General features: G+C 68.6%; 92 protein-coding genes, 4 tRNA genes and 22 pseudogenes (2 of these 118 running past the window's edge). 59 read left to right on the top strand and 59 right to left on the bottom strand.

Annotated features, from left to right (window positions below; all coding sequences use genetic code 11):
* Positions 1–83 carry the final stretch of a hypothetical protein gene (locus tag ABFB10_RS01530; RefSeq protein WP_347165040.1) on the top strand. 415 nt of this gene lie to the left of the window's left edge, so the window shows 83 of its 498 coding nt (coding positions 416–498); its start codon lies beyond the left edge, outside the window; the stop codon is at positions 81–83.
* 106 nt (positions 84–189) lie between these two features.
* Complete coding sequence (locus ABFB10_RS01525; protein ID WP_347165039.1) at positions 190–1,611, top strand: cryptochrome/photolyase family protein; 1,422 nt, start codon at positions 190–192, stop codon at positions 1,609–1,611.
* Between the two features lie 107 nt (positions 1,612–1,718).
* Here ABFB10_RS01525 and ABFB10_RS01520 read toward each other — a convergent pair whose 3' ends face one another.
* Positions 1,719–2,144, bottom strand: coding sequence for a hypothetical protein (locus ABFB10_RS01520; RefSeq protein ID WP_347165038.1), 426 nt, complete (start codon positions 2,142–2,144; stop codon positions 1,719–1,721).
* Between the two features lie 126 nt (positions 2,145–2,270).
* Between ABFB10_RS01520 and ABFB10_RS01515 the strand changes: the two are divergent.
* The 6 genes and pseudogenes from ABFB10_RS01515 (at position 2,271) to ABFB10_RS01490 (ending at position 9,573) form a co-directional block, all read left to right on the top strand.
* Positions 2,271–3,486, top strand: a pseudogene (locus ABFB10_RS01515) (class I SAM-dependent methyltransferase).
* A gap of 3 nt (positions 3,487–3,489) precedes the next feature.
* Positions 3,490–3,930 (top strand): TrgA family protein, encoded by a 441-nt coding sequence (locus ABFB10_RS01510; protein ID WP_347165037.1) that lies wholly within the window; start codon positions 3,490–3,492, stop codon positions 3,928–3,930.
* A 4-nt stretch (positions 3,931–3,934) separates the two neighbouring features.
* On the top strand, positions 3,935–4,630 hold the full coding sequence (locus tag ABFB10_RS01505) for a gamma-glutamylcyclotransferase family protein (protein WP_347165036.1): 696 nt from the start codon (positions 3,935–3,937) through the stop codon (positions 4,628–4,630).
* Positions 4,631–4,699: 69 nt separating this feature from the next.
* A complete protein-coding gene (locus ABFB10_RS01500; RefSeq protein WP_347165035.1) occupies positions 4,700–5,059 on the top strand; it encodes an NUDIX domain-containing protein in 360 nt (119 codons plus the stop codon).
* Between the two features lie 305 nt (positions 5,060–5,364).
* Positions 5,365–6,399, top strand: coding sequence for a cysteine synthase A (locus tag ABFB10_RS01495; protein WP_206565392.1), 1,035 nt, complete (start codon positions 5,365–5,367; stop codon positions 6,397–6,399).
* A gap of 3 nt (positions 6,400–6,402) precedes the next feature.
* Entirely contained in the window at positions 6,403–9,573 is a 3,171-nt protein-coding gene (locus ABFB10_RS01490; RefSeq protein ID WP_347165034.1) for a DUF3772 domain-containing protein, read from the top strand.
* 232 nt (positions 9,574–9,805) lie between these two features.
* Here ABFB10_RS01490 and ABFB10_RS01485 read toward each other — a convergent pair whose 3' ends face one another.
* The 3 genes from ABFB10_RS01485 to ABFB10_RS01475 are packed head-to-tail and all read right to left on the bottom strand — an operon-like array spanning position 9,806 to position 12,004.
* A complete protein-coding gene (locus ABFB10_RS01485; RefSeq protein WP_347165033.1) occupies positions 9,806–10,219 on the bottom strand; it encodes a Fur family transcriptional regulator in 414 nt (137 codons plus the stop codon).
* Positions 10,216–11,130 (bottom strand): DMT family transporter, encoded by a 915-nt coding sequence (locus ABFB10_RS01480; RefSeq protein WP_347165032.1) that lies wholly within the window; start codon positions 11,128–11,130, stop codon positions 10,216–10,218. Before ABFB10_RS01480 ends, ABFB10_RS01485 begins: the two co-directional genes overlap by 4 nt.
* A 7-nt stretch (positions 11,131–11,137) precedes the next feature.
* Positions 11,138–12,004, bottom strand: a complete 867-nt coding sequence (locus ABFB10_RS01475; RefSeq protein ID WP_347165031.1) for a DUF533 domain-containing protein — start codon at positions 12,002–12,004, stop codon at positions 11,138–11,140.
* Positions 12,005–12,116: 112 nt separating this feature from the next.
* Between ABFB10_RS01475 and ABFB10_RS01470 the strand changes: the two are divergent.
* Both ABFB10_RS01470 and ABFB10_RS01465 read left to right on the top strand, forming a co-directional pair.
* Positions 12,117–12,479 (top strand): annotated as a pseudogene (locus ABFB10_RS01470) (EamA family transporter); the annotation flags it as partial.
* A complete protein-coding gene (locus ABFB10_RS01465; RefSeq protein WP_347165030.1) occupies positions 12,478–13,038 on the top strand; it encodes a DMT family transporter in 561 nt (186 codons plus the stop codon). The pseudogene ABFB10_RS01470 and the gene ABFB10_RS01465, both read left to right, overlap by 2 nt.
* 292 nt (positions 13,039–13,330) lie before the next feature.
* On the opposite strand, the pseudogene ABFB10_RS01460 reads toward ABFB10_RS01465, so the two are convergent.
* The 4 genes and pseudogenes from ABFB10_RS01460 to ABFB10_RS01445 all read right to left on the bottom strand — a co-directional run bounded on the left by ABFB10_RS01460 (position 13,331) and on the right by ABFB10_RS01445 (position 17,335).
* A pseudogene (locus tag ABFB10_RS01460) lies at positions 13,331–14,753 on the bottom strand (protein adenylyltransferase SelO).
* 87 nt (positions 14,754–14,840) lie between these two features.
* On the bottom strand, positions 14,841–15,287 hold the full coding sequence (locus ABFB10_RS01455) for a GNAT family N-acetyltransferase (protein WP_347165029.1): 447 nt from the start codon (positions 15,285–15,287) through the stop codon (positions 14,841–14,843).
* 19 nt (positions 15,288–15,306) lie between these two features.
* Positions 15,307–16,249 (bottom strand): annotated as a pseudogene (locus ABFB10_RS01450) (nucleoside hydrolase).
* A 138-nt stretch (positions 16,250–16,387) separates the two neighbouring features.
* Positions 16,388–17,335, bottom strand: a complete 948-nt coding sequence (locus tag ABFB10_RS01445; protein WP_347165028.1) for a radical SAM protein — start codon at positions 17,333–17,335, stop codon at positions 16,388–16,390.
* A gap of 220 nt (positions 17,336–17,555) precedes the next feature.
* On the opposite strand from ABFB10_RS01445, the gene zwf reads away from it, so the two are divergent.
* The 4 genes and pseudogenes from zwf to ABFB10_RS01425 all read left to right on the top strand — a co-directional run bounded on the left by zwf (position 17,556) and on the right by ABFB10_RS01425 (position 22,147).
* Positions 17,556–19,076 carry a glucose-6-phosphate dehydrogenase gene (gene zwf, locus ABFB10_RS01440; RefSeq protein ID WP_347165027.1) on the top strand — a complete coding sequence of 507 codons (1,521 nt, stop codon included), beginning with the start codon at positions 17,556–17,558 and terminating at the stop codon, positions 19,074–19,076.
* Positions 19,073–19,750: a 6-phosphogluconolactonase gene (gene pgl / locus ABFB10_RS01435; protein WP_347165026.1), complete on the top strand. Its 678-nt coding sequence runs from the start codon at positions 19,073–19,075 to the stop codon at positions 19,748–19,750. The genes zwf and pgl overlap by 4 nt, the downstream gene beginning before the upstream one ends.
* Positions 19,750–21,343, top strand: a pseudogene (pgi, locus tag ABFB10_RS01430) (glucose-6-phosphate isomerase). The gene pgl and the pseudogene pgi overlap by 1 nt, the downstream one beginning before the upstream one ends.
* Before the next feature lie 93 nt (positions 21,344–21,436).
* The gene (locus ABFB10_RS01425; protein WP_347165025.1) at positions 21,437–22,147 is read left to right on the top strand and encodes a PRC-barrel domain-containing protein; all 711 of its coding nucleotides are present in this window, start codon (positions 21,437–21,439) and stop codon (positions 22,145–22,147) included.
* 89 nt (positions 22,148–22,236) lie between these two features.
* On the opposite strand, the pseudogene ABFB10_RS01420 reads toward ABFB10_RS01425, so the two are convergent.
* Positions 22,237–22,672: pseudogene (locus ABFB10_RS01420) on the bottom strand (cupin domain-containing protein).
* Positions 22,673–22,755: 83 nt separating this feature from the next.
* Here ABFB10_RS01420 and ABFB10_RS01415 point away from each other — a divergent pair.
* Positions 22,756–23,379, top strand: a complete 624-nt coding sequence (locus ABFB10_RS01415) for a holin-associated N-acetylmuramidase (protein WP_347165024.1) — start codon at positions 22,756–22,758, stop codon at positions 23,377–23,379.
* Positions 23,370–23,936 carry a holin family protein gene (locus ABFB10_RS01410; protein WP_347165023.1) on the top strand — a complete coding sequence of 189 codons (567 nt, stop codon included), beginning with the start codon at positions 23,370–23,372 and terminating at the stop codon, positions 23,934–23,936. Before ABFB10_RS01415 ends, ABFB10_RS01410 begins: the two co-directional genes overlap by 10 nt.
* A gap of 215 nt (positions 23,937–24,151) precedes the next feature.
* Here ABFB10_RS01410 and ABFB10_RS01405 read toward each other — a convergent pair whose 3' ends face one another.
* Both ABFB10_RS01405 and ABFB10_RS01400 read right to left on the bottom strand, forming a co-directional pair.
* Complete coding sequence (locus tag ABFB10_RS01405) at positions 24,152–25,090, bottom strand: alpha/beta hydrolase family protein (RefSeq protein WP_347165022.1); 939 nt, start codon at positions 25,088–25,090, stop codon at positions 24,152–24,154.
* Between the two features lie 79 nt (positions 25,091–25,169).
* Positions 25,170–25,580, bottom strand: a complete 411-nt coding sequence (locus ABFB10_RS01400) for a helix-turn-helix domain-containing protein (RefSeq protein WP_206565373.1) — start codon at positions 25,578–25,580, stop codon at positions 25,170–25,172.
* A 68-nt stretch (positions 25,581–25,648) separates the two neighbouring features.
* On the opposite strand from ABFB10_RS01400, the gene ABFB10_RS01395 reads away from it, so the two are divergent.
* The 4 genes from ABFB10_RS01395 to ABFB10_RS01380 all read left to right on the top strand — a co-directional run bounded on the left by ABFB10_RS01395 (position 25,649) and on the right by ABFB10_RS01380 (position 30,527).
* A complete protein-coding gene (locus ABFB10_RS01395; protein WP_347165021.1) occupies positions 25,649–27,064 on the top strand; it encodes an MFS transporter in 1,416 nt (471 codons plus the stop codon).
* 143 nt (positions 27,065–27,207) lie between these two features.
* Positions 27,208–29,175, top strand: a complete 1,968-nt coding sequence (locus ABFB10_RS01390; RefSeq protein ID WP_347165020.1) for a heme lyase CcmF/NrfE family subunit — start codon at positions 27,208–27,210, stop codon at positions 29,173–29,175.
* Between the two features lie 37 nt (positions 29,176–29,212).
* The gene (locus ABFB10_RS01385) at positions 29,213–29,659 is read left to right on the top strand and encodes a cytochrome c-type biogenesis protein (protein WP_347167904.1); all 447 of its coding nucleotides are present in this window, start codon (positions 29,213–29,215) and stop codon (positions 29,657–29,659) included.
* Positions 29,660–29,750: 91 nt separating this feature from the next.
* Entirely contained in the window at positions 29,751–30,527 is a 777-nt protein-coding gene (locus ABFB10_RS01380) for an enoyl-CoA hydratase-related protein (protein ID WP_347165019.1), read from the top strand.
* A 432-nt stretch (positions 30,528–30,959) separates the two neighbouring features.
* Here the strand turns inward: ABFB10_RS01380 and gltA are convergent.
* Positions 30,960–32,251: pseudogene (gene gltA / locus ABFB10_RS01375) on the bottom strand (citrate synthase).
* 84 nt (positions 32,252–32,335) lie between these two features.
* A complete protein-coding gene (gene gltX / locus ABFB10_RS01370; protein WP_347165018.1) occupies positions 32,336–33,745 on the bottom strand; it encodes a glutamate--tRNA ligase in 1,410 nt (469 codons plus the stop codon).
* A 78-nt stretch (positions 33,746–33,823) separates the two neighbouring features.
* On the opposite strand from gltX, the pseudogene ABFB10_RS01360 reads away from it, so the two are divergent.
* Positions 33,824–35,904: pseudogene (locus ABFB10_RS01360) on the top strand (ComEC/Rec2 family competence protein).
* A 258-nt stretch (positions 35,905–36,162) separates the two neighbouring features.
* Here the strand turns inward: ABFB10_RS01360 and lexA are convergent.
* From lexA to ABFB10_RS01325, 7 genes and pseudogenes are all read right to left on the bottom strand, one after another.
* Complete coding sequence (lexA, locus tag ABFB10_RS01355; RefSeq protein ID WP_347165016.1) at positions 36,163–36,858, bottom strand: transcriptional repressor LexA; 696 nt, start codon at positions 36,856–36,858, stop codon at positions 36,163–36,165.
* 138 nt (positions 36,859–36,996) lie between these two features.
* Positions 36,997–38,168 (bottom strand): annotated as a pseudogene (locus ABFB10_RS01350) (molybdopterin molybdotransferase MoeA).
* 4 nt (positions 38,169–38,172) lie between these two features.
* A pseudogene (gene moaC, locus ABFB10_RS01345) lies at positions 38,173–38,648 on the bottom strand (cyclic pyranopterin monophosphate synthase MoaC).
* Positions 38,645–39,448, bottom strand: coding sequence for an indole-3-glycerol phosphate synthase TrpC (gene trpC / locus ABFB10_RS01340; protein WP_347165015.1), 804 nt, complete (start codon positions 39,446–39,448; stop codon positions 38,645–38,647). Before trpC ends, moaC begins: the two are co-directional and overlap by 4 nt.
* A 3-nt stretch (positions 39,449–39,451) precedes the next feature.
* A pseudogene (locus ABFB10_RS01335) lies at positions 39,452–40,104 on the bottom strand (uracil-DNA glycosylase).
* 75 nt (positions 40,105–40,179) lie between these two features.
* On the bottom strand, positions 40,180–41,196 hold the full coding sequence (trpD, locus tag ABFB10_RS01330) for an anthranilate phosphoribosyltransferase (protein ID WP_347165014.1): 1,017 nt from the start codon (positions 41,194–41,196) through the stop codon (positions 40,180–40,182).
* On the bottom strand, positions 41,193–41,774 hold the full coding sequence (locus tag ABFB10_RS01325; RefSeq protein WP_347165013.1) for an anthranilate synthase component II: 582 nt from the start codon (positions 41,772–41,774) through the stop codon (positions 41,193–41,195). Before ABFB10_RS01325 ends, trpD begins: the two co-directional genes overlap by 4 nt.
* A gap of 450 nt (positions 41,775–42,224) precedes the next feature.
* On the opposite strand from ABFB10_RS01325, the gene ABFB10_RS01320 reads away from it, so the two are divergent.
* Positions 42,225–42,386 (top strand): hypothetical protein, encoded by a 162-nt coding sequence (locus ABFB10_RS01320; protein ID WP_347165012.1) that lies wholly within the window; start codon positions 42,225–42,227, stop codon positions 42,384–42,386.
* Positions 42,387–42,636: 250 nt separating this feature from the next.
* Positions 42,637–44,142, top strand: coding sequence for a divergent polysaccharide deacetylase family protein (locus ABFB10_RS01315; protein WP_347165011.1), 1,506 nt, complete (start codon positions 42,637–42,639; stop codon positions 44,140–44,142).
* A 181-nt stretch (positions 44,143–44,323) separates the two neighbouring features.
* Here ABFB10_RS01315 and ABFB10_RS01310 read toward each other — a convergent pair whose 3' ends face one another.
* From ABFB10_RS01310 to ABFB10_RS01300, 3 genes are all read right to left on the bottom strand, one after another.
* Positions 44,324–44,974 carry a DUF1638 domain-containing protein gene (locus tag ABFB10_RS01310; protein ID WP_430522981.1) on the bottom strand — a complete coding sequence of 217 codons (651 nt, stop codon included), beginning with the start codon at positions 44,972–44,974 and terminating at the stop codon, positions 44,324–44,326.
* Positions 44,946–45,119 (bottom strand): hypothetical protein, encoded by a 174-nt coding sequence (locus ABFB10_RS01305; RefSeq protein WP_023848220.1) that lies wholly within the window; start codon positions 45,117–45,119, stop codon positions 44,946–44,948. Before ABFB10_RS01305 ends, ABFB10_RS01310 begins: the two co-directional genes overlap by 29 nt.
* A gap of 414 nt (positions 45,120–45,533) precedes the next feature.
* On the bottom strand, positions 45,534–46,238 hold the full coding sequence (locus ABFB10_RS01300) for a corrinoid protein (RefSeq protein WP_347165009.1): 705 nt from the start codon (positions 46,236–46,238) through the stop codon (positions 45,534–45,536).
* Between the two features lie 234 nt (positions 46,239–46,472).
* Between ABFB10_RS01300 and ABFB10_RS01295 the strand changes: the two genes are divergently transcribed.
* The 4 genes and pseudogenes from ABFB10_RS01295 (at position 46,473) to lon (ending at position 51,739) form a co-directional block, all read left to right on the top strand.
* Positions 46,473–47,498, top strand: coding sequence for a PA0069 family radical SAM protein (locus tag ABFB10_RS01295; protein WP_347165008.1), 1,026 nt, complete (start codon positions 46,473–46,475; stop codon positions 47,496–47,498).
* Positions 47,499–47,693: 195 nt separating this feature from the next.
* Positions 47,694–48,785 (top strand): alkene reductase, encoded by a 1,092-nt coding sequence (locus ABFB10_RS01290; RefSeq protein ID WP_347165007.1) that lies wholly within the window; start codon positions 47,694–47,696, stop codon positions 48,783–48,785.
* Between the two features lie 141 nt (positions 48,786–48,926).
* A complete protein-coding gene (locus ABFB10_RS01285) occupies positions 48,927–49,091 on the top strand; it encodes a hypothetical protein (protein ID WP_206565353.1) in 165 nt (54 codons plus the stop codon).
* 235 nt (positions 49,092–49,326) lie between these two features.
* Positions 49,327–51,739, top strand: a pseudogene (lon, locus tag ABFB10_RS01280) (endopeptidase La).
* Here the strand turns inward: lon and ABFB10_RS01275 are convergent.
* A complete protein-coding gene (locus ABFB10_RS01275; RefSeq protein WP_347165006.1) occupies positions 51,699–52,022 on the bottom strand; it encodes a hypothetical protein in 324 nt (107 codons plus the stop codon). The pseudogene lon and the gene ABFB10_RS01275 sit on opposite strands and share 41 nt — an antisense overlap.
* 173 nt (positions 52,023–52,195) lie before the next feature.
* Here ABFB10_RS01275 and ABFB10_RS01270 point away from each other — a divergent pair, with 173 nt between their 5' ends.
* From ABFB10_RS01270 to ABFB10_RS01255, 4 genes are all read left to right on the top strand, one after another.
* On the top strand, positions 52,196–52,792 hold the full coding sequence (locus ABFB10_RS01270; protein ID WP_347165005.1) for an HU family DNA-binding protein: 597 nt from the start codon (positions 52,196–52,198) through the stop codon (positions 52,790–52,792).
* Positions 52,793–52,811: 19 nt separating this feature from the next.
* Positions 52,812–52,886: transfer RNA gene (locus ABFB10_RS01265), tRNA-Val, on the top strand.
* Between the two features lie 331 nt (positions 52,887–53,217).
* A tRNA-Val gene (locus ABFB10_RS01260) sits at positions 53,218–53,293 on the top strand.
* A gap of 331 nt (positions 53,294–53,624) precedes the next feature.
* The gene (locus ABFB10_RS01255) at positions 53,625–54,311 is read left to right on the top strand and encodes a hypothetical protein (protein WP_347165004.1); all 687 of its coding nucleotides are present in this window, start codon (positions 53,625–53,627) and stop codon (positions 54,309–54,311) included.
* A gap of 36 nt (positions 54,312–54,347) precedes the next feature.
* On the opposite strand, the pseudogene ABFB10_RS23915 reads toward ABFB10_RS01255, so the two are convergent.
* The 3 genes and pseudogenes from ABFB10_RS23915 to ABFB10_RS01245 all read right to left on the bottom strand — a co-directional run.
* Positions 54,348–54,518: pseudogene (locus tag ABFB10_RS23915) on the bottom strand (tetratricopeptide repeat protein); the annotation flags it as partial.
* Between the two features lie 511 nt (positions 54,519–55,029).
* Positions 55,030–58,128 carry an efflux RND transporter permease subunit gene (locus ABFB10_RS01250; protein ID WP_347165003.1) on the bottom strand — a complete coding sequence of 1,033 codons (3,099 nt, stop codon included), beginning with the start codon at positions 58,126–58,128 and terminating at the stop codon, positions 55,030–55,032.
* 16 nt (positions 58,129–58,144) lie between these two features.
* On the bottom strand, positions 58,145–59,314 hold the full coding sequence (locus ABFB10_RS01245; protein WP_347165002.1) for an efflux RND transporter periplasmic adaptor subunit: 1,170 nt from the start codon (positions 59,312–59,314) through the stop codon (positions 58,145–58,147).
* Between the two features lie 570 nt (positions 59,315–59,884).
* Between ABFB10_RS01245 and ABFB10_RS01240 the strand changes: the two genes are divergently transcribed.
* Entirely contained in the window at positions 59,885–61,171 is a 1,287-nt protein-coding gene (locus tag ABFB10_RS01240) for a PQQ-dependent sugar dehydrogenase (RefSeq protein ID WP_347165001.1), read from the top strand.
* A gap of 149 nt (positions 61,172–61,320) precedes the next feature.
* Here the strand turns inward: ABFB10_RS01240 and ABFB10_RS01235 are convergent, their stop codons facing one another.
* Entirely contained in the window at positions 61,321–61,653 is a 333-nt protein-coding gene (locus ABFB10_RS01235; RefSeq protein ID WP_347165000.1) for an AEC family transporter, read from the bottom strand.
* Positions 61,654–61,808: 155 nt separating this feature from the next.
* On the opposite strand from ABFB10_RS01235, the gene ABFB10_RS01230 reads away from it, so the two are divergent.
* Together ABFB10_RS01230 and ABFB10_RS01225 are read left to right on the top strand one after the other, a co-directional pair.
* Entirely contained in the window at positions 61,809–61,937 is a 129-nt protein-coding gene (locus ABFB10_RS01230) for a hypothetical protein (protein WP_347164999.1), read from the top strand.
* An 833-nt stretch (positions 61,938–62,770) separates the two neighbouring features.
* Positions 62,771–64,181, top strand: a pseudogene (locus ABFB10_RS01225) (L-serine ammonia-lyase).
* A gap of 262 nt (positions 64,182–64,443) precedes the next feature.
* Here ABFB10_RS01225 and ABFB10_RS01220 read toward each other — a convergent pair.
* From ABFB10_RS01220 to ABFB10_RS01200, 5 genes and pseudogenes are all read right to left on the bottom strand, one after another.
* Positions 64,444–65,625 carry a vWA domain-containing protein gene (locus ABFB10_RS01220; RefSeq protein ID WP_347164998.1) on the bottom strand — a complete coding sequence of 394 codons (1,182 nt, stop codon included), beginning with the start codon at positions 65,623–65,625 and terminating at the stop codon, positions 64,444–64,446.
* Positions 65,626–65,722: 97 nt separating this feature from the next.
* Entirely contained in the window at positions 65,723–65,890 is a 168-nt protein-coding gene (locus ABFB10_RS01215) for a hypothetical protein (RefSeq protein ID WP_023850075.1), read from the bottom strand.
* Positions 65,887–67,279, bottom strand: a pseudogene (locus ABFB10_RS01210) (DUF2927 domain-containing protein). The gene ABFB10_RS01215 and the pseudogene ABFB10_RS01210 overlap by 4 nt, the downstream one beginning before the upstream one ends.
* Complete coding sequence (locus tag ABFB10_RS01205) at positions 67,279–67,668, bottom strand: GNAT family N-acetyltransferase (protein WP_430523035.1); 390 nt, start codon at positions 67,666–67,668, stop codon at positions 67,279–67,281. Before ABFB10_RS01205 ends, ABFB10_RS01210 begins: the two are co-directional and overlap by 1 nt.
* Positions 67,669–68,030: 362 nt before the next feature.
* A complete protein-coding gene (locus ABFB10_RS01200; RefSeq protein WP_347164996.1) occupies positions 68,031–68,933 on the bottom strand; it encodes an AEC family transporter in 903 nt (300 codons plus the stop codon).
* A 246-nt stretch (positions 68,934–69,179) separates the two neighbouring features.
* Here ABFB10_RS01200 and ABFB10_RS01195 point away from each other — a divergent pair, with 246 nt between their 5' ends.
* Positions 69,180–69,773, top strand: a complete 594-nt coding sequence (locus ABFB10_RS01195) for a hypothetical protein (protein ID WP_347164995.1) — start codon at positions 69,180–69,182, stop codon at positions 69,771–69,773.
* Between the two features lie 126 nt (positions 69,774–69,899).
* Here the strand turns inward: ABFB10_RS01195 and ABFB10_RS01190 are convergent, their stop codons facing one another.
* Positions 69,900–70,739, bottom strand: a complete 840-nt coding sequence (locus ABFB10_RS01190; protein ID WP_347164994.1) for an AAA family ATPase — start codon at positions 70,737–70,739, stop codon at positions 69,900–69,902.
* Positions 70,740–70,907: 168 nt separating this feature from the next.
* On the opposite strand from ABFB10_RS01190, the pseudogene dksA reads away from it, so the two are divergent.
* From dksA to ABFB10_RS01170, 4 genes and pseudogenes are all read left to right on the top strand, one after another.
* Positions 70,908–71,331: pseudogene (dksA, locus tag ABFB10_RS01185) on the top strand (RNA polymerase-binding protein DksA).
* Positions 71,332–71,447: 116 nt separating this feature from the next.
* Entirely contained in the window at positions 71,448–72,629 is a 1,182-nt protein-coding gene (locus tag ABFB10_RS01180) for an FAD-dependent monooxygenase (protein ID WP_347164993.1), read from the top strand.
* Positions 72,630–72,782: 153 nt separating this feature from the next.
* Complete coding sequence (locus tag ABFB10_RS01175; RefSeq protein WP_347164992.1) at positions 72,783–73,754, top strand: XdhC family protein; 972 nt, start codon at positions 72,783–72,785, stop codon at positions 73,752–73,754.
* A complete protein-coding gene (locus tag ABFB10_RS01170) occupies positions 73,751–74,743 on the top strand; it encodes a molybdopterin-binding protein (RefSeq protein ID WP_347164991.1) in 993 nt (330 codons plus the stop codon). Before ABFB10_RS01175 ends, ABFB10_RS01170 begins: the two co-directional genes overlap by 4 nt.
* A gap of 412 nt (positions 74,744–75,155) precedes the next feature.
* Here ABFB10_RS01170 and infC read toward each other — a convergent pair whose 3' ends face one another.
* Positions 75,156–75,614 (bottom strand): translation initiation factor IF-3, encoded by a 459-nt coding sequence (infC, locus tag ABFB10_RS01165; RefSeq protein WP_430523034.1) that lies wholly within the window; start codon positions 75,612–75,614, stop codon positions 75,156–75,158.
* Between the two features lie 284 nt (positions 75,615–75,898).
* Here infC and ABFB10_RS01160 point away from each other — a divergent pair, with 284 nt between their 5' ends.
* Positions 75,899–76,813, top strand: a complete 915-nt coding sequence (locus tag ABFB10_RS01160) for a hypothetical protein (protein ID WP_347164990.1) — start codon at positions 75,899–75,901, stop codon at positions 76,811–76,813.
* A 100-nt stretch (positions 76,814–76,913) separates the two neighbouring features.
* Here the strand turns inward: ABFB10_RS01160 and ABFB10_RS01155 are convergent, their stop codons facing one another.
* The 6 genes and pseudogenes from ABFB10_RS01155 to cysG all read right to left on the bottom strand — a co-directional run bounded on the left by ABFB10_RS01155 (position 76,914) and on the right by cysG (position 82,658).
* Positions 76,914–77,774 (bottom strand): ferredoxin--NADP reductase, encoded by an 861-nt coding sequence (locus tag ABFB10_RS01155; protein WP_347164989.1) that lies wholly within the window; start codon positions 77,772–77,774, stop codon positions 76,914–76,916.
* Positions 77,775–77,926: 152 nt separating this feature from the next.
* Positions 77,927–78,292, bottom strand: coding sequence for a DUF934 domain-containing protein (locus ABFB10_RS01150; RefSeq protein WP_347164988.1), 366 nt, complete (start codon positions 78,290–78,292; stop codon positions 77,927–77,929).
* 149 nt (positions 78,293–78,441) lie between these two features.
* Entirely contained in the window at positions 78,442–79,224 is a 783-nt protein-coding gene (locus ABFB10_RS01145; RefSeq protein ID WP_347164987.1) for a phosphoadenylyl-sulfate reductase, read from the bottom strand.
* A 7-nt stretch (positions 79,225–79,231) separates the two neighbouring features.
* Positions 79,232–80,900, bottom strand: a pseudogene (locus ABFB10_RS01140) (nitrite/sulfite reductase).
* A gap of 70 nt (positions 80,901–80,970) precedes the next feature.
* Positions 80,971–81,270 carry a DUF2849 domain-containing protein gene (locus ABFB10_RS01135; RefSeq protein WP_347164986.1) on the bottom strand — a complete coding sequence of 100 codons (300 nt, stop codon included), beginning with the start codon at positions 81,268–81,270 and terminating at the stop codon, positions 80,971–80,973.
* Positions 81,270–82,658 (bottom strand): siroheme synthase CysG, encoded by a 1,389-nt coding sequence (cysG, locus tag ABFB10_RS01130; protein WP_347164985.1) that lies wholly within the window; start codon positions 82,656–82,658, stop codon positions 81,270–81,272. The genes ABFB10_RS01135 and cysG overlap by 1 nt, the downstream gene beginning before the upstream one ends.
* Positions 82,659–82,803: 145 nt before the next feature.
* Here cysG and ABFB10_RS01125 point away from each other — a divergent pair, with 145 nt between their 5' ends.
* Positions 82,804–83,259, top strand: a complete 456-nt coding sequence (locus ABFB10_RS01125; protein ID WP_347164984.1) for an Lrp/AsnC family transcriptional regulator — start codon at positions 82,804–82,806, stop codon at positions 83,257–83,259.
* 88 nt (positions 83,260–83,347) lie between these two features.
* On the opposite strand, the gene ABFB10_RS01120 is transcribed toward ABFB10_RS01125, so the two are convergent.
* Positions 83,348–84,523 (bottom strand): cytochrome P450, encoded by a 1,176-nt coding sequence (locus ABFB10_RS01120; protein ID WP_347164983.1) that lies wholly within the window; start codon positions 84,521–84,523, stop codon positions 83,348–83,350.
* A gap of 56 nt (positions 84,524–84,579) precedes the next feature.
* Here ABFB10_RS01120 and ABFB10_RS01115 point away from each other — a divergent pair, with 56 nt between their 5' ends.
* Positions 84,580–84,975: a hypothetical protein gene (locus ABFB10_RS01115; protein WP_347164982.1), complete on the top strand. Its 396-nt coding sequence runs from the start codon at positions 84,580–84,582 to the stop codon at positions 84,973–84,975.
* On the opposite strand, the gene ABFB10_RS01110 is transcribed toward ABFB10_RS01115, so the two are convergent.
* On the bottom strand, positions 84,885–85,742 hold the full coding sequence (locus tag ABFB10_RS01110) for a hypothetical protein (protein ID WP_347164981.1): 858 nt from the start codon (positions 85,740–85,742) through the stop codon (positions 84,885–84,887). The genes ABFB10_RS01115 and ABFB10_RS01110 overlap by 91 nt on opposite strands.
* Between ABFB10_RS01110 and ABFB10_RS01105 the strand changes: the two genes are divergently transcribed.
* The 5 genes and pseudogenes from ABFB10_RS01105 to ABFB10_RS01085 all read left to right on the top strand — a co-directional run bounded on the left by ABFB10_RS01105 (position 85,711) and on the right by ABFB10_RS01085 (position 91,750).
* Complete coding sequence (locus ABFB10_RS01105; protein WP_347164980.1) at positions 85,711–86,310, top strand: sensor histidine kinase; 600 nt, start codon at positions 85,711–85,713, stop codon at positions 86,308–86,310. The genes ABFB10_RS01110 and ABFB10_RS01105 overlap by 32 nt on opposite strands.
* A 115-nt stretch (positions 86,311–86,425) precedes the next feature.
* Positions 86,426–87,655 carry a sigma-54-dependent transcriptional regulator gene (locus ABFB10_RS01100; protein WP_347164979.1) on the top strand — a complete coding sequence of 410 codons (1,230 nt, stop codon included), beginning with the start codon at positions 86,426–86,428 and terminating at the stop codon, positions 87,653–87,655.
* Between the two features lie 598 nt (positions 87,656–88,253).
* Positions 88,254–89,259: pseudogene (locus ABFB10_RS01095) on the top strand (DctP family TRAP transporter solute-binding subunit).
* A gap of 205 nt (positions 89,260–89,464) precedes the next feature.
* Positions 89,465–90,154, top strand: coding sequence for a TRAP transporter small permease (locus ABFB10_RS01090; protein WP_347164978.1), 690 nt, complete (start codon positions 89,465–89,467; stop codon positions 90,152–90,154).
* Between the two features lie 3 nt (positions 90,155–90,157).
* On the top strand, positions 90,158–91,750 hold the full coding sequence (locus tag ABFB10_RS01085) for a TRAP transporter large permease (protein ID WP_347164977.1): 1,593 nt from the start codon (positions 90,158–90,160) through the stop codon (positions 91,748–91,750).
* A gap of 87 nt (positions 91,751–91,837) precedes the next feature.
* On the opposite strand, the gene ABFB10_RS01080 is transcribed toward ABFB10_RS01085, so the two are convergent.
* Together ABFB10_RS01080 and tpiA are read right to left on the bottom strand one after the other, a co-directional pair.
* Positions 91,838–92,119 (bottom strand): hypothetical protein, encoded by a 282-nt coding sequence (locus tag ABFB10_RS01080; protein ID WP_347164976.1) that lies wholly within the window; start codon positions 92,117–92,119, stop codon positions 91,838–91,840.
* A 270-nt stretch (positions 92,120–92,389) separates the two neighbouring features.
* Positions 92,390–93,134, bottom strand: a pseudogene (gene tpiA, locus ABFB10_RS01075) (triose-phosphate isomerase).
* 180 nt (positions 93,135–93,314) lie between these two features.
* On the opposite strand from tpiA, the gene ABFB10_RS01070 reads away from it, so the two are divergent.
* Positions 93,315–93,935 (top strand): glutathione S-transferase family protein, encoded by a 621-nt coding sequence (locus ABFB10_RS01070; RefSeq protein WP_347164975.1) that lies wholly within the window; start codon positions 93,315–93,317, stop codon positions 93,933–93,935.
* A 193-nt stretch (positions 93,936–94,128) separates the two neighbouring features.
* Here the strand turns inward: ABFB10_RS01070 and ABFB10_RS01065 are convergent, their stop codons facing one another.
* The 7 genes and pseudogenes from ABFB10_RS01065 to ABFB10_RS01035 all read right to left on the bottom strand — a co-directional run bounded on the left by ABFB10_RS01065 (position 94,129) and on the right by ABFB10_RS01035 (position 98,587).
* On the bottom strand, positions 94,129–94,455 hold the full coding sequence (locus ABFB10_RS01065) for a TfoX/Sxy family protein (protein WP_347164974.1): 327 nt from the start codon (positions 94,453–94,455) through the stop codon (positions 94,129–94,131).
* A 3-nt stretch (positions 94,456–94,458) separates the two neighbouring features.
* A complete protein-coding gene (locus ABFB10_RS01060) occupies positions 94,459–94,836 on the bottom strand; it encodes a HesB/IscA family protein (RefSeq protein ID WP_206565313.1) in 378 nt (125 codons plus the stop codon).
* A gap of 111 nt (positions 94,837–94,947) precedes the next feature.
* The gene (locus ABFB10_RS01055) at positions 94,948–95,310 is read right to left on the bottom strand and encodes an SUF system Fe-S cluster assembly protein (RefSeq protein WP_347164973.1); all 363 of its coding nucleotides are present in this window, start codon (positions 95,308–95,310) and stop codon (positions 94,948–94,950) included.
* A gap of 68 nt (positions 95,311–95,378) precedes the next feature.
* Positions 95,379–96,765: pseudogene (rimK, locus tag ABFB10_RS01050) on the bottom strand (30S ribosomal protein S6--L-glutamate ligase).
* Between the two features lie 123 nt (positions 96,766–96,888).
* Positions 96,889–97,233, bottom strand: a complete 345-nt coding sequence (locus ABFB10_RS01045; protein ID WP_347164972.1) for a LytTR family DNA-binding domain-containing protein — start codon at positions 97,231–97,233, stop codon at positions 96,889–96,891.
* Between the two features lie 99 nt (positions 97,234–97,332).
* A complete protein-coding gene (locus tag ABFB10_RS01040) occupies positions 97,333–97,698 on the bottom strand; it encodes a hypothetical protein (protein WP_347164971.1) in 366 nt (121 codons plus the stop codon).
* Positions 97,699–97,822: 124 nt separating this feature from the next.
* The gene (locus ABFB10_RS01035) at positions 97,823–98,587 is read right to left on the bottom strand and encodes a polysaccharide deacetylase family protein (RefSeq protein WP_347164970.1); all 765 of its coding nucleotides are present in this window, start codon (positions 98,585–98,587) and stop codon (positions 97,823–97,825) included.
* A gap of 244 nt (positions 98,588–98,831) precedes the next feature.
* Here ABFB10_RS01035 and ABFB10_RS01030 point away from each other — a divergent pair.
* Positions 98,832–98,908 (top strand) — tRNA-Asp (locus ABFB10_RS01030).
* Between the two features lie 32 nt (positions 98,909–98,940).
* Positions 98,941–99,017 (top strand) — tRNA-Asp (locus ABFB10_RS01025).
* Positions 99,018–99,229: 212 nt separating this feature from the next.
* Here ABFB10_RS01025 and mepK read toward each other — a convergent pair.
* Complete coding sequence (gene mepK, locus ABFB10_RS01020) at positions 99,230–99,799, bottom strand: peptidoglycan L,D-endopeptidase MepK (protein ID WP_347164969.1); 570 nt, start codon at positions 99,797–99,799, stop codon at positions 99,230–99,232.
* Positions 99,800–100,281: 482 nt separating this feature from the next.
* Here mepK and ABFB10_RS01015 point away from each other — a divergent pair, with 482 nt between their 5' ends.
* The 5 genes and pseudogenes from ABFB10_RS01015 to ABFB10_RS00995 all read left to right on the top strand — a co-directional run bounded on the left by ABFB10_RS01015 (position 100,282) and on the right by ABFB10_RS00995 (position 104,376).
* Complete coding sequence (locus tag ABFB10_RS01015; RefSeq protein ID WP_347164968.1) at positions 100,282–101,076, top strand: L,D-transpeptidase scaffold domain-containing protein; 795 nt, start codon at positions 100,282–100,284, stop codon at positions 101,074–101,076.
* Positions 101,077–101,156: 80 nt separating this feature from the next.
* A complete protein-coding gene (locus tag ABFB10_RS01010; RefSeq protein ID WP_347164967.1) occupies positions 101,157–101,765 on the top strand; it encodes a L,D-transpeptidase family protein in 609 nt (202 codons plus the stop codon).
* 16 nt (positions 101,766–101,781) lie between these two features.
* The gene (lpxD, locus tag ABFB10_RS01005) at positions 101,782–102,873 is read left to right on the top strand and encodes a UDP-3-O-(3-hydroxymyristoyl)glucosamine N-acyltransferase (protein WP_347164966.1); all 1,092 of its coding nucleotides are present in this window, start codon (positions 101,782–101,784) and stop codon (positions 102,871–102,873) included.
* Between the two features lie 36 nt (positions 102,874–102,909).
* Positions 102,910–103,171 (top strand): annotated as a pseudogene (locus ABFB10_RS01000) (acyl carrier protein).
* Entirely contained in the window at positions 103,168–104,376 is a 1,209-nt protein-coding gene (locus ABFB10_RS00995) for a beta-ketoacyl-[acyl-carrier-protein] synthase family protein (protein ID WP_347164965.1), read from the top strand. The pseudogene ABFB10_RS01000 and the gene ABFB10_RS00995 overlap by 4 nt, the downstream one beginning before the upstream one ends.
* Before the next feature lie 213 nt (positions 104,377–104,589).
* Here the strand turns inward: ABFB10_RS00995 and ABFB10_RS23910 are convergent, their stop codons facing one another.
* A complete protein-coding gene (locus tag ABFB10_RS23910) occupies positions 104,590–104,931 on the bottom strand; it encodes a glycosyltransferase (RefSeq protein WP_430522980.1) in 342 nt (113 codons plus the stop codon).
* Positions 104,918–105,124: pseudogene (locus ABFB10_RS00985) on the bottom strand (glycosyltransferase); the annotation flags it as partial. The pseudogene ABFB10_RS00985 and the gene ABFB10_RS23910, both read right to left, overlap by 14 nt.
* Between ABFB10_RS00985 and ABFB10_RS23905 the strand changes: the two are divergent.
* Positions 105,053–105,676, top strand: coding sequence for a hypothetical protein (locus tag ABFB10_RS23905; protein ID WP_430522979.1), 624 nt, complete (start codon positions 105,053–105,055; stop codon positions 105,674–105,676). The pseudogene ABFB10_RS00985 and the gene ABFB10_RS23905 sit on opposite strands and share 72 nt — an antisense overlap.
* A 286-nt stretch (positions 105,677–105,962) precedes the next feature.
* On the opposite strand, the gene ABFB10_RS00980 is transcribed toward ABFB10_RS23905, so the two are convergent.
* The gene (locus ABFB10_RS00980) at positions 105,963–107,462 is read right to left on the bottom strand and encodes a CoA-acylating methylmalonate-semialdehyde dehydrogenase (protein WP_347164963.1); all 1,500 of its coding nucleotides are present in this window, start codon (positions 107,460–107,462) and stop codon (positions 105,963–105,965) included.
* Positions 107,463–107,563: 101 nt separating this feature from the next.
* Between ABFB10_RS00980 and ABFB10_RS00975 the strand changes: the two genes are divergently transcribed.
* The 3 genes from ABFB10_RS00975 (at position 107,564) to coaD (ending at position 109,651) form a co-directional block, all read left to right on the top strand.
* Positions 107,564–108,538, top strand: coding sequence for a LysR family transcriptional regulator (locus tag ABFB10_RS00975; protein ID WP_347164962.1), 975 nt, complete (start codon positions 107,564–107,566; stop codon positions 108,536–108,538).
* A 59-nt stretch (positions 108,539–108,597) separates the two neighbouring features.
* Positions 108,598–109,032, top strand: a complete 435-nt coding sequence (locus tag ABFB10_RS00970; RefSeq protein WP_347164961.1) for a CBS domain-containing protein — start codon at positions 108,598–108,600, stop codon at positions 109,030–109,032.
* A 115-nt stretch (positions 109,033–109,147) separates the two neighbouring features.
* Positions 109,148–109,651, top strand: coding sequence for a pantetheine-phosphate adenylyltransferase (coaD, locus tag ABFB10_RS00965; RefSeq protein WP_347164960.1), 504 nt, complete (start codon positions 109,148–109,150; stop codon positions 109,649–109,651).
* 413 nt (positions 109,652–110,064) lie between these two features.
* Here the strand turns inward: coaD and gap are convergent, their stop codons facing one another.
* The 3 genes from gap to ABFB10_RS00950 all read right to left on the bottom strand — a co-directional run.
* Positions 110,065–111,066 (bottom strand): type I glyceraldehyde-3-phosphate dehydrogenase, encoded by a 1,002-nt coding sequence (gene gap / locus ABFB10_RS00960; protein ID WP_347164959.1) that lies wholly within the window; start codon positions 111,064–111,066, stop codon positions 110,065–110,067.
* A gap of 135 nt (positions 111,067–111,201) precedes the next feature.
* Entirely contained in the window at positions 111,202–111,345 is a 144-nt protein-coding gene (locus ABFB10_RS00955; RefSeq protein WP_023850128.1) for a hypothetical protein, read from the bottom strand.
* 102 nt (positions 111,346–111,447) lie between these two features.
* Positions 111,448–111,814, bottom strand: the 3' portion of a protein-coding gene (locus ABFB10_RS00950) for a disulfide bond formation protein B (protein ID WP_347164958.1). The gene runs 104 nt beyond the window's last position; only the last 367 of its 471 coding nucleotides appear in the window; its start codon lies beyond the right edge, outside the window; its stop codon occupies positions 111,448–111,450.

Here is a 111,814-nt window from a genome sequence, read left to right as displayed (position 1 = left end):
GCCGCATTTCCCCGGCCGCCATGCGCCTGCTGGAGGCTCCGCTCACCGATTTGCCGACAGTCGAGGTCTTTACCGGCGGCTGACCGGGGCAGGCGGCCCGGGCGGCGGGCGCGGGAACAGATGGGGGCGTCTTGCCTTTCCGCGACAGGCCCTAGCTTGCCCGGGGCATGACCGACCGGAGACGCCTGCATGTCCAAACCCGCTCCTGCCCTGTACTGGGTGCGCCGCGACCTGCGGCTGTCCGACAATGCCGCCCTGCGCGCCGCCGCAGAGGGCGGGCGCCCGGTGATCCCGGTCTTCATCCGTGACAGCCTGGCCGAGGGGCTGGGCACGGCGCCGCAATGGCGGCTGGGGCTGGGTCTTGGACATTTCGCGGAGGCGCTGGACGGCAAGGGGCTGCGGCTGGTCCTGCGGTCCGGCGATCCGGTCGATTGCCTGCAGGCGCTGGTGCGGGAAACCGGCGCCGAGGCGGTTCACTGGACCCGCGCCTACGATCCCGACAGCGTGGCTCGCGACAAGGCGGTGAAGGCCGCCCTGGAAGCGCAGGGGATCACCGCGCAAAGCCACACCGGCCACCTGATGTTTCAGCCATGGACCGTCGAGACCAGGACCGGCGGCTACTACAAGGTCTATACGCCGTTCTGGAAGGCGGTGCGGGGCCTTGCGGTCAACGACCCTCTGCCCGTGCCCGCCACCCTGAAGGCCCCGGCGTCATGGCCCGACAGCGAAAAGCTGGACGACTGGCGCCTTGGTGCCGGGATGCGGCGCGGTGCCCGGGTCGTGCGGCCCTACGTACGGCTTGGCGAGCGTGCCGCGCAGAGCCGTCTGGGGGCGTTCATGGCCTCGAAGGTGGCGGACTACGGGCGGGCGCGCGACGCGGTGGCCGAGGACGGCACCTCTTGCCTGTCAGAGAACCTCAGCCTTGGAGAGATCACGCCCGCGCAGTGCTGGCACGCCGGGCGCCGCGCCATGGAAGAGGGCAAGGCGGGGGCCGAGACCTTCCTGAAAGAGCTGGTCTGGCGCGAGTTCGCCTATCACCTGATGTGGCATTCGCCGCGCCTGCTGACCGGCAACTGGCGCGAGGACTGGGACGCCTTTCCGTGGAACGAGGACGCGCGGCTGCGCGAGGTCCGGGCGTGGAAGCAGGGGCGCACCGGGGTGCCCTTCGTGGATGCCGCCATGCGCGAGATGTACGTAACGGGCCGGATGCACAACCGTGCCCGGATGATCGTGGCAAGCTACCTGACCAAGCACCTGATGTGTCACTGGAAGATCGGTCTTGAGTGGTTCGAGGACTGCCTGATCGACTGGGATCCGGCCTCGAACGCGCTGGGGTGGCAATGGTCGGCGGGCTCCGGCCCGGACGCGGCGCCCTACTTCCGCGTCTTCAATCCGGAAACGCAGGCCGAAAAATTCGACTCTGAGGGCCGCTACCGCGACCGCTGGATCGCCGAGGGGCGCCGGACAGCCACGGAAACGGCGCTGTCCTACTTCGATGCGATCCCCGAAAGCTGGCCGATCTCGGCGCGGGACGACTACCCGGAGCCCATCGTCGGCGTGAAGGAAGGGCGGGAAAAGGCGCTGGCGGCCTATCAGGGGCGCGATTTCTGACGCGCGCCGGGCCGTGGCCGCGTCCCCGGCTGCACGACCGGGCAACAGGCCGGGCTTCGGCCCGCCATGGTCGCCCCGCTGTCATTGCGCGGCAGCTACGGCGCGGATCAGTTCGTGACGCCGCCCATCTGGTCCATGCGCACCCAGCCCGATGCGCCATTGGCGCCGTAGCGGATCTTGCAGACCGGCGCGGCATCGGAACAGGTCTCGACATAGCCGCCCATGCCGGGTGACAGCGAGCCCGCCTTGGCGCTGCGGTCCGCCTCCTTGTAGATCGGCAGATTGCGCGCGGTCATGTTGACGTAGGGAATGTCCCGGCGCAGCGAGGTCGCGCCATCCCACCGGCTTGGGCGGAATGACCGGATCGCCCGGCGCGGGTTCCGCCAGCGATACGGCGGCCCGGCTACGTCGGGCGCGGGCAGCTGGCTGGGCGGTGCATTGCCGCCGCCCCAGTCGCCGACGAAAGAGCGCATCTGCCCGCAGCCCGACAGGGCCGTGACAAGCACCAGAGCGGTCATCAAAGAGCGTTTCACGAAAATCCCCCTGACTGCTGAAAATTGCGGATTGCAGCCCCTACAGGAAACACCACCTCGGGCAGATTCCAAGAAGAAAAGCTTGCCAGTGCCTTGCGTCAGCTTAATTTTCAGGGAAACGAAACAGTGACAGGCCGCCATGACCGCTCTGGATATCCCCGACGACGTACCGCCCCCCGCTATTTCGCGCGTGTTCTGGACATGGCGCGCCGGATGGAACGCGGCAGGCTGGTCTTCGTTTTGCCCGATGGCAGCCGCCATGTGGCGGAGGGTCGGGCGCCCGGCCCGGAGGCAGAGATTGCCCTGCATCACGGCGACGTCTTTGCCCGGCTGATCCGCGAAGGCGACCTTGGGTTCTGCGAGGCCTACCTGGATGGCTGGTGGTCGACGCCCGACCTGATGGCCTTTCTGGACCTCGTCCACGCCAACGAAGAGATGTTCGACGGCTACCCCGGCGGCGCCGTGGTGCGCGCCTTCGAGCGGCTGCGCTTCTGGCTGCAGCGCAACACCAAGCGGCAGGCGCGGCGCAACATCTCGGCCCATTACGATCTGGGCAATGATTTCTACGGGCTCTGGCTGGACGAGACGATGACCTATTCCTCGGCCCTGTTCGAACAGGGCCAAGAGGATCTGGCCGAGGCGCAGCGGGCGAAATACGCGGCGCTTGTCGACAGCCTGAATGTGCGGCCCGGCGATCATGTACTGGAAATCGGCTGCGGCTGGGGGGCTTCGCCGAATACGCCGCGCAGGAACGGGGCCTGCGCGTCACCGGCCTGACCATCAGCGCCGAACAGCACCGCTTTGCCACCGAGCGCATGGCGCGCGCGGGCCTGTCGGATCGGGTCGACCTGAAGCTGCAGGACTACCGGGACGAGCGCGGCCAATACGACGGCATCGCCTCGATCGAGATGTTCGAGGCTGTGGGCGAACAATACTGGCCCGCCTATTTCGACACGGTGCGGGGAGGCTGAAGCCCGGGGGGCGCGCCGGTCTTCAGGTCATCACCGTCCAGCACCGGCGCTGGGAGGTCTACCGGCGCGGCGTCGATTTCATCCAGAAGTACATCTTTCCCGGCGGCATGCTGCCCAGCCCGGTGGTGTTGCGCCAGGCGGTGGAACGGGCGGGGCTTCGGGTCGAGGGCAGCCGCGAATTCGGGCAAAGCTATGCCCGCACGCTGGACCTGTGGTTCGATGCCTTCAACGCGCGCTGGGATCACGTGGCGTTGCAGGGATTCGACGACCGCTTCCGCAGGATGTGGAACTTCTACCTTGCCTCTTGCGCCGCGACCTTTCGCAGCGGAAACTGCGACGTGACACAGATCACGATTGCGAGACCCAGCTAATTCATGCCCACTGCCGCGAAACTTGTCGCCGCCCTGTGCCTTGCGGCGCTGGGATACGTTGCGTCCGACCTGATCCGCCCGCTTCTGCCCGCCAGTACCGATTTCGGCCTGTTCAACCATGTGAACGGGCTGATCGGGCTGGTCATGGGCTGGCGGGTGGTGGGCCGCCGGGCCGGGCGCGGCATGTCGGCGGCCATCGGAAACGGCTTCACCGGGACCGCCGCGCTGGTGTTCTGGGGGCTCTTCGTGCAGGCCACCTACGAAATGGTGCGGCGCAGCTTCGCGCGGCACTACGACAGCATCGTGGAAGCCATTGCCGCGATCTTCGAACTCATGCTCGAATACGGCGAGATCATGCTGGACGCCCGGGTCATCCTGGCCCTGCTGCTGGGCGGCATTGCCAGCGGCATCCTTGCCGAGATCGCGGCAGGACGCTGGAGGTAAGCGCGTGACCACGTTTTTCTTTTACGGCACGCTGCGGCACCTGCCGCTGCTGGAGGTGGTGCTGGGCCGACGCCCCGAGACCCGCGAGGCGGTGCTGAAGGGCCATGCGGTGAAGGCCGTGCCGGGCGAAACCTACCCGACGATCACGGCGGTTCCGGGGGCCGAGGCGCCGGGGCTGCTGGTCTCGGGGCTTGCGGCGGAGGATATCGCGCGGCTGGACTATTACGAAGGCGGCCATGGCTACGAGACCCGGCAGGTGGCGGTCGGCGGCCCACGGGGGACGGCGGCGGCGCAGGTCTATTTCCCCGACGCCGCAGGGGCGCCCGATGCGGCGCCCTGGTCGCTGGCGGGATGGGTGACAGGGGTCGGCGCGAGTCGCGGTACAGGCGGCGCGCGAGGTCATGGCCCGGCGCGGGCGTTACTCGGCAGAGGCCGCCGGTCACATGCGCCCCTTCTTTGCCGCCCGCGCATGGGGCCAGCAGCGCTTTGGCCCCGACCCGATCCCGCAGACCCTGCGCAGCCCGCGCAGCCTGGCAGAGGTCGACTGGCAGCCCATGCCCGGCGCCTACGAGGGCTTCTTCCGGCTTCAGCCGTTCCGGCTGAGCTACGACCGCTTCGACGGCGGACGTACCGGGCCGCTGGAGCGCGAGTGCTTCATCGCACTGGGACGTCGCGCTGGTGCTGCCCTACGATCCGGTGACCGACAGCGTGCTCATCGTCGAGCAGCTGCGCTACGGTCCGATCCATCGCGGCGATCCCTCGCCACCGGGTGCTGGAGCCGGTGGCCGGGGTGATCGATGCCGGGGAGACGCCCGAAGAGGCGGCCCTGCGGGAAACCCGCGAAGAGGCGCAGATCGATGTGCGGCGCCTGATCCCGGCCCCGAAGGGCTATGCCTCGCCGGGGTATTCGACCGAATACTACCACGGTTTCCTCGCGCTGGCCGAGCTTGGCGCCGAGCGCACCGGGACCGGGGGGCTTGCGGAAGAGAACGAGGATATCCGCACCCATGTCCTGACCTTCGACCGCGCGATGGCGCTGGTCCGTTCGGGCGAGATCAACGCCCTGCCGCTGGTGATGCTGCTGACCTGGCTGGCGGTCGAGCGCGAGGAGCTGCGGCGCGGCTCCTGACCGGGGCTGGTGGAAAGGACGGGCTTCCCGGCGATCCCGGTGGGCCTTGCGCGTCCCGGGATCGGCGCGTGGCTTGACCGGTAGGCTGGGGGGCTCTGCCCCCGCGCGCTGCGCGCCCCCCCCCGAGGTATTGGAGGACCAGAGAAGCAGGGGTGTTGTGCCGGGCGGTCCGGGGGGCTTTGGGTGGCTGCCCGGGTGGCAGTTCGGGGGTGGCGCGGGCCGGTCGGGCGGGGCGGCGCCGACTTGCGTCGCCCGGGCGGGCGCCCTACACCATGCAAAACCCTGCCCAGAAAAGGACCCGCGCCATGCGTATCGCCCATGATCTCGCCGATGCCATAGGACAGACGCCGCTGATCCGGCTGCGCAAGGCCTCGGAAATGACCGGCTGCGAGATTTACGGCAAGGCCGAGTTCATGAACCCGGGCCAGTCGGTCAAGGACCGCGCGGCGCTGTACATCATCCGCGACGCGGTCGAGAAGGGCCTGCTGGAGCCCGGCGGCACCATCGTCGAGGGCACCGCGGGCAATACCGGCATCGGTCTGGCGCTTGTGGGCGCCTCGATGGGATTCAAGACGGTCATCGTCATCCCCGAGACCCAGAGCCAGGAAAAGAAGGACATGATCCGCCTGGCCGGGGCCGAGCTGGTGCAGGTGCCCGCCGCGCCCTATCGCAACCCCAACAACTACGTGCGCTACTCGGGCCGCCTGGCCGAAGAGATGGCGAAGACGGCGCCGCACGGCGCGATCTGGGCCAACCAGTTCGACAATGTCGCCAACCGGCTGGCCCATGTGGAAACCACCGGCCCCGAGATCTGGGAGCAGACCGGCGGCAAGGTCGACGGGTTCATCTGCGCGGTGGGCTCGGGCGGCACGCTGGCGGGCGTCGCCGGGGCGCTGCAACCCAAGGGCGTCAAGATCGGCCTTGCCGATCCCGACGGGGCGACGCTGTTCAACTATTACACCACCGGCGAGCATGCCGCCGAGGGCAGCTCGATCACCGAGGGAATCGGGCAGGGGCGGATCACCGCCAACCTTGAAGGCTTCACCCCGGACATGGCCTACAACATCCCCGACGACGAGGCGCTGCCGGTGGTCTTCGACCTGCTGGCGGAGGAAGGGCTGTGCCTTGGCGGTTCGTCCGGGATCAACGTCGCGGGCGCGATCCGCATGGCCCGCGAGATGGGGCCGGGGCACCGGATCGTCACCATCCTGTGCGACTACGGCACGCGCTACCAGTCGAAGCTTTTCAACCCCGAGTTCCTGCGGGAGAAGGGGCTGCCGACACCGTCCTGGCTGACGCGTGCGCCGGCCAGTATTCCGGGCGTCTTCGAGGACGTCTGAGCGATGGGCTGGCTTCACCGGATCGTCGCCGCCTGCCTTGCCTTGATCCTCTGCGCCGGACTTGCGCTGGCGCAGGACGTGGAGGCCCCCGACTACGACGCCTGGGACAGCCGTGCCGCCAGCGGCGAGCGGATCCTGCAGGAGCCGCAGGCCAGCGACGAGACGCTGGAGGCCCTGCGCCTGCAACTGGCGGAATGGCGCGAACGCTTTCTGGCCGGGCAGGATATCAACGCGACCCGGATCGATGCGCTGGAATCGCAGCTTCAGGCGCTGGGGGAGCCACCCGCCGAGGGCGAAAGCGAGCCCGAGGATATCGCCGAGCGCCGCGCGACGCTGAACGCGCAGATCTCGGAGCTGCGCGCCCCGGTGCTGCGCGCGGAAGAGGCCTATTCCCGCGCCAACGCCATGATCGCCGAGATCGACCGCATCATCCGGGAACGGCAGGCGGATGCGCTGCTGTCGGTCGGACCTTCGCCGCTGAACCCGGTGCACTGGCCCGGTGCGATCGACGCCCTGACGACCTCGATCCTGCTGTCCTGGCAGGAACTGGTTGCGAATGCCCGGGACGCGGGCCACCGCGCCGTGGCCCGGCGCAACCTGCCCAGCATCCTGATTGTCGGCGGCATCGGGCTGATGCTGATCCTGCGGGGGCACAGGTGGGCGCGCGCCGGGGTCACGCGGCTGATTGCCCACAGCCGGCGCGGCACCGGGGTGATCCGTTTCGTGATCTCCCTGGGCCAGATCATGCTGCCGCTCTTCGGGATCATCCTGCTGGTCACCGCCGCGACGATCACCGATTTCGCCGGTCCGCGCTGGCGCGTCCTGCTGGAACACCTGCCAAGCTGGGCCGCGACGCTGCTTCTGATCCGCTGGCTGGCGGATCAGGCCTTTCACGACAGCGACGAGATGGCGGTTCTGCCCCTGGCGCTGGAAGACCGCAGGCGGGCGCGGCGCGTGGCCAACATCCTGTCGGTCAGCTACGTGCTGCGCGACATGCTGCGCGTCTTCGTCGAACTGGACAACTATGCGGCGGAAACCGAGGCGGTGCTGCAGTTCCCGGTGTTGCTGTTCTCGGGCTATTTCCTCTTCCGCCTTGGCCGCACCCGCAACGAGGCGCATATGGCCGGCAGCCGGGCCGCGCTCGAGTCGACCGACGCGGGGCTCTTCCGGATGCGGCTGGCGCGTTTCATGGGGCGTGCCGCCATGGTACTGGGCGCGCTGGGGCCGGTGCTGGCGGCGCTGGGATACCTGAAGGTCGGCGAGGCGCTGATCTATCCGGCCATCGCGACCCTGGGCCTGATCGGGCTGGTGATGGTGCTGCAGCAATTCATCAACAACCTCTACGAGCTGGTCACCGGCAGCCACCCGGACGAGGACAACAGCCTCTGGCCGGTGCTGGCGGGCTTTGTGCTGGCGATTGGCTCGATCCCCTTTCTTGCGCTGATCTGGGGCGCGCGCCGGGCCGATCTGACCGAGGTCTGGGCGCGCTTTCAGGAAGGCTTTTCCTTTGGCGAGACGCGGATATCGCCGTCGGATTTCCTGCTGGTGATCATCGTCTTCGTGATCGGCTTCATGCTGACGCGGCTGTTTCAGGGCGCGCTGCGGACGGCGGTTCTGCCGCGCACGAAGCTGGATCAGGGCGGGCAGAACGCCGTGGTCTCGGGGATCGGCTACGTCGGCATCTTCGCCGCCGCGCTGGTGGCGATCACCGCCGGCGGGCTGGACCTGTCGTCGCTGGCCATCGTGGCGGGCGCGCTGTCGGTCGGCATCGGTTTCGGCCTTCAGAACATCGTGTCGAACTTCGTCTCGGGGATCATCCTGCTGATCGAACGGCCCATCGGAGAGGGCGACTGGATCGAGGTCAACGGCACCCACGGGATCGTCAAGGACATCTCTGTCCGCTCGACCCGGCTGGAGACCTTCGACCGCTACGACCTGATCATCCCCAACGCCGATTTCGTCTCGGGCACGGTGGCCAATTACACCCGCGGCAATTCCCTGGGGCGGCTGATCCTGTCGGTCGGCGTGGCCTATGGCACCGACACGCGCAAGGTCGAGAAGATCCTGCTGGATATCGCGCGGCACCACGACATGGTGCTGATGAACCCGGCCCCGATGGTGGTCTTCACCGGGTTCGGCGCCGATGCGCTGGACTTCGAGCTGCGGGTGATCCTGCGCGACGTGGGGCAGGGGCTGGTGGTGCGCACCGAGATGAACCACGACATCGCCGAACGCTTCGTCGCCGAGGGGATCGAGATCCCCTTCGCGCAGCGTGACATCTGGCTGCGCAACCCCGAGGCGCTTGGCGGCGGGCGGCCCGGCGCGCCGCCGGCGGCCCCGCAATCGACCACCGGACCGGCAGAGCCGGAAACCACGAACAGGCCGCAGCGGCAGGAACGGGCCGAGCCCGGCTCTTACGGGTCCGAGGCGGATATCGACGGGGGAGACGGTCCGATGACGCCGCTGTTGTACCGCGAAGACGCCTACCTGCGCGAGGCCCCGGCCCGCGTGGTGGAGATCACGCCCGAGGGCGGCGTCGTGCTGGACCGGTCGCTGTTCTACCCCAAGGGCGGCGGCCAGCCCGGCGACAGCGGCTGGCTGGAGTGGGACGGCACCCGTCTGGCCATCGCCACGGCGGTCAAGGCCGAGGACGGTCACTCCTCGGTTCTGGTGCCCGCCGAACCCGCCGCCCTGCCGCCGCTGGGTGCGCATGTGGTGCAGCGGCTGGACTGGGAGCGGCGGCATGCCCATATGCGGGTGCACACGGCGCTGCATTTGCTCAGCGTGGTGATCCCCTTGCCCGTCACCGGCGGGCAGATCGGCGCCACGGGCGGACGTCTGGATTTCCTGATGCCGGAGCCGCCGGAGGACCGCGAGGCCATCGAGGACGCATTGAATGCGCTGGTGGACCGCGACCTGCCGGTGACCGAACGCTGGATCACCGAGGCGGACCTCGACGCGCAGCCCGATCTGGTCAAGACGCTGTCGGTCAAACCGCCGCGCGGTGCGGGAAGGGTCCGGCTGGTGCGGATCGGCGAGCCCTCGCAGCAGGTGGATCTGCAACCCTGCGGCGGAACCCATGTGGCGCGCACCGGAGAGATCGGCGCGCTGCGGCTGGGCAAGATCGAGAACAAGGGCAAGCAGAACCGGCGGGTGACACTGCTACTGGCCTGAGGCACGCGGCGCTGTCCTGAAAGGGGCCGCCGCGCCGATGGGCTGGGCCTGTCTGTGCACGCTACCCCTTGCGGGCCCCGGTTCGTCTGCGGGGCAGATGTGCCGGGCGTGGACCGGGCGGACGCGTCCTGACCCCGGTGCGGCCCGTCGCCGCGCGCATCGGGCCGCACCGCCGGGGCTGCCGGGGCTGCGACACAGCGCAGGGGCGCGCCTTGCGGGTCGGGGCGGGCGGTCAGCCTTTCTTCAGCGGCACGCCATACAGTTCCATGCGGTGGCCGGTCAGGCGATAGCCCAGCTTGCGGGCGATCTTTTCCTGAAGCGCCTCGATCTCTTCGTCGACGAATTCGATGATCTGCCCGGTATCGAGGTCGATCAGGTGATCGTGGTGGTCGCGTTCCGCATCCTCGTAGCGGGCGCGGCCATCGCCGAAGTCGACCCTTTCGACGATCCCGATCTCTTCGAAAAGCTTCACGGTGCGGTAGACCGTGGCCAGCGAGATCTTCGGATCCTGCGCCGAGGCGCGGGCGTACAGCTCTTCGACGTCGGGATGGTCCGACGCCACGTCCAGCACCTCGGCGATGGTGCGGCGCTGTCCGGTCATGCGCAGGCCACGGGCCGCGCAGCGGTCTGCGATGCTGTCTGTCATGGCTCGGGCTCCGCTGGATGGTGCCCCGTTCTAGGCGAGCCGGAGGCCGAGGCCAAGGGCCGCGCGCGCCGGGGTGGCGCGAGGTACACCGCCAGAGCGGCAATGACCACCGTGCCACCCGCAAGGGCGCTTGGCGAGGGCGCTTCGGCGGTGGCCAGCCAGACCCACAGCGGCCCGAGCGCGGTTTCCAGCAGCATCAGCAGGCTGACGGTGGCGGCAGAGGTATGGCGCGCCGCGGCGCTGAGCAGGAAGAAGGACAGCGGCAGCACAAGCAGCGCGGCGGCGAGGATCGGCAGAAGGACTCCCTCGGTCAGGCGGGCGGGGGTGGCGGCGACAAGTCCGAAGAGCCCCGCAAGCAGGGCGCCCGCGCCGATGGCGGGCAGCAGCGGCAGGCCCGGGTGGTGGCGCAGGGTGACGAAGTTCAGCCCCAGCGCCATGGCGACTCCTATCCCGCAGGCGGCCCCGATCAGCGCATTGCCGGTGGCGTCCGGATCGCCATGGCCCGAGACCGCCAGCGCGATGCCCGCCAGCACCGCGGCCATGGCCCGCCACGTGGCCGGGGCCGTCCGTTCGCGATACAGCAGCCGCGCCAGGACCGCCGCCCAGACCGGCACCGTTGCCACGCCCAGCAGGACCGGGGCGACCGGCGCGGCGGCGATCCCCAGCGGGAACAGCGTCGCGTTGGCGGTCTGGCAGGCGATGACCAGCGCCGCCACCGGGCTGGCAAGGGCGGCCAGATCGGCCCGCCGGTTTCGCGCGGTCAGCGCCCATGCGGCCAGAAACAGCGCGCCCATGCACAGGCCGCGCCAGGCCAGCATCTGGCCAGCGTCCATGCCCGACAGGCGCATCAGGGCCGCGTCGGGTGTCAGGAGCAGCGCCCCCGCCAGCGCGAGGGCAAGACCGCGGTTCATGCCGGGGTCAGCTGTAAAGCGGCTGCATGCCCATCTGCATGTGCAGCGCGTTGACCGTGCCCTCGTCCAGCGCCATGGCGCGGGCAAGCCGGTCGAGGTGCTTGGCCTCGGCCTGTGTGTCGACCCGGATCGTCATGAGCGAGGCGGAATAGACCTGCATCCGCTGCGCCTCTGGCGTGTCGGCGGCCAGCGCCTCGGGGTCGACGGGGGCGGCCAGCTGTTCCTCGATAAAGGCCTTGTCGGCGGCATCGGCATCCGCGCCCACTGTCTCGAGGATCTTGGCGCGCTCCGAGGCGTCGATCTCGCCGTCGGCCTTGGCGGCCTGGATCATGGCGCGCAGCATCAGCGCGGCGGCCTTTTCCATCTCGGGGGCGACCGGGGTCTGCGCAAGGCTGTCGGCCATGGCGCTGGCGCCCTGACCCTGCGCCGTGGCCGCCGCGCCGCCCGGGGCGGCGAACATGCCCGCCAGCCCGGTGCCGCCGCCACCCAGTTGCGACAGAAGGCCGCCGCCCGGGTTGCCGGTGCTGCCGCGCAGGGCAGAGGGGTCCATGCCGCCAGACTGCAATTGCTGCATCATTGCTGCCAGCGGGTTCCCGCCCGAGCCAGCGCCCATGGCGCCCAGCCCGCCTTTCTGCAGCATCTCCATCATCCCGGCCATGGGATTGCTGCCACCCGTGCCGCCCGTGTCGCCGATGCCCTGGCCGGACATGGCCTGCCCCATCTGCGCCTGCATGCGCGAGGCCGGTTCCTTGCCCTTGATCTGCGCGCCGCCGCCCAGCAGAGCGCCAAGCCCCTGACCGCCCGACATCCGGTCGACGCCCCGCGCCGCGGCGTATCCGATAGCCATCTTGGCCAGTGTACCCATGAGACCCATGCCTTGATCCTCCTCGTCCGGCGTATCGCGGAGAGGATGACAGGAATCGCCGACAGGGCAAGGGGGCCGAGGGGGGATTGACGCCATCGGCGGGGCAGGGTCCAAGAGAGGCATGGCACGCAAGGACTCCATCGACCTGGCTGGCGCCGCCGGCCTGACGGTCTTCGCTGCGGCGCTGGCCTTCAATCAGGTGGTCATCAAGCTCAGCAACGCGGGCATCGGGCCAGTCTTCGGGGCCGGGCTGCGCTCTGTCTTCGCGCTGGCGGTGCTGGCGGTCTGGTGTCTGGTGATGCGGCGCCGGGTCGACGGCCTTGGCGCGACGCTTTGGTCGGGGCTGGCGCTTGGCGGGCTGTTCAGCCTCGAGTTTCTCTTCCTGTTCTCGGCGCTCGACCTGACGACCGTCTCGCGCGCCTCGATCGCCTTTTACTGCATGCCGGTCTGGCTGGCCTGCATCGCCCATTTCACCCTGCCGGGTGAGCGGCTGTCGGCGCGCCGCCTGCTGGGGCTGGTGCTGGCCGTCGCCGGGGTGGCACTGGGCCCTGGCCGACCCGCAGAGCCGCGGCGCGGGCGACCTGCGCGGCGATCTGCTGGCGGTCTGTGCCTCGCTATCCTGGGCGGGCATCGCGCTGGTGCTGCGGCTGACGCGGGTGTCCGCCATCAGCCCCGAATCGCAGCTTGTCTGGCAGTTGGGCGTCTCTGCCGTGGTGCTGACGGCGGTGGGCTGGGCCATGGGCCCGCTGTGGCGCGCGCCCGACCCGCTGGCCTTCGCCGCCTTGGGATACGGCGTGATCGTCGCTTCGATTGGGTTCCTGTTCTGGCTGCGGCTGATGACCATCTACCCGGCCTCCGACGTGGCCTCTTTCAGCTTCCTGTCGCCGGTGCTGGCGGTGGGCTTCGGCTGGCTGGTCTTCGACGAGCCCATTTCCGTCAGCTTCATCGGCGCCATGGTGCTGGTCGCGGTGGGCATCGTGCTGATCAACCGCCGCCGTCCCGGCAAGGGCGCGCAGGACAAACGCCGGGGCGCGCCGGTCTGATGCCACTCTGACGCTGCCTTGACCCGGGGCGCCGTGGCCGGAGGCCGGGTTCTGCCGCTGCGCGCGGGCGCTTTCGCGAAGGACGGGGACAGGGGCTGACCAACCGGGCGGGGCCGCCGTGCCAAAGCCGGTGGCGATCTATCCGACGTGGGAGCAAGGCGCCTTTCGCGGGCCAGCGACGGTGCAGGCCCGCCTGGGTGAGCCGCGCGGCTGGACCGGCCCCCGGACCGGCGCCGCGCTTGTCTCGGTTCTGAACTGCGCGGTAGCGTCGTCGCGGCGATGGCCACGGCCCTCAGGTGCCGCAGAAGGTGGCGGGTACAACCTCGGAGGGGGTCGGCGGGCGGCGCAGGTCGTCGTCTTCCGGGGCCGGGTCGAAGGGGTTTGCCAGCGCCGCGTTCAGCCGGTGGAAGGGCGCGTCGTCGCCTGCGACGGCGAGCCGCGATCATCTGCTCGATCCTGTGGTTGCGCGGGATGATCGCCGGGTTGGTGGCCCGCATCAGCGCGACCGGATCGCCCGGCTCTTCGCCCAGGCGCCGTTTCCACTGCTCTGCCCAGGTGTCGAAGCCGTCCCGGTCGGTGAGCTGATCGCGGGCATCTCCCTCTGTCAGGGCGCGGAAGGTATTGGTGAAATCGGCCTGCCCCCGATCCATCAGCACCAGCAGGTCGCCGATCAGCGCGGCATCCTCGGGCCGGGCATCGGCCAGCCCGATCTTGGCGCCGAAGCGGCGCAGCCAGCCCGCGCGGATGAGGTCGGGCATCGCGTGCACCGCCTGGGTGAAGGCCTTGATGGCGCCTTCCTCGTCCGGCATCAGCGGCACCAGCGCCGTCGCCAGCTGCGCCATGTTCCAGACGATGATGTCGGGTTGCGATCCATAGCCGTAGCGCCCGTGGCGGTCGATGGAAGAGAAGACCGTCTCGGGGTTGTAGACATCCATGAAGGCGCAGGGGCCATAGTCGATGGTCTCGCCCGAGAGGGTGCAGTTGTCGGTGTTCATCACGCCGTGAATGAAGCCGACCGACAGCCAGCGCGTCACCAGATCGGCCTGCCGCGCGATCACCGCGTTGAGCAGGTCCAGCGGGTCGCGGGCATCCGGGTAATGGCGGTCGACGGTGTAGTCGTAAAGCCGGCGCAGCAGGTCGTGCTGGCGGCGCGCGGCAAAGGCCTGGAAGGTGCCGACGCGGATGTGGCTGGCGGCAACGCGCGTCAGGACGGCGCCGGGCAGGGCGGTTTCGCGCCAGACCTCTTCGCCGGTGCGGGTGGCGGCCAGCGCGCGGGTGGTGGGGATGCCAAGCGCGTGCATCGCCTCCGAGACCACGTATTCGCGCAGCACCGGCCCAAGCCGGGCCCGCCCGTCGCCGCGCCGCGAGAACGGTGTCGGGCCGGAGCCCTTCAGCTGGATGTCGCGGCGCAGCCCGTCGGCGCCAAGCGTCTCGCCCAGCAAGACGGCGCGCCCGTCGCCGAGCTGCGGGTTCCAGTGGCCGAACTGATGCCCGGCGTAAAGCTGCGCCAGCGGCTCTGCGCCCGCCGGCAGGGCATTGCCCGCAAACAGCGCGGCCAGCTGCGGGTCGTCCGCGCCGGTGATGTTCAGGCTCCGCGCCAGCGGGGCGTTGAAGGCGATCAGCGAGGGCGCCTTCACCGGGACCGGCGCCTGCGGCGCATAGAAGTCGCGGGGCAGGCGGGCGTAGGAATTGTCGAAGGGGATGTGCAGCGTCATGCCCCGGATATAGGGGCAGGGCGCCATCTGTGCCAGAGACACCGGGTCGCGCGGGCAAGGCTTTGCGCCGCAAAGCCTTGATCCCCTCTAAAGCACGCGGCTCATCAGCAGGTAGCCGTCGCGCGGCGCGAAACGGGCGCGGCTGTAGAAGCGGACGGCGGTCTCGTCGGCCATGTCGACCTCCAGGTGCAGGGCGCGGACGCCGCCCTCCTTCAGCGCCTTGGCGATGCCGTTCAGGGCCTCGAACCCCATGCCGCGCTTGCGCACCGCGGGGCGCACGTAGATCTCGTCGACGATCGCATCGAGGCCGCCGTATTCCACCGACCAGCCGAAGGTCACGACGATGTAGCCCACAGGCGCGCGTCTTGGCCCGATCAGCCAGGCCGCGCCATGCGGAGACCCGGCCAGCAGCGGTGCAATGGCGTTGGACTGGTGCTCGGCATCGGTGTCGAAGCCCATTTCGGCATGGAAGGCCGAGACCAGCGGCAGAAGCTTGTCGCTGTCCGCCTCTGCGGCGAGGTGCAGGGACTTCATCGGCGGGCCTTTCCGGGTCTCACAGCCGCGCCAGCCTTTCGGTCAGAAGGGCAAAGAACCCCTCCGCGTCGAGTGCGCCCATGAAGGTGGCGTTGGGCGCGCGGTCGGTGACGCCCCACCAGTCGGCGACGGTCATGCCGAGGGTCAGCGCGCTTCGGGTTTCGATCTCGACATTGATGTGACGCCCGGTGAACAGCTCTGGCCGGATCAGGTAGGCGGTCACGCAGGGGTCGTGCAGGGGCGCGCCGTCAGAGCCGTATTTCTCCTTGTCGAAGCGTTCGAAGAAATCGGTCATCTGCGCCACGGCCAGGCCCACCGGTGTCCCCAGCGCGCGGAAGGCGTCGTTGCGGGGCGTCGTCACCAGCGCCTTGTGGGTCACGTCCAGCGGCATGACGGTGATCGGCACGCCCGAGGCAAAGACCGCTTCGGCGGCCTCGGGGTCCACGTAGATGTTGAACTCTGCGGTGGGCGTGATGTTGCCGACCTCGAAATAGGCGCCGCCCATCAGGACGATCTCCTCGGATGCGGTCGGCGATCTCGGGCGCGCGGTGCAGGGCGGTGGCGATGTTGGTCAGCGGCCCGAGCGGGCAGAGCGTCACCGTCCCGGCCGGTTCGCCGCGCAGGGTGTCGATGATGAAGTCGACGGCGTGGGTGTCCTCGACCGGCATGGTCGGGTCCGGCAGGGTCGGGCCGTCGAGGCCGGTCTTGCCGTGCACATGTTCCGCCGTGACCAGAGGCCGCTTCAGCGGGCGGTCGCAGCCGGCGAAGATGCGGGTTCCGGTCTTGCCCGCCAGTTCGCAGACGATCCGCGCGTTTCGCGTGGTCAGGTCAAGCGGCACATTGCCCGCGACCGTGGTGATGCCGAGCACCGCGATCTCTTCGGGAGAGGCGAGGGCAAGCAGGATGGCGACCGCGTCGTCCTGTCCGGGGTCGGTGTCGATGATGATCTTGCGGGGGGGCATGCGGGCTCCGGTCTTGTGGCCCTTGTTGGTCGCACGGGGCGCAGGACCTTGCAAGCGCGCAGGCGGTGGCTTGCCGGGCGCGCGCGGACCCGCGCCGTTCGGTGGCACCAAGGGGGGCGGGGCGCCGCGCCAGGACCGTCAGGCCGAGCAGCTTGCCCCGCCCAGAACGCAGAATTTCGCGCAATGGGGGTGATTGAGGGCGACGGCGCGCTCTGCCTCGGCCAGGGTTTCGCCCAGTTCGAACTGCGGGTCGTAGGGCAGCAGCGTGCAGGCCAGAACGGCGGGCGTCCTGGCACCCCTGCGTTTCACCACCATGCGCGACGAGGCGCACATGACGCTGTCGGGCCGCTTGTTCAGGATGCCCCAGCAGGCGGTGGTGATCTCGGGAACCTCGGCGCCCATGTCCATCTCGGGGAAGAGCACCGTCTCGCCGGGGTTCATCGCGTCGATGGCAAGGCCCTCGTCGGCGAACAGCCGGGCAAAGCCCGCGCGGGCCTCGGCCTCGGGTTCGCCCCACAGGGTGCGGGCCGCGACCGCCATGCGAAAGCCGTTGTCGCGCAGCCAGCGCATGCCTTCCAGCGTCCGCTCCCGGGTTCCGGCGCCGCGTTCCTGATCGTGCATTGCCGGGCGCCAGTGGTCGAGCGAGATGCGCAGGGTCAGCCGGTCGCCGTAGCCCGCGCGCAGGGCCATCAGCCCCTGCCGGACCTTCGGGCGCATCATCGGGCGCATGGCATTGGTGAGAATCAGCACCTCGTAGCCGCGCTCGAGGCAGCGGCGCGCCATCTCGACCATCTCGGGGTTCATGAAGGGCTCCCCGCCGGTAAAGCCGATCTCGCGCACGCCCCATTGCCGGTCCGCAAGCTGGTCGAGATAGCCCGAGACCTCCTCGGCGGTCATGTAGACCAGCGCGTCATTGTCGGGCGAGCTTTCGATGTAGCAGTTGGCGCAGGTGATGTTGCAGAGCGTTCCGGTGTTGAACCACAGCGTTTCGGGCTTGGTCAGCGCCACGGTCGCGCGGGCCGAGCCGTCGGCGGTCACCTTGGGGTCGACGAATTTCCCGACGTTGGCAACGCTTGCATCTTTCATGTCTTCCCTCCGGCCTGCATCATTTTCCAGCTAAGGCGCTGCCGTCCACAGGACCAGTGGAAACATTTTCCCTGACGGCATTGTGACGCGCAACATGGGTGTTAGACTTTCGCCACGACATGGTCTAAATCACGCGAGACGGGTGACGTTAGCGCTAACTACCCCAGGGAACGGAAAGCGCCGGGGCGTCGGCGCGACAGGCAGAAAAGGCAGCGACCCCATGGTTTCACGCGTCATTCCGGTCGACCCCTTCGACCTCGTCATCTTCGGAGGCACCGGCGATCTTGCACGGCGCAAGATCCTTCCGGGGCTGTTCCGCCGTTTCAACTCGGGCCAGATGCCGGAAGAGGCGCGCATCATCGGCGCGGCGCGCTCGGACATGGGCCGGGAGGCTTTCCAGGACATGATCCGCAAGGCGGTGGAAGAGTTCGGCGGCCCCCATGACCCTGAGGCCCTGACCGAATTCGTCGGGCGGCTGGACTATGTCGCGGTGGACGCCATGGGCGACGGCGGCTGGGAAGACCTGAAGGGCAAGCTGCGCGCGGGCGTGGTGCGGGCCTTCTATTTCTCGGTCGGGCCCAGCCTCTTCGGCGCGCTGGCAGAGCGGCTGCGCGGCTTCGGTCTTGCGGATGACGACAGCCGGGTGGTGGTGGAAAAGCCCTTCGGGCACGACCTTGCCAGCGCCCGCGCCCTGAACGTGACCCTGCGCGAGCATTTCCACGAGGAACAGATCTACCGGATCGACCATTACCTGGGGAAGGAGACGGTGCAGAACCTCATGGCGGTGCGCTTCGGCAACATGCTGTTCGAACCGCTGTGGAACGCGCAATATGTCGACCACATCCAGATCACCGTGGCCGAGACCGTCGATGTGGGCGGGCGCGGTGGGTATTACGACAAGGCCGGCGCCATGCGGGACATGGTGCAGAACCACCTGATGCAGCTTCTGTGCCTGATCGCGATGGAGCCGCCCGCGCGCTTCGAGCCGGATTCGGTGCGCGACGAAAAGCTGAAGGTGATCCGCGCGCTGGACCCGGTGGACTACCACCAGATCGTGCGCGGCCAGTACGAGGCGGACGACAGCCAGCCCGGCTACCGGGCGCATGTGGACAACCAGCGCTCGACCACCGAAAGCTTCGTCGCGATGAAGCTGGCGATTTCGAACTGGCGGTGGGCGGGGACGCCCTTCTACCTGCGCACCGGCAAGAAGCTGCGCGCGCGGGCCAGCGAGATCGCCGTGGTCTTCAAGGACGCGCCGCATTCGATCTTTGGCCCCGAGGCGGGCACGCATCGCAACGTGCTGACGATCCGGCTGCAACCCAACGAGGGCATGACCCTGGGCGTCACCATCAAGGAACCGGGGCCGGGCGGCATGCGCCTGATCGACGTGCCGCTGGACATGAGCTTTGCCGACGCGCTTGGCCCGGACGCAGAGGATGTGCCCGACGCCTACGAGCGGCTGATCATGGACGTGATCCGGGGCAACCAGACCCTGTTCATGCGCGGCGACGAGGTCGAGGCGGCCTGGGCCTGGACCGACCCTATCATCGAGGGCTGGACGGCGCGCGGCGACGTGCCCAAGCCCTACGACGCCGGGTCCAGCGGGCCGGAAGACGCCTTGATGCTGATGCATAAGGACGAGCTGAAAGTGGCGCGATATCCGGGTCTGAGGGCCGGTCGGTTGACAGGGCGGCCCATGGCGCGGACACCTGCACAAGCATCGCGGGAGGAAGAGGCATGAGCTACGATTTCCAAGAGTACCCGGACCGGGAGATGCTGATCATCGCCCTGGCCAACCGCATCGCGGGGGCCCTGCGGACCGCGCTGACCCATGAAGAGCGGGCGCTGCTGGTGGTGCCGGGCGGCACCTCTCCGGGGCCGGTCTTCGACGATCTCTGCGCGGCGGATCTGGATTGGGGCCGGGTGGATGTCCTGCTGTCGGACGAACGCTGGGTGCCAGAGGACAGCCCCCGGTCGAACACGGCGCTGCTGAAGTCCCGTTTGCTGGTCAACCGTGCGCAAAAGGCCCGGTCTCTGCCCCTTTATGCCCCGGCGGCAGAGCCGGAAGAGGCTCTGGAGGCGCTGGCCCAGCCCATCGGGGCAGAGCTTCCGGTGGATGTGCTGTTGCTGGGGATGGGCGCCGACATGCACACCGCTTCGCTGTTTCCGGGCGGCGACACGCTGGACCGGGCGCTGGCGGCGGATGCGCCGGTGCTGGTGCCGGTGCGCGCGCCGGGCGCGGCAGAGCCTCGGGTGACCCTGTCGGCGCGGGTGCTGGACGGGGCGATGAACAAGCATGTACTGATCTTCGGCGCGGAGAAGCGGCGCGCGCTGGACGAGGCGCGCGGCAAACCGGCGCATGAGGCGCCCATCAATGCGGTGCTGAACGGCGCCACGGTCCATTGGGCGGAGTAGTGAGAGACATGTTCGAGACGCTGAAATCACTGGCGGAGGGGCTGGGCGACCGCCGTATCGAGGATCTCTTTGCCGATGCCGACCGGGCGGATGCCTTCAGCCTCGAGGCTCTGGGCATGCGGTTCGACTACGCCAAGACCCAGATCGACGACGATATCCGCGCGGCGCTGCTGGATCTTGCCGAAAGCCGCGGGGTGGCGGCGCGGCGCGATGCCATGGTCGCGGGCCAGAAGATCAACGAGACCGAGGGGCGGGCGGTCCTGCACACCGCGCTGCGCAACCTCGATGCGCGCCCGGTGCTGGTCGAGGGCAGGGACGTCATGCCGGGGGTGCTGGACACGCTGGCGCGGATGGAGGCGCTGGCCAACGAGATCCGAGGCTCGGACGTGACCGATGTGGTCAACATCGGCATCGGCGGCTCGGATCTTGGGCCGGTCATGGCGACGCTGGCGCTGGCGCCCTACCACGACGGGCCGCGCTGCCACTTCGTGTCAAACGTCGACGGTGCCGACATTGCCGACACGCTGCGCCGCTGCGATCCGGCCCGGACGGTCTTCATCGTCGCCTCCAAGACCTTCACCACCATCGAGACCATGACCAATGCCGGGACCGCGAAACGCTGGCTGGCGGAGAAGGGTGTGGACGCGGCCGGCAAGTTCATCGCGCTGTCCTCGGATGTGGCGCGGGCCGGGGCCTTCGGCATCCCGCCGGAACGCTGCTTCGGCTTCGCGGACTGGGTCGGCGGGCGCTATTCCGTCTGGGGTCCGATCGGGCTGGCGCTGATGCTGGCGATCGGACCCGAGGGTTTCACCGCCTTCCTGCGCGGTGCCGAGGCCATGGACCGCCACTTCGTCGAGGCGCCGCTGGCCGTGAACATGCCGGTGCTGCTGGCTTTGGTGGGCGTCTGGCACAATCAGGTGCTGGGCCATGCCACCCGCGCCGTGCTGCCCTACGACAACCGCCTCAGCCGTCTGCCCGCCTACCTGCAACAGCTGGAGATGGAGAGCAACGGCAAGGGCGTCGGCATGGATGGCGCGGCTCTGCCCTATGACAGCGGTCCCATCGTCTGGGGAGAGCCGGGCACCAACGGCCAGCATGCCTTCTACCAGCTGATCCATCAGGGCACGCGGGTTGTCCCCTGCGAGTTCCTCGTCGCCGCGCAGGGCCATGAACCCGACCTGCGTCACCACCACGCCCTGCTTGTCGCCAATTGCCTTGCCCAGTCAAAGGCGCTGATGCGCGAGCCGGTCGCTGGACGAGGCGCGCGCCGAGGTGGCCGGGCAGTTCGAGGGCGACGAGCTGGAACGGCAGGCCCGGCATCGCGTGTTCCCGGGCAACCGCCCCTCGACCACGCTGATCTACCCGCTGCTCGATCCCGAGACGCTTGGCAAGATCGTGGCGCTGTACGAACACCGCGTCTTTGTCGAGGGCGTGATCCTCGGGATCAACCCCTACGACCAGTGGGGTGTCGAGCTTGGGAAGGAGCTGGCGACCGCGCTGGGGCCGCTGGTTCGGGGCGAGTCGGGGGCCGCCGAGAAGGACGGATCCACCGCCGCCCTGCTGAAGTTCGTGCATACGCACAAGGCAACGTGAAGTTCCGTGACTGACGAAAAATAAACCCGGGAACGGAGGAGGTTTTGGCGGTGTTTCACCGGCATCACACGATCCAATACTGGGAGACTGACAATGAAACGCTTTCTGATGACCACCGCCGTGGCCGCCCTTGTGCCGATGTATGCGCTTGCTCAGGAAGAGCCCGCCGACGGCACCGTGCTGCCGACCGACGATCCGGCAGCAACCGCGCAGGCGGACACCGATGCAGCCGTTGATCCGGCAGCCGAAGCCGAGGCTGACGCCGACGTTGCGGAGGCAGAGGATGCCGACCCGATGGCCGAAGACGCCGATGCCGATGTGGCTGACGCCGAAACCGCCGATCCGATGGCCGAAGGTGCGGAAGACCCCGCCATGGCCGATGCCGCCGACCCGGCAGCCGACCCGATGGCAGAAGACGCCGACATGGCGGCAGCCGACGATGGCATGGGCGGCGCGCTCGGCATTCAGGGCATGGTCCCGGTAAGCGCGATCTCGGGCGGCGTGGTCTACACCACCACCGTGGACTCGGTTGACGAGAACTGGGAGGGCACCGCCTCTTACGACGCCATCGGCGAGGGCTGGGAACGCATCGGCTCGATCCACGATGTCGTGCTGTCCTCGGAAGGCAAGATCGAGGGCATCGTTGCCGAAGTGGGCGGTTTCCTCGGCATCGGCGACAAGTTCGTGATGCTGCCGACCACCGACTTCAAGCTGGTGCCGATCGACGAAAGCTCCTACGCCGTCGTGACGCCCTATACCACCGACCAGCTGACCGACATGGAAACCTACGACTCGACCATGTAACGGTCTGACAGGACCGAACGACAGGCGCCCGGACCCCGTGTCCGGGCGCTTTGTCGTCTGGGGAAGTCCTCTGCGTGGCCGCCGCCCTGTCAGCCCGTCCCGGCGGGAATGTCGAAACCCGGCGGCGCCGGGGTGAAGCCGTCGAAGCGGAACCCCGGCGAGACGGTGCAGCTGACCAGCGTCCAGCCCTGCGGGCAGGATGCGGCCTGCCAGTGGCCTTCGGGAACGATCAGCTGCGGTACGCTCCCCCGAGGCCAGATCCGGGCCAAGCGTGCTGTCGCGGCGCGGCCCGTCGTCGGTGGCAGAGACCGAAAGGGTCAGGGGCGAACCGGCGTGGAAGTGCCAGATCTCCGTCGCATCGACCCGGTGCCAATGGCTGCGCTCGCCCCCCTTCAGCAGGAAATAGATGCAGGTTCCGGCGGGACGCTCACCCGGCGCGGCCCCGGCGACCCAGGTCTGGCGGTAATGCCCGCCCTCGGGATGCGGTTCGAGATCCAAAAGGGCGATGATCTCGTCTGCGGTCATGGATCGAACGCTCCTCGGAGGATTGTTTAACATCGGGGCCGGATGCTCCGGCGCGTCGCAAATCGGCGAGCAGGAGCACAAGAATGTCGACATTCCAGAACAGGGTCCGGCAGCTGGCCGGGCAGATCGTTGCCCGCGAGGGCGGCTATGTCAACGACCCGGACGATCCCGGCGGCGCCACCAAGCACGGCGTCACGATCCACACCATGCGCAGGCTGGGGCTGGATCTGGACGGCGACGGCGACGTGGATGCCGAGGACGTCAAGCGGCTGGGGCACGGGCAGGCGGTCGAGATCTTCCTGACCCACTACTTCCTGCGCCCCCGCATCGCGGAACTGCCCGAGGCGCTGCATGCCACCGTCTTCGACATGTATGTGAACGCGGGCACCAACGCGGTGAAGATCCTCCAGCGCCTGCTGAACCAGATGGCAGAGCGGGTGGCGGTGGACGGTGTCGTCGGCCCGCAGACCATCGGCGCGGCGGCGCGGGCCTATGCCAAGGCGCCCGACCATCTGGCCGACGCCTACGGGATCGCGCGGCGCAACTACTACTTCGCGCTGGCCGACCAGCGCCCGGCCTCGCGCAAATACGCGCGCAGCCGCGCGGGCGGAAAGGGCGGCTGGATCCGGCGCGCCGAAGAGTTCATCGCGCCGCGCTATCACCTGACGGAGGCGCAGTTTCAGGCGAGGGTCGCGGCATGGGGCTGATCGAGAGAATTCTGGGTGTGGTCTTCGGATCGGGGCGCAACGTGATCGCCGAGACGGCAGAGGTCTTCCGCGTCAACGCCGAGAACGAGGCCGGGCGCGGGCAGGCGATGCAATCCGCCGCGCTGGCGCAGTTCTCCAGTGAGTTCAAGGTTGTGCGCCGGGGGTGTTTCGACCGGCTGATGGACGCGCTGAACCGCATCCCGCGCCCGGCCATGGCGCTGGGAACGCTGGGGCTCTTCGTGGCGGCCATGGTCGACCCGATCTGGTTCGCCGCACGCATGACCGGCATCGCGCTGGTGCCGGACCCGCTGTGGTGGCTTCTGGCGGCCATCGTCAGCTTCTACTTCGGCGCCCGGCATCAGGCCAAGGGGCAGGACTTCCAGCGCGATCTGGCCGCCACCATGGCGTCGGTGCCGCAGGTCGTGCAGACGGTCCGCGCGGTCGAGGCCCTGCGCGAGGACGCGCCCGAGGCAGGGGCGCTGCCCGGCCCGGTGGGAGAGATGCCGGGCGACAATCCCGCCCTGCGCGACTGGCAGGCGGCCCGCAGCACGGTCTGACGCGTACCCGTATGACGTGATCCGGCGCCCTCGCGAAACATCGCGGGGGCGTCTTTTCATGGGCGCGACAGGCCGGGCGGCCTGTAGCGATGGGCCTGAGCACAGGCCAACAGGTGCCCCGACATGTCGCAACCTTTGCCGGTCACCCCGCCAAACAGCTGCCGGAGTCACAAGGCGCCGCGTCCCGGTCGCAGGGGGACCGTCAGCGGCGCGGGCTACTGGTCGAGAGCCGTACGGATACGCTCCGCGATGTCGTCATGGATGCTTGCGCGGGCGGCGGCCTCGGTGTCGCAGAGCGTGGCATCGCCCCCGTCTTCCGCCAGAATGAAGGTGCCCTTCGGCGTGCAGGCGGGGAAGGCGTCGTAGGTCGTCGCGGTCCCGATCACCATCTGCGCCACCCCGGCCTCGGCGATGTGCGGGTGTTCCGGCGCGCCCAGCCAGATCACCCGGATCTTCGTGCCTTGTTCTGTCAGGCTGGGGGCCCGGAAGACATCGGCATACTCCGGGTCGATGGCGATCGCGGTCCCGATCCGGGGGTCGCGATGCGCGTGGTCCAGCATCCCGCGATCGACCTCGGCCAAAGCGACGCCCTGCGCCCTGAACCACCCGCAATCCGGGCCCTCGGTCTCGGCGGTGCAGGCCGAAACAAAGGCATCGGCGTCGAACCGCCCGCCGCCCGAGGCCGGGGCGGCGGTGCCGCCAAGCGCATGTCCCGCAACGGCGATCCGCGCCGGATCGACCATCGCGGACAGGGTGGGGTCCTGCAGGACACGGTCCAGCGCGCGCGACACATCCTGCGGGCGCCGCCAGATCTCGTCCACGGCACCGGCGGCACTGTCGGGGCGCGGGCCGTTCACTTCGACCACGACAAAGCCGTTCTCGGCAAGCCGACCGCTCAGCCAGGCCCCGGAGTCCGCCGCCGAGCGCAAGCCGCCGTGCGAGAGCAGCACAAGGGGGTGCTGCCCCGGTGCCATGGCTGCATCGCGATGGGCCGGTTGTCCCACGAAAACCGCATTGCCGCCGACCTCTTCCACGGTCCCGCCGCCCTCGGCAGGATACCAGACCGACAGCGACAGGCGGCGCGGGTCATCGCCGCTGTCGGCGGCAAGCGTCCGCACCCCGACAGGCGAGTCGGCCAGTGCAGGGCGTGGCAAGGAGAAGGGCCGCCAGAAGGCCGGAGAGGGCATTGGGCATGGGGTCGTTCCTGTTCTGAAGGGCATTCTGCCGGGGCGTTTATGCCCGGCCTCGGGTCGCGGTGCGAGAGGCGAAGTGCATCAGGCGCTTGAACTTCGGGCACTCCATGTGGCTTTCGGCGGGGCACTCGGCCACGTGGCGCAGGGCGTCGCGCAGCCGCGTCAGGTCGCGGATCTGCTCGTCCAGCGCATCGGCGCGCAGGCGCAACTCTGCCCGGGGCAATTGCGGCGTTCCGTCGGTGGCGAACATGCCCTTGATGTCCCCCAGCGAAAACCCGGCCATCTTGCCCAGCGAAATCAGCGCCAGCTGGGTGAGGGCCTGCGTATCGAACTGCCGCCGCAACCCATGCCGCCCGACCGACCGGATCAGGCCGATTTCCTCGTAGTAGCGCAGCGTCGAGGGGGCGACACCGCTTTGTTGCGACAGGACACCGATATCCAGCAGTTTCACGCTTGACCTCAAGTTGACTTCAAGTGGCAGGGTAGCCGCCACCCTTCGTCAACGCAAGAGACCGCATCATGACCGACACCTCCTCACGGCGCGCGCCGCTGCCCGTCCTGCTGGCGCTGGCCGCCGCCTCGCTGACCGCCTCGCTGGGGATCAGCATCGCCTCTGTCTTGCTGCCGACGCTGACCCGCAGCTTCGGCGTCACCGTGTCAGAGGCGCAATGGGTCGTGCTGGCCTATCTGATGGCGGTGACGGTCACCATCGTATCGGCCGGGCGGCTCGGCGACCTGTTCGGTCTTCGCCGGGTGATGATTCTGGGCCTGATCGCCTTCATCGCCGCCTCGGCCCTGAGCGCGATGGCCCCCAGCCTTGGCCTGCTGATCCTCGGGCGTGTGGTGCAGGGCGTGGGCGGGGCGATCCTGATCGCGCTTCCAATGTCGATCGCCCGCGACATGGTGCCGTCCGGGCAGCTTGGCACGGCCATGGGCCTGCTGGGCACCACCTCTGCGGGCGGCACCGCGCTGGGGCCATCGCTGGGCGGTCTCGTGCTGGCCGTCAGCGACTGGCGGATGGCCTTCTGGCTTCTCGCCGGGTTCGCCGCGGCGGCGCTGGGTCTGGCCTTGCTGGCGATCCGGCCAGACGACACGCGGGGCCGGGTGCCGGTCAGGGCGCTGGACCTGCCCGGAACCGCCGTGCTGATCGTGGTGCTTGTGGCCTATTCCCTTGCCACAAGCGGCGGTGCCACGGGCGTTGCGCTGTCACCCTCGGTGCTTGGGGCGGGCGCGCTGGCGGCGGCGGCGCTGTTCGTGGCCGTCGAGACCCGCGCAAGCGCGCCGCTGGTGCCGATGGCGGTGCTGCTGGACAGGAAGACGGGCGCCGGCTTTGCCATGAACGTGCTGGTCGGCACCGTCATGATGGCGACGCTGGTCGTCGGCCCGTTCTTCCTGACCTTCTCGCTTGGGCTGGGCGAGGCCACGGTCGGTCTGGTTCTGGCGGTCGGGCCGCTTGTCGGGGCGCTTGTGGGGGTGCCCGCGGGGCGGCTGACGGATCGCTACGGCGCGCGGCGGATGATGCTTGTCGGGCTGGCGCAGAGCATGCTGGGCCTGCTTTGCCTTGCGGTGCTGCCGCGCCAGTTCGGTCTTGGCGGCTATGTCGCCGCGCTGATCGTGCTGACCCCCGCCTTCCAGATGTTCCTTGCGGCCAACAATACCGCGGTCATGGCGGGCGCCTCGAAAGAGCAGCGCGGGCGCCTGTCCGGTCTGCTGGGCCTGTCCCGCAACCTTGGCCTGATGACCGGCGCCTCGGCGATGACCACGCTGTTCGTTGCCGTCATGGGGACGGGGGACGCGGCACAGGCCCGGACCGAGGATGTCGCGCGCGCCTTCTCGGCGACCTTTGCCATCGCCGCCGGTCTGGCCATGATCGCCCTTGGTGTCGCACTCTGGAGCGGCCAGAGGCCGCGTCAGGCGGCGCCGGGCGCGGCCTGACGGTCAAAGCGCGGCGGGCCTGCCCGGGGAGGAGGGGCCGGGGCAGGGTCCGGTCGCCGCAGGCCCGCGTGTTGCGACAAAGTGATCGGCGCCGCGACCATTCGGTGATTGGCGCGTTCGTCCGTGCGGCCTATAACCGGGGCATGATCACAGAACTCGGCCATTTCGCGCTTGTCCTCGCCTTTCTCGTCTCCATCGTGCAGATGGTCGTGCCCCTGATCGGCGCGCACAAACGCTGGCCCGGCTGGATGGCCGTGGCAGAACCGGCGGCCACGGCGCAATTCCTGCTGGTCGCGGCCAGTTTCGCGGCGCTGACCTATGCCTTCGTGACCTCGGATTTCTCGCTTCGACTGGTGGTGCTGAACAGCCATTCCGCCAAGCCGATGATCTACAAGATCTCGGGCGTCTGGGGGAATCACGAGGGGTCGATGCTGCTTTGGGTGCTGATCCTCGCACTTTTCGGCGCCATGGCGGCCTGGTTCGGGGGCAACCTGCCGCCGACGCTGCGGGCGCGCGTTCTGGCGGTGCAATCCTCGGTCGCGGCGGCCTTCTACGCCTTCATCCTCTTTACCTCGAACCCCTTCATGCGGCTGGGCGAGCCGCCCTTCGACGGGCAGGACCTGAACCCGCTCTTGCAGGATCCGGGCCTCGCCTTCCATCCGCCCTTCCTCTACCTCGGCTACGTGGGCCTTTCGATCTGCTTCAGCTTTGCGGTCGCCGCGCTGATCGAGGGCCGGGTGGACGCCGCATGGGGCCGCTGGGTCCGGCCCTGGACGCTGGTCTCTTGGGTCTTCCTGACCATCGGCATCGCGCTGGGATCGTGGTGGGCCTACTACGAGCTCGGCTGGGGCGGCTTCTGGTTCTGGGACCCGGTCGAGAACGCGTCCTTCATGCCGTGGCTCTTCGCCGCCGCGCTGCTGCATTCTGCCATCGTGGTCGAGAAACGCGAGGCGCTGAAAAGCTGGACCGTGCTGCTGGCGATCCTCGCCTTCGGCTTCTCGCTGATCGGCACCTTTATCGTGCGCTCGGGTGTGCTGACCTCGGTTCATGCCTTCGCCAACGACCCCGAGCGGGGCATGTTCATCCTGATGATCCTGGTCTTCTTCACCGGCGGCGCGCTGACCCTCTTCGCCGCGCGGGCGCAGACGATGGAAGCCAAGGGTGTCTTCGGCGTCGTCAGCCGCGAAAGCGGGCTGGTGCTGAACAATATCCTGCTGGCGGTCTCGTCGCTGGTGGTCTTCGTCGGCACGATCTGGCCGCTGGTGGCCGAGATGGCCTTCGACCGGAAGCTCTCGGTCGGACCGCCCTTCTTCAACATGGCCTTCACGCCCTTCATGGTGGTGCTGGGCATCGTCCTGCCGGTGGCCGCGATGCTCAGCTGGAAGCGGGCAAAGCCGGGCCGCGTGCTGCGGCAGCTGGCACCGGCCTTCGGACTGGCGGTGGCGCTGGCGGGGCTGGTCTGGGCGATGCAGACCGGGCGCTCGCTGATGGGGCCGGTCGGTGTCTTCCTTGGCACCTGGCTGGTGACGGGCGCGGTGACCGACCTGATCGGGCGCACCGGCCAGACGCGCGACCTGTCGCGGCTGCTGCGCCTGCCGCGTGCCGAATGGGGCAAGGCGGTGGCGCATAGCGGGCTTGGCATCACCATGCTGGGCGTTGCCGGGCTGATGGCCTGGCAGCAAGAGGACATCCGCGTCGCCCAGCTGGGCGAATCCTACGACGTGGGCGGCTTCACGCTGCGGCTGGATGACGTGCAGCGGGTGCAGGGGCCGAACTACAATTCGACCATGGCCACCGTCACGCTGATGCAGGCGGGCCGCGAGATCGCGACACTGCACCCGGAAAAGCGCAACTACCCGGTGGCGCAGATGCCCACGACCGAGGCGGCCATCGACTACCGCTTCCTGCGTGATGTCTACGTGGTGATCGGCGATCCGCAGCAGGACGGCGGCTGGGTCATGCGGACCTATATCAAGCCGCTGGCCAACTGGATCTGGGGCGGCTCCATCCTGATGGCGCTCGGCGGGTTTCTCAGCCTCTCGGACCGCCGCTACCGTGTTGCCGCAGGCGCCCGCAAGAGCGCCCCGGTGCAGGGGGTGCCCGCGGAATGACCCGGCTGCTGCGCCCCGGCGGGGCACCCCGTCCGCCATCCTTGCCGCGGTTTTTGCGCTGGTCGCCACGGTTGCGCTGGCGGTTCAGCCCGACGAGGTGCTGGACGATCCGGCGCTGGAAGCGCGCGCCCGCGACATCAGCGCGGGCCTGCGCTGCCTCGTCTGCCAGAACGAAAGCATCGACGAAAGCAACGCCTCTCTGGCCCGCGACTTGCGCCTGCTGGTGCGCGAGCGGCTGGTGGCCGGTGACAGCAACGAAGAGGCGGTCGATTTCATCGTGGCCCGCTACGGCGAGTTCGTGCTTCTGCGGCCCACAACCGGCGGCTGGAACTGGCTGCTCTGGGCTGCCGGTCCCTTGCTCTTCCTCGCCGCGCTGTTGGTGGCGGTGCTTTACCTGCGCCGCCGGGCCAGCGCGCAGCCCCTTGCCGAAGAGGGGCTGAACGAGGCGGAACGCAAACGGCTCGAAGAGCTTCTGAAGGGCTGACAGGGGCCAGCGGCCCGTGACGCCGCGTTTCGCTTTGCCATTCCCCCGTGCGCGGTGTTTCATGCCCGCGAGACAACGGGAGGCCGCTTGAATGCAGTACGAGATGATCACCTACGCGGTGGAAAACGACGTCGCCACGGTGACCCTGAACCGCCCCGAGGTGATGAACGCGCTCAACACTCAGATGCGGGCCGAGATCACCGATGCGGTCACCACCGGCGGGCGCGAGGCGCGGGTCGTGGTGCTGACCGGGGCGGGGCGGGCCTTTTGCTCGGGGCAGGATCTGGGCGACCGGGCGAACGTCGCGAACCTCGATCTGGAGCGCACGCTGCGCGACGAATACGTGCCGATGCTGCGGGCCATCTTCGACTGCCCGGTGCCGACGATCAGTGCCGTGAACGGCGCCGCCGCCGGGGCAGGGGCCAACCTTGCGCTGTCGGCGGATGTGGTCATCGCCACCGAAAGCGCCTTCTTCCTTCAGGCCTTCACCCGCATCGGCCTGATCCCGGACGCGGGCGGCACATGGTTCCTGCCGCGCCAGATGGGGCTGGCCAAGGCCATGGGCGCCGCGCTGTTTGCCGAGAAGATCACCGCCAAGCAGGCGGACGACTGGGGCCTGATCTGGGAAGCGGTCGCGGACGAGGCCTTTGCCGGGCACATCGCGGCGCGGGCGGCGCATCTGGCCAAGGGGCCGACCGCCGCCTATGCCCGGGTGAAACAGGCGATGCGCGCCTCCTTCGACAACGATCTGCAGGCGCAGCTGGCCGTCGAGTCGAAGCTTCAGGGCGAATGCGGCAAGACCCGCGACTTCAAGGAAGGCGTCGTCGCCTTCATGGAGAAGCGCCCGGCGGTCTACGAAGGCCGCTGACCGGCGACGCGCCGGTTCAGGCCTGACCGGGCGCCCGCCAGACCATGGCGCCGGTCGCTGGCGCGGCAGTCCGGCGGACAAAAGGGGGCGGCCTGCACGGACCTGCCTGCACGGGCCCGCCTGCGCTGACCGGCGGCGCCGGTCGCGGTAGGCCCCGCCCGGGGCAGCGGGGCGCATGGATGCTTCGGAAAACGCCAGGCCTGACCCGAAACCGCCAGTCAGCCTGAACAGGCGCGGTCCGATCCGCCAGATCCGCCGATGCCATCGGTTCAAGGCGCCAGCGGCTTGATGAAGACGCGGCGCATGCGACGCGGGCGTGCCCAGCGGGTGCGGTCTACCCCGGTCCCGCGTGGCGGTTGCCGTGCGGCTCGAAAAGAAAAGAGGCCGGTCGCTTCCGGCGACCGGCCCCCCATGATCTGCATAACGCGGGTGTCAGCGGTTCTCGATATCCACGTAGTCCCGCTCGGTCTCGCCAAGGTACAGCTGGCGCGGACGACCGATCTTGTTCTGCGGATCGTTCAGCATCTCTTTCCACTGGCTGATCCAGCCGACGGTGCGCGACAGCGCGAAGATCGGCGTGAACATCGAGGTCGGGAAGCCCATCGCCTCGAGGATGATGCCGGAATAGAAGTCGACGTTCGGGAACAGCTTCTTCTCGGCGAAGTAGGGATCGGCAACGGCCTGCTTTTCCAGCTCTTTCGCGGTGGCGAGGATCGGGTTGTTCTCGACACCCAGAAGGTCCAGCACCTCGTCGGCGGACTGCTTCATCACCTTCGCGCGCGGGTCGAAGTTCTTGTAGACCCGGTGGCCGAAGCCCATCAGGCGGAAGGGGTCGCTCTTGTCCTTGGCGCGGGCGATGTACTCGGGGATGTTCTCGGGATCGCCGATTTCCTTCAGCATCTCCAGGCAGGCCTCGGTTGGCGCCGCCATGGGCGGGACCCCAGAGGCAGGCGATGCCGGCGGCGATGCAGGCGAAGGGGTTGGCACCCGAGGACGAGGCCAGGCGCACGGTCGAGGTCGAGGCGTTCTGCTCGTGGTCGGCGTGCAGGGTGAAGATCCGGTCCATCGCACGGGCAAGGATCGGGTCGACGGTGTATTCCTCGGCTCGGCACGCTGAAGCACATGTGCAGGAAGTTCGCCGCGTAATCCAGATCGTTGCGCGGATAGACGAAGGGCTGACCGATGGAATACTTGTAGGCCATGGCCGCGATCGTCGGCATCTTGGCGATCAGGCGGTGCGAGGCGATCTCGCGCTGCAGCGGGTCGGCGATATCGGTCGAGTCGTGGTAGAAGGCCGCCATCGCGCCGACCACACCCACCATGACCGCCATCGGATGCGCATCCCGGCGGAAGCCCCGGAAGAAGTTGTGCATCTGCTCGTGGATCATCGTGTGACGGGTGATCGTGCTTTCGAACTTCTCCAGCTCTTCGGCCTTGGGCAGGTAGCCGTAAAGCAGCAGGAAGCAGACCTCGAGGTAATGCGACTTCGAGGCCAGCTGGTCGATCGGATAGCCGCGGTGCAGCAGCTCGCCCTTCTCACCGTCGATGAAGGTGATGGTCGAGTCGCAGGACGCGGTCGAGGTGAAGCCGGGGTCGTAGGTGAAGACATTGGCCTGACCGTAGAGCTTGCGGATGTCGATGACGTCCGGACCGGCGGTCGGCGAGTGGATCGGCAGGTCGTAGCTTTGATTTCCGATGGTGAGTGTCGCGTTCTTTTCAGCCATGCTTTGTCATCCCTCTAGGTATACGAAAAAGCGGGGCCGGGACGGCCCTGCCGATTGAATTCACACGGCCGTCGCGCACGGGTATCAGCCCATCTCTGCGGTTGCGGCCCGGTCCAGGCGCCGGATCGTCTCCTCGCGGCCAAGCACCAGCATCATGTCGAAAACCGAGGGCGTGGCACTGCGGCCCGCCAGCGCCGCCCGCATCGGACCTGCAAGCTTGCCGAATTTGGTGCCCTGATCCTCGGCAAAGCGGTTCAGAACCGCCTCCAGGTCGTCACGCGCCCAGCTAGCATTTTGCAGGTGCGGCGTCAACGCAGACAGTATACCACGGGATACCGCATCCAGCGCCTTCGCCGCCTTCTCGTCGGGAACGACGGGGGATTCTGTCAGGACGAATTGAGCCTTATCAAGGAGTTCCGGGAAGGTCTTGGCCCTTTCCTTCAGGCAGAACATTGCGCGCAGCATTCCCTGTCTTTGCGTCTCCGTCAAAGGATTTTGTGCCGTTGCGGCAAGGAATTCCTCCAGCTCTCGCAAGAGGCCGGCATCCTCCGCCACCGCGATATGCTGGCCGCAGAGATTTTCCAGTTTCTTCAGGTCGAAGCGGGCGGGGGACTTGCCGATTCCGTCCAGACCGAACCAGTCTTTTGCCTGCGCGTCGGTAAAGAACTCGTCGTCGCCGTGGCTCCATCCCAGCCGCGCGAGGTAGTTGCGCATGCCCGCCGCCGGGTAGCCCATCTTCTGGTATTCGTCCGCACCAAGCGCGCCATGGCGCTTCGACAGCTTCTTGCCGTCGGCGCCGTGGATCAGCGGGATATGCGCGTAGACCGGCAGCGGCCAGCCCATCGCGGCATAGATGCCCATCTGGCGCGCGGCGTTGTTCAGGTGGTCGTCGCCCCGGATCACATGGGTCACGCCCATGTCGTGGTCGTCCACCACCACCGCCAGCATGTAGACCGGCGTGCCGTCCGAGCGCAGCAGCACCATGTCGTCCAGCTGGTCGTTGCGGATGGTGACACTGCCCTGCACCTCGTCCTCGATGACGGTCGCACCCTCCTGCGCGGTCTTCAGGCGCACCACGAAGGGCGCGTCCGGGTGCGTCGCGGGGTCGGCGTCGCGCCGGGGGCTCTGGAACAGGGTGGATTTGCCCTCGGCCCGGGCCGCCTCGCGGAAGGCCTCGATCTCTTCCTGCGTCGAGAAGCACTTGTAGGCCGCGCCCTTGGCGAGCAGGTCATGCGCCACCTCGGCGTGGCGATCGGCGCGGTCGAACTGGCTGATCACCTCGCCGTCATGGTCGAGGCCCAGCCAGTCGAGGCCGCGCAGGATGGCCTCTGTTGCCTCGGGGGTGGACCGGGCGCGGTCGGTGTCCTCGATCCGCAGCAGGAACTTGCCGCCGCGGCCCCGGGCGTAAAGCCAGTTGAACAGCGCCGTGCGGGCGCCGCCGATGTGCAGGTAGCCGGTGGGGGACGGGGCGAAGCGGGTGACGACCTCGGACATGAGCGTGGTTAACCTTTTCCTAACGGGGCGATGGGTAGAGTTGATGCTCTGTAACCAGCCAGATTTTCCGGGGCAAGCATGGGTGGCGCCCTCACGATGATCCGTCAGGCCCTGCCGGGGCAGCGCGGGCACCTGTTTCCATGGGCGCCGGTGGCGATGGCCTGCGGAATCGCGCTGTATTTCGGCCTGCGCGCCGAGCCTCCGGTCTGGCTGCTCTGGTCCGCTGCGGCGGTCTCGCTGGCGGGGCTGGGACAGCGTCGCGCGGGGCCGTGCCTTGGCCCGCTTCTGGCGGGTGTCGCGCTGGTGTCGCTGGGATTCGCACTGGCGGGGGGCCGCGCGCATCAGGTGGCGGGGCCGGTGCTGGACTTCCGCTATTACGGCGCGGTCGAGGGGCGGATCGTGGCGATCGACCGCTCTGCCTCGGACGCGGTGCGCCTGACGCTGGACCGCGTGGTGCTGGAGCGTATGGCCCCCGCCGAGACGCCCGCCCGCGTCCGCGTGTCGATGCATGGCAGGCAGGACTGGCTGACGCCGGAACCGGGTGCCACGGTGATCCTGACCGGCCATCTTTCACCCCCGGCGGCGCGGTCGAGCCGGGTGGTTTCGACTTCCGGCGGCATTCGTGGTTCCTCGGGCTGGGGGCGGTGGGATACACGCGCAACCCGGTCCTGCTGCTGGAGCCGCCGGGCGCGGGTCTGCCGGTTGCCAAGATCCGCATGTGGCTGTCGGCCCGGGTGCAGGCGGCGCTGCCGGGTGAAACCGGCGCCTTCGCCGCCGCCATCATGACCGGCGACCGCGCGGGCATGGGGCAGGACACGCTTCAGGCGCTGCGCGACTCGAACCTTGCGCATCTGCTGGCGATCTCGGGCCTGCACATGGGGCTGCTGGCGGGCTTCGTCTTTGCCGCCCTGCGGCTGGGCCTGCTTGTACACCCGGTCAGCCGCCACCGCTGGCCGGTAAAGAAGCTGGCGGCGGCGGGCGCCTTGCTGGCGGCGGCGGGCTATCTTGCGCTCTCGGGCGGCAATGTCGCGACCGAACGCGCCTTCCTCATGGCCGCCGCCGCGCTTTGCGCGACAATGCTGGACCGGCGCGCCATCAGCCTGCGCAGCGTCGCCATCGCCGCGCTGGTGGTGCTGGCGCTGCGGCCCGAGGCGCTGCTGGGTCCCGGCTTTCAGATGTCCTTTGCGGCGACCACGGCGCTGGTCGCGGTCTTCGAGCGCTTCAGCCAGATACAGCGCCGCCGCCGCATGCCGAAATGGCTGGCGCCGGTGGTCTCGGTCGTCGTGTCGTCTGCGGTGGCGGGTGCCGCGACCGGGCCGGTCGGCATGGCGCATTTCAACCAGATGGCGCAATACGGGCTGCTGGCCAACCTGATCTCGGTCCCGGTCATGGGGGTGCTGGTGGTGCCGATGGCGGTGGTCGCGGCGCTGCTCATGCCCTTCGGCCTCGACGGGCTGGCGCTGGCCGCCATGGCGCTGGGGCTGGACTGGATCCTCGGCGTCGCCCGGATGGTCGCCGGGTGGCAGGGCGCGACCCGCCCGGTGGTGGCGCCGATGCCACGGGCCCTGCCGCTGATCGCCCTTGGCGGGTTGGTGCTGTGCCTCTGGCGGGGCCGGGCGCGGATCGCCGGACTGGCGCCGATGGCCGCCGGAGCCCTGCTTTGGGTGCAAAGCGAGCGGCCCGCCGTGCTGATCGCCGACAGCGGGACGCTGGTGGGCGTGATGACCGACGCCGGACGGGGGCTGTCGCGCGACCGGGGTTCGGGCTTCATCGCCGGGACATGGCTGGAAAACGACGGTCGCGGCGGCACGCAGGACAGCGCGGCGGCGCTGTGGCCCGGTGCGCGCGCCGACCGGTTGGCCGTGGCGCAGGTGGCGGATCTGACGATCCTGCACGTTCAGGGCAAACGCGCCGCCGCCCAGCTTGATGGCTGCGGCGCGGCGCAGGTGGTGGTGTCTTCCACGGACCTCGCGCTGCGCGGCGGCTGCCGGGTCTTCGACCCGGCCCGCCTGCGCGACAGCGGCTCTGTGGCGATCTGGCCGGGGGCAGAGGGGCCACGCATTGTCACCGATGCAGAGCGGTCGGGCCAGAGGCTGTGGAGCCCGGCGCGCCGCAACAGGACACCCCGGACGGTTGCCCGCGCCGACACTGGCCCGTGACCGGGGCCTTTGCCTTGGATCACCCCGGATGCAGAGCGGTCGGGCCAGAGGCCATGAAACCGGGAACGCCGCAACAGGACACCCCGGACGGTTGCCAGCGCCGACACCGGCCCGTGACCGGCGCCTTGGACGTGGATCACCCCGGATGCAGAGCCGTCGGGTCAGGGGCTATGAAACCGGGAACGCCGCCCGAAAACACAAGGGACGCCCGCCTGCGCCGTTACCGGGCAGGGGCGGGCGCATTCGGTCGCGGAGCGCTCAGTAGGTGCGGATCAGGCCGACGAGGCGGCCCTGCACGCTGACCGCGCCCCGGGGCAGGACGCGCGGCTCGTAGGCCGGGTTGGCGGCTTCGAGCACGATCATCTCGCCCTTGCGGCGGAAACGCTTCAGCGTCGCCTCGTAGCCTTCGATCTGCGCGACCACGATGTCGCCCTCCGAGGCCTCGGAGGTTTCGCGGATCACCACCACGTCGCCGTCGTTGATCCCGGCGTCGATCATGGAATCGCCCCGGACCTCCAGCGCGTAGTGACGGCCCTGACTGCGCACCATCTGCCCGGGAACGGCGATGCCGGGAGCCGGGTCGTTGATCGCCTCGATCGGCTGGCCGGCGGCGATGCGGTAGGCGATGGGCAGTTCGCTGACGTCGAGGCTGGCCAGTTCCATGGCCCGCGCAGGCTTGCTGTCGGGCCGGTCGCCGTCGATCACGCGCGGGTTGAAGCCCGCCGGCTGGCCGCCAAGGCTTTCCGGCAGCTTGACGATCTCGATGGCCCGGGCGCGATGCGCGAGGCGGCGGATGAAGCCGCGCTCTTCCAGCGCGGTGATCAGCCGGTGGATGCCGGATTTGGAGCGCAGGTTCAGCGCATCCTTCATCTCGTCGAAACTGGGCGGAACCCCGTCGCGCTGCATGCGCTTGTTGATGAAGCCGAGAAGGTCCAGCTGTTTCTTGGTCAGCATCCGTTTACCCCATGTCTGTTACTTTTTGTTCTATGGGTGTTCCTGTTTTGTGTCAACAGGGGCGGTCGCCGCATTGCGGGCGGGCAAATGTCTTCGAAGACATTTGAAAAACGCATGGATGCGTTTTCGCGCCGGGCCTCAGCCGAAGGGCAGGTATTCCACCATCTCGCCTGCGGCGCGGGCGGGATCGCGAACCGGGCGGACCAGCAGCGCGTCGGACTGGCCGAGGATGCTCAGCAGGCTGGAATCCTGCCGCCCCTGCGCGGTGATCCCGTCAGGCCCCGAGGGTCGCGCGCATGTAGTGTTCGCGCGGGCCATTGGCCTCCAGCGGTTCGGCCGAGGGCGCGCTGCGCCGGGGCGCGGGCGCGGCACCAAGGCCCAGCAGGGCGCGGATCACCGGGGCCACGAAGACATGGCCGCAGACCATGGCCGAGACCGGGTTGCCGGGCAGGCCGATCATCGTGGCCTTGCCGAAACGGTAGGACATCAGCGGCTTGCCGGGGCGCATGGCCACCTTGTGGAAGGCCTGTTCTATGCCCAGTTCCGCCAGCACCGGTGCCACCAGATCGTGGTCGCCCACCGAGGCACCGCCAATGGTGATCACCAGGTCGGCGTCGTCGACCAGCCCGAAGACCGAGCGCAGGGCCTCGCGGTTGTCGCGCGCGATGGGCAGCATCCGGGGCAGGGCGCCGAGGTCCTGCAGCAGGGCGGCAAGGCCGAAAGTGTTCGAGACGATGATCTGGTCGGGGCCGGGGTCTTCGCCGGGCATCACCAGCTCGTCCCCGGTCGAGATCAGCGCGACGCGCGGCTGCCGGGTCACCGCGACCTCGGCGATGTTCATCGAGGCCAGCAGCGCGATGTCGGAGGGCGACAGGCGGCGCGGCGCCGGGATCGCGGCACCGGCCCGGAAGTCGGACCCGGCGGGCCGGATATGGGTCGGCGCGTCGAGGTTGGCCTGCAGCGTGATGCGGTCGCCGTCGCGGGTCGTATCCTCACTGGATCACCACGCGGGTCGCGCCCTCGGGCACCGGGGCGCCGGTGAAGATGCGGACCGCCTGACCCGGGCCGACCGACCCGGCAAAGCCATGGCCCGCGGCGCTTTCGCCGATCACCGTCAGGCTGTCTCCGGCGGCGGCGTCAGCGACCGCGTAGCCGTCCATGGCCGAGGCCGGAAAGGGCGGCTGGTCGCGCCGCGCGGTCGCCTCACGCGCCAGCACCCGGCCCGCGGCCTGCGCCAGCGGCACGGTTTCCGGCGCCAGCGGCGTGGCAAGGGCAAAGAGGCGGTCGAGGGCTTCGGTGACGGTGATCATGGGCTCAGGCCTCGTAGCGGCCCGACTTGCCGCCGTCCTTCAGGGTGACGCGGATGCCGCCGATCTCCATCGCCTTGTCCACCGCCTTGACCATGTCGTAGACGGTCAGCGCGGCGGTGGATACGGCGGTCAGCGCCTCCATCTCGACGCCCGTCTGGCCGGTGGTCTTCACGGTGGCCGCGAGCCGGAGGCCCGGCAGCGCCGGGTCGTAGCCGTCAGGTCGACCGAGACCTTGGTGATCGGCAGCGGATGGCACAGCGGGATCAGCTCGGACGTCTTCTTGGCACCCATGATGCCCGCCAGCCGCGCGATGCCGATGACGTCGCCCTTCTTGGCGCGCCCCTCGGTGATCATCGCGAAGGTCTCGGACGCCATGCGCACCCAGCCCTCGGCGGTGGCGATGCGCGCCGTCACCGCCTTGTCCGAGACGTCGACCATATGGGCGTTGCCCTGATCGTCGAAATGCGACAGCCCGCTCATGCCGGCACCGGGTCGGCGAGCAGGGTCCGCGTGGCCTGTGCCACATCGTCCTGCCGCATCAGGCTTTCGCCGATCAGGAAGGCGCGGGCACCGTGGCCTGCCATGTCGGCGAGGTCGGCGGGCGTGTGCAGCCCGGATTCGCAGACGAGGAAGCGGTCGTCGGGCACGGCCTTCGACAGTTCGCGCGTGGTGTCGAGCGTCAGTTCGAAGGTCTTGAGATTGCGGTTGTTCACCCCGATCAGCGGCGAGCGCAGCGCCAGCGCGCGGTCCAGCTCGGCCCGGTCATGCACCTCGATCAGCGCGTCCATGCCCCAGTCGAAGGCACAGGCTTCCAGCTCGGCGGCCTGCGCGTCGGACACGCTGGCCATGATGATCAGAATGCAGTCGGCGCCAAGACTGCGCGCCTCGGCCACCTGGTAGGGGTCATACATGAAGTCCTTGCGCAGCGCGGGCAGGCCGGTCGCCAGCCGCGCGGCGGTCAGGTAGCCCTTGGCGCCCTGAAAGCTGGGCGTGTCGGTCAGCACCGACAGGCAGGTCGCGCCGCCGGCCTCATAGGCGCTGGCCAGCGCGGCGGGTTCGAAATCGGCGCGGATCAGCCCCTTGGAGGGGGAGGCCTTCTTGACCTCGGCGATCAGGCCATAGCCGGTCTGCGCGGCCTCGCGCAGGGCCAGCGCGAAGGGGCGCACCGGGTCGGCGTGGCGCGCGGCCTCTTCGACGGCGGCCATGGGTCGGGTGGCCTTGTCGGCGGCCACCTCCTCCAGCTTGTAGGCCTTGATCTTGTCGAGGATGGTCGCGGTCATGGTCTAGCCTCTCGTCCAGTCGATCGGGGTCTCGCCTCTGGCAATAAGCCAGTCGTTCACCCGCGAAAAGGGGCGCGAGCCGAAAAGCCCCGCCGGGCGGACAGCGGCGAGGGGTGGGCGGATTGCAGGATCTGCGCGTCCGGGTGGGTCAGGCGCGGCGCGAAGCCCTGCGCATGGCGGCCCCAGAGGATATAGGCGCGCGGGGCGTCGTTCAGCGCCTCCAGCACCTCCTGCGTCAGGGTGGTCCAGCCAAGGCGGGCGTGGCCCCCGGCCTGTCCGGCGGGCACGGTGAGCGCGGTGTTCAGCAGCAGCACACCCTGCCGGGCCCAGAACCGCAGGTCGCCGTCGGGCGGGCAGGCGCCGAGGTCGTCGGTCATTTCCTTGAAGATATTGGTCAGCGACCGGGGCAGCGGGCGGACGTCCGGCTCGACCGAGAAGGCAAGGCCATGGGCATGGCCCGGCGTCGGGTAGGGGTCCTGCCCGAGGATCACGACGCGGGTCGCATCGGGTGGGCAGGCCTCCAGCGCGGCAAAGACCTGATGGGCGGGCGGCAGGACGTCAGGGGCGTCCTTCAGCCGCTCCGCGATGGCCGGATAGGCGCCTGCGAAGAACGGCAGATGCGCCCAGGCGGCGGGCGGTGGCGGCAGCGTGGTCATGTCAGGCTCTCCGGCGGGCGCTGGGAAATTCCATGGATGGAATTCGAAAAAGTCTTCGAAGACTTTTGCGCCCCATCAGGCGGAGGTGGCCTTGGCCAGAGCCTCGACGCGCGCCAGCGCGGCGCCGCTGTCGATGCTCTCGCGGGCCTTGGCCGTGCCCTCGCGCAGATCGGCGGCACGGCCCGCGATCACCAGCGCGGCGGCGGCGTTCAAAAGCACCGCGTCGCGGTAGGCCCCGGCCTCGCCGCCCAGCAGGGCGCGGAAGGCGCGGCCGTTTTCCTCGGGCGTGCCACCGACGATGGCCTCGAAGGGATGCACCGGCAGGCCCGCGTCCTCGGGGTGTAGCTCGACCTCGCGGATCATGCCGTCCTCTTCCAGCGCCGCGACCCAGGAGATCCCGGTGATCGTCAGCTCATCGGTGCCGTCCGAGCCATGCACCAGCCAGGCCCGTTCCGACCCCAGCCGCGCCAGCGTTTCCGCCATGGGCCGGATCAGATCGCGCGAGAAGGCGCCGGTCAGCTGGCGCTTCACGCCCGCCGGATTGGTCAGCGGCCCGAGGATGTTGAAGATCGTCCGGGTGCCAAGCTCGGCCCGGACCGGGCCGACATGGGCCATGGCGGGATGGTGCATCGGCGCCATCATGAAGCAGATGCCGACCTCGGCCAGCGCCTTCTCGACCACATCCGGGCCGACCATGACCTGAATGCCCATCTGCGCCAGCGCATCCGCCGCGCCGGATTTTGACGAGAGGTTGCGGTTGCCGTGCTTGGCCACCGGCACGCCCGCGCCCGCGGCGACGAAGGCCGTGGCGGTCGAGATGTTCAGCGTGCCCTTGCCGTCGCCGCCGGTGCCGACGATGTCCATGGCGCCGGCGGGCGCCTTCACCGGGTTGCACTTGGACCGCATGACCGCGGCGGCGGCGGCATATTCGTCCACCGTCTCGCCGCGCGTGCGCATGGCCATCAGCAGGCCGCCGATCTGGGCGGGGGTGGCCTGTCCCTCGAAGAGGATGCCGAAGGCCTCTTCGGCCTCGGCGCGGGACAGCGGGCGGTCGGCGGCCTTGCCGATCAGCGGGCGCAGGTCGTCGCTCATGCCGGCACCTTCAGGTCGTCGAGGAAGTTTTGCAGCATGGCGTGGCCGTGTTCCGAGCGGATGCTCTCGGGGTGGAACTGCACGCCGTGGATCGGCAGGTCGCGATGCGCCAGCCCCATGATGGTGCCGTCAGCAAGCTCTGCGGTGACTTCCAGCGCCTCGGGCAGGTCGCTGCGCCGCACCACCAGCGAGTGGTAGCGCGTTGCCTGCAGCGGCGAGGGCAGGCCGCGAAAGACGCTTTTGCCGCCGTGATGGATCTCGCCCATCTTGCCGTGCACGATCTCGTCGTGGCGCACCACCGTGCCGCCGAAGGCCTGACCGACGGTCTGGTGGCCGAGGCAGACGCCCAGAAGCGGCGTGCGCGTCTCTGCCGCCGCCTGCGTCAGCGCAAGGCAGATGCCCGCGCGATCCGGGTCGCAGGGGCCCGGCGACAGCACGATCCCCGCAGGGTTCATCGCCATCGCCTGCTGCACGTCCAGCGCGTCGTTCCGCCAGACCTGCACGTCAGCCCCGAGCTCGCCGAGGTAATGGACGAGGTTATAGGTGAAGCTGTCGTAGTTATCTATCAGCAGAAGCATGGGAATCCGTCTCTCGGGGCTGGCGGGAGGGGTCTTGGTCGCGGTATACATGCGCAGGCAGGCGGCATGGCGTCAAGGCCCCGACACCAGAGGCGGGGCGGGCACGGACCGCCGAAGAGACGAGGCGCGACAAGGGCGGAGACAGGCGGCATGGCCAAGGGTTTTGTGATCGGAGCGATCTGGGGCGGGGTCGTGGCAGTGGGCGGCGCCGCGGGTCTGTCGGTGATGACGGGGCCGGTGGCCGAGACCGGGTTTCCCTCTCGGGCAAGTCTGGACGTAACGAGTGGCCCGGCGGCCAGGGGGCGGAGGTTGGCGCCGCTCCCGGTGCCGGTGCTGACGATGGGGCTGCGGATGGCGCCGCTGCTGGGGAGCCCTTGGCCGGAACGGGGGGGGCATCCGGCGCCGGGCGTCCGGACGCAACGAGTGGTCCGGCGGCCAGGGAGGCGGAGGTTGGCGCCGATCCCGGTGCCGGTGCTGACGAAGGGGCTGCGGATGGCGCCGCTCTCGGGGATGGGGCGGCTGATCCAGACACGGGCGTTGCAGATGCGGATGTCGCCGCCGGGGACCCGGCAGAGGATGGCGCAGAGGATGACGGGGGTGCGGACCCGGTGACCGCCGCCGGGACGGATCTGGCGCCGGAGGCAGGGGCAGCACCCGTCCCGGATCGCCTTGTCCCGGATGGACCCGCAGGGCAGGGCGCGGAGACAGACGGACCCGCTCCGGAGGCCGGTACCGAGGTGCCGGGCAGCCTTGCCGCACCAGAGTCCAGTGCGGCACCCGGTGCTGCCGCCGGGGTCCGGCCCGGAGATCCGCGTCCGGGGGAGGCGGCGGCGCAGCCCCGGCAGAGGCGGCGCCCGATCCGGTGGCGCGTGTTCCGGACCGGGTCGAGACCACCGTTCAGGCCGGAGACCGGGGCGTCGACCTGACCCTTGCCCCGGCAGAGCCCGAGGAGGGGCCGGCGCCCGCACCCGAGCCGTTGACGGAGGTGGCCCGCTCCGGCGCACCGGCGGGCGTCCCGGACCCCGGGGCCGACGATGCGGCGCCGGACGGGGCGGGGACGGCTCCACCCGCCGACCCTGCGGTCGGGGACACCCCAGAGGCGCCTCCCGCCGCCGGGGCGGAGGGGGCGGAGACGCTGGAGCTTGCCGCGCTGACACCGGTCGAGCCGGTTTCGCCGCCGGGCCGGGGCGCCGCGCCGCAGGCCAGCCCGGGTGCCCCGGACCCCGAGGCCGAGCCGCAGGTCTCTGCCGATCCCGGCCTGCCGCCGAAGCCCGTGCAAGAAGGCCCCGGGGCGCGGGCCGACGCGCCGGGGACTGAGGCGGAAAACCCGGAGGCTCTGACCGGTGCGCCAGTGAGTGCGGAGGGTGGTGCCGAGGCCCTGAGAGAGGGGACGGAGCGTGCGAAGGACGCCCCCGAAGCCTTGACCGACGCGCCGGAGAGTGTCGAGGACGGCCCCGACGTCGCCCGAGACGCGCCGGAAACTGCCGAGGAAGACCCCGAGACAGCGGCGGACGCGGAGCAGGGCCGCCTGCAGACCCGCGCCGGGTCGCTGGTGTCGAACCGCGCGCCCGCTGTGCAGCAGAACCGCCTGCCCAGCATCGCCGCCGATGCGCCCGAGGCCCCGGAGGCGCAGCCGGATGCGCCCGAAACCGTGCCCTCCGCACTTGCGGCCCTGCCCGGGGACAGCCCGCTGGTCCGCAACGCCGCCGCCTTCGAGGCCCCCGCCGGGGTGCCGCGCATGGCGGTTGTGCTGATCGACGACGGCTCTGGCCCGCTGGGCCCCGAGGCGCTGGAGAGCTTCCCCTTTCCCGTGACCTTCGCCATCGCGCCGGGCCACCCGGACCCGCAGGGGGCGGCGGCGGGCTATCGCGCGCTCGGCTTCGAGGTCATGGCGGTGGGCGCGGTGCCGGCGGGGGCCTTGCCCTCGGACGTGGAGACCGCCCTTGCCGGTGCCCTGGACGCCGTGCCGCAGGCGGTGGCGGTGCTGGAGGACAGCGCTGGCAGCCTTCAGGCCGACCGCGACGTGGCGGCGCAGACGACGGACTACCTGCTGGCCTCCGGTCACGGGCTGGTCATGGTGCCGAAGGGGCTGAACACCACGCAGAAACTGGCGCTGAAAGAGGGCGTGCCCTCGGCCTCGCTGTTCCGGGATTTCGACGCAGAGGGCCAGTCGGCCAATGTGATCCGGCGCATCTTCGACCAGGCCGCCTTCCGCGCCCGGCAGGAGGGCGCCGTGGTCATGGTGGGCCGCCTGCGCGCCGATACGGTCTCGGCGCTGGTGCTCTGGGGGCTGCAGGATCGCGGCTCGACCATCACGCTGGTGCCGGTCTCGACGGTGCTGGCGGAATCGCTGCGCGCGGTGGAGTGATCGCGGGAGATTTCTTGCCCGCGCGAGACCGGTTCGGGGCAAGGCCCGCTGCGCGGCCCTGCGAGAGGCGCTGCCTCTCGCGCTCTCCGAGGTATTTCGGGACCAAAGAAGGAGGGGGCCTTGGCGGCGCGGGCCTGGTGGGGCGGGCCGGGGTATGGGGGCGGACTGCCGGGCGGTCCGCTCAGAGGGCCCGGGCTTCTATGGCGCGGGCCAGGTCGCCGTAGCCGGTGAAGCGCCGCTCGAAGGCCAGGCCCAGCCGGTCGGCGCTGGCGCGGGCCTTTTCGGTCAGGGCCGGGTCGTCGGTCTGGGCGAGGTAGACGAGCCGCTCGTAGTTGCCGAAATACAGGTCGCGCAGTTCGGGGTGGCGGTCGAGCCCGAGCGGCCCCCAGACGAAGGCATCGAACTGTCGCGCCAGGAAATCGGTGAGGTAGAAGGCCGTGACCTCGTCGCGCGCCTCGAACCGCGCCAGCCCGTCGAAGAATGCATAGCAATGCGGGCCGGCGATCATTTCGACGCCCAGATCGGCGCAGGCGGCCTGCAGCGCGCCGCCGGTGCCGCAATCGGCGTAGACGATGCAGAGGCGGTCGTAGGCCTCGCGATGTCGTGCCACCACCGTGCGGACCGCATCGGTGATCCGCTCGGGGTGGTTGTGCAGGATCGCGGGCAGGCAGGTCAGGTCGAGGTGATCCCAGCCGTTCAGCCGCTTCAGGTCGAGGATTTCGCGCGCCAGCGCGCCGCAGGCGATAAGCAGGACGCGCCCCCGGCCCGAGGGCGCCAGCCCCGCCCGCGTCAGCGCGGCGTCGTCAGGGGTGGGGGTCGTCATAGGGCACATGCGCAAGGCCCCAGCGGGCGAGCAGCGCAAGCGCGAGCAGAACGGGGATCACCGTCAGCAGACCCCACGAGGACAGCGCCCAGACGGTCAGGGCGGCGGCGGCAAGAACCGCGAGGATCAGCAGGGCGAAAAACGTCACAGGCATAACGGTCTCCTCTCTCTGAACAATATGTGGCAAATCCCCGGGAAGAAAAACCCCAATTGCCCCGGCACGCGGTGTTTGGGCGCAGGGTCACGGAAACTTGCCCATGTGCCGCAAATTTAGGCGGTGGACGGTGGCGGAGAGCGGGGGGGCGCCGGGCGCGGGCCCGGCGTGCAGGCTTCCTGCAGGGCGCTGCGCGCCGTGCCCTCGGAGCCGCTTGCCGAGGGCCGCAGGCCGAGGATGCGGGACAAGGCGGCCCTGCCGCCGCCGGACCCCGGGGGGGGGCGCACGGGCGGCGGCGTGCCGCCGGTGGGGCGGGCAGGGGTCGCGCCGTTGTCGTGGCGGGCGGTGCAGGACGATCGCCCCGGGGGCAGCCGGTCTGGCGCGTCCGGCGCCGGTTGCGGCAGACTGGGGCGCTCAGCCCGCCGACATCTGGTTGTGCCTGCGGCTGATGAAGTCCTTCGCCGTTTCCACCGCCACGGCGGCGTCGCGGCAATAGGCATCGGCGCCGATGGCCTTCCCGAATTCTTCGTTCAGCGGCGCGCCGCCGACCAGCACGATATAGTCGTCGCGGATGCCCTGTTCGACCATCGCGTCGATCACTACCTTCATGTAGGGCATCGTCGTGGTCAGCAGCGCCGACATGCCGAGGATATCCGCCTCTTCGGCGCGGATCGCGTCCAGGTATTTCTCGACCGGGTTGTTGATGCCCAGATCGACCACCTCGAAACCCGCGCCCTCCATCATCATCGACACGAGGTTCTTGCCGATGTCGTGGATGTCGCCCTTGACCGTGCCGATGACCATCTTGCCCATGCGCGGGGCGCCGGTTTCGGCCAGAAGCGGCTTGAGGATGGCCATGCCGCCCTTCATCGCATTGGCCGCCAGCAGCACCTCGGGGACAAAGAGGATGCCGTCGCGGAAGTCGCGGTCGACGATGGTCATGCCGCCCACCAGCGCCTCTGTCAGGACGCGGTAGGGATCCCAGCCGCGTTCGAGCAGGATGTTCACGCCCTCTTCGATCTCTTCCTTGAGACCGTCGTAGAGGTCGTCGAACATCTGCTGCACAAGCTCCTCGTCGTCGAGTTCGCTGAGGATGATGTCGTCTTCTTCGTCGGACATGGCGCGCTTTCCCTGAGCCTGGCCCCCTTCAGGGGTCGATCTTCCTGCGATTAATCGTCTTTCCCGCCGCCGGGCAGTTGGCGGATTGCGACACGCGGGAAGGCGGGACCGACCTGTGGCGACGCTCTGCCATGCGGATTGCGAATGTTCGCTTAATGTTCTATTGTGGCGGCATGTCCGCGCCCGCCCGCCCCGTATTGCCCGATCTTCGCCCCGGTCGGGGTGCGGCGCGCCGTGACAGCGAGCCGCTACGAGGTACACAGCCGCCACGACGAACACGATGGCTGGGACATCCCCGAAGAGCAGGCCGCCCTGCGCACCACCGTGACCGAGGAACGGCCCCGGTCGGTCATCAACTACGTGCGGTCTCCGGACATTCCCTTCGACCGCACGCTGAACCCCTATCGCGGCTGCGAACACGGCTGCATCTACTGCTTTGCCCGGCCCTCGCATGCCTGGCTGGGCCTGTCGCCGGGGCTGGATTTCGAGACCCGGCTGGTGGCCCGGCCAGAGGCGCCCGTGGTGCTGGATCGCGAGTTGCGGCGCCGGGGCTATGCCGTCGCGCCGCTGGCCATCGGCACCAACACCGACCCCTACCAGCCGATCGAGAAAGAGCGCGGCATCATGCGCGCCTGCCTGAAGGTGCTGTCGGATTTCGGCCACCCGGTCGGCATCGTCACCAAGGGCACGCTGGTCGAGCGTGACATCGACATCCTTGCGCCCATGGCGGCGCGCGGTCTGGTGCGTGTGGGCCTGTCGGTCACCACGCTGGACGCCACGCTCAGCCGCCGGATGGAGCCGCGTGTGCCGGCGCCCCGCAGGCGGCTGGAGACGATCCGCCGCCTGACCGGGGCGGGCATTCCGGTGCGGATCATGGTCTCTCCGGTGGTGCCGGCGCTCACCGACCCCGAGATCGAGGCGATCCTGAAGGCGGGCGCCGAGGCCGGGGCGGATGCGGCAAGCTGGATCATGCTGCGCCTGCCGCTGGAGGTGGCCCTGCTTTGGCAGGACTGGCTGGCGGAACATTACCCGGACCGCGCCGCGCGGATCATGAACCACCTGCGCGCCATGCATGGCGGAGAGGTCTATTCCGCCAGGTGGTTCCACCGGATGCGGGGCGAGGGGCCCTATGCCGAGATCATTGCCCAGCGGTTCAGGCGCGCCAGCCGGGCGCTGGGGCTGGACCGCAGGCAGCCGGACCTGCGCTGCGACCTGTTCCGCCCGCCGCTGGGAACCGCCGAGCAGCCCGCGCTTTTCTAGGGCACCGTGGCCTTTGCCATGCCCCTGCTTCGCCCGACGCGCCGGTCGTCGCGGCGTGGCTCCTTCGGACGCCTCGCCGGTTCCCGCGCATCTGCGCACAGAGGCTGTGGAGGCCTGCCCGACCGGTCTTCGCTTGGCATGGGCGCGGCGATGCATATCTTTTCCCGCAACGTTCAAAACCGAAAGGAGAGCGCCATGTCGACCCTGTTCGACCCCCTCAAGCTGGGCGCCATCGACCTGAAGAACCGCGTGGTCATGGCCCCGCTGACCCGCAATCGTGCCTTCGACGGCGACGCGCCCTCTGACATGCATGTCGATTACTACCGGCAGCGCGCCGGGGCGGGCCTGATCGTCACCGAGGCCAGCCAGATCACCCCCGAGGGCAAGGGGTATGCCCGGACGCCGGGCATCCACAGCGCCGAACAGATTGCGGGCTGGAAGAAGGTCACCGACGCGGTGCACGAGGCCGGTGGCAGGATCGTCATCCAGCTTTGGCACGTGGGCCGCATCAGCCACACATCTTTGCAAGAGGACGGCAAGGCGCCGGTGGCGCCCTCGGCGATCCGGGCCGAAGGGGTGCAGACCTTCGACGGCGCCCAGATGGTCGCGGTCTCTGAACCCCGCGCGCTGGAGGCGGAAGAGCTGCCGCGCATCGTCGAGGCCTTTGCCCAGGCCACCCGCAACGCCCGCGAGGCAGGCTTTGACGGGGTCGAGGTGCATGGCGCCAACGGCTACCTGCTGGACCAGTTCCTGAAGGATGGAACCAACACCCGCACCGACGCCTATGGCGGCTCCTTCGAGAACCGCGCCCGCCTCCTGGGGCAGGTGCTGGATGCGGTGACCGGGGCATGGGACGCGGCGCATGTGGGGCTGCGGATCTCGCCCTATTCGGGGGCCAATGGCGCCACGGACAGCGACCCCAAGGCTTTGGGGGAGTTCCTCGTCGACTTCGTCTCGGGGCGGGGGCTTGCCTATCTGCACCTGATCGAGGGCCAGACCGGCGGCGCGCGCGATCTGCCCGAAGGCGTCGACCTCGACGCGCTGAAGGGGCGTTTCGACGGGGCATGGATGGTCAACAACGGCTACGACCGGCAGATGGCGCTGGAGGCCGTTTCGGGCGGGCATGCCGACCTCGTGGCTTTCGGGCGGCCCTATATCGCCAACCCCGACCTCGCCGCGCGCCTGAAGGCCGGGGTCGCGTTGAACGAAGGCGATCCGGCGACCTACTACGGCGGTGGCCGCGAGGGCTATACCGATTATCCGACCATGCAGGAAGAACCCGCCTGACGGCCCTCGGGATGCGCGCGGGGCGCTGTCCCGCGCGCGCGACATGGAAGCCGGGGATTTCCGGCGGGCCGGGGCAGGTCAGCGATTGCCCCGGACGCGCGCGGTGTTTATCTTCGGTCGATCACCCCGGGAGAGTCTCCCATGAACTACGGAAAATCCGGCGGCGCCAAGCCCGCCAAGGGCGCCCCGCGCTTCGACGGCAACAAGACCCGCCCCGCGGGCAAGGACGCGCGGGGCGGCAAGGCCGACAAGGCCGACCTGCTGGCGCGCATGAAGGCCGCGCAGGCCAAGGACGACAAGGCCTGAGCCGGGTCCGGGGCGCAGGCGTTCCCGCCGCAGGATGCCGCGAAACCTGCTGTGGATTGTTCCCAATCCGCGCTTGCGCCGCCCCCCGGGGCACGCCAAACTGCCCGGAAGGCCAAGGGACCTCGGTTGAAAAACCGTTAAAAACACCCCACCTTCATTCCTCATGACCGGAGACGGTCCACGGCTGCCGCGACGCGGGGTCCGACCGTCTTGCCAATAACCAGGAAACGCGAGCATGAAACAGCCTCTGAACCCCTCGTACCCGGTGCTGCCGCTGCGCGACATCGTCGTCTTCCCGCATATGATCGTGCCGCTCTTCGTGGGGCGCGACAGATCGGTGCGCGCCCTCGAAGAGGTGATGAACGACGACAAGCAGATCCTGCTTGCCAGCCAGATGGACGCCTCCGAGGACGATCCCGATCCCAAGGGCATCTACAAGGCCGGCGTGCTGGCCAACGTGCTGCAACTGCTCAAACTGCCCGACGGCACCGTCAAGGTGCTGGTCGAGGGGCAGGCGCGCGTGCGCATCACCGAATACCTTGAAAACGAGAATTTCTTCGAGGCCCGGGCCGAGTACCTGACCGAGATGCCCGGCGACACCGCCGCCATCGAGGCGCTGGTGCATACCGTGGCCGAAGAGTTCGAGCGTTACGCCAAGGTCAAGAAGAACATCCCCGAAGAGGCGCTGGCCGCCGTCGGTGGCGCGCAGGAGCCTGCGCAACTGGCCGATCTGGTGGCCGGACACCTTGGCATCGAGGTGCAGCAAAAGCAGGACCTGCTTGAAACGCTGGCGATTTCCGAACGGCTGGAGAAGGTCTATGGCCTGATGCAGGGCGAAATGTCGGTCCTGAATGTCGAGAAGAAGATCAAGACCCGCGTCAAGACGCAGATGGAGAAGACCCAGCGCGAATATTACCTGAATGAGCAGATGAAGGCCATTCAGAAAGAGCTGGGTGATGGCGAGGACGGCGAAGGCGAAGTGGCCGAGCTGGAAGAGAAAATCGCCAACACCAAGCTGTCGAAAGAGGCGCGCGAAAAGGCCGATGCCGAGCTGAAGAAGCTGAAGAACATGTCGCCGATGAGCGCCGAGGCGACGGTGGTGCGCAACTACCTCGACTGGATGCTGTCGATCCCGTGGGGCACCAAGAGCCGCGTCAAGAAGGACCTGAACAAGGCGCAGGAGATCCTCGATGCCGATCACTATTCGCTTGAGAAGGTGAAAGAGCGGATCGTCGAGTATCTGGCCGTGCAGGCGCGGTCGCAGAAGCTGAAGGGCCCGATCCTCTGCCTTGTCGGCCCTCCGGGCGTCGGCAAGACCTCGCTTGGCAAGTCTATGGCCAAGGCCACGGGACGCGAGTTCATCCGCATCTCGCTGGGTGGCGTGCGCGATGAATCCGAGATCCGCGGCCACCGCCGGACCTACATCGGCTCGATGCCCGGCAAGATCATCCAGGCGCTGAAGAAGGCCAAGACCACGAACCCGCTCATCCTGCTCGACGAGATCGACAAGATGGGGCAGGACTTCCGTGGCGACCCGGCCTCGGCCATGCTGGAAGTGCTTGATCCCGAACAGAACTCGACCTTCGTGGACCACTATCTCGAAGTGGAATACGACCTGTCGAACGTGATGTTCGTGACCACTTCGAACAGCTACAACATGCCGGGGCCGCTGCTTGACCGGATGGAGATCATCCCGCTTTCGGGCTACACCGAGGACGAGAAGATCGAGATCGCCAAGCGCCACCTGCTGGACAAGCAGACCAAGGCGCATGGGCTGAAGGCCAAGGAGTTCTCCGTTGGCGGCGACGCGCTGACCGATATCGTGCGGTACTACACCCGCGAGGCCGGCGTGCGGAACCTCGAGCGCGAGATCGCCAAGCTGGCGCGCAAGGCCGTGACCAAGATCGTCAAGAAAGAGACCGATGCGGTCTCGGTGACCTCGGACAATCTCGACGATTTCCTTGGCGTGCGGAAGTATCGCTACGGTCTGGCCGAAGAGGAAAGCCAGGTGGGGGTCGTGACCGGCCTTGCCTATACCTCCGTGGGCGGCGATCTGCTTCAGATCGAGGCGCTGCGCCTGCCGGGCAAGGGCCGGATGAAGACCACCGGCAAGCTGGGCGATGTGATGAAAGAGTCCATCGACGCAGCCTCGTCCTACGTGCGGTCCATCGCGCCCTCGATCGGGGTGAAGCCGCCGCGCTTCGACAAGTGGGACATCCACGTCCATGTGCCGGACGGGGCCACGCCCAAGGACGGGCCCTCTGCGGGTCTGGCCATGGTCACGGCCATCGTATCCGTGCTGACCGGCCTGCCGGTGCGCAAGGATATCGCCATGACCGGTGAGGTGACGCTGCGCGGCAATGCCTCCGCCATCGGCGGGCTGAAGGAAAAGCTGCTGGCGGCGCTGCGCGGGGGAATCACCACGGTCTTCATCCCGGAAGAGAACGAGAAGGATCTGGCCGATATCCCGGACAACGTGAAAGAGGGGCTGAAGATCGTCCCCGTCAAGCACGTGTCCGAGGTGCTGGACATGGCCCTGATCGGCAAGCCGGAACCGGTGGAATGGGACGAGGAGGCCGAAGAGGCCGCCGCGCGCCGCCGCCAAGGCTAAGGCCGAGGAGACCGGCGCGGGCGCAACCGCGCACTGAATGCCATGGCTGCAAATAAAGAAGGCGTCGCAAGGGATTGCGGCGCCTTTTTCATGTTATGCGTGAGGGGCTGGCCCCAAGTTGTTCGGGCGCTTAGTTGGCCGCGGTACGCGCCAAACAGCAGCAGGGTCATGATGCCCAGAACGATGCCGCCGGAATCGGTGCTGGAATTGGCGGCATCCTCGATGATCACCGGGGGATCGATATGCGGGGGATCGTAGTTGCCGGCGAAGGCGGTCGAAGCTGCGAAAAAAAGACCTACGCCCAGTACGATGGATTTCATGCTTAATGCTCCAGCCCGGATGGTTGAACCCGAAGCCTGCGGCAGGGCTCCTTTGCGAGTCAACCGGGCGCTTTGATCGATTCGGTTTTTCTGATACACTGATGCGACAAAAAAACGCGCGGACCTGCGGAAGACGGGCCGTCGTCGGGCAGAAAAAGAGCAGAGACAGGCAGATGACAAGCAAGACAGAGACGCCGTTGCCCCGTCGGCGGAAGGCGGGTGCGAACAAGGCCAGCCTGCGGGCCAGACGCCGCGCTCAGGCGGCATCCGAGGCGGAAGAGGCGGCCATTGCCGCCGCGCTGGCTGCCGATCAGGCCTGGCTTCAGGCAGAGGCTCAGGCCGATCTGGAGGCCGGGATTCCCGATCCGGACAATCCGACACAGGCCGAGCATCAGCCCCTGCCGGAACCGCCGCAGCCGCAGGGGGCCGCCCAGATCCCTTCGGACGAGACCGATGAGGCCGGGCCGGACGAGGTGCGCGACGTCAGTTTCGTGGCGCCGCCAGAGCTGCGCAAGCGCGAGCTGATCGCGCTGGCCATGCAGCGCAGCGGTATGCGCAAGCGCGATGTGAAGCCCGCCATCGAGGCGGCGCTTGCGGTGATGGGCGAGGCGCTGGCCTCGGGCCGCGAGCTGAACCTCGTGCCGCTGGGCAAGGTCAAGGTCACACGGCTGAAGAAGGGCGGTCGCGGGCTGGTCGTGCACACCCGTGTGCGCCAACCGGAGGATCCGCAAGATTCCCGGACAAACCCCCTTGCGCAGGCGGCGGAGTGAGTCCAATACGCCCGGCACCGGGTGATTAGCTCAGTGGTAGAGCGCTTCGTTCACATCGAAGATGTCAGGAGTTCAAATCTCTTATCACCCACCAGAATTCAGGGGCCTCGCATCGCTGCGAGGCCCTTTTTTCATGTCCGGCGCTCGACCGTAGCAGGCCCGGTCCCCGGTCCAGAGGGGCGGGCGTCTTGCAGGGGCGGGGCCGAAGCCTTCGCGAAGGTCCACGCACAGGCCGCACACAGGCCGCACGCGGGTCCCGGCGCAGGGCGTGCCGCAGCCCGGCCTGACCTGCGTACCGGCGCTTGCTCAAGGGAAAAAGGGACCGGCGGCGCGGCTGTGCCTATGGCGCGGGCAGGGTCACTCCGGACGGCTGTGGCCCGGGCCTCTTGCGCTGCCGGAGCAGTTTGGCTAAATGCCGTCGGACCGGGTGATTAGCTCAGTTGGTAGAGCGCTTCGTTTACACCGAAGATGTCGGGAGTTCGAGTCTCTCATCACCCACCATATCTCCAAGGCGTACAGGCGGATTCCAAGGCGTTTCGCCGAAGTCACTGACCCCAACCGGTCTCTCAGGCCTGGGAACCCCAGCACCCCCTCCTGCATCCTTGCCGGCTGGTATCGGTAGGTCCGGCCAGTCACGCTGATGTCCGACCGGAGCCCGCGCGGATCCGCCCTGCGCCGGTGTCGCCCGGATCTGGGGATCACGCCCCCGGGGCAGGTGCACGTAGTTGGACCAGTGCGGCATGTTCTTCGTGCCGCCCCCCACATGGATCAGCCCGGGCAGGTCGTATCCAGCGGGGAAGGGGCCGGCCTTGGGGAAGCGGTAGTAGGTGTCGTGGATTCTGGCGTCCCGATGAATCAGCGGCCAAAGCATATCCGCAAGGAAGGCCTGATCGCCGAACTTGTTGTCGAAGTACTTCGGCGAAGACCGCAGCCAGTCCCGCATATTGGGCAGGATACCGGCCATGCCGCCCCACATCCCGGCAAGGATCAGCTCGTGGTGGTAGATGTGGTCGCGCATGATGTGGAAGCGACAGCCGGAATTCAGCCAGTCCGTGACCGCCAGCAGCTCTTTTGCATTCACGCGCGAATCGGCGTCGCGGCAGACGAAGACGTTGATATCGGGGTCGTCCGAGGCCGGGAACCGCCACATCGGGCGGATCGCGGCATCGTCTTTGCCGGTCATCAGGACGACCTGCGCGCCATAGGCCTTCAGGGCGTCCCGGGCGTCCTGCGGCACCGAGGTGTCGCAGTAGAAACGCGGCGTCCAGCGGACGTAAAGATGCTGGGCGATCTGCGCGTTCACCAGCGCGCCGGTGATGTATTCCGGGCGATCGCCCCAGAGCGAAAACGAAATGATGTTCCGGTTCCGCCGCTCGGGGTCGAAGCCGCGCCCGCCCGGCTTGACGGTCAGGTCCTTGCTGGGCGAGGCCTCGAAGGCCTGATGCGCCAGCCGGTGCTTCAGGATGAGGTTCCTGTGACCCTCGGTCTGGGCCTCTTCCTTGCGGCCCACGCGCCATAGCGAGGCGATCAGGGTGTTCCGGGCCGGGGCATCGTCCCGCAGCGCCAGCGCGCGCTGCATGGGCGCGATGGCTTCTTCATAGCGACCGAGGCGTTTCAGCAGCACGCCAAGGCCACACCAGCCGTCGAAATCCCGGGGGTTTCGATCGGCGTAACTGCGGTAGCTGGAAAGCGCCTCTTCGGTCCGCCCGGCGTCGCGCTGGCACATGGCCATGAACAGCCCGGCCTTGGCGTTCGGCAGCATCGCCGCAGCCTCGCCGTAAAGGAGGGCGGCCTGCTCGAAGTCCTGTGCGGCGCGCAGCTTCTTCGCCTGCGCCATCTTGCGGTCGAAGGGGGTGGTGGTGCGCGGCTTTACAGGGGCATTCATCGGGGCGCCTTTCTTCGGGGCGGGAAACGTATTTGTTTATCGATACAAGGGGGGCGAGGTTTTTCGAGGTTTGATTTGGCGGTGGCGCGCTCGGCCTGCGCAGGGGCGTCCCACCCGGGTGGAGCCTTCTGTCCCGAATGGCGTGGCGCGAGGGGGCGCACAGCGGAGAAGACGAAAGCGGGGGCGTTCCCTTGGCGCGCAGGCGCCGACCCGAACCGTTTTCGGGCGCGGCCTGCAAGGCATTTGGGCCTCTGAGGGCCGGCCTGTTGGCGGGGCAGGGCACCCGCAGGGCCGCAGTGCTTTCGGTGGGGGTGCACCCGGCGCGCGGGCGCAGCCCCCGGCGCGGGCCGCGTCAGGCCAGCGCCTCGTCGAGCTCGGATTCCAGCCGCTGCATGGCCATCACGCGCGGCTTGGAGAAGCCCGCAAGCAGCAGGTAGGCCACCGGCGTCAGGTAGAGGGTCGAGAGCGTCGCCAGCCCAAGCCCGCCGACGATGACCCAGCCCAGGGCCTCGCGCGCCTCGGCGCCCGCGCCCGCCGACAGGATCAGCGGCACGCCACCCAGCACCGTCGAGGTCATGGTCATCATCACCGGACGCAGGCGGATCGTCGAGGCGTCGAGGATCGCGTCCCGGACAGAGGCGCCCTGATCGCGCAGCTGGTCCGCGAATTCGACGATCAGGATGCCGTTCTTGGCCATGATCCCGATCAGCATCACCAGCCCGATCTGGCTGTAGACGTTCAGCGACAACCCGGTGAAGACCATGGCGAAGGCGGCGCAGGCCAGCCCGATGGGCACCGTCGCCATGACCACCACCGCCGAGATGAAGCTTTCGAACTGCGCCGACAGCACCAGGAAGACCACGGCGATGGCGAAGCCGAAGACCAGCAGCAGCCCCGAAGAGGTCTGGTCCAGCGTGGCCGCCTCTGCCAGCGGCACGATGCGGTTTTCCTCGGCGAGGATCTCGTCGGCCAGCGCCTGCACCTGCGCCATGGCATCCCCCAGCGCCAGTTCCGGCGTCAGCCCCGCTGAGATTTCGACCGAGCGGTTCTGCCCCTCGCGGTCAAGCTCCGGCGCGATGGCGCGTTCTTCCAGCGTGACGAAGGTCGACATGGGCACGGTCTGGCCGTCGCCGGTCTGCACGAAGATATTGGCCAGGTCGCCGGGGTCGTTCACCGGGTTCGATGTCGACAGCATCTGGATATCGAAGCTGCGGTCGTCGATGAAGACAGAGCCCACCGTGCGCCCGTCCAGCACCGCGCGCAGGGCCTCGCCCAGCCCCGAGATGTTAATGCCAAGGTCCGAGGCGCGCTCGCGGTCGATCTCGATGAACAGCTGCGGCTGCGTGGTTTCGTATTCCAGCTGGACCTGCCCCATGGCGGGGTTGTCCTGCATCCGCGCGACCAGCCGCTCGGAGACCTCGGCCAGTTGCGCGTAGTTGTCACCGGTGATGGCGAAGGACAGCCCGCGCCCGGCGCCCCGGATGCCCAGCGAGTTCGGCTGGATCGCAAAGGCGCGCACGCCGATCACGCCGCGCAGCTTGCCGTTGATCTCGCCCACGATCTCGTCCTCGCTGCGGGCGCGATCCTCCCACGGGGCCAGCGAGAAGACCATGAACCCCCGGTTGTCCGACCCGAAGCCGGTGATCGAAAAGACGTTTGTGACCTCTCCGGTCTCGCGCAGCGGGTCGATCAGGGCCTCGATCTCGGCCATCTTCGCGGTGGTGTATTGCAGCGACACCCCCTGCGGCGCCGAGACCGACAGCAGCGCCACGGCGCGGTCCTCGCGCGGGGTCAGCTCCTGCCGGATGCCGCCGCCGACGAAAACCGCCGTGGCCGAGAACAGCACCGCCACCAGCAGCACCACGAAGGGCAGGTCCAGCGCCAGCCCCAGCGTCCAGCGGTACAGCCGGAACAGACGGTTGCCCAGCCAGACCAGCGGGCCGCGCGGATCGGCGTCGGGGGCGCGCGACAGCAGGCGGCTGGCCAGCACCGGACAGAGCGTCAGAGCCACCAGCGAGGACAGCATGACCGCGATGGCCAGAGTAAAGCCGAACTCGCGGAACAGCCCGCCCGCCTGTCCCGGCAGGAAGGACAGCGGCACGAAGACGGCGGCCAGCGTCGCCGTGGTGGTGACCACCGCGAAAAAGACCTGCCGCGTGCCCAGCACGGCGGCGGCGCGGGGGCCCATGCCCTCGGACCGGCGGCGGACGATGTTTTCCAGCACCACGATGGCGTCGTCGACGACCATGCCGGTGGCCAGCACCAGCGCCAGCAGCGTCAGGATATTGACCGAGAAGCCCACGAGGTAGATCGCCGCGAGCGTGCCGATCAGCGCCACGGGCAGGGTCAGCGCCGGGATCAGCGTGGCACGGGCGTCGCGCAGGAAGAGGAAGATCACCGCGACCACGATGGCGGTCGCCATGGCCAGCGTCTTCAACACCTCCTCAATCGAGCCGCGGATGAAGATCGCGTCGTCCGAGGTGACGAAGATCGACACGTCCCCGGGCAGGGTCCGGTCCAGTTCGGCGACCACCGCCCGCACGGCGGCCGAGATTTCCAGCGTGTTCGAGGTGGCCTGCCGGATGATGCCAAGGCCGATCCCGGTCTGACCGTTGGCGCGCAGCACCGTCTCGTTCGGGGCGGGGCCCAGCGTCACGGTCGCCACGTCGCGGACGAAGACATCCGGGGCCAGCTCCAGATCCTCGAAGCCGCGCGTGGTGGCAATGGTGGCGGTGGTCCGCACCGCGATGCTCTGGCTGTTGCCGGTCAGGTCGCCGGCGGGGGCGTCGAAGGCCACGTCGGAAAGCGCCGCGCGCATATCCGCCAGCGTCAGCCCGCGCGCCGCCAGCTTCGACTGGTCGATGTCGATGCGGAAGATCGGCAGGCGGTCGCCGTAGATCTGCAGGTCGGCCACACCCGCGACGGACAGCAGGCGGTCCTCGACCCGGTCCTCGACGATCTGCGTCAGCTCCTGCGGCGAGCGCCCGGCAGAGGTCACGGCGACGCGGATCACCGCCTGCGCATTGGCGTCCGCCTTGACGATCTCGGGCTGCTCGGCATCGTCGGGAAGCTGCCCGGCGATGCGGGCCACCGCGTCCCGCGCATCGGTGGCGGCCACGTCCAGATCGACGCTTTCCTCGAATTCCAGCGTCACCCGGGACCGCCCGAACCGCGAGTTCGACGAGATCGAGCGCACGCCCGACACCCGTCCCGCCGCGCCCTCGATGCGGCCCGTCACCTCCTGGTCGACGCTTTCGGGCGAGGCGCCGGGGTATCTTGTGGTGATCGTGACGACCGGGCGGTCGACGTTGGGCAGTTCGCGGATCTCGACGCCCGCAAGGCCTGCCAGCCCCGCCAGAACGATCAGCGCCGACAGCACGAAGGCCAGGATCGGGCGTTTCACGAACAGCGCTGTGCCCGAGCCAAGCGCGGATTGCGAGCGGTCGGTCATCTGGCGCGTCCCCCTGTCAAAGCGCGCTGCGCGAGGGCGGTTCTGCCGCAAGCCCCGCCTCGGGCGGGTTGGCCACCGCCACCTCGGCGCCCGGTCGCAGGGACTGCACGCCCTCGGTCACCACCGCGTCGCCGGGGGCAAGCTCGGCCTCGACCAGCACCCGGTCGGCGTCGCGCTGGCGGATCGTCACGCCGACCCGCGCGGCTTTGCCGTCGCGCACCGCCCAGACGTAGGATCCCTCGCTGGCCCATTGCACCGCCAGCGGGTCGACGGCCACCAGCCTGTCGCCGGGAAAGCGCAGGGTGACGGCAAAGGACATGCCCGCGCGCAGGCGGTCGCCCTCGTTGGGCAGCTTGCCCTGGACGCGCAGGGTGCGGCTGCGGGGGTCGACGATATTGTCGACCGCGTGGATTTCCCCGGTCAGGGGCGCGGCAGGGCCACCGCCCAGAAAGCGGGCCTCGATCGCCATGCCGGGGGCAATGCGGCTGGCGATGCGTTCCGGCGCGCGGAAGTCGATCAGCACCTCGGAACGATCGGTCAGGGTGGCGATGGTGTCGCTGGGCGACAGGCGCTCGCCCACCGAGGCATCGAGCAGCCCGAGCCAGCCCGAGAAGGGCGCGCGCACCGTTCGCTGCGACAGGCGGAACTGGGCCTCGGTGACCGCAAGCTCGGCGGTGCGCTGCGCCAGCTGTGCCTCGCGCAGGCGGACCTCGGTCACCGCGCCGGTGCCCTGAAGCTGGCCCAGCCGGGCCACGTCGCCGCGCGCGTCCTCCAGCATCAGCTGCGCGCGTTCCAGCGCGATGCGCTCGGCCTCGTCGTCCAGCCGCAGGATCACCGCGCCCGCCTCGACGAAGCCGCCGGTCTCCAGCGCGACCGCCACGACCTCGCCGCTGACCTCGGTGCGCAGGGTGGCGCCGCGCAGGGCGCGCAGGTCGCCGATGGCGTCGATGCGGTCGTTGGCGGTGGCCTCGGTGACCGCGGCCACGACCACCTGCGCCGGACCGCGCGGCCCGAAGCCGCCGCCGCCGCTTTCCGAGGCCTCGGCGGCGCCCACCCGGATGCCCAGCAGATCGGTCACGCCGCTGCGCTCCGGGAAGGCGGCGGCGCCGGGGACATAGGTCAGCCAGAGGTAGCCGGTCCCGGCCAGGACCGCGATGCAGAGGATGATTTGCTTCAGGACGCGCATGGTCTTCCGTTCAATGGCCCCGGGCCGGGCCGGTTTCGGCGTCCCGGCACGCCCTGTTTCGCTGCACGGGGCCGGGGGCGCCGCAGGGGCCCTTGCCTGTGCCCCCGGCATCCGGGCCGCGCCTCACCGCAAGGCCGCCCGCCCGGGCTTTCGGCGCAGACGATGGCACCAACTGGGGGCCCGCGCAACGCTTTCCGGCCCGGGGCACGACCGGGGGTCCTCCGCTCAGCCTGCACCGGCGCGCGGCATCCGCCAAGACAAGATCTGTTTACCTCCCTTCGGGTCTTCCTGCGGGTCTTCCGCCACGCCTGCTGCCGCCACGCCTGCTGCGCCAGCCACGCGCGGACCGGCCCCGCCGCCGCGCCCGCGTCCCCCACCGTCCCGGACCACAATGCGCCGCGCCCCCTTCTTCGGTCTGACAATACCTCGGAGAGCGCGAGAGGCAGAGCCTCTCGCCCGTTGCCCGGGCACCGGGCCTGCCGCGACAGCGTCCACGCCCCCTGTCCTGTCCCGCGCCTTTGGCCTAGGATGGCGCAAGCGAGGATAGCGCAAACAGGAACGGGAGGGATCATGGACCTGATCGCCAAGGCGACCGCGCTGGTCGGAGGAGTCATTGCAGCCACGCGCCGGGCGGGATCGCCCGCGATCCGAGCCTTCGGCAGCGAACCGGAGATCCCCGAGGCCCGCGCGCAGGGGATCATGACGCTGAAGATGCCCGCCGCCGAGGGCTTCAAGGACGGGCGTCTGCCGATCTGCGCGCCGGGCCTGTCGGTCAAGGCCTTCGCCGAGGGGCTGGATCATCCGCGCTGGATCGAGGTGCTGCCCAACGGCGACGTGCTGGTGGCGGAATCCAAGGAACAGCCCGCCGCGCCGAAGACCCTGATGGACCATGCCGCGCAGGCGACCATGCGCCGGGTCAAGGCGATCGGCGACAGCGCCAACCGGGTGACGCTCTGGCGCGATGCGGATGGCGACGGCGTCGCCGAACACCGCGAGGTCTTTGTCGAGAACCAGCGCCAGCCCTTCGGCATGGCGCTGGTCGGATCGAGCTTCTACCTCGGCAATACCGACGGTCTGAAGGTCTTCGACTACACGCCCGGGCAGCCGCTGTCCGGTGCCGGACAGCAGATCGTCGACTTCAAGCCGCACGGTCACTGGACCCGCAGCCTGTTGGTTTCGCCCGACCGGACGAAGCTCTACGTCGGCGTGGGCTCGCTGTCGAACATCGGCGATGCGGGCATGGAGGCCGAAGAGGGCCGCGCCGCGATCTGGGAGGTCGACGTGGCCACCGGGGCCGCGCGCATCTTTGCCAGCGGGCTGCGCAATGCCGTCGGCATGGCGTGGGAGCCGGGGACAGGTGCGCTCTGGACCGTGGTGAACGAACGCGACGGGCTGGGGGACGAGACGCCGCCCGACTACCTGACCTCGGTGCAGGATGGCGGCTTCTACGGCTGGCCCTATTGCTACTGGGGCAAGGTGGTGGACGACCGCGTGCCGCAGGATGCCGCCAAGGTGGCCAGCGCGATCACACCCGATTACGCGCTCGGCGGCCACACCGCCTCGCTGGGCCTGTGCTGGCTGCCCGAGGGCGTGCTGCCGGGCTTCGGCCCCGGCATGGTGATCGGCCAGCACGGCTCTTGGAACCGCTCGATCCTCAGCGGCTACCGGGTGATCTTCGTGCCCTTCGAGGGCGGCAGGCCCTCGGGTCCGGCGCGCGACATCCTGACCGGCTTCCTGTCCGAGGACGAAAGGCTGGCCTACGGGCGCCCGGTGGGCGTGGCCGTCGGACCGGACGGCAAATCGCTGCTGGTGGCCGACGATGTCGGCGACGCGATCTGGCGCGTCAGCGCGGCCTGACGGGCGGGGCACATCGGGGGCAGGGGCGCCGTCGCGATCCTTCGGCGCGACCGCCCCCTTCCCGCGGCGCAACGGCTGGCCCCGGGCGGGCCGCTGTCGCGCCAGGTCTTTCGGATCAGGGGCCGGGCAGGCCTGCCCCTGCGGCGCGCCTACAGCCCGATCCCCACAAGCAGCGCCATCAGCGACATCACCAGCGGCAGCGTGACCAGCGCCAGCACCGTCTGCGCCGCGGTGATCCCGGCCATCAGCGGCGCATCGCCGCCCAGCTGCCGGGCGAGGATATAGGCCGAAGAGGCGGTCGGCAGCGCCTGGAACAGCAGCACTGTGGTCAGGGCGCGCCCCTCCAGCCCCAGAAGCAGCGCCACGGCCAGCGTGACCGCCGGAAGCATCGCGAATTTCACCGCCGAGGAGACCACGATGGGCCGCAACCAGTGCCCGCGCCGCGCCGAAATCCAGCGCCGCGCCGACACAAAGCAGCCCAAGCGGCAGCGAGGCGGCGCCCAGCGTCCGCAGGGCGGGCTCCACGCCCGCCGGGATCGGCAGCGCGGCCAGCTGAAAGCCGATCCCCGCCAGCGAGGACAGCAGCAGCGGGTTCGTCGCCAGCTGCACCGCCACCTGCCGTGGTCCCAGCCGCGCCGTGGCGAAGCGCGAGAAGACCAGCACGCTGAGGATGTTCACCGTGGGCACCAAAGAGGCATTGGACAGTGCCGCCAGCGCCAGCCCCGTCGATCCGAACAGCCCGGTGACCAGCGTCACGCCCACGTAGTTGTTGAAACGGATGCTGGCCTGAAAGACCGAGGTGAAGGCCGGGCCGTCGATCCTGAGCGCCGGGCGGATCATCAGCACGAAGCCGGCCACCGCGAGGGTCGACAGGATCAGCGTCGCCGCCAGCCGTCCGACCGGGATCGCCCCGAGATCCGCCGTGGCGAGGCTGTTGAAGAACAGGCAGGGCAGCAGGATGTAGTAACTCAGCCGCTCCGCCTGCGGCCAGAAGCCCTCGGCAAGGAAGGCGCGGCGCTTCAGCAGGTGGCCAAGTGCGATGATCAGCACGATCGGCGAGAGGGCGAGAAGGATGGCGGAGGTCATGGTCGCGGTCCCGGCGGTGTCAGAGGCGGCCGTCTCTGGCCACCATGCAGCCATAGCAGGCCTGTGGGCAGGGAAAAGGGCGGGCAGGGCCTCGGTCGCGGACCGGAACAGCCGCGCCTCGTTTGCTCCCCGGCGCCGATCCGGCGGGCACCCCGGTCAGAAGAGGGCAGGTGTAGCCCGCTGTAGGTTTTTCTCTCCGTACCGTCCGGGGGCCGCTCTTCTCCCGCGCCCCAATGCATCGGGGCAGGGCATGGGCCGGGCGGGCGGCCTCTCCCCTTGTCCCCGGCCAGCCCGATTCCCCGCGCCCGCTTGTCGGACCCCGAACCGGGGCAGGGTGACCGCGGCGCCCCGGCGGAAATCTTCGCCGCGGGATGACGGAATGCGACCCTCTGCGCGGGCGCGGCGACCTTCCGCCAGCCGCCCGCGATCCGACACCTTGTCCGTCCGAAGCGCCTGTCGCAGAGTGCGCCGACCCGAACCAGCCCACCGCAACACCCAGTGGAAAGGCCGCGCATGTTTCTCTCCGTCTTCGACGTCTTCAAGATCGGCATCGGACCCTCGTCCTCGCATACCATGGGGCCGATGGTGGCCGCCGCGCGCTTTCTCGACGACCTGCGGGGTGGGGCCGAGAAGACCCCCGGCGCCGGAGAGCTGGCCCGGCTGGGCGCCTCTCTGCACGGCTCGCTGGCCTTCACCGGCAAGGGCCATGCCACCGACCGTGCGGTGATCCTCGGGCCTCTGCGGGCTGGTGCCCGAAACGCTGGACCCGGACCGCGCCGAGGCCCTCGAACAGGCGGTGCGCACAGAGGGTGTTGTGCGCCCCGAGGGCCTGCCGGCCCTGCGCTTCGATCCCGCCACGGACCTCGTCTTCGACTACGGCCCCTCGCTGCCCGGCCACGCCAACGGCTTGATCCTGAAGGCCTTCGACAGCGCGGGCGCGCCCTATATGCAGCAGACCTACTACTCGGTCGGCGGCGGCTTCGTGCTGACCGCGGCAGAGCTCGAGGCGCAGAAGGCGGGCGGCCACGATCTGAAATCGGAAAAGACCGCCCATGCCTTCCCCTATCCCTTCGGCACCGCCGCCGAGATGCTCGAGATGGGCGCGCGCTCGGGCCTCACCATCGCCCAGATGAAGCGCGCCAACGAAGCTGTCCTGCACGGCGCCGATCTCGACGCAAGGATCGACCGCATCCTCGATACCATGGACGGCTGCGTGGCGCGCGGGCTGGAGCAGGAGGGCATCCTGCCCGGCGGCCTCAAGGTGAAACGCCGCGCCAAGAACATCCACGACCAGTTGCAGGCGGAAAAGGGTATGAACCTAGCCCAGCCGCATCAGGCCAACGACTGGCTCTCGGTCTATGCCATGGCGGTGAACGAGGAAAACGCCGCCGGGGGGCGGGTCGTGACCTCACCCACCAATGGCGCGGCGGGGGTGGTGCCTGCGGTGCTGCGCTACTACCGCGACCACTGCGTGGGGGCTACGCGCAGGGGCTGCCGCGACCTCTTGCTGGTCGCCGCCGCCATCGGCGGGCTGATCAAGCACAACGCGTCGATCTCGGGCGCCGAGGCGGGCTGCCAGGCCGAGGTGGGCTCTGCCGCCGCCATGGGGGCGGCGGGCCTCTGCGCGGTGCTGGGCGGCAGCAATGCGCAGGTCGAGAATGCCGCCGAGATCGCGCTGGAACACCACCTCGGCATGACCTGCGATCCGGCGGCGGGGCTCGTGCAGGTGCCCTGCATCGAACGCAACGCGCTGGGGGCGATCAAGGCGGTCTCCGCCGCCTCGCTGGCCCTGCGCGGCGACGGCACGCATTTCATGCCACTCGACAACTGCATCCGGGTGATGCTGGAAACCGACCGCGACATGGACCTGAAGTACAAGGAAACCTCGACGGGCGGCATCGCGGTCAACCTGCCGGAGTGCTGACCACCCCCTTTCACCGCCATAACCGCCCCCGGACCGCGTCCCGCCCAGCCCGGACGCGCCGGAGGCAGGCGCAGCGCTGACCTGCTGCCGAAGCGGCCAGGCTTGCCCCCGACCCGAGCGCCACCGCCCCCGGTGAGAGCGCCACAGGGGACCATATCCCGGCCCCAGGCACCGCAGCGGCTCGGCACGCCCCGCCATCGGTCTTCTTCTTGGTCCAAATACCTCTGCGCCCGATCGCCCCGCAGCGCAGCGGCGCGGAGGGTCAGGCCAGCAGCTTCACGCCCCGGTCGATGCCCTCCAGCGTCATCGGCACCATGCGCTCCTCGAAGATCTCGCGGATCATGCCGATCGACTGGGTGTAGGGCCAATGCGTCTCGGGCACCGGGTTGATCCAGAGGTGATCGTGCCACTGATCCCGCGCGCGTTGCAGCCAGACCTGCCCGGCCTCGGCGTTCCAGTGCTCGTTGGCGCCGCCGGGATAGGCGATCTCGTAGGGCGACATCGAGGCATCGCCGACGAAGATGCACTTGTAGTCCGGCCCGTAGGTGTTCAGCACCTCCCAGGTCGGCACCTGCCGGTCCCAGCGGCGGCGGTTGTCGCGCCAGACGCCCTCGTAGAGACAGTTGTGGAAGTAGAAATGCTCCATGTGCTTGAACTCGGCCCGCGCCGCCGAGAACAGCTCTTCGACCACCTTCACGAAGGGATCCATCGACCCGCCCGCGTCGAGGAACAGCAGCACCTTCACCGCGTTGCGCCGCTCGGGCCGGGTCTGCACGTCGAGGTAGCCGTGTTCGGCGGTGGCGCGGATCGTGCCGTCGAGGTCCAGCTCGTCCTCGGCGCCCTGCCGCACCCATCGCCGCAGCCGTTTCAGCGCGACCTTGATGTTGCGCGTGCCCAGCTCGACCGTATCGTCGAGGTTGCGGAACTCGCGCTTGTCCCAGACCTTCACCGCGCGCCTGTGGCGGCTCTCGTCCTCGCCGATGCGCACCCCCTCGGGGTTGTAGCCATAGGCGCCGAAGGGCGAGGTGCCGCCGGTGCCGATCCACTTCGAACCGCCCTGGTGACGGCCCTTTTGCTCGGCCAGCCGCTCCTTCAGCGCCTCCATCAGCTTGTCGAAGCCGCCAAGGGCCTCGATCTGCGCCTTCTCTTCCTCGGTCAGCAGTTTCTCGGCCTGCCTGCGCAGCCAGTCGGCGGGCAGGTCGACGGCGTTCAGAACGTCGTCGACGCCGATCTGCTCCAGCCCCCTGAAGGCCTCGGCGAAGGCGCGGTCGAAGCGGTCGAGATGGCGCTCGTCCTTCACCATTGACACGCGGGCGAGGTAGTAGAAGGCCTCGACATCATAGGTCGCCAGCCCCGCGGCCATGCCGTCGAGGAAGGACAGGTACTCGCGCAGGGTGACCGGCACACCGGCCTTGCGCAGGGTCTCGAAGAAGGGCACGAACATGGCCACAGGTCTAGGATGCCGGGCGCGCCCTGTCCACCGGCGCGAAGGCCCTTCGAAGGGCCTTTCGAAAGCGGCTTCGAAGCCGCTTTCCCCCGCCTCAGACGATCAGTTTCTCGATGGCGATGGTCAGGACCAGCCCGGCAAGGGCGAGGGCGATGCCGTAGACCACCGCGTATTGCGCGATATCGGCCTTGTTGCCCTTGCGGCGGGCCGCGACGATACCGCCGAGAATGGCACCAAGGATGGCTCCTGCAATCACGATCATAAGGCGCCCTGTCTCCGTCTGGCGGGGTTCAGCAGGCCGACCTCGCGCAGCTTGGCGCGCACGGCCCAGTCAGAGCCGAAGCCGTATCGCGCCCATCCAAGGGAGTCCACCCGGACCTTGCGTCCCTCGGTGACATGGCCCGCCAGTTCCAGCGCCTCGGCGCGCAGCATCATCAGCGTCGCCAGAAGCGCCGCATTCTCGTGCTGCGCCGCCGTGTCCAGATGCGGGGTCAGAAGATACAGAGCATCCTCGGCCCGGCCTGTGCTGATCGCATAGGCGGCCAGCTGCGAGGCGACATAGGCGCGGTGCAGCGCGGTGTCCGGGCCGGGGCCGAAGAACCGCTGCGCCAGCACGAAGTTGTCCTGCGCCCCGGCCGGGTCGGTTGCCTGCAAGAGCCGCCCCATGGCGTAATGCGAAAAGGCGCGGCGATGGTCGGTCCAGCCCATGGCGGTGGCGACCTGAAGCGCCTTTGTGGCCGCCGCGCGCCGTTCGGCGGCATTGGCGCCGGGGCCAAGCGCGGTCTGCACCGCCTCGATCCAGTGCCCGGGGTGTTGTGGACAGCCGCCGGGGCGCGATCCCCTGACCCGCCGGGTTGAGCCGGGCGAGGATCGCGGGCAGGCGCTCGGCCACCTCGGCGCGGGTCATGCCCGTGCGCAGCGCCGGATCGTAATAGGCGCGCAGCACCAGCATGTCGAAGCCGGTCAGCACCGTGTGCACATTGTCGTCGTTGAAGACGCTGTCGGGCAGGCGGTAGAGGTCGTTCAGCGGACCGATCGCCTGCGCCAGTTCCTCGTGCAGGCAGTCGCGCACCTCTTGCGGGCTGGCGTCGTTGGGCAGGAAGATCGCCAGCGTCTCGCGGTTGCGCAGCTGCGACCAGCTGACCTGCCCGGTGCGGCGCAGGCTGCGGTACTCGGCCAGGGAGGTGACGTTGGGCACCACGAAACAGGCGGCGCTCGGCAGGGTGCGGCGGATCTCTTCGCGGGTCACGGCCTGAAGGGTGATATTGGCCTGCGCCGCACCGGTCAGGGCGATGTCAAGGCCCGCCTCGGTGCGCAGGCGGTGCAGAAGCCGCGTCAGGTCGGGCCCCAGCGAGGCCGGCGGCGCGCCGGTCACCCGCACCGAGATCGGCCCCTCGAAGCGGGTGAAGACCGGCAGGGCGCGCCCGGATTCCAGCATGAAGGAGAGGTCGAGGAAATCCCGCGCGATATCGGCGTTCGAGGCCACCGTCGGTGCGGGGCGCGGCACCGAGAAGCTCTTCATCGGGGGCAGCGTGCTGGCCGCCTGCACCGGCACGGCGGCGGCCCGGGTCGCGGTTTCCGTGTTCTGGACCGGCATGCAGGCGCCCAGCATCATGTAAAACGGCAGAAGCAGTCGTCTGGCGGTGCGCATCAGGCCCTCTGGTATTTGATGAAGGGCGTCAGCGCGCCGATACGGTCGTAAAGCCTGCGCGCGGTCCGGTTGCCGTCCTGCGTCAGCCAGTAGACCGATCCCGCGCCATGGGCATCCGCGGCGGCATAGACGCCCTCGATCAGGGTGCGCCCGACGCCGGTGCCCCGGGTCTCGGGCGTGGCGTAGAGGTCCTGCAGGTAGCAGACCTCCTCGATCTTCCAGGCGTGACGGTGGAACAGGTAATGCGCCAGTCCGACGAGGGCGCCGTCCTTCTCGGCGACCAGGGCGTTGAAGTCGCGGGGGTCGTCGCCCAGAAGGCGTGCGAAGGTGGAGGCATAGACCTCCTCTGGCACGGTGCTTTCGTAAAAGGCCAGATACGCCCTCCACATTTCACGCCATGCCGGTTCATCCTCGGCGCGCAGGGCGCGCAGGCTCAGAGCCGTATCCTGGGACAATTCGAAACCTGCCTGCTTTTGGTTCACTCGGATGTTCTTTGTATCCGATGATTTTCTGTCCACTGTGCGGAAACTATAGGGCAAAAAGGCGGATACTGGACAAGGCATCTGTTTCCGGGCTGCAATTTCATCCCGAATGCGGAAGGTCGCGGGTTAACCCCTTGATAACCATTGGTCCGTGCGGTGCAGGCTTGCAACAATCCCGGCCGGCACAGCCTTATTGCTGTGCCGCGGACCGTGGCGTGAATGCGGCGCAGGGCCCGCGCGGCGGTCCGGCCCGCACCCGCGCCTCTGCGTCAGGCCAGCCAGGACAGCGAGATCAGCGACAGGACAGAGGTCCAGACGATCACCGGCGCGATGGCATCCGTGCGGACGCCGTAGAGCATGGCCAGCGCGAAGGCCATGGCGCCCGACGGCCCGGCGGCGGTCAGGGTGAAGAGCGTCTGCCATGTCCCGGGCGCGGCGGTCAGCGACAGCGCCAGCCAGACCAGCGCCGGAAAGACCGCCAGCTTGATCGCGGTGACGGTCGAGACCACCGGACCCGGCAACAGCGCATGGCCCGACAGGATGACGCCGAGCGCAAAGAGCGTCAGCGGTGCGGCGGCGGCCCCGGAAAAGGCGAAGGCGGTCAGGAAGGGGGCGGGGATCGCCAGCCCGGCGATGTTCACCGCCAGCCCCAGCGCGATGGCGATCAGCACCGGGTTCCGTGCCAGCCGTCGCATCGCCGCGCCCGGCCCGGCGCCGCGCCCCGACATCAGGTCCGTCGAGATGATGAAGAAGGCGAAGGCGACGGCGGAATCCCAGGCCACGAGGGCGGTGACGGGCAGGGCGGCGGCCTCTCCGTAGATCAGGAAGGAGATCGGCCAGATGTAGAGCAGCGTGTTGACGAAGACCGTGGCCATGGACAGAAGCCAGGCCTCCATCGCCGCGCGCCGGAAGGCCCGGCGCAGCAGCTGGTAGGTCAGGGTGAAGACCAGCACCTCCATCGCGGCATAGACCGCCAGCGCGTCGACGCGAAAGCTGGACCAGTCCAGCCGGGCGATCAGCGGAAAGATCAGCGCCGGCTGCAGGATCAGGAAGGCGACCCGGTTTAGCGTCGCGGCTTCGGCTGCGCTGACCACCTTGGCGCGCCCCAGTGCAAGGCCGAGCGCCAGCATGAAGAAGACGGGCAGGATGTCGTGGGTCAGGACGTGCAGCATTGGGGGGCTTTCGCGGTCTCGGGTCCGACAAAGCACGCGCGGGCAGGGGGTGCAAGCGGCGGCGAAGGGCCGGGCCTGCACGCGGCGGTGCTGCTGTGGGGGGCATGGGCGACCGCTTTGGGGGCCGATTTCCGACCGGATGCCGCGGGCCGGAGGTGGGACCGGGGCGCGAGGTCCGGCGCCGTCCCGGAACCCCCGGGCCATGGCCGTGTTGGGCCAGCGCATCGAACCCCGGGGGAGGCGCGAATGATCGACTGGCTGCAAGACCACAGCGGCGGGCTGAACGTGGTGCTGAACGGGGCCATGTTGCTGGTCTGGCTGGCCTATCTGCACCTGTTCCTGACCAGTTTCCGGCGCGCCAACCGTGCCGTCGTCCATATCGCTCGGGCCGTCGACACCGATGGCGAGGCGCGCTGCCTGGTGACCAACATGGGGTCGGACATGGTCTACATCCTTGGCATCAAGGTGGACGTGCGTGCGGGGGAAGAGCGCTTTGCGACACTGGTCACAGACCGGGTTCATGAAGACGATCCGCTGGGCGGCGAGATGCGCGACCGTACCAACCAGGGGCCGCTGTGCGGGGGCGAGGTGCTGGACATCGGCGCGTTTCGCCGGATCTGCGAGCGGGCGATGGAGGACGCCGCCGGGCCTGTGCCGGACAGTGTCGAGATCACGGTGATCGTGGCGGCTCAGCAGGCCAAGCGGCTGATGGGCGGCTACAAGCGGTTCGAGGTCCGGGACGAGGGCGGGACGATCGGCTACCGGTCGGAGGACGTGCTGACCCGGCAGATCACCTCGGCGCGCCGGCGCCGCCATCTGGAACAGGAACTGACCGCCTAGCGGGCCGGACCTGCCGGGCGCTCTGAGCGCCTCTCACAGGGCCCGGCGGCCCACCTGCCAGTCCAGGCCCGGCATGGCCCGAGGGCGCCACCGCGCCTGCGGGTCAGGCGGGCCGTGCGCCCGGGATCAGCGCTGGCGCCGCGCCATGAAGGCCAGCCGTTCGAAGAGATGCACGTCCTGCTCGTTCTTCAGCAGCGCGCCGTGCAGTTTCGGCAGCGCGCTGCCGGTGTCGCGCTTCAGGTCCTCGGCGGTCAGGTCCTCGGCCAGCAGCAGCTTCAGCCAGTCCAGCACCTCGGAGGTCGAGGGCTTCTTTTTCAGCCCCGGCTGCTCGCGCAGCTCGTAGAACTGCGTCAGCGCGACGGTCAGAAGCTGCTCCTTGATGCCGGGGTGGTGGACCTCGACGATGCGGCGCAGCGTGTCGGGATCGGGAAAGCGGATGTAGTGGAAGAAGCAGCGGCGCAGGAAGGCGTCGGGCAGTTCCTTCTCGTTGTTCGAGGTGATGATGACGATCGGGCGGTTGGCGGCGCGCACCGTCTTGCCGGTCTCGTAGACGTGGAACTCCATCCGGTCGAGTTCCTGCAGCAGGTCGTTGGGAAACTCGATGTCGGCCTTGTCGATCTCGTCGATCAGCAGGACCACCTTGCCCTCGGACTCGAAGGCCTGCCAGAGCTTGCCCTTGCGGATGTAATTGGCCACGTCGTTCACCCGCGCGTCGCCCAGCTGGCTGTCGCGCAACCGGCTGACCGCGTCGTATTCGTAAAGCCCCTGCTGGGCCTTGGTGGTGGATTTGATCGACCATTCGATCATGGGCAGGCCAAGGGCCTCTGCGACCTGCCGGGCCAGTTCGGTCTTGCCGGTTCCGGGCTCGCCCTTCACCAGCAGCGGGCGCTCCAGCGTCACCGCTGCATTCACGGCCATGGTCAGGTCGTCGGTCGCGATGTAGCGGTCGGTTCCGTCAAAGCGCATTCGTCAGGCATCCTTCACAAAAGGTTACATCGGCGGGGCTAAACCGGCCCGGGGCCGCGCTATTGTGTAGTGACAAGACAGCGACCTTCGGTTAAGTCCACCCCGTAGGGGTGCCAGATATCTAGGGAATTTTCCATGGGTCAAATTGGCGTAGATGAGGGAGCAACCATGAAACCAGAAAGCTTTCTACCAGACGATTACCAGCCGTACCGAAGACGAACCTTTCATGAACGAAATGCAGACGGAGTATTTTCGACGCAAGCTTATCGCATGGAAAAACGACCTGCTGGCGGACAGCCGCGACACCATTGAAACCCTGCAGGCCGGAACCCGCAACATTCCCGACGTGAACGACCGTGCCAGCGAGGAAACCGACCGCGCGCTGGAACTGCGGACCCGCGACCGCCAGCGCAAGCTGGTCAACAAGATCGACGCCGCGCTGCGCCGCCTGGAAGAGGGCGAATACGGCTACTGCGAAGTCACCGGAGAGCCGATCTCGCTGAAGCGGTTGGACGCGCGCCCCATCGCCACCATGAGCCTCGAGGCGCAGGAGCGCCACGAGCGCCGCGAGAAGGTGCACCGGGACGACTGAGCCCCGCGCGGAAACAAGGCCGTGCCGCCAGAGCCGGGAGGAGCGCGGTTCGGGCGGCAAGACGGAACACAGGGACGCCGGGGCTCGCCTCGGCGTTCTTTGCATTCGGGGGTGACATGCTGAAGGGAATGGAGGTCACGGTCGTCGGCGGCGGCATCGGCGGGCTGGCGGCGGCACTGGCGCTGCGCCAGCGCGGCGCCGAGGTCTGCGTTCTGGAACAGGCCGAGGCGATCCGCGAGGTCGGCGCGGGCATTCAGGTCAGCCCCAACGGCCTGCGTGTCCTCGAGGCGCTGGGACTGGGCACGGCCTTTCGCGCGGCCACGGTCCGCGGGCAAGCGGTCTCGATGCGCGACTTCCGGCGGGGGCGCGAGGTGGTCTCGCTGGACCTCTCGGGCCTGCCCGAGGCGCAAAGCTACCGTTTCGTGCATCGCGCCGACCTGATCGACCTCTTGGCCGCGGCTTCGCGCGAGGCGGGGGTGCGGGTGCGCCTGCTTCAGGCGGTGCACGCGATCGAGCCGGGCGATCCGCCCCGCGTCGTCTGCCGGACCGGCGACGAGGGCCGCGCCGATCTGGTGATCGGGGCCGAGGGGCTGCATTCCGTCCTGCGCCCGGCCCTGAACGGGGCGGCGGCGCCGTTCTTCACCGGGCAGGTGGCATGGCGCGCCGTGGTGCCGAACACGGTCGGGCACCCGGCAGAGGCGCGGGTCCACATGGGGCCGGGCCGCCATCTTGTCAGCTACCCGCTGCGCGGTGGCAGATCCGTCAATATCGTCGCGGCGGAAGAGCGGCGGGACTGGGTGGCCGAGGGCTGGTCGCACAGCGACGATCCCGCCAACCTGCGCCGCGCCTTTGCGGATTTCGGCGGCGACGTGCCCGCGCTGCTGGAACAGGTCGAGGCGCCGGGCCTCTGGGGGCTGTTCCGGCACCCGGTGGCGCGGGTCTGGCACGGTGCGGGCGTGGCGCTTCTGGGGGATGCGGCGCATCCGACGCTGCCCTTCATGGCGCAGGGCGCCAATATGGCGCTGGAAGACGCCTGGGTGCTGGGCGACGCCCTGCAGCGGGCGCCGGACATCCAGACCGGGCTTGCCGCCTACCAGCAGCGGCGCGAGGCGCGGGTGCGCCGCGTGGTGCAGGCGGCCGAGGGCAATGCGTGGAAATACCACCTGCGCAATCCGCTGGTCCGGGGCGTCGCGCATCTTGGTCTTGGCGCGGTCGGGCGGCTGGCGCCGGGCCGGCTGGTCGGGCAGTTCGACTGGATCTACCGCCACGACGTGACCGCGCCGGGGCAGGGGGCCTGACCGCCCCGGTCGCGCCTCCCCCGTTGCCCCGACCCCATCGCCCCCATCGCCCCGCCCCTGCGGTGCCTTGCAACCGGCGCGGGGGCGGCCTTTAGTCGGGGGCGACAGCGGCGCGCGGCGTGATAGACCGGGGCAAGGCAGAGGACGAACGGCATGGACAGCTTCGACGACATCCCGGAACAGGCGCTGGCCTGGCATCGCGACGGCACCGGCGCGGTGCTGGCCACCGTGACCCAGACATGGGGCTCGGCGCCCCGGCGCGTCGGCTCGATGCTGGCGATTTCCGGCGGCGGAGAGATCGCCGGGTCGGTCTCGGGCGGTTGCGTCGAGGGCGCGGTGATCGTCGAGGCGCTGGAGGCGCTGGAGGACGGCAAGACCCGCGAGCTGGAGTTCGGCGTCTCCGACGACGACGCCTTTGCCGTGGGCCTCGCCTGTGGCGGCACCATCCGGGTGATGGTCGACCCGGTGGGCGGCGCCCTGACAGAGGCGCTGCTGGCAGAGCTTGTCGCGTCCCGGGCGGCCCGGCAGCCGGTTGCCCTTGTGGCCGATCTCGACACTGGCGCGCGGCGGCTGGACCGGGCGGGGCACGCGGCGCGCTTTCGCATGGACCGCTCCGGCTTCGAAGAGGAGGCACCGCGTCGCTTCGTTGCCATCCACAACCCGCCGCTTCGGCTGATCGTCGTGGGGGCGGTGCATATCGCGCAGGCCCTGGTGCCGATGGCGCGTCTGGCCGGCTACGATCCGGTGGTGATCGACCCGCGTGAGACCTTCGCCTCGCCCGCGCGCTTTCCCGACACCCGCCTCCTGCACGACTGGCCCGACGAGGCGGTCGGGCAGGTGGGGCCGGACAGCCGCACGGCGCTGGTGCTGCTGACCCACGACCCCAAGCTGGACGATCCCGCGCTGCAGGCGGCCCTGCGCAGGGGGTGCTTCTACATCGGCGCCCTGGGCTCCACGCGGACCCATGCCAAGCGGGTCGAACGTCTGGCGCAGGCCGGGTTCACAGAGGCCGAGATCGCGCAGGTCCACGGGCCTGTCGGGCTGGACATCGGCGCCGCCTCGCCGGCGGAGATTGCGGTTTCCGTCCTGGCGGAAATGACCCGGGTGCTGAGGCGGGGCGCATGAAATTCGGCCCGGTCCCCCTTGCAGAGGCCGAAGGCGCGGTGCTGGCCCATTCCCTGCGTCTGCCGGACGGCAGGCTGAAGAAGGGCACCGTGCTGGCCGCTGCCGATATCGGACGCCTGCGCAGCGCCGGAGAGACCGCCGTCATCGCGGCTCGGCTGGAGCCCGGCGATCTGGGCGAGGACGCGGCGGCGCAGCGCCTTGCGCAGGCCATCGTGCCGGACCCGGAGCGGGCCGGGCTGCGGCTGGGCCGGGCGGCAACGGGCCGGGTGAACATCCATGCCACCGCGCCGGGGGTGATCGAGGTGCTGGCCGATCGCATCCACGCCCTGAACGCCCTGCATCCGATGATCACGGTCGCCACCGTGCCGCCGTGGCAGCGCGTGGCCGACCGGACCATGGTGGCGACGGTCAAGATCATCTCTTACGCCGTGCCCGGGGCCGCGCTGGAAGCCGCCTGCCTTGCCGGTCAGTCGGCCCTGCGGCTCTGCCGCGTGCAGGCCGGGCGCGCCGACCTGATCCAGACCGACACCGACGGGACGGAGACCGGCGAGAAGGGGCAGGCGGTGACCGCAGAGCGGCTGGACCGGCTGGGCGTGGGGCTTGGCCCGGTCCGGGTGGTGCCGCACCGGCTGGAGCCTCTTTCCGAGGCCATCCGCGCCAGCACCGCCGATGCCATCCTGATCCTGACCGGCTCTGCCACCTCGGACCTGCACGACGTTGCGCCCGCCGCGCTGCGCGCCGCCGGGGGGACGATCGCCCATTTCGGCATGCCGGTCGACCCGGGCAACCTGCTGTTCTACGGCACGCTGGACGCGCGCCCGGTGATCGGCCTGCCGGGCTGTGCCCGCTCTCCGGCGCTCAACGGCGCCGACTGGGTGCTGGAACGGCTGCTGTGCGGGGTGACGGTGACATCCGCCGATATCGCCGCCATGGGGGTGGGCGGCCTGCTGAAAGAGATCCCGGTCCGGGGCCGCCTGCGCGAGGCGTGACGCGGGTTCTGGCCGCGCGCCACGCGATCCGGGCAGGCCGCGCACGGGGCGGATGATCGCCGCGCCGCAGGCAGGCCGAGGGGCGCGTCGCGGCGGCAGGGCCGGGAAGAAAGGTGCCGGGACGAAAGGGGCTGATCGGGGGGCGCGGCGCGGTCTTGTCTGCGGCGGCGCCGTGGCCCCGGGGCTCGCCTTTCGCGTGCAACAGGGCAGGCGCGGCAAATGGGGCAGGCAGGCCGGGCGCCTTCAGGCGGTCCCGTGCCGCAGGGGGGCTGTCCATCCGGGCAGCCCGCCGGGGCCAGTGGCGCGCCTGCGTCGCCGGGGTCAGAGACCCTTTCGGCGGGCGGCCAGTGCGCACCGGGCCGGGGCAAAGAAAAAGCCCGCCGGAAGGCGGGCCGTATGGGTCACAGAGCGGTCATTTGGCCATCGGGCCGATCATCATGACCATCTGGCGCCCCTCCATCTTCGGCATGTTTTCCACCTTGCCGAGTTCCTTGACGTCCTCGGCGATGCGCTGCAGCAGGCTGCGGCCCAGATCCTGGTGCGCCATCTCGCGGCCCCGGAAACGCAGGGTGACCTTCACCTTGTCGCCGTGCTCGAGGAACTTGAATACATTGCGCATCTTGACGTCGTAGTCGTGGCTGTCCGTGCCGGGACGGAACTTCACTTCCTTGACCTCGATGATCTTCTGCTTCTTGCGCGCTTCGGCTTCACGCTTCTGGGTCTCGTATTTGAACTTGCCGAAATCCATGATCTTGCAGACCGGCGGGTTCGCGTTCGGCGAAATCTCGACCAGGTCGAGTCCGGCCTGCTCGGCCATCTCCATGGCGCGCGAGGGGCTCACGACCCCGACGTTTTCGCCATCGGCGCCGATGAGACGGATTTCGGGTGCCCGGATGCGATCATTGACGCGGGGTCCAGTGTCGCGCGTGGGCGGCGCATTGTGCGGTCGGCGGGCTATCGGAAATCTCCTTGTCGCGGTTGCTCGTCAGGGCGCCAAGGTAGACTTGCACAGGGGGTGTTTCAAGCGGCAATTCCGTGCCCAGTGCGGGGCAAAGGGGCGCTTTCGGCTTGCGGTCGGCGATGGGGGGCACATTCTTGGCGCGAGCGCGCGGGCAGCCGCGTATCCTTTTGGAAAATCAGGCAGGGGAGTCCGGTATGCGGAACCTGGTCATGGCGGCGGTGGCCGCGGTCGTCGCGGTTGGCGGATATCTTTGGTACACGGGCAATGTGCCCGAAGAGCCGGCGCCGGGCGCCAGCGGGGTGGCAGAGGATGTCGCCCGCGAGGCGGACGAGGCCGCCGCTGCCGCCGAGGATCCCGCCAAGGAGATCGCCGAAGAGGCCGCCGAGGCGGTCGAGGCGGTAGACGAGGCCGCAGAGTCCGCCGCAGCCGAGGTGGAGCGCGAGCTGCAGGAGGCCGCCGAGGCCGTCGAGGACGCGGTCGAGTCGCTGGAGGCCACCGCAGCCGATGCCGCCGACGCCGCTGCCGAAGCGGCGGATGCGGCTGTGGCGGAAGGCGCCGAAGCGGTCGAGCAGGCGGCCCGTGCCGCTGGTGAAGAGGCCGAAGCGGCGCTGGATGCCGCCGCGGGCGCACTGGCCGGTGCCATGGCAGACGCGCAGCCGGAGGACGCGGCGGACGCAGCCGAGGCGCCCGAGGACGCAGCCGAGACGGCAGAGGCTCCCGCCGCTGCCCCCGCCGCCGCGCCGGAAGACACCGCTGAAGCAGCAGAGGCCGCTGACGCCGCCGCTGCACCTGAAGCCAGCGCCGAGGCCGCAGAGGCTGCTGACGAAGCCGCCGATGCGCCCGAGACCGCAGAGGCAACTGATGCGCCCGAAGCCCCTGCTGCCGCGGCGGATGAGGCCGAGACCGACGTGGCCTCTCTCGATATCGAAACCCTGTTGACCGAAGCGGGTTTCGACGCCGAGAAGCTGACTGCATGGATCGAGGCGTCGGACCTGGGCAGGATCGAACAGACCGCCGCACGGACGCTCTTGGTTCAGGCCGAGGAGAACCCGGACAGCCTTGGCGCGGTGCTGGAACAGCTTTCCGGGATGCTGATGCCCGAAGAGTAAGGCCCGGCCCCCGGCCCCGAATGCAGGAACGCCCCCGCCGGACGGTCGGGGGCGTTTTCTTTTGCGGGGCGGGCGCGGCGCCGGGCCGTCGCGGCCCGGTTCAGTCGAGGAAGGCCTTCTCGACCACGTAGTGCTTGGGGTCGGAATTGGCGCCCTCTTCGAGCCCGTAACCCTCCAGCATCTCTTTCAGTTCGAGGTTGAAGGCCAGGTTGCCGCAGATCATCGCCCGGTCGGTTTCCGGGTTCAGCGGCTCGACACCCAGTTCCGCGAAGGCCTCGCCCGAGCGCATCAGGTCGGTGATCCGGCCCATGCGGGCGCTCTCTTCGCGGGTCGTGGTCGGGTAATACTTGATCTTCTTCCAGAAGCCCTCGCCGATCACCTCGTTCAGCAGTTCGTCGGTCTTCAGCCCCTCGATCAGCTCGCGGCCATAGGTCAGCTCGCCGGCCTCGCGGCAGGTGTGGGTGATGATGATCTCGTCGTAATCCTCGTAGGTCTGCGGCTCGCGCAGCAGCGAGGCGAAGGGCGCAAAGCCGGTGCCGGTGGCGAAGAACCACAGCCGCTTGCCGGGCAGAAGGGCGTCATGCACCAGCGTGCCCACGGGCTTGGGGCGCAGGATGATCTGGTCGCCGACCTTGATGTGCTGAAGCTTCGAGGTCAGCGGCCCGTCCGGCACCTTGATCGAGTAGAATTCCAGCTCTTCGTCCCAGGAGGGCGAGGCGATGGAATAGGCGCGCAGGAGGGGCTTTTCCTTGCCGGTCTTCTCGTTCATCGCCATCAGGCCGATCATCACGAACTCGCCCGAGCGGAAACGCATCGAGGCGGGGCGCGTGCAGCGGAAAGAGAACAGCCGGTCGGTGTAGTGCCTGACCTCGGTCACGGTCTGGGCATCGGGAACGGCAAGCTTCTTCGCAGCCGGGGCGGCGGAGGCGGTGGTGTCGGTCACGGGCGTCATCTCTGTCATGGTCTCACGGTCCGGTCTGGGTAAACCGGCCTCTCATCTGTAGCTTTGATCTGGGTCAGGGGAAAGGGAGCGGGCCAGCTGCGACCGGGCGGCGGCAATTCCATGGATGGAATTGGCAAAAATCTTCGAAGATTTTTGCCGCCGCCCGGAAATCAGGCGCCGCGCAGGCGGGACTGGTAGTCATGCGCCTGCCAGTCGGCGCGGGCGAGCCACTGGTCCTCGGGCTGGCGCGCGGCCAGCGCCTCGTCGATCTCGACTTCGTCGAAGCCGGCGCGGCGCGCCATGGCGTATTGGTCGGCGATCACATGGCCCTCGGCGCGCAGGCGGCCCCGGAAGCCGCGCAGCCGCAGGAGGCGCGCCAGCGTGAAACCGCGTCCGTCGGCGAAGCTGGGGAAGTCGATGCGGATCATGTCCTCGCTGCTGGCGTCGAGCGTCTCGGGCGCCGTGTCGGGCGGCAGGTCGCGGATCGGGCCGTTGTGGGTGTCCTGGGCAAAGCCGGTGTCGGTGACGATGGGCATGGTCGGTGTCCTTTCTCGGGTCGCCCGGGCGCCGGGCCCTTTCTGGCGGGTCTTGCGGGGCCGGGCGTGCCGGTCGGATGGGGCGGTCGGAGGCCTTCGGGCATCGTGATGCGCGGGGCCCTCGGGCGGGGCGCGGCAGGGCGCGCCGGTCAGGCGGACTGCCGCACGGCGCGGCCGTTGACGAAGTGGATGCCGCATTCCTCCTTCTGCTGGCCGCGCCAGCGTCCGGCGCGGGGGTCCTCTCCGGGCGCCACCTTGGAAGTGCAGGGCGCGCAGCCGATCGAGGGGTAGCCCTGCGCCACCAGCGGGTGCCGAGGCAGGCGGTTCTCGTCCATGTAGGCGCGCACGTCCTCGGGCCCCCAGTGGGCCGAGGGGTTGACCTTGATCCGGCCCGTGGAGTCCTCGAGCTCGAAGAATTCGAGCGCCGCGCGGGTGCCGGACTGGTAGCGCTTGCGCCCGGTGATCCAGCCGTCGTAGCCCGCCAGCGCCTGTTCCAGCGGCAGCGTCTTGCGCAGCGCGCAGCAGGCATCGGTGTCGCCCATGCGCAGGGCGCCGTAGGGGTCGCGTTTTTGCAGCGTCGCCTCGTCGGTGCGCAGCACCTGCACGTTCTCCAGCCGCAGCCGTTCCGCCACCTCCTGCTGGTAGGCCAGCGTTTCGGCAAAGAGCAGCCGCGTGTCGATGAAGAGCACCGGCACTTTTCGGTCGACCATGGCCACGAGGTGCAAAAGCGCCACCGATTCCGCCCCGAAGGACGAGACCATGGCGATGCGCCCGGCCTCGGGGTCGTTCAGCGCGCCTTCGAGCACCGCGGTCGCGCCGTGGTGGCGGTAGCGCGCGTTGAGCGTGGCCACCCGGGCGCGCAGGGCCGCGAGATCCGTGCCCGGGGCGGTGTCGGAGCCTCCGGCGGAGGTATTTTCGCCAAGAAGAAACATGAGGGGTTCACTCCGCGGCGACGCGGGCCTCCTGATCGTAGAGGGCGGTCTTGAAGGGCGCCATGCCGAGCCGGTTGAAGGTCTGCAGGAAGGTTTCCTCCCGGCCTGCGCGGTTCTCGAGATAGGCCTCGACGATGCGCTCGATGGCGGGCACGATCTCTTCGGCGGAAAAGCCCGGCCCGGTGCGCTGCCCCAGCGCGGCGGTCTCGCGGTGGTCGCCGCCCAGCGTGATCTGGTAGTTCTCCACACCCGCGCGGTCGAGCCCGAGGATGCCGATGTGACCGACGTGGTGGTGGCCGCAGGCATTGATGCAGCCCGAGATCTTGATCTTCAGCTCGCCGATTTCATGTTCGAGCTTGAGTTCGTCGAAGCGGGTGGCGATCTGCTGGGCGATCGGGATCGAGCGGGCCGTGGCCAGCGCGCAGTAGTCCATGCCGGGGCAGGCGATGATGTCGGACACGAGGTCGATATTGGCGGTGGCGAGGCCATGCGCCTTCAACTTGGCGTGCACGGCGGGCAGGTCCGACTTGTGCACATGCGGCAGGATCACGTTCTGCTCGTGGCTGATGCGCAGCTCGTCGTGGCCATAGGCATAGGCGAGGTCGGCCATGACGCGCATCTGATCGGCGCTTGCGTCGCCCGGGGTTTCGCCGTGCTTCTTGAGGCTGATCTGCACGATGGCATAGCCCGGCGCGCGGTGGGCGGCGAGGTTGGTGTCGGCCCGAGGACCGGAAGACCGGGTCGGCCCTGTAGGCGGCGTCAAAGGCCCCTTCGGGCGCCGTGCGGAAGTTCGGGTGCCGGAAGTGGGTCTTGATCTCGTCGAAGAGGGCGAGGTCGGCGCCGTTGAAGGCGGCCCTTGTCTCGGCAAAGCGCTGTTCGACCAGCGCGCGGATCTCGTCGATGCCATGCTCGTGCACGGTGATCTTGATGCGCGCCTTGTACTTGTTGTCGCGGCGGCCCAGCAGGTTCCAGACCGAGACGACGGCCTCGACATAGGGCAGCAGATCTTCCTGCGGTACGAAGTCGTTGATCACCTTGCCGATCATCGGCGTGCGGCCCAGCCCGCCGCCGACCAGCACCGCGTAGCCGATCCGGTCGTCGCGCTGGGTGATGCGCAGGGCGAGGTCATGGGCGGCGGTCACCGCGCGGTCGTTGGGCGAACCGGTGACGGCGATCTTGAACTTGCGCGGCAGGAACTGGAATTCCGGGTGGTCCGTGGACCATTGTCGCAGCAGTTCCGCCACCGGGCGCGGGTCGGCGATCTCGTCCGCGGCGGCCCCGGCGAAGTGATCGGCGGTCACGTTGCGGATGGTGTTGCCCGAGGTCTGGATCGCGTGCATCTGCACCTCGGCCAGCGCGTCCAGCATGTCGGGCACGTCGCGCAGGGCGGGCCAGTTGTACTGGATGTTCTGGCGCGTGGTGAAATGGCCGTAGCCCTTGTCCCACTTCTCGGCCAGCAGGGCCAGTTGCCGCATCTGCGCCGAGTTCAGCGTGCCGTAGGGGATCGCGACCCGCAGCATGTAGGCATGCAGTTGCAGGTAGAGGCCGTTCATCAGGCGCAGCGGCTTGAACTCGTCCTCGGTCAGCGCGCCGTCGATGCGGCGCTCGACCTGGGCGCGGAACTGGCGGTTGCGTTCTGCTACGAAGGCGGCGTCGAAGTCGTTGTAGTGGTACATCTGGTCTTACTCCCGGCAAAGTCCTTCGAAGGACTTTGCAAATCCCGTCGACGGGATTGTCTGGTGGCTTTCAGAGGTCGGCTTGCTTGCCGTGACGATGGTTCGAGGGGCCGGTGCGGCGGAATTCCTCGCGGAAATGCGTGGGTTCCGGCCCCTTGTCGCCCGGCACCATGTCAGCGAGGTAAACCCCCACGACCTCGGCGTGGCGCGTGCTGGCCTCGACCAGACGCAGCTGGGCATGGGCCTCGTCGGTCAAGAGTTCGGCCTGGCGCAGGTCCGGCGACCAGGCGTCGTCGGCGGTCAGGTAGACCACGTCGCCTGCCAGAAGCGCATTGGCGGTGACGACCTTGGGGGTGAATGCCTTGGGCATCAGGAGACCTCCTGTTGCAGGGAGTTGAGGGCAGCCGCGGCGCGGGGCGCGAGACCGTAGAGCATGAGGGCGGGGCCCGAGAGGCGGGCGTTGGACAGGTCGGGTTCCAGCTGGCCCAGGGTGGTGCCGATGGTGCGCTGGTCGGGGCGCGAGATGTTCTCGACGATGGTCACCGGCGTTTCCGGCGCGGCGCCATGCATCAGCAGGCGGCCCTGGATGAAGCGCGCGGCCTTCTTGCCCATGTAGATCGCGGCGACCTCGCCGGGGCGCGAGAGCGTCTTCCACTCGTGATCGGCGAAGCCCTTCATGTCGTGGCCGGTCAGGATCCGGGCGGCGGTGTTGCGGCCCCGGCGGGTGAAGCTTTGGCCGATGCCGGCCAGCGCGGCGGAGGCGGCGGTGATGCCCGGCACGATGGCGAAGGAAAGGCCCGCGGCTTCGACCGCCTCCATCTCTTCGTCGAGGCGTCCGAAGACGGTGGGATCGCCGCCCTTCAGCCGCACCACATGGGCGCCTTCCCGCGCGTGTGTGACGATCAGGCGGTTGATCTCTTCCTGCGTCATCGAGGCGCCGAAGCCCTCCTTGCCGGCGTCGATCAGCAGAGCCTCGCGGCGAGCGAGTTCGAGGATCTCGCCGGTCACCAGTCGGTCGTGGATCACCACGTCGGCGCGGTCCAGCGCGCGGCGCGCCCGCAGCGTCAGAAGCTCGGGATCGCCGGGGCCGCTGCCGACGAAATCCACGTGGCCGGGGGCGTCCTCGCGGGCGAGGTGGCGGGCCAGCAGCCGGTCGAGCGTGTCGTTCGTGGCCTCTTCGCCCCCGGCGAAGGCGCGGGGTCCGGCGTCGAAGTAGTAGTCGGACCAGAAGTCGCGGCGCGGGCGGCCATGGGGCAGGGCCTCCGCCATGCGGCGGAAGGCCTTGCCGATCCGCGCCAGCGGGCCAAGCGTGACCGGCAGGCGGGCTTCGAGATCGGCCTTGATGGCGCGCGCCAGCACCGGGGCCGCGCCTTCGGTGCCGATGGCGACGGTGACCGGGTCGCGGTCGACGATGGCGGGGGTGATGAAGGCGCTGTCGGCGAGGTTGTCGACCACATTGACCATGGCGCCCTCGACGGCGGCGATCCCGGCGGTGCGGGCGTCCTCTGTCGCGGCCTCGTCGGCGGCGTAGAACAGCACGGCGCCGGTCACGTCGCCCGCGCGCAGCGCGCGGCGGTGCAGGGTCAGGCGCCCCTCGGCGGCCCATGTCACGATCTCGGCGGAGGGGGCGGGCGCGTAGACATCGAGCGCGGCCTCGGTCTTCATCAGCAGGCGCAGCTTGGCCAGCGCCGCCTCGCCGCCGCCCGACAGCACCACGCGGGCGCCTGCCGTGTTCACGAAAATCGGGAAATGCTGCATCGCGTCGTCTCCGCCGTTCCTTGCTGTCTATATAGGAAATTTTCCCGCTTCGGCGCCATGCTCTTGCGGGAATAAGGAAGATCGTTCTACGATGCGAAGAGAGGGAGGCGGATGTTCCGTTTTCGCGGTCAAACCGGAACGGCGTATGAAAATCGACGACACCGACAGAAAAATCCTCGGGGAACTGCAACGCGATGCGGGGCAATCGCTGGACGAGATCGCCTCTGCTGTGGGGTCGTCGAAGACGCCGGTGTGGAATCGCATCCGCAAGATGCGCGAGGCCGGGATCATAGGCGCGCAGACCGTCCGGCTGGATGCCGAGGCGCTGGGGTTCGAGGCGACCTTCTTCGTGCTGATCCGCACCTCGGAGCATGAGGCCGACTGGCAGGCGCGTTTCCTCAGGGCCCTGCGCGAGCGCCCCGAGGTGCAGGAGGCGCACCGCCTTGCGGGTGACATCGATTACATCCTCAAGGTCCGCGTGAAGAACGCCCGCGCCTATGACGCCTTCTATCAGGCGCTGATTTCAGAGGTGAAGGTGCACAATGTGACCGCGCTTCTGTCGATGGAAGAGATCAAGGCCACGACGGCGCTGCCGCTGTGAGCCCGCGGCTTGCCCGGGCCGCGACATCGCGCGGGGGCCTGCGCTGCGACGCCGCCCGCGCATCTGTTGCTGACCGAAGGCGCCGGTTCTAGCGCAGGGTGACCTGCAGGGCCTCCAGCCCGTGGAAATGGTAGAGGTTGCCGTAGCGCGGCGCCCCGTCCAGCCGCATGGCGGGAAAGCGCGCCATCAGGATCGGCAGGGCGATCTGCAGCTCCAGCCGGGCCAGCGGCGCGCCGACGCAGAAATGCAGCCCCGCGCCGAAGCTGGTGTTGGGCGCCGCCGCGCGGGCCGGGTCGAAGCGATGCGGGTCGGGCCAGACCGCCGGGTCGCGGTTCGCCGCCCCCAGCAGCAGCGCCACCCGATCGCCGGGGGCGAAGCGGTGGCCGTGCAGCTCGACCGTGTCATAGGCCCAGCGGGTGAACATGTGCAGCGGCGGGTCGAAGCGCAGGATCTCTTCGCTGAGTGCCGCGGCATTGCCGGTGTCGATGCGCTGGCCGGTCTCGAGCAGGGTCTTGATGCCGTTGCCCATGGTGTGCACCGTCGCCTCGTGCCCGGCGTTCAGCAGCAGGATGCAGGTGGCGACCAGTTCGTCCGGCGACAGGCGGTCGCCGGCATCCTCGGTGGCAATCAGGTGGCTGATCAGGTCGTCCGAGGGGGCGCGGCGGCGGTCCTCGACATAGCCGCGCAGGAAGCTGGCGAAGTCGGCGGCGGCGCGGGCGGCGGCGTCTTCCACGGCGCGATCCCGGCGCGCCTGATACATGGAGACCATGGCGTTGGACCACTCCAGAAGCTGCGGGGCCATGGCCTCGGGCACGCCGAGCAGGCGGCAGATCACCACCACCGGCAGCGGCTGGCAGAAGGCGGGCAGAAGATCCGCCCCGGCACCCGTCATGCGGTCGCAGAGGGTCTGCGACAGGGCGGCGATCTCGGGCCCCAGCGCGGCGATGCGGCGCGAGGTGAAGGCCCGCAGCACATGGCCGCGCAGGCGGGTGTGGCGGGGCGGTTCCAGTTCCAGCATGGAATGCGACTCGACCGCGTAGAAGGGCGCAAGATGCGGCGGATGCGGCTCCGCCCTGTCGGCGGGGATCTCGCGGCCGAAGCGGCGGTCGCGCAGCAGCGCCTGCACCGCGCGATGCGACACCGCGCAGGGCATGGCGTAATCCTCCCAGAAGCACAGATCGCCGCCCGCGCGCATGCGGTCGTAGAACGGGTAGGGGTCCTGCACGAAGGCGGGCTCTGTCGGGTCTTGGGAGAGATGCAACATGCGTCCCGGTTTGCCCGGCCTTGCCGGTTCTGGCAAGGGCAGGGTATCACCGCGACATGACGCATTCCCGCTTTCCCCGCAGCAAGGCGCTGGCGCTCTTCCTTGGCGCCGTGCTGGGGCTGGGCTGGATCGTCTGGCAGCATGGCTACGGGCAGGCGCTGGGACAGGTCGCGGCCCGCGGCCAATCGGACCTTGCGCTGGCCTCGGACCGGCTGGTGACCGGGTTGCAGCGGTTCCGCTCTGCCGCCGTCCTTCTGGTGGATCACCCGGACCTGCGCGCGCTGCACGCGGGCGGCGACCGCGCGCGGGCCGAGGCGCGCCTGCTGGAAAGCGCCGACCTGATCAGCGCGCACCGGGCCTTTTACGCCGACAGCGATGGGCGCGTGCTGGCCAGCGCCTTCGGGGGGCGCCGCAGGATCTGGCGGCGCGGCCCCGGTACCGGCGGGCCATGACCGGCGCGCTTGGCTTCGGCCACGAGGTGACGGCGGCGGGCGCCCGGAGCTATGTCCACGCGGCGCCGTCCTTTGCGGCAGACGGCGAGGTGCAGGGGGCGCTGGTGCTGATGGTCGACCTCGACATCCTCGAACGGGAATGGCGTGGCACAAGGCCCTCGGTCTTCTTCACCGATGACAGCGGGCAGATCCTTGTCACCAACCGCTCCGAGATCCTGTTCTGGCGCCGCGACGGCGCGCGGATGGTCGGCCCCGGGGGCGAGGCGAAGCCCCTGCAGGTCTCGCGCGCGGGCGGGCATGCGATCTGGCGCCAGAATCTCAGCCCCTATGTCCCACCGGCCAGCCTGCATCTGACGCGGGCGCTGCCGGTCATCGACCTGACGGCAGAGGCGCTTGTCGATATCGCCCCGGCGCGGCGGCTGGCGGCGCTTCAGGTGGCGGCGGTGGTCACGCTCTGCCTGTTCTTCGGCTCGCTGCTGTTCATCGCCACCGAGCGGCGCCGCGCGCTGGCCGAGGCCAATGTCCTGCTGGAGGGCCGGGTGCGCGCGCGCACCCGCGCCTGGGAAGAGGCCAACAGCAGGCTGCGCGCCGAGGTGCGCGAGCGCGAGGATGCCGAGGCGGCGCTGCGCCGGGCGCAGGCCGACCTTGTGCAGGCGGGCAAGCTGAGCGCGCTGGGGCAGATGTCGGCGGGCATCAGCCACGAGCTGAACCAGCCGCTGACGGCGATCCGGCAATATGCCGAGAACGGCACCGCCTTCCTCGGACAAGGGGCGGCCCGAGCGCGCCGCCGACAACCTTGCGCGCATCGCCGCCATGGCGGCGCGCGCTGCGCGGATCATCCGCAACCTGCGCGCCTTCGCCCGCAACGAAAGCGAGCCGATGGGCAAGGTCGATCTGGTCGCCGTCATCGACACCGCCGTCGAACTGACCGAGGCGCGGCTGAAGGCGGATGGGGTCACTCTGGTCTGGGAGGGCGGGCCACCGGCCTATGCCCTGGGCGGAGAGGTCCGGCTGGGGCAGGTCTTCGTCAACCTGATCAACAACGCCGCCGACGCCATGGCCGGGGAGGCCGACAAGCGTATCGCCATCACGCTGGAGCGCGGGCCGCGCCTGCGCATCGGGGTTTCGGACACCGGTCCCGGCATCGCCGATCCCGACCGCATGTTCGAACCCTTCTATTCCACCAAGGAAGTCGGCGGGGGCATGGGGCTGGGGCTGTCGATCTCTTACGGGCTGGTGCAAAGCTTCGGCGGGGAAATCCGGGGCAGCAATACCGCGTCGGGGGCGGTGTTCACGGTCGAGCTGGAACCCTGGCTGGACGAGGCGGTGGCCTGATGCGCCGCCGGGACGCCGCTCCCGTGCTGCGCACGGATCGCCCCGCCCGCCGTCCCGGGATCGCGGGCTGCGTCCGGGGCGGATATCTGGACAGGAAAGAAGCAGGAGAGGGTGCATGAACGCGACGGTGCTGCTGGTCGATGACGATGCCGCGGTGCGCGAGGCGCTGGGACAGACGCTGGAGCTGGCGGATCACGCGGTGATCACCGCCGGGTCCTTTGTCGAGGCCAAGGACCGCATCACCGAGGGCTTCGAGGGGGTGATCCTGTCGGACGTGCGGATGCCCGGCCGGGACGGCTTTCACCTGCTGGCCTATGCGCAGCAGCAGGACAGGGATCTGCCGGTGATCCTGCTGACCGGCGAGGGCGACATTCCCATGGCGGTCCGGGCCATGGGCGCGGGCGCCTTCGGCTTCCTTGAAAAGCCCTGTTCGGTGGCAGAGCTGACGGCGATCGTGGCGCGGGCGCTGGCGGCCCGCAGGCTGGTGATGGAGCATCGGGCGCTGCGGGCGGTGCGCGAGACAGGCGACCCGGCCTCGCGGATGATCTTCGGCGCCTCGAAGGCGGCGGAAGAGATGCGCGGGCGGGTGCGTGTCGCCGCCCGCGCGGGTGCCGACGTGCTGATCTCGGGCGGGCCGGGATCGGGCATGCCCAAGGTCGCCGAGGTCATCCACCTGAGCGGCGCCCGCGCCAAGGCGCCCTTCGAGAAACGCGCGGCCTCTGGCCTGAGCCGCGAGGGGCTGGCGCGGGTCTGGGAGGCAAGCCGGGACGGCACGCTGTTCCTTGACGAGATCGGCGCGGCCTCGGACGATGTGCAGCTGGCGCTGCTGGACCTGATGGAGCAGGGCGGGCCGGTGCTGATCGGCGGCTCGACCGAGGATCTGGCGGGCCGGGTCGCCGAGGGCGGCTTCAGCGCCGATCTCTTCTACCGGCTGGAGGTCTGCCGGGTGCGCATCCCCACGGTCGACGAGCGGCCCGAGGACATCCCGGTGCTGTTCTCGCATTACGTGGCGCAGGCGGCAGAGCAGGCCGGGGTGCCCGCGCCGGTGGTCAGCCCGGACCACATGGCCGGGCTGATGGCGCAGCGCTGGCCGGGCAACGCCCGGTCGCTGATGTCGGCGGCCATGCGTTTCGTGCTGGGAATGCCCGAGGATCTGGCTAAGACGCAGGATCTTGGCCTTGCCGAACAGATGGCGCAGGTGGAAAAGATGCTGCTGGCCGCGGCGCTGGGGCGCCACAACGGCAAGGCGGTCGATGCGGCGAAGGCGCTGAAGCTGCCGCGCAAGACCTTCTACGACAAGCTGGCCAAATACGGGCTGAAGCCCGAGGCCTTCAAGCGCGGGTAGCGGCGGGCGATGAGGATCCGCTGCGCCTGAGGGGGGCGATCCGCGATGCGACCGACGCCGGCTCGCCCAAGGCGAGCCGTGGTCGCGGAGAGGGCGCTTTTTCCCTGCCTCGCAGGGGCGGCACGGCGGCCGGGTCGAAGGGCGCGCCAAAGCGCAGGGTCAAAGCGACCCGCCGGGCATGGCCCGGGCGCGGGGCATGGGAACGCGGTGCCTGCGGGCGGACTTTCCGGACCGGCGCGAAGGCGGGGCTTGCAGAGAGGCCGACCGCCGGGGGTGGCGCACAGGGGCCCGTTCCGGCTGGGACGGCTGCGCTCGCGGAGGGCGCAAGGGCCGGAGAATCGGTTTCCGGCACTGTGCGGATTTTCGCACATGGGGCGCAAACAGATGTGCGGGATTTCGCACATCCCGCCGTCCAGGGCGTGACCGGCCTCTTGGGGATCCTGGTCAAGCTTTTGATATCAAGTGTCTTTAGTCGAATTTTTCCCCGATTCTCGAATCACCCTCTTGATCGGGTGCCCGGCAGGGCGTTTCCTCACGATATCGGGCACCCGAGGAGGGGCGCCCCGAGATGGTAACATTCGTATCTGGGAGGATACCCATGAAGAAGTTCCTGATGTCCGCCGCCGCGGCAGCCCTTGCCGTGTCCGGTGCAACCGCGGCGCAGGCCGCCTGCGACGATGGCGAAATGGTTATCAAGTTCAGCCACGTCACCAATACCGACCGCCATCCCAAGGGCATCGCCGCCAGCCTCCTGCAAGAGCGCGTCAACGAGGAAATGAACGGCACCGCCTGCATGGAGGTCTTCCCGAACTCCACGCTTTACAACGACGACCAGGTGCTCGAGGCGATGCTGAACGGCGACGTCCAGATGGCCGCGCCCTCGCTGTCGAAGTTCGAGCAGTTCACCAAGGTCTTCCGCATCTACGACCTGCCCTTCATGTTCAAGAACATCGACGCGGTCGACGCCTTCCAGTGCCTCGGAAACCGGTCAGGCGATGAAGGAATCCATGGTCCGCCGCGGCCTGCTGGGCCTGCAGTTCTGGCACAACGGCCTGACCCAGATCTCGGCCAACAAGCCGCTGATCTCGCCCGAGGATGCCAAGGGCCTGAAGTTCCGCGTGCAGCCCTCTGAGGTGCTGAAGGCCAATATGGAAGCGCTGGGTGCCAGCCCGCAGCCGATGGCCTTCTCGGAAGTCTACGGCGCGCTGCAGTCCGGCGTTGTCGACGGGCAGGAAAACACCTGGTCCAACATCTACGGCCAGAAGTTCTTCGAGGTGCAGGAAGGCATCACCGAAACCAACCACGGTGTGCTCGACTATCTCGTGGTGACCAATGTCGACTGGTGGGAAGGTCTGGAACCGGAGGTCCGCGACCAGCTGGCCACCATCCTCGAAGAGGTCACCAACGAGCGCAACGCCGCCGTGGGCGAGGTCGATGCCGAGGCCCGTCAGGCCGTTCTGGACGCCGGTGGCGAGATCCGCGAACTGACGGCAGAGCAGCGCGAGGTCTGGGTCGATACCATGAAGCCGGTCTGGGAGCAGTTCGCCGACGACGTGGGCCAGGAAAACATCGACGCCGCTCAGGCGATCAACAGCTCGATGTGAGACCGGGGGCCCCGCGCTGGCAACGACCGGCGCGGGGCCAAACGCCGGGGGCAGTCTGACGATGCGCGGGAAGGGGGCCGAGCGGCCCGTTCCAGCGCATGCGCAGGCCCCCGGACCGCCGCCGCACCGGCGCCGCTTTCGGGACAATCCTGTCATCCTCCCGGCCCGCAGCGCCTTGCCCGTCCTGCCATCCCCGGAGGGAGCCATGTCCCACAACACCCCGCCCGATACCGTCCTCGGGCGCATCGTCGACGAGATCGAAGAGACCTTCATCGCGATCATCCTCGGCGCCATGACGCTGATCACCTTCGTCAACGTCGTCATGCGCTACGGCTTCAACAGCGGGCTCATCTGGGGCCTGGAAATGACGCTGATCCTGTTTGCCTGGCTTGTCCTGTTCGGCGTCAGCTACGCCGTAAAGAAGACCGCCAACCTTGGCGTCGACGCGGTGCTGAACATCGTGCCCGCCGGGCCGCGCCGGATCATGACCCTGATCGCCGCCGCCGTCTGCGTGCTTTATGCGCTGCTGCTGATGAAGGGCGCCTGGGACTACTGGGCCAATTTTGCCAACCTGCCGCAGACCACCGGACGCTGGTTCCCCACCGGGTTCGAAGAGATGTCCCGCACCTCCTACCGGTCCTGGTACGAGATGGTCGACACGCCCATGCCCGACTGGCTGCGCTGGATCGAGCCGCTGATCAACGAGGGCGAAAGCTACGAGAAGATCCCGCGCTTCCTGCCCTATTTCATCCTGCCCTTCGGCGTGGCGCTGCTGCTGTTCCGCTTTATCCAGGCGGCCCTGCGGATCGTCCGGGGCGAGGCCGACAGCCTGATCGTCAGCCACGAAGCCGAAGACGACGTCCGCGACGTCGCCCACATGAACAAGGTAGACTAACCCATGGACGTCGCTCTTCTTTTTGCCATGATCGTCGGGCTGATGCTGATCGGCGTGCCGATCGCCGTCTCGCTTGGCTTCTCGTCGATCATCTTCCTGTTGATCCTGTCGGACACCTCGCTGGCCTCGATTGCGCAAAGCTTCTACCAGGCCATGGCGGGGCATTACACGCTGCTGGCGATCCCCTTCTTCATCCTCGCTTCGTCCTTCATGTCCACGGGTGGCGTGGCCAAGCGGATCATCCGCTTCTCCATCGCCTGCGTGGGGCACCTACGCGGCGGTCTGGCCATCGCGGGCGTCTTCGCCTGCATGATCTTCGCCGCCCTGTCGGGATCTTCGCCCGCGACCGTGGTCGCCATCGGCTCCATCGTCATCGCGGCGATGCGGCAGGCGGGCTACACCCGGGACTTCGCGGCGGGCGTCATCGCCAATGCGGGCACGCTGGGCATCCTGATCCCGCCCTCCATCGTCATGGTCGTCTATGCCTCGGCCACCGATGTCTCGGTGGGCCGGATGTTCCTTGCGGGGATCATTCCGGGCCTCATGGCCGGCTCGATGCTGATGATCACGATCTACGTCATGGCGCGCATCCGCAACATGCCCAAGGGCGAGTGGCTGGGCTGGGGCGAGGTCTGGGACAGCTTCCGCGAGGCCTTCTGGGGCCTGATGCTGATCGCGATCATCATGATCGGGATCTACGGCTGGCCCGCGCCCATCGTCTCTGTCGTGAATTTCATCGGCGGATCAATGGATTCCGGGGCGATCTTCACCCCGACCGAAGCGGCGGCGGCGGCCTCTGTCTATGCCTTCATCGTGGCGGTCTTCGTCTATCGCGACATGGGGCCTCTGGCGGGCAAGAACGGGGCGCCCAATATCTCGTTCTGGCGCAAGCCCATCGCTCTGGTCACCGCCTTCGTGCACCCGGACACCAAGAAGACCCTGTTCGAGGCGGGCAAGCTGACGGTCACGCTGATGTTCATCATCGCCAACGCGCTGATCCTCAAGCACGTGCTGACCGAAGAGCAGATCCCCCAGCAGGTCGCCAATGCCATGCTCGGCGCGGGTTTCGGGCCGGTGATGTTCCCGGTGATCGTGAACATCATCCTGCTGATCGGCGGCCAGTTCATGGAGCCCTCGGGCCTTCTGGTGATCGTCGCGCCGCTGGTCTTCCCCATCGCGCTGGAGCTGGGCATCGACCCGATCCACTTGGGCATCATCATGGTGGTGAACATGGAAATCGGGATGATTACCCCGCCGGTGGGCCTGAACCTCTTCGTGACCTCGGGCGTCGCGGGCATGCCGATGATGCGGGTGGTGAAGGCGGCTCTGCCCTTCCTCGCGGTGCTCTTCGCCTTCCTGATCATGGTGACCTACATCCCGCAGATCTCGACCACGATCCCGGACCGGGTGATGGGGCCGCAGATCCGGTGCAACGGGCAGACCCTGCCATCGGAACCCTTGGAGCGCGCCTTCTGCGAGGCCCGGATCGAGCAGGGCAGGGTCTTGCCGCCGATGGAGCTGGCGCCCGAGGCCGCGCCTGCCGAGGGCTCCGAGGATGCGGCCCCGGCAGAGGGGGCAGAGCCCGCGCAGAACTGATCCCGCAGAGGGATCACCCGGACCACGAAAAAGGGCGCCCTCGCGGCGCCCTTTGCCTTGTGCGGTGGCTTGTCCGGTGGCTGCGCCTCAGCGGCAGACGGTGACCAGCTTGCCGTGGCGCCAGACCTTCACCGGGTTGTAGCAGACATTCTGGTGCTGGGGCTGCTGGTAGCGCGGCTGCTGCCGGTAGCTGCGCTGCTGGTAGGTGCGCTTGCCGTGCTGGAAGGCCAGCGTGCCCAGCACGCCAAGGGCGATGCCGCCGACGATGTTGCGCTGATCCTGGTTCAGGGCATCCGCCGGGGTGGCGACAGTGAGCGAGGCCGCCATGGCAGCGGCGGCGACGAGGGAGGTGATGGTCTTGGCAGACATAGGGGTGTCCTTCCCGGAATGAGGGGCCTTCCGCAGGTCCGCGCGATGCGGCAGGCGGTTGGCCCAGACCTCTTTCCCTTCCACCCGGGGCGTTGGTTAAGGCAATATCAGGCATTGGCTATCGGATAACACCGGCGGGCAGGGGCGGGATGGACCGGAAAACCGCCGCTGCGGGCGCCTCCGGGGGACCGGGGCGCGAAAGCCGGTTCGAACCGGCTTGAGAAAGGGCCTTCGAAGGCCCTTTCCCGCCTTGAACGGGACCCCTGTGCCCTAGGGTGTGGCGTTCAGCGCCTCGATGATCGGCACGAAGTCTGACCGCCTTCAGGCTTGCGCCGCCGACCAGCGCGCCGTCCACGTTGGACACCGCAAAGATCTCTGCCGCATTGGAGGCCTTGACCGATCCGCCGTAGAGCAGCCGCACCGACCGGCCCACCCCCGCGCCAAAGCGGCGTTCCAGCCGCGCGCGCATGAAGTCGTGCACATCCCCGATCTGATCCGTCGTCGGCACCTTGCCGGTCCCGATGGCCCAGACCGGTTCGTAGGCCACCACCAGGTTCAGCCCCGTTGCGCCGTCCGGGATCGAGCCCGCCAGCTGCCCGCCGATGATGTCGAGCGTGTTCTGCGCCTCGCGCTGCTCCAGCGTCTCGCCGACGCAGACTACCGCCACCAGACCCGCCTCCCGGGCGGCCCTGCATTTGGCCCGGACGTGTTCGTTGTGCTCGTCATGATCGGCGCGGCGCTCGGAATGGCCGAGAATCACGTGACTGGCGCCGGCGTCGGCCAGCATCGCCGCCGACAGGTCGCCGGTGTGGGCGCCCGAGGCCTCGGCGTGGCAGTCCTGTCCGCCGATCGACACGCCCTTGGCCGCGGAGGCGGCCTCGTGGATCAGCGTGGCGGGCGGGCAGATCAGCACGTCCGTCGCGTCGCCGGCGATGCCCTCCATCGCGGCCATTTCGGACAGGGAGGCCCGCGTTCCGTTCATCTTCCAGTTCCCGGCTGCCAGTTTCCTGCGCATCCATTTCTCCTCTCGTGGGTTTGGCCTCATCATTGCGGGGGCAGGGGCGGCGTCAAGGCCGGTCGGCATTGGCGCGGCACTCTGACCGCGAAAGACGGCGAAGGCTCCAGCCGTTTTCCGTCAGGGGCCTCTGCGACTGTGCGGGCAGGTCAACCATTTGCCGCGAAAGGACACAAGACCATGCTGACCCTTTACCACGCCCCCTTTTCCCGCTCGACCCGGATCGTGCAGCTGATCGAGCTGATGGGGATTTCCGACCGGATAGACCTGCGGATCGTGCAGATCCGTCGTGGCGACGGCAGCGGTGCCCGCGACGCGGCCAACCCGCACCCCGAGGGCAAGGTGCCGCTGCTGGTGCATGACGGTGTCGCCATCCGCGAGACCTCGGCGATCATGGAGCACCTGATGGCCGTGTTCCCGGAAGAGGCAGCCCGCACGGTGCCGCGTCCCGGCACGCCCGAGCATGGCGCCATGCTGGCCTGGATGGCCTGGAGCGGGGCGGTGCTGGAGCCGCTGGTGCTGCTGAAGATCGCGGGATTCCAGCATCCCCTGTTGCGCGACAGCTATCGCGACATGGATGGGGCGCTGGCGCTACTGGAAGAGGCCCTGACAGGGCGCCCTTTCCTGATGGGGGAACGGCTGACCCCCGCAGACATCCTTGCGTCGTCCTCCTTCCCGTTCCTGCCGGGCGGGACGGCGGAGCATTCCGCGATCACCGACTGGCTGGCGCGCTGTCAGGCCGCGCCGAGCGCGCGCGCCGCCGAGGAACTCGACGCGGAAAAGGCGAAGGCCGCAGCCTAAGCGATTGATAAAAAGGGAGAGGTGGCGGGATCCGGACACGGGATCTTTCGCCGCTCGGGGCGAAAGGGGCGGATCGGCGCCGCCCCTTTTACCGCGATCTTTCGGCGACGCGGTGCCCCGGTGGCTGGCCAGCGCCGCCGATGATGTTTCGGGCGAGGTTCGTCTTGCAAGACTCTGTTAGAAAATGGGAAATCTATTCCAGATGCCGGAGGGCCTCTTTGGCGAGGGCAACCGCCTCTTCGGGATCGTCCCGGGCCGGGTCCGGCAGCGACCAATAAGGCATGAAGACCTCTTTGCCGCTCGCGCGCCGATGGCGCCACTGGTCGCAGCCCATCATTTCCAGATACTGGATGAAGGCGCCCTGTCCCTTGATCAGAAGCGCGCCGTCCGAGAGCATCAGGGCGAAGATCTGCCCCCGATGGTAGATCCCGAGGCCGCCGAACATGCGGCGGGTGGACAGCTCTCCAAGCCCGGAGAAGAGGTCGTGAACATAGGCCCGATCCTCCTCCGACAGGGCCATGGGTCAGCCTTCGCGTTCGGCCTGAAGCTCTGCCACATCCTTGAACTTGATCGACTCGCCGCAGCCGCAGGCATCGGTCACGTTCGGGTTCTGGAAGGTGAAACCGGATTCCAGAAGCGAGGTCTTATAGTCGATTTCCGTGCCGAAAAGGAACATCTGCGCCATCGGCGCGATGGCCACGCGGGCGCCATCCTGTTCGACGATTTCGTCATTGTCGTCAGGGGTTTCCACGAAGTCCATCGTATACTCCATGCCCGCGCAGCCGCCCTTCTTCAGGCCGATGCGCAGGGCGCTTGCGCCGTCCCGCTCCATCAGCTTGCGGATCTGCTGCGACGCCTTGGGCGTCATGGTCACGGCCTGCTTGCCGGGAATGCCGAACATGGGAAACCTCTGTTTGCGCTCACTCTCAAGGTAGGTCCAAGCAGGCACGACCTCAAGGGGGCGCCAGTTGTGGCGGCCTGCGGGTCCGGCGCGCGCCCGCGCCGGGACCGTTTACATGAAGCCAAGCTCCAGCCGGGCCTCGTCGGACATCATGTCCATGCCCCGGGGCGGATCCCAGACCAGCTCGACGTCCACGCTTTTGACACCGCCGATGGGGTCGATCGCGTCGACGATCCATCCCGGCATCTCTCCGGCCACCGGGCAGCCCGGGGCGGTGAGGGTCATGATGATCTTCACGTCGGATTCGGGGGTGATGTCGACGGTATAGATCAGCCCGAGGTCGTAGATATTGACCGGGATCTCGGGGTCGTAGACCGACCTGCAGGCCTCCACCACCTGCTCGTACAGGGGATGGTCGGTGCTGGAGGGCGCAATCAGCGGCGCGCCTTCCATCTGCGGGCTCTGTTCGGTCATGGCCGTCCTCTCGGGCTGAAATCCTGACCAATCATATAGGAAAAGAGGCGGGTCGGGTAAAGGGGGCGCTATTCGCTGTCCATGGTCTTGCGCGCCCGCACAGGGGTGGGGCGGACCTTGGCCTCGATGTGCTCGTAGAGCAGGCCGGCGATGTTCTTGTGCGTGGCGGTTTCGATGCCTTCGAGCCCGGGGCTGGAGTTCACTTCCAGCACCTTCGGCCCGGTTTCCGAGCGCAGCAGGTCCACCCCGGCCAGGTTCAGGCGGAAGGCGCGGGCGGCGCGCACGGCGGTCTCGCGTTCTTCCTTGGTGATCCGCGCCACCTGGGCCGAGCCGCCCCGGTGCAGGTTGGACCGGAAATCGCCATCGGCCCCGGTGCGCTTCATGGCGGCCACGACCCTGCCGCCGACCACGAGACAGCGGATGTCCTCTCCGGCGGCTTCCTTGACGAAGTCCTGCACGAGGAAGTTGGCCTTCAGGCCGCGAAAGGCGTCGATGACGGATTCGGCGGCCTTCTTGGTCTCGGCCAGCACGACGCCCTTGCCCTGGGTCGATTCCAGCAGCTTCACGATCAGCGGCGCGGTGCCGACAAGGCGCATCAGCGACTGGGTGTCCTTGGGCGAGGCGGCAAAGGCGGTGTTGGGCATGCCGATCTTGTGGCGTGCCATCATCTGGTGCGCGGCCAGCTTGTCGCGGCTGGAGGTGATGCCGTCCGAGCCATTGACGCAGAAGGTGCCGATGGTCTCGAACTGGCGGATCACGGCGGTGCCGTAAGAGGTAATCGAGGCGCCGATGCGCGGAATCACCACGTCGTAGCGGGGCAGGCGCTTGCCGTCGTAATGCACCTCTGGGGACAGCGCGTTGATCGCCATGTAGCAGCGCGTGGTGTCGATGACCTCGACCGTATGGCCACGCTCTTCGCCCTCTTCGACCAGACGGCGGGTGGAATAGTTGTCCTCGCGCGACAGCACCGCCACCCGCAGGGCGCGGTTCGGCGCGGCATGGCGGACGCGGGCGGTGGAGTAGACGTCGTAGGACAGCTTTGGCTGCTGGAAGCGGTCGGTGGCGACGATGGTGATGTGATCCTTCAGCGCCTCGCGCCCCAGCAGCATCCGCGAATTCATGCCGGACCGGTCGGTCAGCGTCAGTTCGATCCGCCAGCTTTCCTCGCCGACCCGCAGGGTCGAGGCGATGACGTAGCGGCTTTCGGATTCGCCGTTCGACGAGGTGACGGTGCGCCGGTCGACGATCCGGGCCGAGCAGGGAATCACCAGGTCGTCGCGGCCCGGGACCGGATGCACCGTAAAGCGCACCTTGGGGGCCGCGGTACGGGCCGAAGGTTTCGATGTCGAAGGCATGCAGCGCCGAGGTGCGGGCGCCGGTGTCGACCTTGGCGCGCAGCGCGGGCAGGCCTAGGTCGGGCAGGGCGACCCATTCCTCCCAGCCAAAGCGGATCATACCGGCGGTGGGTTCAGAGGTCTCGGACATGCACAAGCTCCTGTCTGTCGGGGCCGAGGGGTAGCAAGAGAGGCCCCCCGCGACAAGGGTGGAACAAGGGCGGCGGCAGCGCGTGGCGGCGGATCAGGCGTGGCGTTCCAGCCAGTCTCGCACCTCGTCGACGCGGGTGCGCGCGACGGGTATCCGGGTGCCGTCCTGCAGCTGCAGGACATGCTTCAACCCGTCCTTTTCCGTGCGGCCCCCGGCCTGTGCCGCAACCCACCACGAGCGATGCGGCTGAAAGCCGTCCTCGGGCGCGGTCTGGGCGACGATATCGCCCAGCCGGGCGCGCTGGGTCAGGCTTTCGCCGTCGAGCGTCACGTGGACGTGGTGTTCGCGCGCCTCGATGTGCCGCAGACGCGACAGCGGCACCGGCGCCGCGCCGATGACGATGTGGCGGTCGGCCTCGCGGGCCTTGGCCTCGATCACCGGGCGGACGAATTTCAGGAACAGGATGCCAAAGACCTCGTACCGTGATGAAATAGAAGATCACCTGCGGGAAAAACTGCGGATGGTCCGTGCCCCCGATCAGGGCGGCCATGATGTGCTCTCCGGCAAAGGTGCCGGGCAGAATCGCGACGGTACCGTGATCAGCGGGGCAGGGGTTTCCCAGAGGCCAAGGCGGCTTTGGGCGGCGGCGATGGCGAACAGGATGCACCAGAATGTCCCGAGGAACAGCGCCAGCATGAGAAGCCAGAGCGCCAGAAGAACGGGTATGGCCACCTGTCCGAGCAGCCCCGGCGCATCGGTCACGACCAGCAGCGCATAGACGCAGAGCAGATAAAGGCGAGAGGCATTGTGCCGGAGCAGGAACAGCAGTTCTCCGGGGCCGAGCGCATATTCCAAGCCACCGATGTCGATGAGTTGAATGGTCCGATCACGAATGCTGCTCAAGGGTGCCTGGACCTCGTGCTACGGGTTCCTGAAAGAACCCAGTCCTGCCAAACATAGCAGACCCTGTTAATAATGACCGGTAATTTGCCCGAAGCGGCCCCTGCGTCATCCTGGGGCCGGGGCGTCACCCCTGCGTACTGACCCTGCGGAAGCGGCGGTCTTGCCAGAGCGGCCAGCCCATCATCTGGCTGACGGTGCCAAACCTCAGCCCGCGTTCTGTCAGCCCGTCCAGCGTCGCGGGCATGGCCTTGACCGTGCCGCTCTGGATGTCGTGGCTGAGGATGATGGCGCCGGGGCGCGAGCCCTTGAGGATGCGGCTGGAGACGACGCTGGCCCCGGGGCGGCGCCAGTCCTGCGGATCGACGGACCACAGGATCGTCGGCAGGTTGCGCGCCTGGTACAGCATCAGGCGCTGGCGGCGGGTAAAGGCGCCGTAGGGCGGGCGGAAGGTCACCGGCGGGCGCCCGGTGATCTTGAAGATCGTATCCGTCGTGCGGTCGATCTCGTCCATGGCGGCTTCGTCGGAGTGGCGCGACAGGTCCGGGTGCGACCACGAATGGTTGCCGATCTCGTGGCCCTCCGCCGCGATGCGGCGGACGATGTCGGGCCATGTCACGCAACGGTTGCCGATCAGGTAGAAGGTGGCGCGCAGCCCGCGCGCCTTGAGGATGTCCAGCAGGACGGGGGTCAGCCGCGGGTGCGGGCCGTCATCGAAGGTCATCGCCACGACCGGCGCGTTGGTGCGCACCGCCATCACGGTGGCGGCGTCGCGCTGCGCCACGTCCGGCGGCAATGTGACGACCGGACGGGCAAGGGCAAGGGTGGGCGTGCACAGCGCGCCCGCCGCCAGGCCGCCGGTCAGCAGCGTCCGTCGTGCAAGTTCAGTCATGGCAGGTCGTCCCGGGGGATTGTTGGCAGTCGCAGACAGTCCGAGAAAACTTCCCGAATGGTGAAAACTCAAGCTTTGCGGGCCGTCAGGGTTCAGCCGCGAGAATGAGCGTTGCAGACGGGACACGGGCCAATTTGCGTGCCGCGAAACTTTCGCTGAATTTCGGTCGGGAAAGCGCTTGACGGGGCCGGGGGCTGCGCATAGAAGGCCTCTCACGCCACGACCGAGGTCGGGCGGCAGCGATGCGGTTGTAGCTCAGTTGGTTAGAGTACCGGCCTGTCACGCCGGGGGTCGCGGGTTCGAGCCCCGTCAACCGCGCCATCGCTGTCCCCTCTTGGTCCCGTGGTTAAAGCGCGGTTGTAGCTCAGTTGGTTAGAGTACCGGCCTGTCACGCCGGGGGTCGCGGGTTCGAGCCCCGTCAACCGCGCCACTTTCCCTCCTCCAGAAGTAAATTTTTTCTGCGTCGCCGGGAACGGTGGCGCTTTGCGCGCGTTTACCCATCAGTCAGGTATTCACGACTGCCGCCGATGCTGCTGCCATGGCATAAAGGCGGTGCGGAACGGAAGGAGGCAATGAAAAGGCGCCACGCGGGCGCCTTGGGACATGTTCGGTAAGGGGATCTCGGAAGGGCAGGTGCCTGCTTCAGGAGCCCCAGGTGCGGACGGGACCGCAATCCATATGGACGAAATTGGAGCCGGAGTACCGGCCAACGCCGCCGGCCTGACAGGCTGCGGCTGCGCGTGCCATCTGGCTGACAGAGCGCGAGGACAGGCGAAGATCGGCGGCCTCGCCACGCAGGTGGCGCGAATTCTTCGCCACACCGGAAGACTTCGACCGAAGCATCGCGTTGGTCCGGGGGCTGCGATAGCCCGAGATCAGCATGTAGGGTTCCGAGCAGTCGAGAAGGTTGTGCGACGCACACATCAGGTCGATTGTCCGCGCGTCGATGTTCTTGACGTCATTGGTCCGCCAGTCGCGCATGAAGAAATTGACCTCTTTGATCGCGTCGGCAAGGTAATGCCCTTCGATCCAGTAGATCATGTCGATCCGCTCGCCCGTGCGACCCGAATACATCCGGATCCGTCGGATATCGCCGGCGCCGCGCAGGAAGCCTGCGGCATTGGCGAAGGTCGGTGCTGCGGTGACGGTGGTCGCGGCGAATGCGCCAAGAAGTGCGCGCCGCGAAATGCTGCCTGAGTTCATGTCTGCCATGTGAGCGCCTGTCCCGTGGTCGCTGGTTACCTGTTCGATTGCGCGCATCGTTGTGCGCCGTCTGCCATCTATCCCCAGATGCCGTGACTCTGTATGGCACGAATCGCCGGACCTAAAAAGGACGTTTTGTAACGCATTCTAGAGATCAAGGGGCAACTGGCGGGTTCCTGCGCATGGGTGCGACACCTGTGACACCTTTGCCGCCCCCGCCGGTTTCGCGAGTCCGGCTTTGAACCTGTCTGATTTGTGAGTAGACAGCGGGAATTGGCGCTCTAATCATTGCCTTAAGGGGCGGAACAGAAAAGACGGGACGGTTTGATGACAGTTATCAGGATCAGGACGGCGCTGCGCACAACGGTCGCGGCCCTGGCTTTCGGCCTCGCCGGGGCCACGGCGGGATTGGCGCAGGACGACGGAATCTCGGTCAAGATCACCGCCTATGCCCAGTGCCGTGGCCGAGACCATCGGCGAGGACGAGGGCGTTGCAGCCTTCTACCGCGCCCGTGGATCTCGAGCCGATCTGGACCGGGTCCTCGGAGGCGGACCGCGCCCGCAGGCTGGCCCTGATCGAGGCCTTTGCGCTGGCCGACGATCATGGTCTTCCGCGCGGGCGCTACGATCCGGACCGCCTGATGGAGCGCCTTGCCGGGGTTTCGGGCGGGCGGGATCGCGGCCTGCTGGAAATCGAACTGACCCGCACCTTCCTGCAATTCGCCCACGACCTGCAATCCGGTGTCCTGGAGCCGGGCAAGGCCTCGTCGCTGATCAAGCGCAAGGCGCCCCGGCGCTCCTCGGAAGAGCTTCTGACCCTGCTGTCGACCCAGCCGCCGGAATCCGTCTTCCGGATGCTCGTGCCCTCCAGCCCCGAATACACGCGTCTGATGCAGGCCAAGCTGCGGCTGGAGCACCGGCTTCAGCATGGCGGCTGGGGGTCTGTCGTCCCGACATCCAGCCTGCGTCCGGGCGAGTCCGGCAATACGGTTGTGGCGCTGCGCAACCGGCTTGTGGCGATGGGCTATCTCCGGCCCTCGCTGAGCGCGACCTACGACGACCGGATCGAAGCCGCGGTCCGCGACTTCCAGTGCCGATCACGGGCTGGAGCCGGACGGCGTTGCCGGCACCAGCACCATGCGCGAGATCAACACCGCCCCCGAAGAGCGGCTGCGGTCGATCATGGTGGCGATGGAGCGCGAGCGCTGGCTGAACCTGCCCGAGGGCAAGGGCCAGCGGCACATCCTGGTGAACCTCGTCGACTATCACGCGCAGATTATCGATGACGACAAGCTGACCTTCGAGACCAGGTCGGTGATCGGCCACCAGTGCCGCCGACCGGCAGACGCCGGAGTTCTCGGACGTCATGGATCACATGGTCATCAACCCGTCGTGGTACGTGCCGCGCTCGATCGTCGTCGGGGAATACCTGCCGCTGCTGCGCTCGAACCCCTATTCGGTCGGGCATATCGATGTGGTCACCGCCTCGGGGCAGGTGGTGAACCGTGCGCATGGCTTCTCGCAGTATTCCGCGCGCAGCTTCCCGTTCAACATGCGCCAGCGACCGGGTCCGAAGAACGCGCTGGGGTCGGTCAAGTTCATGTTCCCGAATCGCTACAACATCTACCTGCACGACACGCCGACACAGCACCTGTTCTCGCAGCCGGTGCGGACCTACAGCCATGGCTGCATCCGCCTCGACGATCCGCATGACTTCGCCTACGCGCTGCTGGCCAAGCAGGTCGACAACCCCGAGAGCTATTTCCACGGTATCCTGAACACCCGGCGCGAAACCCGGGTCAACCTCGGAGCAGCCCGTGCCCGTGCACCTGATCTACCGCACCGCCTTCACGCAGGCGAAGGGGCAGGTGAACTACCGTCCCGACGTCTACAACCGGGACGCGGCGATCTGGCGCGCGCTGGCCAACGAGGGGGTGGTCCTGCGGGCCGGTCAAAGCTAAGCCTCCGCCGGTAAAGCCGACGGAGGTGCCATGACCTACACAATCCAGCAGATCGCCGAGGCGCTTGGCCTGACCGCCGAGGGCAATGGCGCGTTGACCGTGACCGGGGTGGCAGAGCCGCAGTCGGCCCGCGCCGACGAGCTTGCCATGGCGTCCACGCCGAAATACGCCGAGGCGCTGAAGGACGGCGCCGCGCGGGCCGGGTTCCTCTGGGCCGGTGCCGACTGGCGCGCGCTGGGGCTGGAGGCGGCGATCCTGCCGCCGCGCCCGCGGTTTTCCATGTCGGCCCTGACGGCGATGATGGATCGCGGGCCGGGCTATGCCGCGAGCGTGCATCCCTCTGCGGTGATCGACCCGGGCGCCGAACTGGGCGCTGACGTCAGCGTCGGGCCGCTTGCGGTGATCGGGCGCGGCGCCCGCATCGGTGCGGGGTCGGTGATCGGGCCGCAGGTCTTCGTCGGAGAGGATGCAACGCTTGGCGAAGGCGCGCTGCTGCATGCGGGCGTGCGGATCATGGCCCGCGTCCGCATCGGCGCGCGATTCATCGCGCAGCCCGGCGCGGTGATCGGCGGCGACGGCTTTTCCTTCGTCACGCCGGAACTGTCGGGGGTCGAGAAGGCGCGCCAAAGCCTTGGCGAGGAAGGCACCGACAGCGCCCAGTCCTGGGCGCGGATCGCCAGCCTTGGCGCCGTGACGATCGGCGACGACGTCGAGATCGGCGCCAACAGCACCGTCGACCGGGGCACCGTGCGCGATACGATGATCGGCAGCGGCACCAAGCTCGACAACCTCGTGACCGTTGGCCACAACGTGGTGATCGGGCGCGACTGCCTGCTTTGCGGTCAGGTCGGGGTGGCTGGGTCCTCGGTGATCGGGGACAACGTGGTGATGGCCGGTCAGGTCGGAATCAGCGACAATCTGCGCGTCGGCGACCGGGCCATTCTGGGTGGCGCGACGGTGGTGCTGTCGAACGTGCCCGCGGGGCGTGTCATGCTGGGCTATCCGGCCATGAAAATGGAAAGCCATGTCGAGGCCTACAAGGGCCTGCGTCGCCTGCCTCGGCTGTTCCGCGAGGTGGCCGACCTCAAGAAAGCGGTTTCAAAAGCCTCGGGGAATGACTAAATCAGCCTCAAATTCCTTAACAGGCGAGGCGCGCGCATGGATGTCAAAGGCAAGGTGATCGAGATCATCGCCGAACAGGCGATGCTGGAGCCGTCAGACGTCACGATGGAAAGCACGCCCGAGGATCTCGGGATCGATCTCGCTGGGCCTCGTGGAGTCGATCTTTGCCATCGAGGAGAGCTTTGACATCTCGGTGCCCTTCAACGCCAACGATCCCACCGAGTCTGATTTCGACATCTCTTCGGTCGGGCATATCGTGGCCGGGATCGAGAAGCTGATCGCCGAGCAACGCGCGTGAAGCGAGTCGTCATCACCGGCGCGGGCACGATCAATGCTCTTGGGCAGGACGTGCCCGCGACCTATGAGGCCATGAAGGAAGGCCGGTGCGGCATCTCGGAACTGGAATTCCGCGACGTCGAGCGCCTGGCCATCCGCATCGGCGGGCAGGTGAAGGGATTCGAGCCGGATTCCGTCTTCAACCGCCAGCAGCTTGCGCTTTACGACCGCTTCACCCAGTTCACGCTGATCGCGGCGCGGCAGGCGGTGGCGCAGTCGGGGCTGGAGTTCAAGGGCGACCTCTCGACCGGCGCCGGTGTGGTGCTGGGCACCTCGGGCGGCGGGCTGACCACGCAGGACGAGAATTACCGGGCGGTCTACGAAGAGGGCAAGAACCGGGTTCACCCCTTCGTCGTGCCGAAGCTGATGAACAATGCCGCGACCAGCCATGTCAGCATGGAGTTCAACCTGCGCGGCCCGTCCTTCACCGTGGCCACCGCCTGCGCCTCGTCCAATCACGCGATGGGGCAGGCCTTCCAGATGGTGCGGTCCGGCATGTGCACGGCGATGATCACCGGCGGCTCGGAATCGATGCTGTGCTTTGGCGGGATCAAGGCATGGGAAGGCCTGCGTGTCATGTCCAAGGATGCCTGCCGCCCGTTCTCCGCCACCCGCAACGGCATGGTGCAGGGCGAGGGCGCCGGGATCTTCGTCTTCGAGGAATACGAACACGCCCGCGCCCGGGGCGCCACGATCCTCGGCGAGGTGCTGGGCTTTGCCATGACCTCGGATGCCGCCGATATCGTCATGCCCTCGAAGCAGGGCGCGTCGCGGGCCATCGAGCTGGCGCTGAAGGACGGTCGCATCGCAAAAGAGCGGGTGGGCTACGTGAACGCCCATGGCACCGGCACGGCGGCCAACGACAAGACCGAATGCGCGGCTGTGGCGGATGTCTTCGGCACCCATGCGGACGACCTGCTGATCTCTTCGACCAAGTCGATGCATGGCCATTGCATCGGCGGCACCGGGGCGGTGGAGCTTCTGGCCTGCCTCATGGCATTGAACGAGGGCGTGATCGCGCCCACGATCAACTACGAAGAGCCTGACCCGGAATGCGCGCTGGACGTGGTGCCCAATGTGGCGCGCGAGGCGAAGGTCGACGTGGTGCTGTCCAATGCCTTTGCCTTCGGCGGCCTGAACGCGGTGCTGGCGCTCTACCGGGTCTGACCCGGCGGCCTGTCTTTGACCCGCCCGCAGGTGACCTGACGGAGCGCGCAGGCGCGCGCAGGATCTCTCGTCCGGCGGCCTGCGGCCTTGTCCTCGGGTGGGCGTTTGCGGCGCCGGCGCGTTTTGTCTTTGCCCGTGGCGGCGGAGGTGGGGGCGGTGCCTTCGGCGAGGATATTTGGGGACAGAAGAAGCGGGGGCCTGAAGAAGCGGGGCCTAACGCGCCTGCACGGTGGCGCGGATGATGTCCTCGACCCTGGCGAGGCCTTTGGCATTGTCGAATTTCGCCTCTGCGGTGGCGCGGGCGGCGCGGGCCATGGTACCGCGGGCCGGGTCGTCGAGGATCCGCGTGATGGCGGCGGCAAAGCCGGTTTCGTCCCATTCCTCGGTCAGCAGGCCGTTGACGCCGTGTTCCACCGCTTCGGGGATGCCGGCGTGGCGGGTCGAGAGCGTGATGCAGCCGCAGGCCAGCGCCTCCTCGGATGGCGGTGGGCAGGCCCTCGGTATTGCCGTTCCCGGCGGTGACCGAGTGCTGCAGGAAGATTTCCGTGGTTTCAAGGTGTTCGCGGACGCGGTCGTGGGGCAGGGCGCCGGTGAATGTGACCTGACCGGCGATGCCGAGCTCCCGGGCGAGCGCCTTGTTCGGCTCCAGCAGGGGGCCGTCGCCGATGAAGGTCAGATGGGCGTCGCGGCCCTTTGCGGCGCGGGCGAAGGCGCGGAGCGTCACCTCGGGGGCCTTCTTCTCGACCATGCGGCCCACGGCGAGGAAGCTGCCCGGGCGTTTCCAGCCGGGTGTGAAGCGGGTGATGTCGACGCCCGAGGGCACGACATGGGCGTTGGGATGCGTCACGCCATGGGCGGCGAGGTTGTCGAGCAGGAACCGGCTGACCGAGAACATGCCGGCGAGGCGCGGCATCATCAGCCGGTAGGACCGGACCCGCTGCCCCGAGCGCAGCGCGGCGGAGGCATCGGTGCCGCGCCAGTAGGTGAAGACCGGCAGGCCCATCTCGTTGCCGAGCTCTGCCACCACCAGCGCCTGCGTGCCGAACTCGGCAAGGATCGCATCGGCCTTCTGGTCGCGCAGGAACCGGGCGAGCGCCTTGCGGCCCGCGCCGAAGGGCAGCCGCGAGGTGCCGTGCAGGGCCGCGCCGCGCAGGGCGGCGAAGGGCATCGCCAGGCGGTCGGGCAGCGACAGCGGCGCCCGGCGCACGAAGAGCGGCTTGCCCAGCGGGTCCTGACCGTTGTGGCGGCTCGCAGATCACGCAGGTGTTGCCGCCGAACATCTCCGCGATGTGGCGGTTGATGAAGGTTTCGCCGGGCACGAAGTAGTCGGAGGTGGCTATGGCGATCTTCATGCGGGCTCCTGTTGGGGTGCCTGCCGGGTCTAGCGCGGGGGCGGGCGGCTGCCAAGGGCGGCTTGTGCCTGCCCGCCGCTCTGTGCTGCCGGGCGGCCCTTTCGGAGAGGCATGTTTCCGCCGTGGCCCTTTTGCAGCCGCCGAAACGGGCAGGGGCGCCCGCAGGCGCCCCCTTTCGTTGTCCTGGGCCGGATGTCCCGGGCCCGATATCTTGGGCCCGATGTCCTGGGCCGGTCAGTCCATGGCCTTGAAGTTGAACTCGCCGCCTTCCTTGATCCCCGAGAACCAGCGCGCCGTGACGGTCTTGGTCTTGGTGTAGAAGCGGAAGGCGTCGGGGCCGTACTGGTTGAGGTCGCCGAAGGCCGATTTCTTCCAGCCGCCGAAGGTGTGGTAGGACAGCGGCACCGGGATCGGGAAGTTGATGCCGACCATGCCGACATTGACCCGGTGGGCAAAGTCGCGGGCGGTGTCGCCGTCGGCGGTGTAGATCGCCGTACCGTTGCCATAGGGGTTGTCGATCACCAGGTTAAGCGCGTCCTCGTAGCTTTCGGCGCGGACGGTCGACAGGACCGGGCCGAAGATCTCTTCTTTGTAGATATCCATGTCCGGCGTCACGTCGTCGAACAGCGACGGCCCGCAGAAGAAGCCGTTCTCGTAGCCCTGCAGTTCCATCCCGCGACCGTCGATCACCAGCTTGGCACCCTGATCCACGCCCGAGGCAATCAGGCCCTCGATGCGCGCCTTGGCCTGCGCCGTGATGACCGGGCCGTAATCCATCTCCTGGTCCGAGTTGTAGGGGCCGACGCGCAGTTTCTCGACGCGCGGCACCAGCGCCTCGATCAGCTTGTCGCCGGTTTCCTTGCCGACGGGCACCGCGACCGAGATTGCCATGCAGCGTTCGCCGGCGGCCCCGTAGCCCGCGCCCACCAGCGCGTCGGCGGCCTTGTCGATATCGGCGTCGGGCATGATGATCATGTGGTTCTTGGCGCCGCCGAAGCATTGTGCGCGCTTGCCGTTGGCTGCCGCGCGGCCATAGATGTACTGCGCGATCGGCGTAGAGCCGACAAAGCCCACGGCGGCGATGTCCTCGTTGTCGAGGATCGCGTCGACCACTTCCTTGTCGCCGTTCACCACCTGCAGGACGCCGTCGGGCAGGCCCGCCTCCTTGATCAGTTCCGCAAGGCGCAGCGCGGTCGAGGGTACGCGCTCGGAAGGCTTGAGGATCATGGCGTTGCCGCAGGCCAGCGCCGGGGCCATCTTCCACAGCGGGATCATGGCGGGGAAGTTGAAGGGCGTGATGCCCGCAACAACGCCCAGCGGCTGACGCATGGAATAGAGGTCGATGCCCGGGCCGCCATCGTCGGTGAACTCGCCCTTCAGCATGTTCGGCGCACCCATGCAGACCTCGACCACCTCAAGGCCGCGCTGCACGTCGCCCTCGGCGTCGGGCAGGGTCTTGCCGTGTTCGCGGCTGACCAGTTCCGCCAGTTCGTCCATGTGCTCGTTGATGAGCTGGCCGAACTTCATCATCACGCGGGCGCGGCGCTGCGGGTTGGTGGCGCCCCATCCCTTCTGCGCCTCGGCGGCGCGGGCCACGGCGTCGTTCAGCTCGTCGACGGTGGACAGGGGGGTCTTGGCCTGAACCTCGCCGGTCGCGGGGTTGTAGACATCGCTGAAACGGCCAGAGGCCGAGGCCTTGCGGGCGCCGTCGATCCAGTTGGTGAGTTCGGTCATGGGGGTCCTCCTTGGTGGTCGCGCAAACCGTAGCCTTGCAGGAATGCCGGAAAAAGCGGAGAAATGGCAAAGAGGTTTTGCATTTCTGCAAAGGGGGCGACATGGCAGACAGTTGGGACGACCTGCGGATCTTCCTCGCGGTCTCTCGTGGAGAGACCCTGTCGGCAGCGGGCCGGACCCTGCGCATGGACCCGGCGACGGTGGGCCGCCGGGTGGCGCGGCTGGAACAGGACATGGGCCTGCCGCTCTTCGTGAAGTCGCCGCAGGGCTACGCGCTGACAGAGGCGGGGGCGCGGCTGGTGCCCCATGCCGAGGCGGCGGAGCAGGCGCTTTCCCCGGCCTCCGAAGCGGTGCGCGGACGCTCCGAGGGGCTGTCGGGGCAGATCCGCATCGGCGCGCCGGACGGCTGCGCCAATTTCCTGCTGCCGCAGGTCTGCGCAGAGATCGCGGCCCAGAACCCCGACCTCGAGGTGCAGATCCTTGCGCTGCCGCGGGTGGTGAACCTGTCGCGGCGCGAGGCGGACATGGCCATTGCCGTCTCTGCCCCCACCGCCGGGCGGCTGGTGGTGCAGAAGATCACCGATTACCGCCTGCACCTTGCGGCAAGCGAGGCCTATCTGGCCCGCAACGCCCCGTTGCACGGCGTCGGGGATCTGCGGGGGCACCGCATGGTGGGCTATATCCCCGACATGATCTTCGACAAGGAGCTGGATTACCTCGATGCGCTGGGGCTGCGCCGCGTCGCCCTCGCCTCGAACTCTGTCTCGGTGCAGTTCCAGTGGTTGCGGCAGGGGGCCGGGCTGGGCATCGTGCATGATTTCGCCTTGCCCTCGGCGCCGGGGCTGCGCCCGGTGCTGCGCGACGCGGTCAGCCTGAAACGGTCCTTCTACCTTGTCCGGCACGAGGACGACCGGCGGCTCGACCGGATGAACCGCTTTGCCGCCGCCCTGTTGGAGGGGTTGCGCCGCGAACTTTCCCGGCTCGAGGCGGCGGTGGATGCCGCCGCAACCGGCAGCGCGGCGCAGGCCGGTCCCCGGGGTGGTTCAGGGCAGAACGCAGGACTTTCGGCTACTTGACAGGAGGGGGGCGCGGGCAACGCTTGTTCCATGGGCATCGAACGCAAGGAGGTCCCGACATGCAGGTGCAGCAAATCCTGAAGAGCAAGGGTACGGATGGCGTCCATACCGTGAAGCCGGGCACCCTTGTGGCCGATGCGGCGCAGATCCTTGCGGAGAAACGGATCGGGACGGTGGTGATCTCCAGCGACGGCAGCACCGCCGAAGGCATCCTGTCGGAACGCGACATCGTCCGGGTTCTTGCCAAGGTCGGGGCAGGCTGCCTGTCCGACAAGGTCGACGATTACATGACCCGCGAGCTGGTCACCTGCACGCGCGCCGAGCTGGCCGACGCGATCCTCGCCAAGATGACAGAGGGACGGTTTCGCCACATGCCGGTGGTCGAAGACGGCAGGATGATCGGCCTGATCACCCTTGGCGACGTGGTCAAGGCGCGGCTGTCGGAACTGGCGATGGAAAAGGATGCCCTCGAAGGCATGATCATGGGGCACTGAGACCCCGAACCGACCGGCGCAGGGAACCGGGGCTGTCGTTTCCACCTTGCATTGGCGCGCGCAATATAGTTGCGTGCGTTGAAATGCGACCACAGCCTAGGAGGAGCGCCCGACCATGCGCATCGGCCTGTATCCCGGAACCTTCGATCCGATCACGCTTGGGCACCTCGACATCATCCGGCGCGGGGCGTCTCTGGTCGACCGGCTGGTGATCGGCGCCGCGATCAACCGCGACAAGGGCCCGCTGTTCTCTCTCGAAGAGCGTGTCGCCATGATCGAGCGGGAAACCCGCAGGATCGCGGAAGAGACCGGAACAGAGATCCCGGTTCACCCCTTCGAGAACCTGCTGATCGACTGCGCCCGCGACGTGGGGGCCACGATCATCATCCGCGGCCTGCGCGCGGTGGCGGATTTCGAATACGAATACCAGATGGTCGGAATGAACCGCGCGCTGGACGACAGCGTCGAGACGGTCTTCCTGATGGCCGAGGCCCGGCATCAGGCCATCGCCTCCAAGCTGGTGAAAGAGATCTCGCGGCTCGGCGGCGACGTGTCGAAATTCGTCAGCCCCGCCGTGCGCGACGCCCTCGCGGCAAAGAACGGCAAGCCGAAGGGCTGAGGCCCGGGCCCGGCCCGCCATGCCGGGCGGGATGGCGGATGCCTGCGGGCCGCCCGCGCCCATGGCATCGCATCCCTTGGTCGATACGGCGAAGGCGCGCGCGGTCGCCATAGCGGCGGCGGCATCCGGTACACGGGCCCATCCTCGTCCTCGCTGCCCCCGATGCTCCGGCGCCACGGACAGCGCCCCTGCCGCGCAGCACGAGGGCTGCGCCATCAAGGCCGACCCCATCACTGAAGCACTGCCCCCGATCATGGCGCGGCCCGCCCGGGCTTCTTTGGTCCTGGAAATACCTCGGGGGAAGGCCGCAGGCCGGGGGGCAGAGCCCCCAGCCGGTCGACGCGCGAAGCGCGGCGAAACGAAAAGGGGCCCCGCCGCGGCGAAACCCCCTTGGGTCCGTCGGACCGGGATTGTCAGATCAGCTTGCCCATGGCCACGGCGGTATCGCTCATGCGGTTCGAGAAGCCCCACTCGTTGTCGTACCAGGACAGGATGCGGCACATAGTGCCCTCCATCACCTTCGTCTGGTCCATGTGGAAGACCGAGGAATGCGGATCGTGGTTGAAGTCGACCGAGACCAGCTTCTTGTCCGTATAGCCCAGGATGCCCTTCAGCGGTCCCTCCGCCGCTGCGCGAATCGCCTCGTTGATCTCTTCCACCGAGGTTGCCCGCGCGGCGTTGAAGGTCAGGTCCACGACCGAGACATTGGGCGTCGGCACCCGGATCGCCACGCCGTCGAGCCTGCCGTTCAGCTCGGGCAGCACGAGGCCCACCGCCTTGGCCGCGCCGGTCGATGTCGGGATCATCGAGAGGGCCGCCGCCCGGGCGCGGTAGAGATCCTTGTGCATCGTGTCCAGCGTCGGCTGGTCGCCGGTGTAGCTGTGGATCGTGGTCATGAAGCCCTTCTCGATGCCGATGGCGTCGTTCAGGACCTTGGCCACCGGCGACAGGCAGTTCGTCGTGCAGGAGGCGTTCGAGACAATCAGGTCTTCCGCCGTCAGGGTGTCGTGGTTCACGCCGTAGACGATGGTCTTGTCCGCATCCGCGCCGGGCGCCGAGATCAGCACGCGGCTCGACCCGTTTTCCAGATGCGCCTGGCATTTTTCCTTCGAGGTGAAGATGCCGGTGCATTCCATGACCACGTCGACATCCGACCAAGGCAGCTCTGCCGGGTTGCGGATCGCGGTCACGCGGATCGGGCCGCGGCCCACGTCGATGGTGTCCTCGGTATGGGTGACCGCCACCGGAAAGCGACCGTGAACGGAATCATACTGCAGCAGGTGGGCATTGGTCTCGACCGGGCCAAGATCGTTGATGGCGATGACCTCGATGTCGGTGCGACCGGATTCGATGATGGCGCGCAGCACGTTGCGCCCGATCCGGCCGAAACCGTTGATGGCGACTTTGACTGTCATGGAAGGCTCCCTTCTTGCAGGTCAGATGACGTTTGGCGCGCCTTCAGCCTTGCCGAAGTGCGCGCCAAAGACGATCGGAAATTCCGTTATCGCTAACATGCATTCGCAAGCCGCGGAGTCAACCGCGAAACCGGGTCAGCGCCAGAAGGCGAGCCAGTCGATCAGCCAATAAAGCTTGCGGGCGAGGAACAGCAGGTTGGTGCCGTCGAAGAGCAGGAGATCGGCGGCCACGAAGGCGGCAATGGCAAGCCCGAGAGCGATGGCAAGGCTGTTGGTCATGGGCGCGGGTCCGGCAGATGTCCTCTGGCGCCCGTAGTGCCAGAGGGACCCGGTGCTGTCACGCCGCTTGTTCCACGGGGGCAGGGCCCCGGGCGCGGCGGGTCAGCCGCGCAGCCGGTTGGCCGCCGCCACGAAGCACAGGGTGACGACGGTCGAGGCAAGGACGTTCCAGCTGGCCATCGACAGGCCTGCCAGTTCCCAGGCGATGTCGTCGCAGCGCACCATGGGGGCTGCCATGATGTCGTTCAGCAGGGCGTCGACGGATTTCCCCGCGACCGGGCCAGAGGTGCAGGTCGAGGGCCCTTCCCACCAGCCGCGCTCTACCCCGGTGTGATAGATCCCGACCGCCGCGCTGGACCCGGCCCCCAGCGCTGCCAGCCACAGCAGGATGCGCTGCGGCACCAGCAATGCCAGAAGGCCCAGGATCACGGCGGCGACATGGCCGTAGCGCTGCCAGTAGCACAGTTTG

The sequence above is a fragment of the Ponticoccus litoralis genome, from assembly GCF_039769985.1.
Classification (GTDB): domain Bacteria; phylum Pseudomonadota; class Alphaproteobacteria; order Rhodobacterales; family Rhodobacteraceae; genus Ponticoccus; species Ponticoccus litoralis.
The sequence above is the reverse complement of the archived record's forward strand: the minus strand, read 5'-3'. Positions and strand labels throughout refer to the sequence as shown.

Excerpts from the sequence above, each read along its gene's own strand:
- ABFB10_RS01525 (WP_347165039.1), top strand. The coding sequence starts at position 190 with ATGTCCAAACCCGCTCCTGCCCTGTACTGGGTGCGCCGCGACCTGCGG.
- ABFB10_RS01510 (WP_347165037.1), top strand. The coding sequence starts at position 3,490 with ATGCCCACTGCCGCGAAACTTGTCGCCGCCCTGTGCCTTGCGGCGCTG.
- ABFB10_RS01495 (WP_206565392.1), top strand. The coding sequence starts at position 5,365 with ATGCGTATCGCCCATGATCTCGCCGATGCCATAGGACAGACGCCGCTG.
- ABFB10_RS01490 (WP_347165034.1), top strand. The coding sequence starts at position 6,403 with ATGGGCTGGCTTCACCGGATCGTCGCCGCCTGCCTTGCCTTGATCCTC.
- ABFB10_RS01485 (WP_347165033.1), bottom strand. The coding sequence starts at position 10,219 with ATGACAGACAGCATCGCAGACCGCTGCGCGGCCCGTGGCCTGCGCATG.
- ABFB10_RS01480 (WP_347165032.1), bottom strand. The coding sequence starts at position 11,130 with ATGAACCGCGGTCTTGCCCTCGCGCTGGCGGGGGCGCTGCTCCTGACA.
- ABFB10_RS01475 (WP_347165031.1), bottom strand. The coding sequence starts at position 12,004 with ATGGGTCTCATGGGTACACTGGCCAAGATGGCTATCGGATACGCCGCG.
- ABFB10_RS01455 (WP_347165029.1), bottom strand. The coding sequence starts at position 15,287 with ATGAAGTCCCTGCACCTCGCCGCAGAGGCGGACAGCGACAAGCTTCTG.
- ABFB10_RS01445 (WP_347165028.1), bottom strand. The coding sequence starts at position 17,335 with ATGAAAGATGCAAGCGTTGCCAACGTCGGGAAATTCGTCGACCCCAAG.
- zwf (WP_347165027.1), top strand. The coding sequence starts at position 17,556 with ATGGTTTCACGCGTCATTCCGGTCGACCCCTTCGACCTCGTCATCTTC.
- pgl (WP_347165026.1), top strand. The coding sequence starts at position 19,073 with ATGAGCTACGATTTCCAAGAGTACCCGGACCGGGAGATGCTGATCATC.
- ABFB10_RS01425 (WP_347165025.1), top strand. The coding sequence starts at position 21,437 with ATGAAACGCTTTCTGATGACCACCGCCGTGGCCGCCCTTGTGCCGATG.
- ABFB10_RS01415 (WP_347165024.1), top strand. The coding sequence starts at position 22,756 with ATGTCGACATTCCAGAACAGGGTCCGGCAGCTGGCCGGGCAGATCGTT.
- ABFB10_RS01410 (WP_347165023.1), top strand. The coding sequence starts at position 23,370 with ATGGGGCTGATCGAGAGAATTCTGGGTGTGGTCTTCGGATCGGGGCGC.
- ABFB10_RS01395 (WP_347165021.1), top strand. The coding sequence starts at position 25,649 with ATGACCGACACCTCCTCACGGCGCGCGCCGCTGCCCGTCCTGCTGGCG.
- ABFB10_RS01390 (WP_347165020.1), top strand. The coding sequence starts at position 27,208 with ATGATCACAGAACTCGGCCATTTCGCGCTTGTCCTCGCCTTTCTCGTC.
- ABFB10_RS01380 (WP_347165019.1), top strand. The coding sequence starts at position 29,751 with ATGCAGTACGAGATGATCACCTACGCGGTGGAAAACGACGTCGCCACG.
- gltX (WP_347165018.1), bottom strand. The coding sequence starts at position 33,745 with ATGTCCGAGGTCGTCACCCGCTTCGCCCCGTCCCCCACCGGCTACCTG.
- lexA (WP_347165016.1), bottom strand. The coding sequence starts at position 36,858 with ATGCTGACCAAGAAACAGCTGGACCTTCTCGGCTTCATCAACAAGCGC.
- trpC (WP_347165015.1), bottom strand. The coding sequence starts at position 39,448 with ATGACCGCGACCATCCTCGACAAGATCAAGGCCTACAAGCTGGAGGAG.
- trpD (WP_347165014.1), bottom strand. The coding sequence starts at position 41,196 with ATGAGCGACGACCTGCGCCCGCTGATCGGCAAGGCCGCCGACCGCCCG.
- ABFB10_RS01325 (WP_347165013.1), bottom strand. The coding sequence starts at position 41,774 with ATGCTTCTGCTGATAGATAACTACGACAGCTTCACCTATAACCTCGTC.
- ABFB10_RS01310 (WP_430522981.1), bottom strand. The coding sequence starts at position 44,974 with ATGTGCCCTATGACGACCCCCACCCCTGACGACGCCGCGCTGACGCGG.
- ABFB10_RS01305 (WP_023848220.1), bottom strand. The coding sequence starts at position 45,119 with ATGCCTGTGACGTTTTTCGCCCTGCTGATCCTCGCGGTTCTTGCCGCC.
- ABFB10_RS01300 (WP_347165009.1), bottom strand. The coding sequence starts at position 46,238 with ATGTCCGACGAAGAAGACGACATCATCCTCAGCGAACTCGACGACGAG.
- ABFB10_RS01290 (WP_347165007.1), top strand. The coding sequence starts at position 47,694 with ATGTCGACCCTGTTCGACCCCCTCAAGCTGGGCGCCATCGACCTGAAG.
- ABFB10_RS01285 (WP_206565353.1), top strand. The coding sequence starts at position 48,927 with ATGAACTACGGAAAATCCGGCGGCGCCAAGCCCGCCAAGGGCGCCCCG.
- ABFB10_RS01275 (WP_347165006.1), bottom strand. The coding sequence starts at position 52,022 with ATGAAATCCATCGTACTGGGCGTAGGTCTTTTTTTCGCAGCTTCGACC.
- ABFB10_RS01270 (WP_347165005.1), top strand. The coding sequence starts at position 52,196 with ATGACAAGCAAGACAGAGACGCCGTTGCCCCGTCGGCGGAAGGCGGGT.
- ABFB10_RS01250 (WP_347165003.1), bottom strand. The coding sequence starts at position 58,128 with ATGACCGACCGCTCGCAATCCGCGCTTGGCTCGGGCACAGCGCTGTTC.
- ABFB10_RS01245 (WP_347165002.1), bottom strand. The coding sequence starts at position 59,314 with ATGCGCGTCCTGAAGCAAATCATCCTCTGCATCGCGGTCCTGGCCGGG.
- ABFB10_RS01240 (WP_347165001.1), top strand. The coding sequence starts at position 59,885 with ATGGACCTGATCGCCAAGGCGACCGCGCTGGTCGGAGGAGTCATTGCA.
- ABFB10_RS01220 (WP_347164998.1), bottom strand. The coding sequence starts at position 65,625 with ATGTTCGTGCCCTTCTTCGAGACCCTGCGCAAGGCCGGTGTGCCGGTC.
- ABFB10_RS01215 (WP_023850075.1), bottom strand. The coding sequence starts at position 65,890 with ATGATCGTGATTGCAGGAGCCATCCTTGGTGCCATTCTCGGCGGTATC.
- ABFB10_RS01205 (WP_430523035.1), bottom strand. The coding sequence starts at position 67,668 with ATGTGGAGGGCGTATCTGGCCTTTTACGAAAGCACCGTGCCAGAGGAG.
- ABFB10_RS01200 (WP_347164996.1), bottom strand. The coding sequence starts at position 68,933 with ATGCTGCACGTCCTGACCCACGACATCCTGCCCGTCTTCTTCATGCTG.
- ABFB10_RS01195 (WP_347164995.1), top strand. The coding sequence starts at position 69,180 with ATGATCGACTGGCTGCAAGACCACAGCGGCGGGCTGAACGTGGTGCTG.
- ABFB10_RS01190 (WP_347164994.1), bottom strand. The coding sequence starts at position 70,739 with ATGCGCTTTGACGGAACCGACCGCTACATCGCGACCGACGACCTGACC.
- ABFB10_RS01180 (WP_347164993.1), top strand. The coding sequence starts at position 71,448 with ATGCTGAAGGGAATGGAGGTCACGGTCGTCGGCGGCGGCATCGGCGGG.
- ABFB10_RS01175 (WP_347164992.1), top strand. The coding sequence starts at position 72,783 with ATGGACAGCTTCGACGACATCCCGGAACAGGCGCTGGCCTGGCATCGC.
- ABFB10_RS01170 (WP_347164991.1), top strand. The coding sequence starts at position 73,751 with ATGAAATTCGGCCCGGTCCCCCTTGCAGAGGCCGAAGGCGCGGTGCTG.
- ABFB10_RS01160 (WP_347164990.1), top strand. The coding sequence starts at position 75,899 with ATGCGGAACCTGGTCATGGCGGCGGTGGCCGCGGTCGTCGCGGTTGGC.
- ABFB10_RS01155 (WP_347164989.1), bottom strand. The coding sequence starts at position 77,774 with ATGACAGAGATGACGCCCGTGACCGACACCACCGCCTCCGCCGCCCCG.
- ABFB10_RS01150 (WP_347164988.1), bottom strand. The coding sequence starts at position 78,292 with ATGCCCATCGTCACCGACACCGGCTTTGCCCAGGACACCCACAACGGC.
- ABFB10_RS01145 (WP_347164987.1), bottom strand. The coding sequence starts at position 79,224 with ATGTTTCTTCTTGGCGAAAATACCTCCGCCGGAGGCTCCGACACCGCC.
- ABFB10_RS01135 (WP_347164986.1), bottom strand. The coding sequence starts at position 81,270 with ATGCCCAAGGCATTCACCCCCAAGGTCGTCACCGCCAATGCGCTTCTG.
- cysG (WP_347164985.1), bottom strand. The coding sequence starts at position 82,658 with ATGCAGCATTTCCCGATTTTCGTGAACACGGCAGGCGCCCGCGTGGTG.
- ABFB10_RS01125 (WP_347164984.1), top strand. The coding sequence starts at position 82,804 with ATGAAAATCGACGACACCGACAGAAAAATCCTCGGGGAACTGCAACGC.
- ABFB10_RS01120 (WP_347164983.1), bottom strand. The coding sequence starts at position 84,523 with ATGTTGCATCTCTCCCAAGACCCGACAGAGCCCGCCTTCGTGCAGGAC.
- ABFB10_RS01115 (WP_347164982.1), top strand. The coding sequence starts at position 84,580 with ATGACGCATTCCCGCTTTCCCCGCAGCAAGGCGCTGGCGCTCTTCCTT.
- ABFB10_RS01105 (WP_347164980.1), top strand. The coding sequence starts at position 85,711 with ATGCCGAGAACGGCACCGCCTTCCTCGGACAAGGGGCGGCCCGAGCGC.
- ABFB10_RS01100 (WP_347164979.1), top strand. The coding sequence starts at position 86,426 with ATGAACGCGACGGTGCTGCTGGTCGATGACGATGCCGCGGTGCGCGAG.
- ABFB10_RS01090 (WP_347164978.1), top strand. The coding sequence starts at position 89,465 with ATGTCCCACAACACCCCGCCCGATACCGTCCTCGGGCGCATCGTCGAC.
- ABFB10_RS01085 (WP_347164977.1), top strand. The coding sequence starts at position 90,158 with ATGGACGTCGCTCTTCTTTTTGCCATGATCGTCGGGCTGATGCTGATC.
- ABFB10_RS01080 (WP_347164976.1), bottom strand. The coding sequence starts at position 92,119 with ATGTCTGCCAAGACCATCACCTCCCTCGTCGCCGCCGCTGCCATGGCG.
- ABFB10_RS01070 (WP_347164975.1), top strand. The coding sequence starts at position 93,315 with ATGCTGACCCTTTACCACGCCCCCTTTTCCCGCTCGACCCGGATCGTG.
- ABFB10_RS01065 (WP_347164974.1), bottom strand. The coding sequence starts at position 94,455 with ATGGCCCTGTCGGAGGAGGATCGGGCCTATGTTCACGACCTCTTCTCC.
- ABFB10_RS01060 (WP_206565313.1), bottom strand. The coding sequence starts at position 94,836 with ATGTTCGGCATTCCCGGCAAGCAGGCCGTGACCATGACGCCCAAGGCG.
- ABFB10_RS01055 (WP_347164973.1), bottom strand. The coding sequence starts at position 95,310 with ATGACCGAACAGAGCCCGCAGATGGAAGGCGCGCCGCTGATTGCGCCC.
- ABFB10_RS01035 (WP_347164970.1), bottom strand. The coding sequence starts at position 98,587 with ATGACTGAACTTGCACGACGGACGCTGCTGACCGGCGGCCTGGCGGCG.
- mepK (WP_347164969.1), bottom strand. The coding sequence starts at position 99,799 with ATGGCAGACATGAACTCAGGCAGCATTTCGCGGCGCGCACTTCTTGGC.
- ABFB10_RS01010 (WP_347164967.1), top strand. The coding sequence starts at position 101,157 with ATGGATCACATGGTCATCAACCCGTCGTGGTACGTGCCGCGCTCGATC.
- lpxD (WP_347164966.1), top strand. The coding sequence starts at position 101,782 with ATGACCTACACAATCCAGCAGATCGCCGAGGCGCTTGGCCTGACCGCC.
- ABFB10_RS23905 (WP_430522979.1), top strand. The coding sequence starts at position 105,053 with ATGGGCGTCGCGGCCCTTTGCGGCGCGGGCGAAGGCGCGGAGCGTCAC.
- ABFB10_RS00980 (WP_347164963.1), bottom strand. The coding sequence starts at position 107,462 with ATGACCGAACTCACCAACTGGATCGACGGCGCCCGCAAGGCCTCGGCC.
- ABFB10_RS00975 (WP_347164962.1), top strand. The coding sequence starts at position 107,564 with ATGGCAGACAGTTGGGACGACCTGCGGATCTTCCTCGCGGTCTCTCGT.
- ABFB10_RS00970 (WP_347164961.1), top strand. The coding sequence starts at position 108,598 with ATGCAGGTGCAGCAAATCCTGAAGAGCAAGGGTACGGATGGCGTCCAT.
- coaD (WP_347164960.1), top strand. The coding sequence starts at position 109,148 with ATGCGCATCGGCCTGTATCCCGGAACCTTCGATCCGATCACGCTTGGG.
- gap (WP_347164959.1), bottom strand. The coding sequence starts at position 111,066 with ATGACAGTCAAAGTCGCCATCAACGGTTTCGGCCGGATCGGGCGCAAC.
- ABFB10_RS00955 (WP_023850128.1), bottom strand. The coding sequence starts at position 111,345 with ATGACCAACAGCCTTGCCATCGCTCTCGGGCTTGCCATTGCCGCCTTC.